Source organism: Streptomyces orinoci, assembly GCF_003121295.1.
Taxonomy (GTDB): Bacteria; Actinomycetota; Actinomycetes; order Streptomycetales; family Streptomycetaceae; genus Streptomyces; species Streptomyces orinoci.
On sequence record NZ_PHNC01000029.1, the window covers coordinates 1,419,334 to 1,532,295 of the forward strand.

At 70.4% G+C, this 112,962-nt stretch carries 108 protein-coding genes, 1 tRNA gene and 1 pseudogene (2 of these 110 cut by a window edge); 41 read left to right on the forward strand and 69 right to left on the reverse strand.

What is annotated here, in order from left to right; genetic code table 11:
- From CV755_RS21290 to CV755_RS36755, 3 genes are all read left to right on the forward strand, one after another.
- On the forward strand, positions 1-791 hold the 3' portion of the coding sequence (locus tag CV755_RS21290; RefSeq protein ID WP_109281763.1) for an amidohydrolase family protein. Its footprint begins 484 nt before the window's first position; the window shows 791 of its 1,275 coding nt (coding positions 485-1,275); its start codon lies off the left edge, out of view; it ends in the stop codon at positions 789-791.
- Between the two features lie 27 nt (positions 792-818).
- Complete coding sequence (locus CV755_RS21295) at positions 819-1,478, forward strand: NAD(P)H-binding protein (RefSeq protein ID WP_109281764.1); 660 nt, start codon at positions 819-821, stop codon at positions 1,476-1,478.
- Positions 1,479-2,407: 929 nt separating this feature from the next.
- Positions 2,408-2,539, forward strand: coding sequence for a hypothetical protein (locus CV755_RS36755; protein ID WP_277751840.1), 132 nt, complete (start codon positions 2,408-2,410; stop codon positions 2,537-2,539).
- A gap of 884 nt (positions 2,540-3,423) precedes the next feature.
- Here CV755_RS36755 and CV755_RS21300 read toward each other — a convergent pair.
- Both CV755_RS21300 and CV755_RS21305 read right to left on the reverse strand, forming a co-directional pair.
- Positions 3,424-4,092, reverse strand: coding sequence for an HAD family hydrolase (locus CV755_RS21300; RefSeq protein WP_109281765.1), 669 nt, complete (start codon positions 4,090-4,092; stop codon positions 3,424-3,426).
- A 14-nt stretch (positions 4,093-4,106) separates the two neighbouring features.
- Positions 4,107-4,949 (reverse strand): GntR family transcriptional regulator, encoded by an 843-nt coding sequence (locus CV755_RS21305; protein WP_109281766.1) that lies wholly within the window; start codon positions 4,947-4,949, stop codon positions 4,107-4,109.
- 263 nt (positions 4,950-5,212) lie between these two features.
- Here CV755_RS21305 and CV755_RS21310 point away from each other — a divergent pair, with 263 nt between their 5' ends.
- The 7 genes from CV755_RS21310 to CV755_RS21345 all read left to right on the forward strand — a co-directional run bounded on the left by CV755_RS21310 (position 5,213) and on the right by CV755_RS21345 (position 11,605).
- Complete coding sequence (locus CV755_RS21310) at positions 5,213-5,398, forward strand: helix-turn-helix domain-containing protein (RefSeq protein WP_161968724.1); 186 nt, start codon at positions 5,213-5,215, stop codon at positions 5,396-5,398.
- Positions 5,395-6,189 carry a hypothetical protein gene (locus CV755_RS21315; RefSeq protein WP_109281768.1) on the forward strand — a complete coding sequence of 265 codons (795 nt, stop codon included), beginning with the start codon at positions 5,395-5,397 and terminating at the stop codon, positions 6,187-6,189. The genes CV755_RS21310 and CV755_RS21315 overlap by 4 nt, the downstream gene beginning before the upstream one ends.
- Before the next feature lie 4 nt (positions 6,190-6,193).
- The gene (locus CV755_RS21320) at positions 6,194-6,895 is read left to right on the forward strand and encodes an HNH endonuclease (RefSeq protein ID WP_109281769.1); all 702 of its coding nucleotides are present in this window, start codon (positions 6,194-6,196) and stop codon (positions 6,893-6,895) included.
- Positions 6,892-8,559: an AAA family ATPase gene (locus tag CV755_RS21325; RefSeq protein ID WP_109281770.1), complete on the forward strand. Its 1,668-nt coding sequence runs from the start codon at positions 6,892-6,894 to the stop codon at positions 8,557-8,559. Before CV755_RS21320 ends, CV755_RS21325 begins: the two co-directional genes overlap by 4 nt.
- Before the next feature lie 149 nt (positions 8,560-8,708).
- Positions 8,709-9,781 (forward strand): IS630 family transposase gene (locus CV755_RS37220; protein WP_422070576.1). Its coding sequence is split into 2 segments (ribosomal slippage): positions 8,709-9,152 and positions 9,155-9,781, totalling 1,071 coding nucleotides; the frame shifts between segments, so codons are not numbered across the junction.
- Between the two features lie 226 nt (positions 9,782-10,007).
- The gene (locus CV755_RS21340; protein WP_109281773.1) at positions 10,008-10,229 is read left to right on the forward strand and encodes a helix-turn-helix transcriptional regulator; all 222 of its coding nucleotides are present in this window, start codon (positions 10,008-10,010) and stop codon (positions 10,227-10,229) included.
- Entirely contained in the window at positions 10,226-11,605 is a 1,380-nt protein-coding gene (locus CV755_RS21345) for a tyrosine-type recombinase/integrase (RefSeq protein WP_109281774.1), read from the forward strand. Before CV755_RS21340 ends, CV755_RS21345 begins: the two co-directional genes overlap by 4 nt.
- Before the next feature lie 418 nt (positions 11,606-12,023).
- Here the strand turns inward: CV755_RS21345 and CV755_RS21350 are convergent.
- Positions 12,024-12,105, reverse strand: a tRNA-Tyr gene (locus tag CV755_RS21350).
- A 215-nt stretch (positions 12,106-12,320) separates the two neighbouring features.
- Here CV755_RS21350 and CV755_RS21355 point away from each other — a divergent pair.
- Positions 12,321-12,809, forward strand: a complete 489-nt coding sequence (locus CV755_RS21355; RefSeq protein WP_109281775.1) for a YajQ family cyclic di-GMP-binding protein — start codon at positions 12,321-12,323, stop codon at positions 12,807-12,809.
- 62 nt (positions 12,810-12,871) lie between these two features.
- On the opposite strand, the gene CV755_RS21360 is transcribed toward CV755_RS21355, so the two are convergent.
- Complete coding sequence (locus CV755_RS21360) at positions 12,872-13,342, reverse strand: DUF3574 domain-containing protein (protein ID WP_109281776.1); 471 nt, start codon at positions 13,340-13,342, stop codon at positions 12,872-12,874.
- A gap of 200 nt (positions 13,343-13,542) precedes the next feature.
- Here CV755_RS21360 and CV755_RS21365 point away from each other — a divergent pair, with 200 nt between their 5' ends.
- Genes CV755_RS21365 through CV755_RS21375 form a run of 3 tightly spaced genes read left to right on the forward strand, consistent with a single transcriptional unit; the run spans position 13,543 to position 16,001 of the window.
- On the forward strand, positions 13,543-14,316 hold the full coding sequence (locus tag CV755_RS21365; RefSeq protein WP_109281777.1) for an SDR family oxidoreductase: 774 nt from the start codon (positions 13,543-13,545) through the stop codon (positions 14,314-14,316).
- Positions 14,313-14,741: a hypothetical protein gene (locus CV755_RS21370; RefSeq protein WP_109281778.1), complete on the forward strand. Its 429-nt coding sequence runs from the start codon at positions 14,313-14,315 to the stop codon at positions 14,739-14,741. Before CV755_RS21365 ends, CV755_RS21370 begins: the two co-directional genes overlap by 4 nt.
- Before the next feature lie 54 nt (positions 14,742-14,795).
- Entirely contained in the window at positions 14,796-16,001 is a 1,206-nt protein-coding gene (locus CV755_RS21375) for an MFS transporter (protein ID WP_109281779.1), read from the forward strand.
- Positions 16,002-16,162: 161 nt separating this feature from the next.
- Here the strand turns inward: CV755_RS21375 and CV755_RS21380 are convergent, their stop codons facing one another.
- Positions 16,163-16,537 (reverse strand): YccF domain-containing protein, encoded by a 375-nt coding sequence (locus CV755_RS21380; protein ID WP_109281780.1) that lies wholly within the window; start codon positions 16,535-16,537, stop codon positions 16,163-16,165.
- A 182-nt stretch (positions 16,538-16,719) separates the two neighbouring features.
- Between CV755_RS21380 and CV755_RS21385 the strand changes: the two genes are divergently transcribed.
- Positions 16,720-16,977, forward strand: coding sequence for a hypothetical protein (locus CV755_RS21385; protein ID WP_109281781.1), 258 nt, complete (start codon positions 16,720-16,722; stop codon positions 16,975-16,977).
- A 6-nt stretch (positions 16,978-16,983) separates the two neighbouring features.
- Here the strand turns inward: CV755_RS21385 and htpX are convergent, their stop codons facing one another.
- From htpX to CV755_RS21440, 11 genes are all read right to left on the reverse strand, one after another.
- Complete coding sequence (htpX, locus tag CV755_RS21390; protein WP_109281782.1) at positions 16,984-17,844, reverse strand: zinc metalloprotease HtpX; 861 nt, start codon at positions 17,842-17,844, stop codon at positions 16,984-16,986.
- Between the two features lie 142 nt (positions 17,845-17,986).
- Complete coding sequence (locus CV755_RS21395) at positions 17,987-19,504, reverse strand: NADH-quinone oxidoreductase subunit N (protein ID WP_109281783.1); 1,518 nt, start codon at positions 19,502-19,504, stop codon at positions 17,987-17,989.
- Positions 19,504-21,132, reverse strand: a complete 1,629-nt coding sequence (locus CV755_RS21400) for a complex I subunit 4 family protein (RefSeq protein WP_109281784.1) — start codon at positions 21,130-21,132, stop codon at positions 19,504-19,506. Before CV755_RS21400 ends, CV755_RS21395 begins: the two co-directional genes overlap by 1 nt.
- A 2-nt stretch (positions 21,133-21,134) precedes the next feature.
- Positions 21,135-23,126: an NADH-quinone oxidoreductase subunit 5 family protein gene (locus tag CV755_RS21405; protein WP_109281785.1), complete on the reverse strand. Its 1,992-nt coding sequence runs from the start codon at positions 23,124-23,126 to the stop codon at positions 21,135-21,137.
- The gene (gene nuoK / locus CV755_RS21410) at positions 23,123-23,494 is read right to left on the reverse strand and encodes an NADH-quinone oxidoreductase subunit NuoK (protein ID WP_109281786.1); all 372 of its coding nucleotides are present in this window, start codon (positions 23,492-23,494) and stop codon (positions 23,123-23,125) included. The genes CV755_RS21405 and nuoK (CV755_RS21410) overlap by 4 nt, the downstream gene beginning before the upstream one ends.
- Positions 23,494-24,060, reverse strand: a complete 567-nt coding sequence (locus CV755_RS21415) for an NADH-quinone oxidoreductase subunit J family protein (RefSeq protein ID WP_109281787.1) — start codon at positions 24,058-24,060, stop codon at positions 23,494-23,496. The genes nuoK (CV755_RS21410) and CV755_RS21415 overlap by 1 nt, the downstream gene beginning before the upstream one ends.
- Positions 24,057-24,554, reverse strand: coding sequence for a 4Fe-4S binding protein (locus tag CV755_RS21420; RefSeq protein ID WP_109281788.1), 498 nt, complete (start codon positions 24,552-24,554; stop codon positions 24,057-24,059). The genes CV755_RS21415 and CV755_RS21420 overlap by 4 nt, the downstream gene beginning before the upstream one ends.
- A 53-nt stretch (positions 24,555-24,607) precedes the next feature.
- The gene (locus CV755_RS21425; protein WP_109281789.1) at positions 24,608-25,567 is read right to left on the reverse strand and encodes a complex I subunit 1/NuoH family protein; all 960 of its coding nucleotides are present in this window, start codon (positions 25,565-25,567) and stop codon (positions 24,608-24,610) included.
- Positions 25,564-26,751: an NADH-quinone oxidoreductase subunit C gene (locus CV755_RS21430; RefSeq protein ID WP_109281790.1), complete on the reverse strand. Its 1,188-nt coding sequence runs from the start codon at positions 26,749-26,751 to the stop codon at positions 25,564-25,566. The genes CV755_RS21425 and CV755_RS21430 overlap by 4 nt, the downstream gene beginning before the upstream one ends.
- Positions 26,748-27,323: an NADH-quinone oxidoreductase subunit B gene (locus tag CV755_RS21435; RefSeq protein ID WP_109281791.1), complete on the reverse strand. Its 576-nt coding sequence runs from the start codon at positions 27,321-27,323 to the stop codon at positions 26,748-26,750. Before CV755_RS21435 ends, CV755_RS21430 begins: the two co-directional genes overlap by 4 nt.
- Entirely contained in the window at positions 27,293-27,745 is a 453-nt protein-coding gene (locus tag CV755_RS21440) for an NADH-quinone oxidoreductase subunit A (protein WP_109281792.1), read from the reverse strand. The genes CV755_RS21435 and CV755_RS21440 overlap by 31 nt, the downstream gene beginning before the upstream one ends.
- Before the next feature lie 144 nt (positions 27,746-27,889).
- On the opposite strand from CV755_RS21440, the gene CV755_RS21445 reads away from it, so the two are divergent.
- The 7 genes from CV755_RS21445 (at position 27,890) to rarD (ending at position 37,725) form a co-directional block, all read left to right on the forward strand.
- Complete coding sequence (locus tag CV755_RS21445) at positions 27,890-29,047, forward strand: sensor histidine kinase (protein ID WP_109281793.1); 1,158 nt, start codon at positions 27,890-27,892, stop codon at positions 29,045-29,047.
- 72 nt (positions 29,048-29,119) lie between these two features.
- Entirely contained in the window at positions 29,120-30,457 is a 1,338-nt protein-coding gene (locus tag CV755_RS21450; protein ID WP_109281794.1) for a sensor histidine kinase, read from the forward strand.
- Between the two features lie 120 nt (positions 30,458-30,577).
- Positions 30,578-31,249: a LuxR C-terminal-related transcriptional regulator gene (locus CV755_RS21455; RefSeq protein ID WP_109282019.1), complete on the forward strand. Its 672-nt coding sequence runs from the start codon at positions 30,578-30,580 to the stop codon at positions 31,247-31,249.
- Positions 31,250-31,524: 275 nt separating this feature from the next.
- The gene (locus CV755_RS21460; RefSeq protein ID WP_109281795.1) at positions 31,525-33,510 is read left to right on the forward strand and encodes a 2-oxoacid:acceptor oxidoreductase subunit alpha; all 1,986 of its coding nucleotides are present in this window, start codon (positions 31,525-31,527) and stop codon (positions 33,508-33,510) included.
- Positions 33,503-34,552, forward strand: coding sequence for a 2-oxoacid:ferredoxin oxidoreductase subunit beta (locus CV755_RS21465; RefSeq protein ID WP_109281796.1), 1,050 nt, complete (start codon positions 33,503-33,505; stop codon positions 34,550-34,552). Before CV755_RS21460 ends, CV755_RS21465 begins: the two co-directional genes overlap by 8 nt.
- Positions 34,553-34,648: 96 nt before the next feature.
- Positions 34,649-36,655, forward strand: coding sequence for an APC family permease (locus CV755_RS21470; RefSeq protein ID WP_109282020.1), 2,007 nt, complete (start codon positions 34,649-34,651; stop codon positions 36,653-36,655).
- Positions 36,656-36,753: 98 nt separating this feature from the next.
- Positions 36,754-37,725, forward strand: a complete 972-nt coding sequence (rarD, locus tag CV755_RS21475; protein ID WP_109281797.1) for an EamA family transporter RarD — start codon at positions 36,754-36,756, stop codon at positions 37,723-37,725.
- 115 nt (positions 37,726-37,840) lie between these two features.
- On the opposite strand, the gene CV755_RS21480 is transcribed toward rarD, so the two are convergent.
- The 4 genes from CV755_RS21480 to CV755_RS21495 form a co-directional block, all read right to left on the reverse strand.
- Positions 37,841-38,866 carry an NsdA family TPR-like regulatory protein gene (locus CV755_RS21480; RefSeq protein WP_109281798.1) on the reverse strand — a complete coding sequence of 342 codons (1,026 nt, stop codon included), beginning with the start codon at positions 38,864-38,866 and terminating at the stop codon, positions 37,841-37,843.
- Between the two features lie 275 nt (positions 38,867-39,141).
- Positions 39,142-39,624: a hypothetical protein gene (locus CV755_RS21485; protein WP_109281799.1), complete on the reverse strand. Its 483-nt coding sequence runs from the start codon at positions 39,622-39,624 to the stop codon at positions 39,142-39,144.
- Entirely contained in the window at positions 39,618-40,037 is a 420-nt protein-coding gene (locus CV755_RS21490) for an ATP-binding protein (RefSeq protein ID WP_338323674.1), read from the reverse strand. The genes CV755_RS21485 and CV755_RS21490 overlap by 7 nt, the downstream gene beginning before the upstream one ends.
- The gene (locus CV755_RS21495; RefSeq protein ID WP_193553441.1) at positions 40,034-40,468 is read right to left on the reverse strand and encodes a hypothetical protein; all 435 of its coding nucleotides are present in this window, start codon (positions 40,466-40,468) and stop codon (positions 40,034-40,036) included. The genes CV755_RS21490 and CV755_RS21495 overlap by 4 nt, the downstream gene beginning before the upstream one ends.
- A gap of 197 nt (positions 40,469-40,665) precedes the next feature.
- Here CV755_RS21495 and CV755_RS21500 point away from each other — a divergent pair, with 197 nt between their 5' ends.
- Together CV755_RS21500 and CV755_RS21505 are read left to right on the forward strand one after the other, a co-directional pair.
- On the forward strand, positions 40,666-41,760 hold the full coding sequence (locus CV755_RS21500; RefSeq protein WP_109281800.1) for a helix-turn-helix domain-containing protein: 1,095 nt from the start codon (positions 40,666-40,668) through the stop codon (positions 41,758-41,760).
- Between the two features lie 16 nt (positions 41,761-41,776).
- Entirely contained in the window at positions 41,777-42,448 is a 672-nt protein-coding gene (locus tag CV755_RS21505) for a YdcF family protein (RefSeq protein ID WP_241561321.1), read from the forward strand.
- A 96-nt stretch (positions 42,449-42,544) separates the two neighbouring features.
- Here CV755_RS21505 and CV755_RS21515 read toward each other — a convergent pair whose 3' ends face one another.
- The 6 genes from CV755_RS21515 to CV755_RS21540 all read right to left on the reverse strand — a co-directional run bounded on the left by CV755_RS21515 (position 42,545) and on the right by CV755_RS21540 (position 49,435).
- Entirely contained in the window at positions 42,545-43,414 is an 870-nt protein-coding gene (locus CV755_RS21515) for an ABC transporter permease (protein ID WP_109281802.1), read from the reverse strand.
- Positions 43,401-44,342, reverse strand: coding sequence for an ABC transporter ATP-binding protein (locus tag CV755_RS21520; RefSeq protein ID WP_193553442.1), 942 nt, complete (start codon positions 44,340-44,342; stop codon positions 43,401-43,403). The genes CV755_RS21515 and CV755_RS21520 overlap by 14 nt, the downstream gene beginning before the upstream one ends.
- Positions 44,343-44,346: 4 nt before the next feature.
- Positions 44,347-45,480 (reverse strand): LolA family protein, encoded by a 1,134-nt coding sequence (locus CV755_RS21525; protein ID WP_109282023.1) that lies wholly within the window; start codon positions 45,478-45,480, stop codon positions 44,347-44,349.
- Between the two features lie 240 nt (positions 45,481-45,720).
- Complete coding sequence (locus CV755_RS21530; protein ID WP_109281804.1) at positions 45,721-46,731, reverse strand: polyprenyl synthetase family protein; 1,011 nt, start codon at positions 46,729-46,731, stop codon at positions 45,721-45,723.
- 273 nt (positions 46,732-47,004) lie between these two features.
- Positions 47,005-48,207: an FAD-dependent oxidoreductase gene (locus CV755_RS21535; RefSeq protein WP_109281805.1), complete on the reverse strand. Its 1,203-nt coding sequence runs from the start codon at positions 48,205-48,207 to the stop codon at positions 47,005-47,007.
- Positions 48,208-48,301: 94 nt separating this feature from the next.
- The gene (locus CV755_RS21540) at positions 48,302-49,435 is read right to left on the reverse strand and encodes a carboxylate--amine ligase (protein WP_241561322.1); all 1,134 of its coding nucleotides are present in this window, start codon (positions 49,433-49,435) and stop codon (positions 48,302-48,304) included.
- Between the two features lie 369 nt (positions 49,436-49,804).
- Here CV755_RS21540 and fahA point away from each other — a divergent pair, with 369 nt between their 5' ends.
- On the forward strand, positions 49,805-50,971 hold the full coding sequence (gene fahA / locus CV755_RS21545) for a fumarylacetoacetase (protein ID WP_109281806.1): 1,167 nt from the start codon (positions 49,805-49,807) through the stop codon (positions 50,969-50,971).
- Between the two features lie 75 nt (positions 50,972-51,046).
- On the opposite strand, the gene nuoN is transcribed toward fahA, so the two are convergent.
- From nuoN to CV755_RS21615, 14 genes are read right to left on the reverse strand one after another with little or no spacing between them, the layout of a single operon-like run.
- Positions 51,047-52,666 carry an NADH-quinone oxidoreductase subunit NuoN gene (gene nuoN / locus CV755_RS21550; protein ID WP_109281807.1) on the reverse strand — a complete coding sequence of 540 codons (1,620 nt, stop codon included), beginning with the start codon at positions 52,664-52,666 and terminating at the stop codon, positions 51,047-51,049.
- A 29-nt stretch (positions 52,667-52,695) separates the two neighbouring features.
- The gene (locus tag CV755_RS21555) at positions 52,696-54,309 is read right to left on the reverse strand and encodes an NADH-quinone oxidoreductase subunit M (RefSeq protein ID WP_109281808.1); all 1,614 of its coding nucleotides are present in this window, start codon (positions 54,307-54,309) and stop codon (positions 52,696-52,698) included.
- Between the two features lie 3 nt (positions 54,310-54,312).
- The gene (gene nuoL, locus CV755_RS21560) at positions 54,313-56,244 is read right to left on the reverse strand and encodes an NADH-quinone oxidoreductase subunit L (protein ID WP_109281809.1); all 1,932 of its coding nucleotides are present in this window, start codon (positions 56,242-56,244) and stop codon (positions 54,313-54,315) included.
- A gap of 12 nt (positions 56,245-56,256) precedes the next feature.
- Positions 56,257-56,556: an NADH-quinone oxidoreductase subunit NuoK gene (nuoK, locus tag CV755_RS21565; RefSeq protein ID WP_109281810.1), complete on the reverse strand. Its 300-nt coding sequence runs from the start codon at positions 56,554-56,556 to the stop codon at positions 56,257-56,259.
- Positions 56,553-57,374: an NADH-quinone oxidoreductase subunit J gene (locus CV755_RS21570; RefSeq protein WP_109281811.1), complete on the reverse strand. Its 822-nt coding sequence runs from the start codon at positions 57,372-57,374 to the stop codon at positions 56,553-56,555. The genes nuoK (CV755_RS21565) and CV755_RS21570 overlap by 4 nt, the downstream gene beginning before the upstream one ends.
- Positions 57,371-57,958 (reverse strand): NADH-quinone oxidoreductase subunit NuoI, encoded by a 588-nt coding sequence (gene nuoI / locus CV755_RS21575; RefSeq protein WP_241561323.1) that lies wholly within the window; start codon positions 57,956-57,958, stop codon positions 57,371-57,373. Before nuoI ends, CV755_RS21570 begins: the two co-directional genes overlap by 4 nt.
- Entirely contained in the window at positions 57,948-59,297 is a 1,350-nt protein-coding gene (gene nuoH, locus CV755_RS21580; RefSeq protein ID WP_109281813.1) for an NADH-quinone oxidoreductase subunit NuoH, read from the reverse strand. The genes nuoI and nuoH overlap by 11 nt, the downstream gene beginning before the upstream one ends.
- Positions 59,297-61,774, reverse strand: a complete 2,478-nt coding sequence (locus CV755_RS21585; RefSeq protein WP_109281814.1) for an NADH-quinone oxidoreductase subunit G — start codon at positions 61,772-61,774, stop codon at positions 59,297-59,299. Before CV755_RS21585 ends, nuoH begins: the two co-directional genes overlap by 1 nt.
- Positions 61,771-63,129: an NADH-quinone oxidoreductase subunit NuoF gene (nuoF, locus tag CV755_RS21590; protein ID WP_109281815.1), complete on the reverse strand. Its 1,359-nt coding sequence runs from the start codon at positions 63,127-63,129 to the stop codon at positions 61,771-61,773. The genes CV755_RS21585 and nuoF overlap by 4 nt, the downstream gene beginning before the upstream one ends.
- Positions 63,126-63,935: an NADH-quinone oxidoreductase subunit NuoE gene (gene nuoE / locus CV755_RS21595; RefSeq protein WP_109282025.1), complete on the reverse strand. Its 810-nt coding sequence runs from the start codon at positions 63,933-63,935 to the stop codon at positions 63,126-63,128. The genes nuoF and nuoE overlap by 4 nt, the downstream gene beginning before the upstream one ends.
- Before the next feature lie 17 nt (positions 63,936-63,952).
- Positions 63,953-65,275, reverse strand: coding sequence for an NADH-quinone oxidoreductase subunit D (locus tag CV755_RS21600; protein WP_109281816.1), 1,323 nt, complete (start codon positions 65,273-65,275; stop codon positions 63,953-63,955).
- Positions 65,275-66,018: an NADH-quinone oxidoreductase subunit C gene (locus tag CV755_RS21605; RefSeq protein WP_109281817.1), complete on the reverse strand. Its 744-nt coding sequence runs from the start codon at positions 66,016-66,018 to the stop codon at positions 65,275-65,277. Before CV755_RS21605 ends, CV755_RS21600 begins: the two co-directional genes overlap by 1 nt.
- Entirely contained in the window at positions 66,015-66,569 is a 555-nt protein-coding gene (locus CV755_RS21610; RefSeq protein ID WP_109281818.1) for a NuoB/complex I 20 kDa subunit family protein, read from the reverse strand. Before CV755_RS21610 ends, CV755_RS21605 begins: the two co-directional genes overlap by 4 nt.
- Before the next feature lie 15 nt (positions 66,570-66,584).
- Entirely contained in the window at positions 66,585-66,944 is a 360-nt protein-coding gene (locus tag CV755_RS21615) for an NADH-quinone oxidoreductase subunit A (protein WP_109281819.1), read from the reverse strand.
- Positions 66,945-67,677: 733 nt separating this feature from the next.
- On the opposite strand from CV755_RS21615, the gene CV755_RS21620 reads away from it, so the two are divergent.
- Positions 67,678-68,502, forward strand: coding sequence for a C40 family peptidase (locus tag CV755_RS21620; protein ID WP_109281820.1), 825 nt, complete (start codon positions 67,678-67,680; stop codon positions 68,500-68,502).
- 230 nt (positions 68,503-68,732) lie between these two features.
- On the opposite strand, the gene CV755_RS21625 is transcribed toward CV755_RS21620, so the two are convergent.
- Positions 68,733-69,527, reverse strand: coding sequence for a GNAT family N-acetyltransferase (locus CV755_RS21625; protein ID WP_109281821.1), 795 nt, complete (start codon positions 69,525-69,527; stop codon positions 68,733-68,735).
- A 65-nt stretch (positions 69,528-69,592) separates the two neighbouring features.
- On the opposite strand from CV755_RS21625, the gene CV755_RS36760 reads away from it, so the two are divergent.
- Entirely contained in the window at positions 69,593-70,534 is a 942-nt protein-coding gene (locus CV755_RS36760) for a class I SAM-dependent methyltransferase (RefSeq protein WP_109281822.1), read from the forward strand.
- Here CV755_RS36760 and CV755_RS21635 read toward each other — a convergent pair.
- From CV755_RS21635 to mqnC, 7 genes and pseudogenes are all read right to left on the reverse strand, one after another.
- Positions 70,492-70,965 (reverse strand): annotated as a pseudogene (locus tag CV755_RS21635) (NUDIX hydrolase); the annotation flags it as partial. The gene CV755_RS36760 and the pseudogene CV755_RS21635 overlap by 43 nt on opposite strands.
- A 53-nt stretch (positions 70,966-71,018) precedes the next feature.
- Complete coding sequence (locus CV755_RS21640; RefSeq protein ID WP_109281824.1) at positions 71,019-72,302, reverse strand: geranylgeranyl reductase family protein; 1,284 nt, start codon at positions 72,300-72,302, stop codon at positions 71,019-71,021.
- A gap of 76 nt (positions 72,303-72,378) precedes the next feature.
- A complete protein-coding gene (locus CV755_RS21645) occupies positions 72,379-74,712 on the reverse strand; it encodes a hypothetical protein (protein WP_153068730.1) in 2,334 nt (777 codons plus the stop codon).
- Between the two features lie 224 nt (positions 74,713-74,936).
- Positions 74,937-75,632 carry a demethylmenaquinone methyltransferase gene (locus CV755_RS21650; protein ID WP_109282026.1) on the reverse strand — a complete coding sequence of 232 codons (696 nt, stop codon included), beginning with the start codon at positions 75,630-75,632 and terminating at the stop codon, positions 74,937-74,939.
- A 318-nt stretch (positions 75,633-75,950) separates the two neighbouring features.
- Positions 75,951-76,589: a Uma2 family endonuclease gene (locus CV755_RS21655; RefSeq protein WP_241561324.1), complete on the reverse strand. Its 639-nt coding sequence runs from the start codon at positions 76,587-76,589 to the stop codon at positions 75,951-75,953.
- Between the two features lie 89 nt (positions 76,590-76,678).
- Positions 76,679-77,329 carry a hypothetical protein gene (locus tag CV755_RS21660; protein ID WP_109281827.1) on the reverse strand — a complete coding sequence of 217 codons (651 nt, stop codon included), beginning with the start codon at positions 77,327-77,329 and terminating at the stop codon, positions 76,679-76,681.
- Entirely contained in the window at positions 77,329-78,540 is a 1,212-nt protein-coding gene (mqnC, locus tag CV755_RS21665) for a cyclic dehypoxanthinyl futalosine synthase (RefSeq protein WP_193553443.1), read from the reverse strand. The genes CV755_RS21660 and mqnC overlap by 1 nt, the downstream gene beginning before the upstream one ends.
- 234 nt (positions 78,541-78,774) lie before the next feature.
- On the opposite strand from mqnC, the gene CV755_RS21670 reads away from it, so the two are divergent.
- The gene (locus tag CV755_RS21670; protein ID WP_109281828.1) at positions 78,775-79,890 is read left to right on the forward strand and encodes an alpha/beta hydrolase; all 1,116 of its coding nucleotides are present in this window, start codon (positions 78,775-78,777) and stop codon (positions 79,888-79,890) included.
- Between the two features lie 135 nt (positions 79,891-80,025).
- Positions 80,026-81,153 (forward strand): alpha/beta hydrolase, encoded by a 1,128-nt coding sequence (locus CV755_RS21675; protein ID WP_109281829.1) that lies wholly within the window; start codon positions 80,026-80,028, stop codon positions 81,151-81,153.
- Positions 81,154-81,272: 119 nt separating this feature from the next.
- Here CV755_RS21675 and CV755_RS21680 read toward each other — a convergent pair whose 3' ends face one another.
- Complete coding sequence (locus CV755_RS21680) at positions 81,273-82,130, reverse strand: menaquinone biosynthetic enzyme MqnA/MqnD family protein (RefSeq protein ID WP_109281830.1); 858 nt, start codon at positions 82,128-82,130, stop codon at positions 81,273-81,275.
- 284 nt (positions 82,131-82,414) lie between these two features.
- On the opposite strand from CV755_RS21680, the gene CV755_RS21685 reads away from it, so the two are divergent.
- Positions 82,415-82,618, forward strand: a complete 204-nt coding sequence (locus CV755_RS21685) for a cold-shock protein (protein WP_030067036.1) — start codon at positions 82,415-82,417, stop codon at positions 82,616-82,618.
- Between the two features lie 288 nt (positions 82,619-82,906).
- On the opposite strand, the gene CV755_RS21690 is transcribed toward CV755_RS21685, so the two are convergent.
- A complete protein-coding gene (locus tag CV755_RS21690) occupies positions 82,907-84,703 on the reverse strand; it encodes an AMP-dependent synthetase/ligase (RefSeq protein ID WP_109281831.1) in 1,797 nt (598 codons plus the stop codon).
- A gap of 88 nt (positions 84,704-84,791) precedes the next feature.
- Between CV755_RS21690 and CV755_RS21695 the strand changes: the two genes are divergently transcribed.
- Both CV755_RS21695 and CV755_RS21700 read left to right on the forward strand, forming a co-directional pair.
- Positions 84,792-85,862: an AraC family transcriptional regulator gene (locus CV755_RS21695; protein ID WP_109282028.1), complete on the forward strand. Its 1,071-nt coding sequence runs from the start codon at positions 84,792-84,794 to the stop codon at positions 85,860-85,862.
- Between the two features lie 84 nt (positions 85,863-85,946).
- Entirely contained in the window at positions 85,947-87,098 is a 1,152-nt protein-coding gene (locus tag CV755_RS21700) for a lipase family protein (RefSeq protein ID WP_109281832.1), read from the forward strand.
- Positions 87,099-87,252: 154 nt separating this feature from the next.
- Here CV755_RS21700 and CV755_RS21705 read toward each other — a convergent pair whose 3' ends face one another.
- From CV755_RS21705 to CV755_RS21725, 6 genes are all read right to left on the reverse strand, one after another.
- The gene (locus CV755_RS21705; protein ID WP_109281833.1) at positions 87,253-87,882 is read right to left on the reverse strand and encodes a TetR/AcrR family transcriptional regulator; all 630 of its coding nucleotides are present in this window, start codon (positions 87,880-87,882) and stop codon (positions 87,253-87,255) included.
- A gap of 143 nt (positions 87,883-88,025) precedes the next feature.
- Positions 88,026-89,339, reverse strand: coding sequence for a dicarboxylate/amino acid:cation symporter (locus CV755_RS21710; RefSeq protein WP_109281834.1), 1,314 nt, complete (start codon positions 89,337-89,339; stop codon positions 88,026-88,028).
- A 95-nt stretch (positions 89,340-89,434) separates the two neighbouring features.
- A complete protein-coding gene (locus CV755_RS36965; RefSeq protein WP_338323675.1) occupies positions 89,435-89,536 on the reverse strand; it encodes a putative leader peptide in 102 nt (33 codons plus the stop codon).
- A gap of 120 nt (positions 89,537-89,656) precedes the next feature.
- Positions 89,657-89,947: a DUF4229 domain-containing protein gene (locus CV755_RS21715; RefSeq protein ID WP_109281835.1), complete on the reverse strand. Its 291-nt coding sequence runs from the start codon at positions 89,945-89,947 to the stop codon at positions 89,657-89,659.
- Positions 89,948-90,029: 82 nt separating this feature from the next.
- On the reverse strand, positions 90,030-91,193 hold the full coding sequence (mqnE, locus tag CV755_RS21720) for an aminofutalosine synthase MqnE (protein WP_109281836.1): 1,164 nt from the start codon (positions 91,191-91,193) through the stop codon (positions 90,030-90,032).
- Positions 91,194-91,244: 51 nt separating this feature from the next.
- The gene (locus CV755_RS21725; protein WP_087927490.1) at positions 91,245-91,700 is read right to left on the reverse strand and encodes an Lrp/AsnC family transcriptional regulator; all 456 of its coding nucleotides are present in this window, start codon (positions 91,698-91,700) and stop codon (positions 91,245-91,247) included.
- 131 nt (positions 91,701-91,831) lie between these two features.
- On the opposite strand from CV755_RS21725, the gene CV755_RS35185 reads away from it, so the two are divergent.
- Complete coding sequence (locus CV755_RS35185; protein ID WP_164503305.1) at positions 91,832-91,969, forward strand: hypothetical protein; 138 nt, start codon at positions 91,832-91,834, stop codon at positions 91,967-91,969.
- Here CV755_RS35185 and CV755_RS21730 read toward each other — a convergent pair.
- The 3 genes from CV755_RS21730 to CV755_RS21740 form a co-directional block, all read right to left on the reverse strand.
- A complete protein-coding gene (locus tag CV755_RS21730; RefSeq protein ID WP_109282029.1) occupies positions 91,966-92,649 on the reverse strand; it encodes a UbiX family flavin prenyltransferase in 684 nt (227 codons plus the stop codon). The two genes, CV755_RS35185 and CV755_RS21730, sit on opposite strands and share 4 nt — an antisense overlap.
- Before the next feature lie 332 nt (positions 92,650-92,981).
- Positions 92,982-93,899, reverse strand: a complete 918-nt coding sequence (mqnP, locus tag CV755_RS21735) for a menaquinone biosynthesis prenyltransferase MqnP (RefSeq protein ID WP_109281837.1) — start codon at positions 93,897-93,899, stop codon at positions 92,982-92,984.
- Positions 93,896-95,347, reverse strand: a complete 1,452-nt coding sequence (locus CV755_RS21740) for a menaquinone biosynthesis decarboxylase (RefSeq protein ID WP_109281838.1) — start codon at positions 95,345-95,347, stop codon at positions 93,896-93,898. Before CV755_RS21740 ends, mqnP begins: the two co-directional genes overlap by 4 nt.
- Positions 95,348-95,434: 87 nt before the next feature.
- On the opposite strand from CV755_RS21740, the gene CV755_RS21745 reads away from it, so the two are divergent.
- Complete coding sequence (locus tag CV755_RS21745; protein WP_109281839.1) at positions 95,435-95,719, forward strand: PLD nuclease N-terminal domain-containing protein; 285 nt, start codon at positions 95,435-95,437, stop codon at positions 95,717-95,719.
- Positions 95,720-95,935: 216 nt separating this feature from the next.
- Positions 95,936-97,360 carry an alkaline phosphatase family protein gene (locus tag CV755_RS21750; protein WP_109282030.1) on the forward strand — a complete coding sequence of 475 codons (1,425 nt, stop codon included), beginning with the start codon at positions 95,936-95,938 and terminating at the stop codon, positions 97,358-97,360.
- Here CV755_RS21750 and CV755_RS21755 read toward each other — a convergent pair.
- The 8 genes from CV755_RS21755 to hemL all read right to left on the reverse strand — a co-directional run bounded on the left by CV755_RS21755 (position 97,357) and on the right by hemL (position 105,720).
- Positions 97,357-97,881, reverse strand: coding sequence for an SRPBCC domain-containing protein (locus tag CV755_RS21755; RefSeq protein WP_109281840.1), 525 nt, complete (start codon positions 97,879-97,881; stop codon positions 97,357-97,359). The two genes, CV755_RS21750 and CV755_RS21755, sit on opposite strands and share 4 nt — an antisense overlap.
- A 96-nt stretch (positions 97,882-97,977) precedes the next feature.
- Positions 97,978-99,135: a c-type cytochrome biogenesis protein CcsB gene (ccsB, locus tag CV755_RS21760; protein ID WP_109281841.1), complete on the reverse strand. Its 1,158-nt coding sequence runs from the start codon at positions 99,133-99,135 to the stop codon at positions 97,978-97,980.
- The gene (gene resB / locus CV755_RS21765; protein WP_109281842.1) at positions 99,132-100,910 is read right to left on the reverse strand and encodes a cytochrome c biogenesis protein ResB; all 1,779 of its coding nucleotides are present in this window, start codon (positions 100,908-100,910) and stop codon (positions 99,132-99,134) included. Before resB ends, ccsB begins: the two co-directional genes overlap by 4 nt.
- Before the next feature lie 3 nt (positions 100,911-100,913).
- Positions 100,914-101,684 carry a cytochrome c biogenesis CcdA family protein gene (locus tag CV755_RS21770; protein WP_161968726.1) on the reverse strand — a complete coding sequence of 257 codons (771 nt, stop codon included), beginning with the start codon at positions 101,682-101,684 and terminating at the stop codon, positions 100,914-100,916.
- A complete protein-coding gene (locus CV755_RS21775; RefSeq protein WP_109281843.1) occupies positions 101,681-102,304 on the reverse strand; it encodes a TlpA family protein disulfide reductase in 624 nt (207 codons plus the stop codon). Before CV755_RS21775 ends, CV755_RS21770 begins: the two co-directional genes overlap by 4 nt.
- Before the next feature lie 60 nt (positions 102,305-102,364).
- Positions 102,365-103,549, reverse strand: coding sequence for a polysaccharide deacetylase family protein (locus CV755_RS21780; protein ID WP_109281844.1), 1,185 nt, complete (start codon positions 103,547-103,549; stop codon positions 102,365-102,367).
- A 177-nt stretch (positions 103,550-103,726) separates the two neighbouring features.
- Complete coding sequence (locus CV755_RS21785; RefSeq protein WP_109282032.1) at positions 103,727-104,374, reverse strand: histidine phosphatase family protein; 648 nt, start codon at positions 104,372-104,374, stop codon at positions 103,727-103,729.
- 29 nt (positions 104,375-104,403) lie between these two features.
- Positions 104,404-105,720: a glutamate-1-semialdehyde 2,1-aminomutase gene (gene hemL / locus CV755_RS21790; RefSeq protein WP_109281845.1), complete on the reverse strand. Its 1,317-nt coding sequence runs from the start codon at positions 105,718-105,720 to the stop codon at positions 104,404-104,406.
- 252 nt (positions 105,721-105,972) lie between these two features.
- On the opposite strand from hemL, the gene CV755_RS21795 reads away from it, so the two are divergent.
- From CV755_RS21795 to CV755_RS21810, 4 genes are all read left to right on the forward strand, one after another.
- On the forward strand, positions 105,973-106,554 hold the full coding sequence (locus CV755_RS21795; RefSeq protein ID WP_109281846.1) for a hypothetical protein: 582 nt from the start codon (positions 105,973-105,975) through the stop codon (positions 106,552-106,554).
- 2 nt (positions 106,555-106,556) lie between these two features.
- On the forward strand, positions 106,557-106,892 hold the full coding sequence (locus CV755_RS21800) for a YnfA family protein (RefSeq protein WP_109281847.1): 336 nt from the start codon (positions 106,557-106,559) through the stop codon (positions 106,890-106,892).
- Positions 106,893-106,943: 51 nt separating this feature from the next.
- On the forward strand, positions 106,944-107,687 hold the full coding sequence (locus tag CV755_RS21805; RefSeq protein WP_109281848.1) for an SDR family NAD(P)-dependent oxidoreductase: 744 nt from the start codon (positions 106,944-106,946) through the stop codon (positions 107,685-107,687).
- A gap of 90 nt (positions 107,688-107,777) precedes the next feature.
- The gene (locus tag CV755_RS21810) at positions 107,778-108,158 is read left to right on the forward strand and encodes a VOC family protein (protein ID WP_109281849.1); all 381 of its coding nucleotides are present in this window, start codon (positions 107,778-107,780) and stop codon (positions 108,156-108,158) included.
- Between the two features lie 4 nt (positions 108,159-108,162).
- On the opposite strand, the gene CV755_RS21815 is transcribed toward CV755_RS21810, so the two are convergent.
- Positions 108,163-109,356, reverse strand: a complete 1,194-nt coding sequence (locus CV755_RS21815) for an RtcB family protein (protein WP_109281850.1) — start codon at positions 109,354-109,356, stop codon at positions 108,163-108,165.
- 205 nt (positions 109,357-109,561) lie between these two features.
- On the opposite strand from CV755_RS21815, the gene CV755_RS21820 reads away from it, so the two are divergent.
- Both CV755_RS21820 and CV755_RS21825 read left to right on the forward strand, forming a co-directional pair.
- Positions 109,562-110,419, forward strand: a complete 858-nt coding sequence (locus CV755_RS21820) for a hypothetical protein (RefSeq protein WP_109281851.1) — start codon at positions 109,562-109,564, stop codon at positions 110,417-110,419.
- 86 nt (positions 110,420-110,505) lie between these two features.
- Complete coding sequence (locus CV755_RS21825; RefSeq protein ID WP_153068731.1) at positions 110,506-111,207, forward strand: DUF3558 domain-containing protein; 702 nt, start codon at positions 110,506-110,508, stop codon at positions 111,205-111,207.
- Between the two features lie 77 nt (positions 111,208-111,284).
- Here the strand turns inward: CV755_RS21825 and lysS are convergent, their stop codons facing one another.
- On the reverse strand, positions 111,285-112,962 hold the 3' portion of the coding sequence (gene lysS / locus CV755_RS21830; protein ID WP_193553444.1) for a lysine--tRNA ligase. The gene runs 86 nt beyond the window's last position; the window shows 1,678 of its 1,764 coding nt (coding positions 87-1,764); its start codon lies off the right edge, out of view; the stop codon is at positions 111,285-111,287.

Sequence of the window (112,962 nt, forward strand, 5' to 3'; positions counted from 1 at the left end):
TCACCGGCCTGGCCGGCGCCGATGGCCTGGCCATGCTGCGGGACGCGGTGAAGATGGGCGCCACCGCCATCGGCGGCTGCCCCGACCTGGACCCCGACCCCACCGGCTACGCCGAGGCGGTGCTGGGCCTGGCCGCCGAACACGGCTGCGCCGTCGATCTGCACACCGACGGCGACGACCCGGCCCGGCTGGCCCGGCTGGCCGCCATGGCCGGCGGGCTGCGCCCCGGCGTGGCCATCGGCCCCTGCGCCGGACTGGCCCGGCTGCCCTACGAACTGGCGGTACGGGCCGCCGAGCAGCTGGCGGCTGCCGGGGTCACCGTGATCTGCCTGCCGCAGGGCGACTGCGGCACGGTGGGCCAGGGCCGTTACCGGGTCTCCTGCGCCCCGGTGCGGCTGCTGCGCTCGGCCGGGGTGCGGGTGGCGGCCGGCGGCGGGGCGGTGCGCGACGCGGCCAACCCGGTGGGCCGCGGCGACCCCCTGGAAGCGGCCTTTCTGCTGGCCTCCCACGGGGAGTTGAGCCCGGATCAGGCGTACCAGGCGGTCAGCGCCCGGGCCCGGGCGGTCATGGGGCTGGCCGAGGTCCGGGTGGAGGCCGGGTTCCCCGCCGAGCTGCTGGCGGTGCGCGGCGGGGACGTGGCCGGGGCGCTCTCGCTGGGCTACAGCCGGCTGGTGGTGCACCGGGGCCGGGTGGTGGCCCGTACCAGCGCGGTGCGCGAATACCGCCATGTCTCCGGTTCGGCGGCCCTGGACCTGCCCCGCCAGTCGCCCCGCAACGCCGACCCGGCCTGAGCGCCCGCCGGGCGTTACGGTCGGATCATGCGCATTGTCATCGCTGGAGGACACGGTCAGATCGCGCAACGGCTGGAGCGGCTGCTCGCCGGGCGCGGGGACGAGGTGGCGGGCGTCATCCGCCGCCCGGGACAGGCGGGGGACCTGCTGGCGCTCGGCGCCGAGCCGGTCGTCTGCGACCTGGAGTCGGCCTCGGTCGCCGATGTGGCCCGGCACCTGGAGGGTGCCGACGCGGCGGTGTTCGCGGCCGGGGCGGGCCCGGGCAGCGGCATCGAGCGCAAGGAGACCGTGGACCGGGCCGCGGCCACCCTGTTCGCCGACGCCGCCGAGGCGGCGGGCGTCCGCCGCTTCCTGGTGGTCTCCTCGATGGGCGCCGGCTCCGAGCCCCCACCGGGCACCGACCCGGTCTTCGCCGCCTATCTGCGGGCCAAGGGCGCCGCGGACGAGGACGTAAGGGCCCGCGCCGGCCTGGACTGGACCATCCTGCGCCCCGGCAGCCTCACCGACGACCCCGGCACCGGCCGGGTCAGGCTCGCCGAGTCCACCGGCCGCGGCTCGGTCACCCGGGACGATGTGGCGGCGGTGCTGGCCGCGCTGCTGAACGAGCCCGGCACGGCCGGCCGGACCCTGGAGCTGGTCTCCGGCGACACCCCGGTGGCGGAGGCGGTACGCGCCGCGGCCGGCTGAGCCCCGTCCCCCGGGCACGAAAAAGGCCCCTGATCTTCCGATCAGGGGCCTCATTCCGTGGCGGCGCCAGGATTCGAACCTGGGTAGGCTAAGCCGACGGATTTACAGACTACTGACGATGCGACAGGCACACCCGCGCTGACCTGCCAGTTTCCAAGTCGCGGGTGTGGCGCGCCAATTCGTCGTCCGCGTGTCGTCCTGATCTTCCCGGAAAGACGACGGAGGCGCCGGCGCCCGCCTCACTGCGTGGCCGCCAGAGAGGCCACGCAGTGAGGAGCCGCCGCAGCTGCTTTTCGCCCCCCGCGGACCCTGACACTTCCTGACGCGTCACGGCCCCGTGACACCCAACCCCCTAGGCAGACGCGGTGTCACGCGACCGTGACGCCCGCCGTGACACCCGCCGCCGGTCGGCGTGACGCTTACCGTGACGCCCGTCCTGACCAGCGTGACGCCTGGCGCACTGCGGAGGGGCGCAACGGTGGGTGGCCCGGACAGCGCCTCTCGCTGCGCGAGCGCAGCGAGCTGCCAAAGAACGCGCGGCCGTAGGCCGCTCCTCACCTTCACGACCCTGACACCCGTAACGCGTTACGCCCGCCTAACACCCAAACCCCTAGGCAGGCGTACGTGTTACCCGCCCTAACAGCAGCCGTCCGTGCCGCCTAACACCTGTCCGTAACGGCCGTCGGGGCAGGAAGAGACCACGCGCGCCCGGGCGGTCTCTTCCCACGGCACGGCCAGAACGCAACAGCGGGTCGCCACCCCTGCGGCCATCCACAGGTGCGTACATATCCACAACTCGGCCACGGCAACCGTTCATTGCCCCTACGCTGGCCCCTGCTGCACCACGGCGATTCCCAGAGGCGTCCCCTCGGGGAACAGCCCCGCGGGGCCCGGGCCTTCCAGGCCCAGCATCGATTGGGGAGGTCACCATGTGGCAGCGACTGAGGGAGTGGAAGCGCAAGATCTTTAATGAAGTCGGACTAGCGTTCGACAAGATCGAGCGTCGCCAAGGAGTTTTAACCGTGCTGGCCGCGTTCGTCGCTGCCTGGCCGAAGCGGTGAAGCCGGCCCCCGGTGGACTCAACACCGGGGGCCGGCGGCTCTAGGCCCGCTCCCCCGTCTCTGCCCGGCGGCTCACTGGCCGCCGGGCAGAGGCGTTTGTGCAGGTCAGCGCCCAAAAGCGACATGGGTAAATCTACCGGCCTGTAGCCCAGGTTATAGAGCATGGCTCCCTGTTGCGCGCGCAATAGGAAAGTTGCGAAGGGGAGCATGACTCATCCCTGGCACACGTGCCCGAAGTGCGGCGGATGGTTCCCCCAGAGCTGCGAGGCAGACACCGCGAGGACTTCCAGGTGACCGATGAAGTCCCTGACCAGGCTGGCGAGTAGGGCCCGCCCCTTCTCCGCAGTCGTGTGGGACGGTAGCCGATCACGCCACTTTCAGTGAGGGAATCCAACCACCTACTAGTCAACTAGTAGGTGGTCCAAGCGCAGAGGAGCTACCCACCTGCTAACACTAGTAGGTGGGTACCCAGAGGGAGTCCACTGGCCAGCACCCCGAAATCGACTCCCGGAACCGCCCGCTGGGGGTGCTCCTGCCTCCCTGGCTGAGCAGGGCAAGAGCCGTCCGTCTCAACGGCGTTGCAGACATAGCCGATTGCCCAGGCACTGAGCGCGCGAGCGCAGCAGCGGTCTTCGCAATGGGGCCTTCCGCAGCGCGAGCGCAGCGACTGCCAAAGTACGCACGACCGAAGGCCGCTCCCTTCTTCGCTCGTGGCGTTTCAGCGGGGCGCGTCGGTTGCTAGGTCTAGCAGGCGCCCTTGCTAGACCTAGCAACCCCGCTAACAACCAAAACCCCCTCCGGCCAGGCACCTAGCACCTAGCAACCGGTCAGCGGAGAGCCCCGAAATCCGGCCACAGGCCCGCGAGTGCCACCCGCTGCCCTTGCTAGGAGGCAGACAGGGCGTCGGCCAGCTCTCCCATGCTGTCGATGACCGCCGCCGCGCCGGCTTCGGCCAGAGCGACGCGCTTGCCCGGCTTGTTGGCCAAGCCCACGCACGGCATGCCTACGCTGTTCGCTGCCTGCACGTCCGTCACCGAATCGCCAACCATCACGGCCTCCGCGGCTTCCCAGCCCAAGTGGGCCAGCGCTTGCAGCAGCGGGAAGGGGTTGGGCTTCATCAACTTGGCGTCCGCGGGCCGACCCACGATGGTTGTGAACCACTGCTTCACCCCCTGGCGAGCCAGGAAGGCGCTCACCGACGCCCGACTGTTATTGCTCACCGCGCTGACGGCCCGGCCGGTTCTTCGGCAGGCGTTGACAACGCTGAGAGCCCCCGGAGTGACCTGGGAGGAGGCGACAGCACGCACCTCCGCCTCAGTCAGCGCGTCATCGAGCACGCTGGCCAATGGGTCGTCCAACTCCCCGGCCTGGCGCACGATCTCCAAGGGATCGTTGCGGTTGGCCACCGGCAGGGCGAATGGCGCCCCCGCCTTCTCCTCGTACAGCCGAAGCAACTGCTCTGCTACGGCCGCTGCCGGAAGACCGGAGAAGACGTTGCAGACCGGCCCGTCAAAGTCCAGCAGCACGTGACGGGCGCTGGGCAGGACAGCCATGAGAGGTCTCCCCGTCACGGGGTGAACTCCTCACCTAGCATGGTCCAGACACTCTCGAACCACTTCCTGGCCTGCTCGACAAATAGACCACCAGGAGCGCCTTGACCGTCGCTGACGGCGAAGGGGAAAAGGGTGGAGTCCAGCCCGAACACATCGATGATCTCCACCTCATCGCCTCCGACGCTCACCGTGTTGGGGGCGACGGGATAGAACCCGAAGAACGCTTCGGTTCCGTTGAGGACGTAGAGCTTGAAGGACGGCGCGATGCGGTGCGCGCGGACCTCCACACGGGCTTCCTTGACCAGCCCAAGCGACTTCAGCTCTCGCACTACGCGTGTGATCGAGCGCGCGTGGTGGACCAGCAGGTCCCGGGCACGCGCGCTCACCCTTGGGTCTGGGGCCCGCCCCTCCACCAGGACGGGGAACGCTTGCGTCTCCGCCATGCTCGGCAACAGCAGGCGAACAACGATGCTTTCGGGCGTGAGCCGTCCAGCCCGAATCTTGTCGATGGGTTCCTGCAATGCTCCATACAGCGTCTCGCCGGAGAAGCCCGCGAAGTCGATGGTGACGCTGGGCTGCTCGAAGGCTCGCTCTATGTGGGTCCGGAGGCCGGCCGGGCGCTCCGTCCGACTGCGGACGAAGACACCACTGCCCTGCCGGGCGACGATCAGACCTTCGTCCTGGAGGTCACGGAGCGCACGCTGCACCGTGGCCCGAGAGACGCCGTACCGCTTGGTCAGATCGCTCTGAGAAGGAAGCTTCTCCCCTGGCTGCAACGTCTTGGTCAGGATTGCGGCGCGCAAAGCATTGGTGATCTGCGCGTACGGCGGGCGAGGGTCGTCCGGGTCCAAGCTCATACCGAAGATGCTAGCCGGGTCATCCAAGTCAGCCCAGTTTACCGAGAGGGTTGACATGACTAGCCAGGCTATCTACGTTGGTCGTGTTAAGAGACGCAGAAAGCACCTCAAACGAAAGTCCCCAGCGGCACTCCCCGAGTCGGCGTTGCAGCGCCTTCCCGGACCGCTGGGGACGGCACCGACACACCCAGCCATAGGAGTCATCGATGCCTTTTCAGGCTACACCGCTGACTAGCCAAGTCAGCCAGGACCCCGCCCTCACGGTGAAGCAGATCGCCAGCGCCCTGCGGAAGCACAGCTCGGTCATCTACCGGGAGATCCAGAGTGGCCGGCTCCCGGCCTACCGGGTCGGCACCGGTCGCGGCACCATCCGCATCTCCCGCCAGGACTTCCAGGACTACCTGCTGAACCGGGGCATCCCAGCCGCTGACCTGGAGGTGGCGCTGTGACCGCCACCCTGGAAACCTCGGTCCCGGCCGCCCCTAGCGCGACGGCTCCCGCCCAGACGGCCCTGGTGGAGCGGCGGCGTGCGGGTGAAGTGCTCCCGCGGGTGCCGGTTGGCTCGTTGGAGCTGACCCGTGAGCAGGTGGCGGCCGGGCTGTTTGCCCAGCGTGACTCGCTGCCGGACCTGCCTCGGATCCCAACCGATCTGGAGCTGCTGGCCGCCGTGGAGCGTGCCTTGGCCGCCTATGGGCTGGTCGGGCTGGAGGAGCCGTTGCAGGAGCTGGACGCGCTTCCCCTGGGCGCCCGTGAGGCAGGCACAGCGTGGGCGCAGGCGTACCGGCTGTGCCGCGAGCACTGGTACGAGGACGCCTTGTGCGAGCCCATGGCACAAAGCGAGCTGGCTGCCGCGCTGTTCGCCTCAGACCTCACGGTGAGCCGTTCCGCCTTGGCATACGGCCGGACCGCGCTCATCAGCGGCCACGTGGCGGAGGGAGTGGCTCGGCTGGGTATCCAGGCCGTGCTGGACCTGGGCCAGGACATGGCAAGCGAGTTCGGTGCACCGTGGCGTATCCGTCCGGTCAGTCAGTGGCGGCCGGAGTACCTGGCAGTAATGCCAGACCGGCGCCGCCGTAAGTTCTGCTGGGACGTGGCCGTCAACTACAGCTGGTTCGTGCCGGTGCCGCTGGTGGTCTGGTTCGACCAGGGCGGGTGCGCTCTGGGGGCCACCCCGCCCCAGTGCCCGTACGCCCTGGCCGTGATGGACCACATCCGCGGCAAGCACGGCAGCAGGGGCTAACCGCGTGAGTCTGCACCATGCGCCGCATCTGAATGCGGCCCGTCGCCGGGCGAGGAAGCGCAGCCTCGCCCGGCGCGACGGAGCGCACTGCGCCTACTGCCGCACCCCGTTCACCGACGATTTGCGGCAGGCCACCATCGACCACATCGTGCCGCTCTCCCTGTTCCGCACTTGGCGGTCGGAGAACCTGGTCCTGGCCTGCCACCCGTGCAACACCACCAAGGCCGCCCGACTGCCCCTGTTGATGGGCCTGTTGCTGCTCGCTTCGACGGACGTCGAGGCCGCCTTGGCGCCCGCCACGATGCCCGACCGCACCGCGCCGAACGGTCCGTTCATGACCGCATTCACCGGGCTGCGGCTAGCCGACTGGCGCATGCTCGCCCGTCTCGCGTACGCCCGGGAGTCGGCCGTACGGCCCGCATTTCAGTCGGCCGGGCGGGCGCCTGAGTCGAGGGCTGACCTGCCTGTACGCCCGCGTACCGGCCGGCTGCGTGAACGCGGTGAACAGCCCGTGTACGCCCGTACAGCAGCCCGGACTGACTGTCCCGTACGCGCCGTACACCCGCCTGCCCGTACGGCCTCCAGGCCCTTCGAAGGGGGTGGAGGCGTGAACGCAATGAACCGCACCCATGAACACCCGCCGCCCGGCTGTGAACACTGGCACCGCCGCGGTGAACACCGCCCCGGAAAGGGGGCGCCGCAATGAGCGTGGACACATCGATGCCGCATGATGACGAGCTGGAACGGTGTGTGCTGGGGTGCGTGGTCTGCTACCCGGACCGGTTCGCCGACCTGTCGCTCATCCTGGAGCCGGACGACTTCTACAACCCCGCCCACAGCATCCTGTGGTCCACCCTCGGCCAGCGGCTGGAGCGCGGCGAACCGGTGGACCCGCCCGCCCTCACTGCGGCATTGGCCGCCGCTGACAACCTCAGGTCGGCCGGCGGTCCCGCCTACGTCTCCGCCCTCCCTCAGTACGCGGTGCCGGATGCCACCTGGCATGCCGATGAGGTCAAGCGCCTCGCCCGGCTACGAGCCGCCCGCCAGCTCGGGGCCCGGCTCATGCAGGCCACCGCCCAGCCCGGCGCCGAACTGACCGACCTGGCCGCCCTGGTGGTCGATGCACTGCCCGTCCTGGAAGCCAACGACAGCTCCGGCCGGGCCAGCCGTCCAGTTTTCTGGACAGCCGACGCCCTGTACCGGGCCGAGTTCCCCGAACCTCGCTGGGCCGTCCCCGACCTCATCCCCGAGGGGCTGACCGTGCTGACCGGGGCCCCGAAGGTCGGCAAGTCCTGGATCTGCCTGGGTTTGGGGCTGGCCGTGGCCACCGGCGGCAAAGCCCTGGACGCCATCCCCGTCCAGCAAGGCGAAGCGCTCTACCTGGCGTTGGAGGACACCCCCCGCCGCATGCAGTCCCGCCTCCACCGCGTCCTGGGCGACCAACCGCCGCCCGAGGCGCTGCACATCCATGTGGAGCTGCCCGCCGGGCTGGGCGGCATCCGCCGGTGGCTCGATCAGCACCCCACCGCCCGCCTGGTCATCGTGGACGTCCTCCAACGCGTCCGCAGCGACACCGGACGCGAGACCAGCGCCTACGCCGCCGACTACGCCGCCATCACCGCCCTGAAACGCCTAGCCGACGCCTACCAGGTGGCGTTCATCGTGGTCCACCACATCCGCAAAGCCCAGTCGGCGGACTGGATGGACGCCACCTCCGGCACCAACGGCATCAACGGCGCCGCCGACGCCACCCTGTATTTCTCCCGCGCCCGCGGCGAAGCCGAGGGCCTGCTGAACCTCACCGGCCGGGACGTGGAGGAGAACGAATACGCCCTACGGCGCAGCGAAGGGTCGATGACCTGGCACCTGATGGACGGTCCCGCCGACATTGCCACCGCCACCGAACCCAATGCCAAGATCCTCGCCCACCTCCACGAACATGGCCCGGCCACCCCGAAGGAAGTGGCCGCGGCCACCGGGCAGGACCCGAAGACCGTCCGCACCCTCATGGGTCGCCTGCGGGATCGGGGCCGCCTCACCCAGCTCGGCCAGCGCGGCCCCTACGCCATCCCCGGACAGGCCACCGCGCTGGAAGGCAACAAGACAACAGGTGTTGCCTCCGCTGTTGCCTCCGTTTCCCCAGGTCAACGGGGTGAAGGCAACAAGGCAACACAGGCAACAGCCCCCGACCCTGGCGGCCCGACCCCCTCAACCGTGTTGCCTCTGTTGCCTTGTTGCCTCCAGGGCCCTGACCAGCACGAATGCGAGGCAACAGGCAAGGCAACAGGTGTTGCCTTGTTGCCTCCCCACCCCGCCGAACCCGTACGAGACCAGCGTGATGAGCATCGCGCCGGACACGACGCAGCCTGACGGCCGCTCTTCTAGCGCTAGACCCCAATCCCTCTAGCGCTAGAGGACCTGCTAGCGGCTCTAAGGCCGGTTGATCAGGTCGTTACTGAGCTTGTCGGTGTGATGTCGTGGGGGCTGACGGGTGGTGATCGTCGCGGTATGCCCGAGTCATGAGGTATCCGCAAGGCGGTGGCTTGACCGCCGAACGGCGGGCATTCCGTGAGCGCATCCGTGTGGAAGCGGCCAGGATGTTCGCCGCCGGACAGGACAACGCCGTGGTGGCCAAGCGATTACGGGTCAGCGTGCGGTCGGTGCAGCGGTGGCGCCGTTCCTGGAACGACGGCGGCCCGAAGGCCCTGCAGTCCAGGGGCTCACCAGGCCGCCCCAAGCTGAGCGAGGCCCTGTTCGCGGTGCTGGAACAGGAGCTGGACAAGGGGCCGGTCGCGCACGGCTGGCCGGACCAGACCTGGACTCTGGACCGGATCAGGACGCTGATCGGGCGCTGTTTCCACAAGAGCATCACGCTGTCGGCCATCGCGCAGATGCTGCGGCGGCACGGGTGGAGCCACCAGGTCCCGGCCCGGCGTGCGCTGGAGCGCGACGAGGACGCGATCACGGGATGGGTGAGGGAGACCTGGCCGCAGGTGGAAGCACCGCGGCGGCGCTCGGTGCCTACGTCGTCTTCGAGGACGAGGCCGGCTTCTCGATGACGCCGCCCACCACCCGCACCTGGTCGAGGCGAGGCCGGACTCCGGTGGTCCGGGTCCGCGGACGCTCCCGGCGCAGAGTCTCCCTGGCCGCCCTGTGCTGCTACCGCCCAGGCGAACGTTCACGCCTGATCTACCGGCCCATGATGCACAAGGACCACAAGACCAAAGAGCGCCGCAGCTTCGCCTGGACCGACTTCCGTGACCTGCTCGTGGCCGCCCACCAGCAGCTCGGCGCCCCACTCGTAGTGGTCTGGGACAACCTCAACACCCACCGCGCCGCCGGGATGCGCGACTTCATCGCCGGGCACGACTGGATCACCGCCTTCCACCTGCCGCCCTACGCGCCCGACCTCAACCCGGTCGAGGGCATCTGGTCACTGCTGCGGCGCAGTTCCCAGACCAACACCGCCTTCACCGACCCCGACCAGTTCGTCCGGCACCTGCGGCACGGCCTGCGCGAGATCCAGTACCGCAGTCACCTCATCGACGCATGCCTCACCGCAACCGGACTCCCGCAGACCAGATCACCCTGACGACATCACAACGACAAGCTCAGTAGCCGTTAGAGCCGCCGCCCGCGCATCACCCCCGCTACCGGTAGCGGCCACCCCTGCTACCGGTAGCACCCCCGCTAGCACCCCACACCCGCAGTGATCAGGCCCGTAGCGCGTAGCGGGCCCCGCCCAGCACACCCCAAAACCGGCCGGAAAGCCGCCTGCTGGCCCTTCCGCGCCCTGCTACCGGAAAGGAGTCCACCTCATGGCAGGGCATGCCCAATCGCCGAACGCCCGCCGCCGTGCCCGTGCGGACGACCTGCTGCCGCTCACGGCCGTCCTGGCCGAACTCGGCATCACCCGCGCCACTTGGTACCGCTGGCGGAACCGGGGCTATGGCCCCGAGGCCCGCCGCCTGCCGAACGGCCAGATCCGGGTCCGCCGCGGCGCCCTGGACGACTTCAAGAACAGCTTGGAGGCGGCATGAACCACTGGAGCTACACCGTGCGCGTCTGGGCCATCCGCAAGCGGCCGTACCGGAAGCCATACCAACTCCGCTGGCAGGTCGGCCATCGCCCGCACTCGGAGTCCTTCCTGACATCCGGGCTGGCCGAGAGCAGGCGCGCCCAGCTCGTCACGGCGGCCCGGGCGGGTGAACCGTTCGATGTCGAGAGCGGGTTGCCCAAGTCGATGGTCCAGAAGGAGACGGATATCCCCTGGTACCAGCACGCCCGGAACTACATCGAGATGAAGTGGGACTACGCCCCCGCCACCACCCGCCGAGGTCTCGCCGAAGCGATGGCCACGGTTACGCCCATCCTGGTGAAGGACACCAAGGGCATGGCGGACCCTCGCACCGTGCGGCGGGCCCTCTATAGCTGGGCCTTCAATAAGAAGCGCTGGGAGGAGGAGCCCCCGCCCGAGGTCAAGGCGGTGCTGGACTGGTTCGAGCGCAAGTCCCTGCCCGTGTCGGCGCTAGCGGAGCGGCTGCTGGCCCGTAAGGCGCTGAACGCCTGCACCAAGCGGCTGGACGGCAAGGTCTCCGCCGGGTCCGTCATAGCCCGGAAGCGCGCGGTCTTCCATCAGTCCCTTGAGTTCGCCGTCGAGGCGGAGCTGTTGGAGGAGAACCCGCTGCATGGACTCCAGTGGAAGCCGCCGGAGAAGGTGGATGAGGAGGTGGATCCCGAGTGCGTACCGGACCCCGAGCTGGCGGAGCGTCTGCTGGCCGGCGCCCGGGCGCAAGGGGCCCGCGGTCGTCATCTCGAAGCGTTCTACGGAGCCATCCTCTTTGCCGCGGCACGCCCCGGTGAGGCGGTCGGGCTGAGGCGTACGGACTTCCACCTACCCCGCCGGGGGTGGGGCACCGTATGGCTGCGCGAGAGCCGCCCGAGAGCGGGACGGCCCTGGACGGACTCCGGGGAAGCTCATGACCGCAAGGGGCTCAAGCACCGCTCGCGCAAGGCAGTGCGGGCCGTCCCCATCCCTCCCCGGTATGTGGCCATGGTGCGCTGGCACATCACGGTCCACGGCGTGGCCCCTGACGGCCGCCTGTTCCGCACGGCCCGGGGCGGCATGGTGCAGGAAAGCGGGTACGGCGAAGTCTGGGCACGCGCCCGTGAGGCAGTGCTGGCGCCGGAGGAACAGAAGACCAAGCTGGCCAAGCGGCCGTATGACCTTCGCCATACGGCGGTGTCCACCTGGCTGAGCGCGGGCGTGGAACCCCAGCTCGTTGCCGAGCGCGCCGGGCACAGCGTGGCCGTCCTGTTCCGGGTCTACGCCAAGTTCCTGAAAGGCGGGGATGACGCGGCGAACGCCAAGATTGAGGCCCGGCTGAACGCGCACCGGAGCCGGGACGCCGGGTGACCGCGGCCACCGGCCCCAGCCCGGGGCCGGTGGGAATCCTTGGCCCGAAGATCGCCAAACGGCGCCACAGGTTGCCGTCTCCGGCCCGTTCTCGGGCGTCCGTGGGTGATTGGACGTCCGGAGAGATCCACGGACCCCAGGGGGGTGCACAGAGGTTTCCGCAGGTCAGCGGCTGATTGTCTGTATCTGTGGGGACGGATACCCGCTCCGGCCAGGCGTCCGCGGCGCCCGGCCAGCGGGGCAGCCGTTCTCCGGGGGCCCCGGGGCCGGCGCCCGAATCCCGTCCACGCCTCGTCCATACCTACTGATAGAGAGTGAGATCGAACGAGACAGAGTGAGACAGGCAGGCGTGCTGACCGCCCCAATACAGATGGGCCCTGAGCCGCGTTTCCGCAGATCAGGGCCCATCTATTTCCAGTGGCGGCGCCAGGATTCGAACCTGGGTAGGCTAAGCCGACGGATTTACAGTCCGCTCCCATTGGCCACTCGGGCACACCGCCATGGGTGGTGCTGCCTCGGATGCTCTTTCGAGCTGCTCCGTGGCAACGACGTAAACGATACCCGATGACCAGGGGTGCTCCGCCACTCGGTTTGCAGCCGCTCGAACGGGGCCCCGGGTGACTAGGCTGGCGGGGCGGCCTCCCCCGGCGTCCCGCCGGAGGTTCCCCCCGAGCCGCCACCCCTGATGGATCTACGCACGAGGAGCCAACTCAATATGGCCGACTCCAGTTTCGACATCGTCTCGAAGGTCGAGCGGCAGGAGGTGGACAACGCCCTCAACCAGGCCGCCAAGGAAATCTCCCAGCGGTACGACTTCAAGGGCACCGGCGCCTCGATCTCCTGGTCCGGCGAGAAGATCGAGATGCGGGCCAACGGCGAGGAGCGGGTCAAGGCGATCCTGGACGTCTTCCAGTCCAAGCTGATCAAGCGCGGCATCTCGCTGAAGGCCCTGGAGACGGGCGAGCCGCAGGTCTCCGGCAAGGAGTACAAGATCTTCTGCTCCATCCAGGAGGGCATCTCCCAGGAGAACGCCAAGAAGGTCGCCAAGATCATCCGCGATGAGGGCCCCAAGGGCATCAAGGCCCAGGTCCAGGGCGACGAGCTGCGGGTGTCCTCCAAGAGCCGGGACGACCTCCAGACCGTCATCGCCCTGCTCAAGGGCAAGGACCTGGACTTCGCCATCCAGTTCGTCAACTACCGCTGACCCAGCGGGCATTCGGGAGGGGCGGCCGCGTCCACAGCGGCCGCCCCTCCGTATGCACCCGCTCAGAAGTCCACCGACTCCATGTCGTCCGCCCGCAGCACCGACTCCTGGGCGAAGGCGCGCTTGTACGCGGTGCGGATGGCCTCGATGTCGCGGTCCCTGACCCTGGCCTCCGACTTGGGGTAGAGAACGGTCAGTTGGTAGGAACGCTCGCGCACCACGGCGCCGTTCCTGCCCCGCCACTGGCCGCGGGCGTCCTGCACGGTCAGCCCGTCCGGGAAGCGCGGGGTGACTCTTTGGGACACAAAGTCCATGAACTGCCGGTCGGTGACGGCCGGTTTGCCGTCCGGCCGCCCGGTGCCGAAGAACAGATGGGTACCGATATAGGACTTGCCCCGGGTGGCGGCGGCCCGGGGGTCGGGTGCGGTGTCGCCGCCGGTGCCAAGGGCGGCGTAGGCGGTGGGCGCCCCCACGGCGAGGACGGCGGCCGCTGTCACGGCCGCGGCGCGCAGCCGGGGCTTGCTGCTGAGCATGGTGGGCGATTCCCTTCGTCGTCGGCCATCAAGGCCCCGAGTCTGCTGCGCCTTACGCCCTTACGGGGCCCGATCGCCCCGCCTTGACCAGAAGGGGTGAGTCATCCCACGAACGCCGATGTCACGGATCCGGGCACCCGTCCCGTCCTGGGGGTGACAACAGGTGATTGACCAAGACCGAAGGGACGGCGGAACGGAGCATGGAACCGATTCTGGTGACGGGTGGTACTGGAACCCTGGGCAGGCAGCTGGTGGACCAACTGGCGGCACGGGGGCGGACGGTACGCGTTCTCAGCCGGCGCCCCCGCCCCGGGCGGACCGCCGAGGGCGTCGAATGGTTCACCGGCGACCTGCTGACCGGCGAGGGTCTGGACCCGGCCCTGGCGGACGGCGCCGTGGTCATCCACTGCGCCAGCAACCCCGCCCGGCCCCGCCAGGACATCGAGACCACCGGCCGGCTGACCGAGGCCGCGCGGCGGGCCGGGACACCGCATCTGCTCCATGTCTCCATCGTGGGCATCGACCTGGTGCCGATGCCCTACTACCGGGCCAAGCTGCGGGCCGAAGGGATCGTGGCGGACTCCGGGGTGCCCTTCACCATCCAACGGGCCACCCAGTTCCATGAGTTGATCCGGACGGTGGCCCAGAAGCTCACCCGGGGGCCGGTGGGCCTCGCCCCCGGGGTGGTCACCCAGCCGGTCGCGGCCGGTGAAGTCGCCGAGCGGCTGGCCGTGTTGGCGGAGCGGGGCCCGGCCGGCCGGGTACCGGACCTGGGCGGACCGGAGACCGGCACACTGGCCGAGTTCTTCCGGGCCACCCTGGAAGCGGAAGGACGCCGTCGCCCGCTGCTGCCGCTGCGGATCCCCGGCAGGTTTGGACGCGCCCTGCGCCAGGGCCACTTGACCACCCGGGAACCCGACACCGGCCACCTCACCTTCCGGGAGTTCCTCGCCGCGTCCGGCTCCGGGCGATGACCGCCCTGCTGCGCCCCGGGCTGGTCCTGCTCGCGGCCCTGCACAGCGTGCTGGGCGGCTGGGCGCTGTTCCTGCCGCAGTCCTTCTATCGGGACTTCCCCGCTCCCGGGCACGCCTGGGTGGCCATGTTCCCGCCGTACAACGAGCACCTGCTGCGCGACTACGGCGGCCTCAACCTGGCCTTCGCCCTGATTTTCGGCGCCTGCGCGATACGGCCGGAGCGGCTTGTGGTACGGGTCTCGCTGCTCGGCTACGAGTGCTACGCGCTGCCCCATCTCCTGTTCCACCTGGGGCACTTGAGGCACTTCCGGGCCGCCGACGCGGTGGGTCAGACCGCTTCGCTGACCCTCACCGCCATCGCTCCGCCGCTGCTGCTGACGCTGTCCTACGCGGGAGCCACCCGGCCCATGGCGGACAACCGATAGAAGTTGGCAATTTATCGGAAGCGGGACAGGGGCCGGGGCCGTCAGGATCGCGGCATGGGAAGGAACACCGGTGCCGGCCGCCCCATAGCCCTGCTGTCCTGGGGACATGGGTGCGTGGACATCTACCAGGGGGCGGTGGCCGCGCTGCTGCCGTTCTTCGTCTCCGAACGGCACTACGGCTATGCCGCCGCCTCCGGCATCGTGCTGGCCGCGTCCCTGCTCTCCTCGGTGATCCAGCCGCTGTTCGGGGCGCTCACCGACAAGGTGGCGATGCCCTGGCTGCTGCCGGTGAGCACGCTGGCCGGCGGCCTGGGCGTGGCGCTGAGCGGGGTGAGCGGCGGCTATGCCCTCACCCTGGCCGCGGTCGCCCTGACCGGGATCGGGGTGGCCGCCTACCACCCGGAGTCCGCGCGGGTGGCCCGGATCGCCAGCCGGGGCAGCCACACCTCGATGAGCTGGTTCTCGCTCGGCGGCAACCTGGGCTTCGCCGCCGCCCCGCTGCTGGTCTCGGCCGTGATCGCCACCGGCGGGCTGGGGGCCTCGCCGCTGCTGGCGGTACCCGCCCTGATCGGTACCGGGCTGTGCGCCATGGCGCTGCGCTCGCTGCCGGAGGCACGGGCGGCGCGGACCCGGCGGAGCGGTGCCGCCGGGGAGAACGACTGGGCGTCCTTCGCCCGGCTCTCCGGAGCGATCGTCTGCCGCTCGGTGGTCTTTGTGGGCCTGAGCGCCTTTGTCTCGCTCTATGCGCGCCAGCGCGTCGGCGGCGGGAACCTCGCCGGGACGGCCGCGCTGTTCCTGCTCTATCTGGGCGGGGCGGCGGGCACGGTCGCCGGCGGCAAGCTCGCAGACCGCTATCGCAGGGTGACGGTGGTCCGCTGGTCGTACGCGCTGACCGGGCCGGCGGTCGCCGGTCTGGTGCTGGTGCCCGGGCCGGGGCTCTATCTGTTTATCGCGCTCACCTCGGTCGCGCTGTATGTGCCCTTCTCCCTGCATGTGACCCTGGGCCAGGACTACTTGCCCCAGCGGGTGGGCACGGCGGGCGGCGTCACCCTGGGCCTGGCCATCAGCATCGGCGGGATCGCCACGCCGCTGATCGGCACCCTCGCCGACGCGACGAGCCTGCGGACGGCGCTGCTGCCGCTGATCGCGCTGCCGGGGGTGGGGTGGGTGCTGCTGCGGCCGCTGCGGGAGCCGGGCTCCACTGTTGCGGTCCGGCCGCGGGTTGCGGGCGGTCGGCCGCGCAGTTCGCCGCGCCCCTGAGCGGTTGCGGGCAGGCGTTCCGGCCACCGGGCCGCGCCGCACCCGGCGACGAAACGGCGTCTGCCGACGGCCCTTGTTCCTTCGAGTGCGGGCCGTCTTGGGCTGGTCGCGGCCACGCGGCGGAGCCGCATAACGCAGCAGCCCCGCGCCCCTGGCGGGGCCTAGTCCACCGGCACGATCTCCCGCCCCAAGGGCATCAGGGACACCGGGATCAGCTTGAAGTTGGCGATCCCCAGCGGGATCCCGATGATCGTGCAGCACAGCGCGATCCCGGTGACGATATGGCCCAGCGCCAGCCACCAGCCCGCGAAGACGACCCAGATGACATTGCCGATCAGCGAGGCGGCCCCGGCGTCCGGCCGCTCGACGGTCGTACGGCCGAAGGGCCACAGCGCGTAGCCGGCGATACGGAAGGACGCGATACCAAAGGGGATGGTGATGATCAGGAGGCAGCAGATGATGCCGGCGATCACATAGCCGATCGCCATCCACAGCCCGCAGAGGACCAGCCAGACGACATTCAGGATGAACCTCATAAGTAACAGCCTCCCACGGGGTGGTTCCTCCGGCCAGGGAGACGCCGGGCAGCGGCGGCCCGGTTGCCAGGGCGAGAGCCCGGGGCGGTGTCCCCCGGATGGGTCAACCAGCGCGCCGCGGGCGGTGGGGGGCGGCCATGGTGGGCGTGCCGCGGCACCGCGGCCCGTACCGAGGAGGACCCATGCGCATCCGTACGCTGACCGCCCTCGCGCTCGCCGCCGGGACACTGGCCACCGCTGGTCTGTTCGGCGCCTCCGACGCCCAGGCGGTGCGCCGGGACGTCACCGTCCAGGACTGTGTGACCGGCGGCGGCTTTCCCGGCCTCACCGATGACACCGATCTGGAGTCACCCGATGTGCTGTGGGTGTGCGTGGGCGGCACGCACAACGGCCAGCACATCACCGATATGAACGGGGACGGGCGGCTCGGCCGGAGTTAGCGGGGGCTAGCGGCCGCCCGCCATCCGCTCCAGGCGGGCGATCCGCTCCGGCATCGGCGGGTGGGTGGAGAAGAGCTTGGAGAGGCCCTCGCCGGGGCGGAAGGGATTGGCGATCATCATATGGCTGGCGGTCTCCAGCCGGGGCTCCGGCGGGAGCGGCAACTGCCGGGTGCCCAGCTCCAGTTTGCGCAGGGCGGAGGCCAGGGCCAGCGGGTCGCCGGTGAGGCGGGCGCCGGAGGCGTCGGCCTCGTACTCCCGGGAGCGGCTGACCGCGAGCTGGATCAGCGAGGCCGCGATGGGGCCCAGCAGCATGATCAGGATCATCCCGGCCAGGCCGGGGCCCTCCTCGTCGTCGGACCGGCCGATGGGGATCAGCCAGGCGAAGTTGACCAGGAACATCACCACGGAGGCCAGCGCTCCGGCGACGGAGGAGATCAGGATGTCGCGGTTGTAGACATGGCTGAGCTCATGGCCGATGACGCCGCGAAGCTCGCGCTCGTCGAGGATGCCCAGGATGCCCTCGGTGCAGCACACCGCGGCGTTGCGCGGATTGCGGCCGGTGGCGAAGGCGTTGGGCGCCTCGGTGGGTGAGATATAGAGCCGGGGCATGGGCTGGCGGGCGGCGGTGGAGAGCTCGCGGACCATGCGGTAGAGCTGCGGGGCCTCGAACTCGCTGACCGGGCGGGCGCGCATGGCCCGCAGGGCCAGCTTGTCGCTGTTCCAGTAGGCGTAGGCGTTGGTGCCGAGCGCCACCAGGACGGCGATGATCAGGCCGGTACGGCCGAAGACGCTGCCGATGACGATGATGAGCGCGGACAGCCCCCCGAGGAGCACGGCAGTCCTGAGCCCGTTGTGCCGGCGGTGCACGGTACGCCCTCCAAATGGTGCGGCAGGGGAACCCTTGAACCAGTGGAACCTTTCGAACTGGTCAACGCCAGGCAACGGCCGCTAGTTCCCTTGTGCACCAGGGGCGGGAGTCCGCCGTCCGGGTGATCTGCCGCCCCGGGCGCTACAGCAGCGCGCCCGCGGCGAACCGCAGCACCAGCTGGGGGGCGCCGGAGAGCGCCACGCCGATGGCGGCGGCCAGGCCGATGGCGGCGGCCAGCGGGGCGGGCGTCCGGCCGGGGCCGGTCGCGGGCCGGGGCTCGGTCGCCGGGGCCGGGCGGAAGAGGACGGCCGTCCACTTCAGGTAGTAGTAGAGGGCGATGACGACATTGACGGCCATCACCGCGGCCAGCCAGCCCAGCCCCGCGTCCACCGCCGCCGAGAACACCGTGACCTTGGCGAACAGGCCGATGATGCCCGGCGGCAGTCCGGCCAGGCAGAGCAGGAAGAAGGCCAGCGCCAGGGCGGCCGCCGGGCGGCGGGCGTACAGGCCCCGGTAGTCCTCGATCCGGTTGGCCGGGCTGGTCCGGGCGACCAGCGCGGCCACCGCGAAGGCGCCCAGGTTGACCGCCGCGTACATCAGCGCATACGCCACCGTGGCGCCGATGGCGTGCCCGGGGTCGTCGGCGTATCCGGCGGCGGCCAGCGGCACCAGCAGATAGCCCGCCTGTCCGACCGAGGACCAGGCCAGCAGGCGCACCGCGCTCTGCGGCCGGTCCGGCCGCTGGCGCAGCGCGGCCGCGTTGCCGGCGGTCATGGTGAGCGCGGCCAGTACGGCCAGCGCGGGACCCCAGACCTCGGAGTAGCCGGGGAACGCCTGCACGGTGACCAGGATCAGTCCGGTGAAGCCGACCGCCTTGCCGACCACGGAGAGATATCCGGCGATGGGCAGCGGGGCGCCGACATAGGCGTCCGGCACCCAGAAGTGGAAGGGCACGGCGGCGGTCTTGAAGGCGAAACCGACCAGGGTGAGCACCACTCCGGTCCGGGCCAGTACGGCCAGCTGGGGATCGGCATGGTCCAGGCCGCGGGCGACATCGACCAGGTGGAGGGTGCCGGTGGCCGCGTAGACAAAGCTGACGCCGAGCAGGGTGACGGCGGTGGCGGTGACCGAGGAGAGGAAGAACTTCAACGCGGCCTCCGCCGACCGCCGTTCCCCGCGCCGCAGGCCGACCAGGGCGAAGGCGGGCAGCGAGGCCACCTCCAAGGCCACCACCAGGGTGGCCAGATCGCGGGAGGCGGGCAGCAGGGCGGCCCCGGCGACGGAGGACAGCAGCAGGAACCAGTATTCGCCGGTGGGCAGTTGGCGGTCCTCGGCCGGGCCGATGGACAGCAGTGCGGTCAGCAGGGCGCCGCCCAGGACCAGGAACTGGATGACCAGGGTGAACCGGTCGGCCACATAACTGCAGGAGTGCGTCCCGGAGTTGAGACAGAAGGTCTCCCGGTCGCCGGCCAGCAGCGGCAGCAGGGAGAGTCCGGCGAGCAGCAGGGCGGCCAGGCCGATGCCGTGCAGTGTCCGCTTGCGCCCGGCGGGGAGGAAGAGGTCGGCGACCAGGACGGCCAGGGCGCCCAGGGCGGTGATCACGGGCGGGGCGATGGCCGTCCAGTCGATGGACTGGACGGCGCCCGAGGCGAGCTGCATCAGATGCCCCCTCCCAGGAGCTGCTTGACGGCCGGGTCGGAGAGGCCGAGCAGAGCGGCGGGCCAGAGTCCGGCGAGGACGGTGAGGACGACGAGCGGGGAGAAGGCGGCGAACTCATACCGCCGGAGGTCGGGCAGCGCGGGCAGCGGGTGCGGCACCTGCCGCTCGCCGTTGCCGCCCATGCACACCCGGCGGACCACGATCAGCAGATAGCCGGCGGTGAGCAGGGTGCCCAGTCCGGCCAGGGTCATAAAGACCAGATAGGCGGGGCGGCTGAGCCCGTCGGCGGGGCGGAAGGAGGCGAACATGGCGAGCATCTCGCCCCAGAATCCGGCCAGTCCGGGCAGCCCCAGGGAGGCCACCGCGCCAAAGGCCAGCAGTCCGCCCAGACGGGGGGCGCGGCCGTAGAGGGCGGCGCCGGTGTGGCCGGAGAGGCTGTCCAGGTCGCTGCTGCCATAGCGGTCCTTGACGGCTCCCACCAGGAAGAACAGCAGGCCGGTGATCAGGCCGTGGGCGATGTTGGCGAACAGCGCGGCATTGACCCCGGTGGGGGTGAGGGTGGCGATGCCCAGCAGGACGAAGCCCATATGCCCGATGGAGGAGTAGGCGATCAGCCGCTTGAGGTCGCCGCCCGCCCCGAATGAAAGGGGCAGCGCGGAGCGCTTCGTTGAGGGGTGGCGGCCGGGCGACGGGAGGGCAAGGGCCAGGCAGTAGAGGGAGCCGTAGACGATGCCCACGGCGGCGAAGGCGGCCAGGTACGGGGCGAAGGTGTGTGCCCCGTCCGGGGTGATGGGCAGCACGATCCGGACGAACCCATAGGTGCCCATCTTCAGCAGCACGCCCGCCAGCAGCACCGAGCCGGTGGTGGGGGCGGCGGTGTGGGCGTCCGGCAGCCAGCTGTGCAACGGCCACAGCGGGGCCTTGACGGCCAGTCCGGTGCCAATGGCCAGGGCGGCGATGAGCTGGGTGGAGTGGCTCAGACCGGACCCGTTGTCAGTGGCCAGTGCCACCATGTCGAAGGTGCCGCCCTTGACGCCGATGAGGAGGAGGCCGAGCAGCATGACGACGGAGCCGAGCACGGTGTAGAGGATGAAGCGCCAGGCGGCGCGCTCCCGCTCCGCCCCGCCCCAGCGGGCGATCAGGAAGTACATCGGGGTCAGCACCGTCTCGAAGGCCAGGAAGAACAGCACCAGATCGAGGACGGCGAAGCTGGCGAGGGTGCCGCCTTCGAGCAGGAGCAGCAGCGCCACATACGCCTTGGGTGACGGGCCCTCGGGCGTACGGGCGTAGGCGTGCAGCGCACAGAGGAAGGTGAGCAGCGCGGTCAGTACCAGCAGGGGGAGCGAGACGCCGTCCACGCCGAGGTGGAGCCGGATGCCCAGGGCGGGGATCCAGCCGACGTCCGTGGTGGCCTGCATCCTGCCGGGATGGTGCCGGTCGAAGCCGGCCGCCAGGGCGACGGCCAGTACCAGCACGGCGCCTGTGACGGTGACGCCGTGCCGCAGTACGGCCTGTTCGGGGCTGCGGCCCTTGAGGCCGGGCGGGGCCGGGAGCAGGGCGGCGACGGCACCGACGAGGGGCAGGGCCAGGATCGCAGCGAGGAGGATCTGCATGACGGTATGACTCACGGTCAGGCTCCGGAGGCTACGAGGACGGCGGCGACGGCCAGGACGACGGAGCCCGCGAACAGCACGCTGAGGTAGGTCTGGACATTGCCGGTCTGGGCCCGGCGGACGGCCGCGCCCAGCCACCCGGGGGCGGTGCCGGCGCCGCGGACATAGGTCTCCACGACCTCCCGGTCCAGGAAGCGGACCAGCCGGGCGGCGGCGCCCACCGGGCGGACGAACAGGGCCGCGTAGAGGGCGTCCAGATGGAAGCCGGTGGCGGCGTGCCGGTGCAGCGGGCCCAGCAGCAGCCGGCCGGGGTCGGCCGGGTCCTGGGCGCCGGCGATGCTGCCATAGGCGGCCAGGTGGGTGGCGATGGCCTCCTCCTCGGAGACGGCCGGGGCGGCCTCCGGGTCGGCGGCCACCGCACCCAGCGGGACCCGGGCGGCCAGTGCCTGGGTGCGGCGCCAGGCCCCGTACACCACCAGGCCGCCGGCCAGCGCACAGCCGGTGGACAGCAGGGAGGTGGGCAGGGTGGGCGCCAGCGAACGTCCGTCGAACCAGTCCGGCAGCTGCCAGGCGGCCAGGCCCAGGGCGATGGTGGGGATCAGCAGCACCCACAGCACCCCGGTCATGGCGGCACTCTCCCGGCCGTGCTGGGCGGCGTCCGGGTCCTTGCCGCAGAAGCACATCAGCCATAGCCGGGCGCAGTAGGCGGCGGTGAGCAGGGCGGTGACCAGCCCGGCGAGCAGTACGGTCCAGCCGGCCGCGCCCGGGATCCCGGGGGCCTCGCCCCGGGCGGCGTGCTCGGCGGCGCCCAGCACGGCCTCCTTGGAGAAGAAGCCGCTGAACGGCGGGATGGCGGCCAGCGCCAGCAGGGCCACGGTCATGGTCCAGCAGGCGTCCGGCACCCGCCGGGCCAGTCCGCGCATCCGGGCCATGGCGGCCAGCGAGTTGGTCCCGGCGGCGTGGATGACCACGCCCGCGCCCAGGAACAGCAGGGCCTTGAAGGCGCCATGGGTGAGCAGGTGGAACACCGCCGCGCCCCGGTCGCCCACGGCCAGCGCGCCGGTCATATAGCCGAGCTGGCCCACCGTGGAGTAGGCCAGGACGCGCTTGATGTCGTCCTGGGCCAGGGCGGCCAGCGCCGAGCCCAGCATGGTGACGGCCGCCATGACCGCCAGCACCAGCAGGGCGGCGGTGGAGGCGGTGAAGACCGGCAGCAGCCGGGCGGTGAAGTAGACCCCGGCCGCCACCATGGTGGCGGCGTGGATCAGCGCGGACACCGGGGTGGGGCCGGCCATGGCGTCCGGCAGCCAGGTGTGCAGCGGGAACTGGGCCGACTTGCCGGCCACTCCGGCGAGCAGCAGCAGCGCGGTGAGCGTGGGATGGCTCAGCGAGCCGGTGGCGACGGTGTGCAGCACCCCGGTGATCCGGAACGTTCCGGCGTCCGAGGCCAGCAGGAACAGCCCGAAGAGGAAGGGGACATCGCCCAGCTTGGTGACCAGGAAGGCCTTGAGCGAGGCGCTGCGGGCGGCCTCGGTCTCCCAGTAGTGGCCCACCAGGAAGTACGAGCAGACGCCCATCACCTCCCAGCCGACCAGCAGCACCATCAGGTCGCCGGAGTAGACCACCAGCAGCATGGCGGCGGTGAACAGCGAGACCAGGGCGGCGTAGGAGGGGTAGCGGGGGTCCTCGCGCAGATAGGCCGTGGAGTACAGCTGCACACAGCTCGCCACCACGGTGACCAGCACCGCCACCAGGACGGCGAAGCCGTCCAGATGCAGGGCCAGGTCGATGGGGACGGAGCCGGTGGGGGTGAGCCGCCGGGCCGCGTCCAGCGGCTGGCCGCCGCCCTGGCGGCAGGCGACCAGGACGGCCAGCGCGGCGGCGGCCAGGGTGGGCAGCACGGCCAGCGGCCGTACAAAGCCGGGGGCCCGGCGGCCGGTGAGCAGAGTGGCGACGGCGCCCAGGAAGGGCAGCAGCGGTACCAGCACGGCCGCGGTAGTGGTGGTCACGCGGCGGCCTCCGCCTTCTTCTCGGCTTCCACGGGGGCGTCCTCACGGGCCTCCGCGGGGGCGTCCTCGCGCAGATCGCGCAGCCGGTCCACATCCGCGGTGCCACGGGCCCGGTACACCAGCAGCACAATGGCCAGGCCGATGCCGATCTCGGCGGCGGCGATGGCGATGACAAACAGGGTGAGCGCCTGGCCGGCGTGCAGCTTGTCGCGCAGCCAGACATCGAAGGCGACCAGGTTGAGGTTGACGGCGTTGAGCATCAGCTCCACCGACATCAGCACCAGGATGGCGTTGCGCCGGGCCAGCACCCCATAGAGCCCGGTGCAGAACAGCAGGGCGGCCAGCACGGCCGGATAGACCAGGTGCATCAGCGCTCCCCCTCCTTCTTGCGCCGCATCCGGGACAGCACAATGGCGCCCACCAGCGCGGCCAGCAGCAGTACGGACAGCGCCTCGAAGGGCAGCACCCAGTAGCGGAAGAGGCTCTCCCCGGAGACCTTGGTGGTGCCCTGGACGGCGCCGGAGAGGTCGATCCAGGTGGTGCGGAAGGCATCCGCCACCACCCAGACCAGGGCGGCGGCCGCCGCCACGGCCACCACGAGGGCGGGCCATCTGTTGCCGGAGTCGGCGTCCGGGGAACGGCCGATGGGCGCCTTGGTGAGCATCAGCCCGAACAGCAGCAGCACCACCACCGAGCCGACATAGATCAGCACCTGGACCCAGGCGATGAACTCCGCGGTCAGCAGCAGATACTCCACGGCCAGGCCGCCGAGCGCCACCACCAGCCAGAGGGCGGCGTGCACCAGCTGCCGGGTGGTGACGGTGAGCAGCGCCGCGGCCAGGGTGACCAGGCCGATCAGCAGGAAGGCGACCTCCACGCCGGTGGGCGAGAGAAAGCCGTGCGCCTGGGCGGCGAGCGTGCTGGTGCCGGTCATTCCTGGGCCTCCCGCTTCTCCGCCTGCTGCGCTTGCTGTGCTTTCTCGGCGGTCTTACGGGCCGCCGTCAGCTCCTTGGGCTCCTCGGCGGCCGGGTCCAGCGCGGGCGGCTCGGGGACCGTCCACATCCACTCCCGCAACCGGTCCCGTTCATGGGTGAGTTCGCGGATATCGGTCTCCGCGTACTCGAACTCCGGTGACCAGAAGAGCGCGTCAAAGGGACAGACCTCGACACAGATCCCGCAGTACATGCACAGCGCGAAGTCAATGGCGAACCGGTCCAGCACATTGCGGCTGCGCTCGCGGCCACCGGGGGCGGCCGGGGGCAGGGTCTCCTTGTGCGAGTCGATATAGATGCACCAGTCCGGGCACTCCCGGGCGCACAGCATGCACACCGTGCAGTTCTCCTCGAACAGGCCGATCACCCCGCGGGTGCGGGGGGCCAGTTCGGGCTGGACGTCCGGGTAGCGCGCGGTGTGCGCGCGGCGGGTCATCGTCCGCAGCGTGACCGCGAGCCCCTTGGCCAGACCACTTCCTGGAACGCCCACTACCGGATCACCACCTTGACGACGCCCGTCAGCGCGATCTGCGCCAGCGCGAGCGGAATGAGCACGGTCCAGGCCAGCTTCTGCAACTGGTCCTCGCGCAGCCGCGGATAGCTCACCCGCAGCCAGATCACCACAAAGGCCAGCACCATCGTCTTGAGCAGGGTCCACACCCAGCCGCCGGCGAAGGGGCCGTGCCAGCCGCCGAGGAAGAGCACCGTGGTCAAGGCGCAGAGCACCACGATTCCGGCGTATTCCGACAGCAGGAACATGGCGAAGCGCAGGCCGGTGTACTCGGTGTACGCACCGAAGATGATCTCCGAGTCGGCCACCGGCATATCGAACGGCGGCCGTTGCAGCTCGGCCAGCCCGGCGGTGAAGAACACCACGGCGCCGGTCAGCTGCCAGGGCACCCACCACCAGTGGAAGGCGTCCACGATGCCGGGCAGCGAGACGGTGCCGGCGGCCATCGCCACCGAGGCGGCGGCCAGCAGCATCGGCAGCTCGTACGCCAGCAGCTGGGCGGCCGTACGCAGACCGCCCAGCAGGGAGAACTTATTGGCCGAGGCCCAGCCCGCCATCAGCGAGCCGAGCACTCCCACGCCCATCACCGCGAGGGCGAAGAAGACCCCGGCGTCCAGGGCCCGGCCGACCTGGCCGCCCGGCCCGACCGGGATGGCGACCAGCACCAGCAGATACGGCAACAACGCGACCGCGGGCGCCAGTTGGAAAATCCGCCGGTCGGCGTCCGCCGGTACGACGTCTTCCTTCTGCGCGAACTTCACACCGTCCGCGACCAGTTGGGCCCAGCCATGGAAACCACCGGCGTACATGGGCCCCAGCCGCCCCTGCATATGCGCCATCACCTTGTGCTCGGTCTGACCGATCACCAGCGGCAGCACCAGAAACCCGGCGAACACGGCCACGAGACGCAGCAGCACATCAACGCTGTCGCCACTCATGCGGGTTCGCCTCCGGCGGGGGTGTCGTGGTCATTGGGGGGTACGGGTTCGCCTCCCGCGGGGGTTTCGCGGCCATCGCCGGGCACGGATTCGCCTCCCGCGGGCGTTTCGCCGTCATCGCCGGGTGCGGACGGGGCTTCCGCACCCTCGCTACGGGGGGCTCGCGGCTCGCGCGGGGGCGGCTGCTCCGCGCCACGGTCCGCGTCGGCCTGAGCGGGCGGCGCCTGCCCCTCCGGCGACTCCTCTTCGAAGGCGGGACGCGCATGGTGCCAGGGCGCGTCCGTGCTGCGGGGAGGGCGGGGGGCGGGCGCGTCCGGCCGCTGGGTTGCTGAACCTTCAGAGGCGCTGCGGGCCCGGCGGGGCGCGGCCCCACCCGGCTGCTGGCTCGCCGAGCCCTCGGAAGCGCTACGGGCCCGGCGGGGCGCGCCGCCCTCAGCCTGCTGGCTCGCCGAGCCCTCGGAGACGCTGCGCATGCGGCGCGGCGCCGGAGCGCCGCCCTCAGCCTGCTGGCTCGCCGAGCCCTCGGAGACGCTGCGCGTGCGGCGCGGCGGCGTACCCTCCCCCGCCGTGCGCGCCCGGCGCACCGGCCGTTCCGGGGCGGCGGGCAGCTGCCCCTTGAGCGGGCCCCACTCATTGGGGTCGGGGACGCCCGGCGGCAGCATCTGGCGTCGCCGGGGCCCGCCCTGCCCAGCACCCGCCGCCGACTCCCCCGGCTCCTTCGCCCCAGGCCAGGCCTTGACCACCCGCGCCGCCAGGACGAAGTCCTTGCGCAGCGGGTGGCCCTCGAAGTTCTCCGGGAGCAGCAGCGGCACCAGGTGCGGGTGGCCGGTGAAGTCCACGCCGAACATCTCGTGGGTCTCGCGCTCATGCCAGGCCGCACCGGCGTAGACGCCCACCGCACTCGGCAGCACCGGCGCCTCATGCGGCACGGTGGTGCGTACCAGCAGCGTGCGTACCTCGCCCGGAGCGGCCGCCACCAGATGGGCGCAGACCCGGAAGCCCGTGCCGGGCTCGTCCACGGCGCTCAGCCAGTCGAAGAAGGTGCAGCCGAGCCGGTCGCGGGCGGTGCCCAGCGCCTGGAGCCAGGCGGTGGCGGGCACGTCCACGGTCAGCAGCCCGTACGCCTCCTCGGCGGTGGCGTCCGCACCGAACAGCTCGGTCACCTCGGCGGGGAGCCAGTTCATGAGCCACCCCCGGGCGGGGCGACCAGCCCGCTGCGCAGCTGCGCGACGGAGGCGCTCCCGGAGCCGTACCGCTCGCTCAGCGACTCCGCCGCGATCTTCTCCTGAAGCTTGAGGATGCCCTGGAGCAGCGCCTCCGGCCGCGGCGGGCAGCCGGGGACATAGACATCCACCGGGATGATCTGGTCCACGCCCTTGGTGACCGAGTACGAGTCCCAGTAGGGCCCGCCGCAGTTGGAGCAGGCACCGAAGGAGATGACGTACTTGGGCTCGGGCATCTGCTCATAGAGCCGCTTGACCGCGGGCGCCATCTTGTCCGTGACCGTGCCGGAGACGACCATCAGATCCGCCTGCCGGGGCCCCGGCGCGAAGGGGATCACGCCCAGGCGGATGAAGTCATGCCGCGCCATGGACGCGGCGATGAACTCGATCGCGCAGCAGGCGAGCCCGAAGTTGAAGACCCAGAGGCTGTAGCGGCGGCCCCAGTTGAGGATCACCTTCATCGGCTCGGGGGCGAGCCGGGCCAGCGGTCCCAGCTTGCTTGTCACGTCCACTCCAGGACGCCCTTCTTCCATGCGTACAACAGGCCCACGGCCAGAAAGCCGAGGAAGACGAACATCTCGACGAGGGTGGCGCCGCCGAAGCCGGGTGCCGCGAAGACCGTGGCCCAGGGGAACAGGAAGACCGAGTCCACGGCGAAGATCACATAGAGGAAGGCATAGACGTAGTAGCGCACCTGGGTGTGTGCCCAGCCCTCGCCGACCGGGTCCACCCCGCACTCATAGGTCAGCAGCTTCTCCGGCGTCGGCACCACCGGCCGCAGCAGCCGGCCGGCTCCGAAGGCGACGCAGACGAACAGCACGCCGATCACGGCGAGCAGGCCCACGACGCCATAGCCGTCGAAATACGCGGAGCTGTCCGCGATGCCCGCGGTTGCCTCCGGCACTGTGGCCCCTCGCTCCCTGTGTGCGGATGTTTCGTCCGCATTACTCGACATTCGACGATCTGTACGCACGGGAGTCTATGGCCTGTGGGCCCGGGAGCGGGCAGCGCTGTTCGGCCGGTGGTGGGGTTATCCCCACCCGGAGCCCGGCCACCGCCCCCATGGTGGGCGGGCTTCCGGAGCAGGCAGGCTTGGGCCATGAGCACCGCCTCCACCTTCGACGACGACCGGCCGCCGCCCGTCCGCCCCGCCTACGACGGCCGGACCTGGCGCGAGGTGGCCCATCTGCTGGGCAATCTGCCCGAGGGTCTGGTGGGCTTCGTCTACACCGTGCTCTGGCTGTTCCCGGGCATTGCGCTGTCGGTGACCGTGATCGGCGTGCCGCTGCTGGCGGCAGGCCTGGCGGGGTCGCGGGCGCTGGGCGGACTGGCCAGGGCGCGGGCGCGGACGCTGCTGGGGGTACGGATCGAGGAGCCCAGCCCGCTGCCGCGGCGGGGCGGGCGGCTGCTCCGGCTGCGGCTGCGGCTGACCGACCCGGTGGCCTGGCGGACCACCCTCTACGCCTTCCTCCGGCTGCCCTGGGGGGTGCTGAGCTTTGTCCTCACCGTGGTGGCGCTGCTGCTGGCCTGGCCGGTGCTGGCCTATGTGACCCGTGCCCTGACCTCGGTGGACCGGGCGATGGTGCGGTCCCTGCTGTCCCCGTCCAGCGAACTGGAGCGGCGGGTGGCGGAGCTGGAGCAGGACCGGGGGGTGGTGGTGGACACCGCCGCCGCCGACCTGCGCCGCATCGAACGCGACCTGCACGACGGAGCCCAGGCCCGCCTGGTCTCCCTCGCCATGGGCCTCGGCCTGGCCAAGGAAAAAGTCCTCGAAGACCCCGACGCCGCCGCCAAAATGGTGGACGAAGCCCACGGCGAGGTAAAGCTCGCCCTCCAGGAACTCCGCGACCTCGCCCGCGGCATCCACCCCGCCGTCCTCACCGACCGCGGCCTGGACGCCGCCCTCTCCGCCGTCGCCGCCCGCTGCACCGTCCCCGTCACCGTGGACGTGGACCTCGACGAACGCCCCGCCCCCGCCATCGAAGGCATCGCCTACTTCACCGTCTCCGAACTCCTCCAGAACATCAGCAAACACAGCCACGCCCGCACCGCCGAGATCGAGCTGTGGCGGACCAAGGAGCGGCTGCTGATCCAGGTACGGGACGACGGGCGCGGCGGCGCGAGCACCGACAAGGGCAGCGGACTGGCCGGCCTCGCCGAGCGACTGGGCTCGGTGGACGGCCTGTTCACCGTGGACTCCCCCGAGGGCGGCCCCACCGTGGTGACGGCCGAACTCCCTTGGCGCGAACGCGCCTGAGCCCCGCCCCGGGCCCCGTGAGGGGCGCGAGGAACTGCGCGACCAGCCCAAGACGGCCCGCACCCGACACTGATGAAGGACGAGCACATGGCCATGAGCTACCAAGCCGAACAACCCTTCAAACGGCTCCCGTTGGTGCTACGAGCACCCCTGACCGCCCGCACCTGGCGGGAGTTCCTCTACCTCCAGCTCAACTTCCCCATCGCACTGGCCGCTTTCATCTACAGCATCACCATGGTCGCCGTCGGCGCCGGCCTGCTGATCACCTTTGTCGGCCTGCCGATCCTGGCCGCCACCCTCTACGGCGCCCGCCTGTTCGGCGCCCTGGAGCGCGGCCGGGCCCGGCTGCTGCTGGGCCTGGAGGTGGAGGCACCCCGGCCGGTACGGGCGGACAACCGGCGCGGCGGGGTGACCGGCTGGACGCTCAGCCTGTTCAAGAGCGACACCACCTGGCGGCACCTGCTCTATATGCTCGTCCACTTCCCGTGGGCGGTGTGCACCTTCGTCATCTCGCTGCCGCTGTGGCTGGTGGGCTGGGCGGCGCTGCTCTACCCGGCGTACCAGTGGATGTACCCCACCTTCTGGGGCCAGCCCGGCTGGTCGCTGATCAGCACCCCCAGCCACCGGATCTATCTGGACACCCCCTTTGAGATAGCGGTGACCTGCGGTGTGGGGCTGTGCGTGGTGCTGGCCGCCCCCTGGATCATGCACGCCATGACCCAGGTGGACCGGCTGCTGGTGAAGTCGCTGCTGGGCCCGTCCCGGCTGGCGGCCCGGGTCACCGAGCTGGAGCAGGACCGGGGGGTGGTGGTGGACACCGCCGCCGCCGACCTGCGCCGCATCGAACGCGACCTGCACGACGGAGCCCAGGCCCGCCTGGTCTCCCTCGCCATGGGCCTCGGCCTGGCCAAGGAAAAAGTCCTCGAAGACCCCGACGCCGCCGCCAAAATGGTGGACGAAGCCCACGGCGAGGTAAAGCTCGCCCTCCAGGAACTCCGCGACCTCGCCCGCGGCATCCACCCCGCCGTCCTCACCGACCGCGGCCTGGACGCCGCCCTCTCCGCCGTCGCCGCCCGCTGCACCGTCCCCGTCACCGTGGACGTGGACCTCGACGAACGCCCCGCCCCCGCCATCGAAGGCATCGCCTACTTCACCGTCTCCGAACTCCTCCAGAACATCAGCAAACACAGCCACGCCCGCACCGCCCGGGTGGAGGTCTGGCGCTCCGGCAGCCGGCTGATGCTCCAGGTGTGGGACGACGGCCGGGGCGGGGCGAGCACCGACCAGGGCAGCGGACTGGCCGGGCTGGCCGAGCGGCTGGGCTCGGTGGACGGGCTGCTGGTGGTGGACTCCCCCGAGGGCGGCCCCACCACGGTGACCGCCGAACTCCCCTGGCGCGGGCGCCGCTGACCGCCGGCGGTCCCCCGCGTCCGCCGGTAACCGCCCGCGGTCCCCCGCATCGCACCGGGCCTGCGATGCTTGGCCTGGGATTGCCGACGATTCAGACGGTTCAGGGGGCCGGGGGCTGTGGTGGAAGACAGGGTACGGGTGGTCATCGCCGAGGATTCAGTGCTGCTCAGGGAGGGCCTGACCCGGCTGCTGACCGACCGCGGCCATGAGGTGGTCGCCGGGGTGGGGGACGCCGAGGCGCTGCTGAAGACAGTGCGCGAGCTGGCGGACGAGGGCGCGCTGCCGGATGTGGTGGTCGCCGACGTCCGGATGCCTCCCACCCACACCGACGAGGGGGTACGGGCCTCGGTGCGGCTGCGCAAGGACCACCCGGAGCTGGGGGTCCTGGTCTTCTCGCAGTATGTGGAGGAGCAGTACGCCACCGAGCTGCTGGCCGGCAGCAGCCGGGGGGTGGGCTATCTGCTCAAGGACCGGGTGGCCGAGGTGCGCGAGTTTGTGGACGCGGTGGTCCGGGTCGCCCGGGGCGGCACCGCGCTGGACCCGGAGGTGGTGGCCCAGCTGCTGGGCCGCAGCCGCAAGCAGGACGTACTGGCGGGGCTGACCCCCCGGGAGCGCGAGGTGCTGGGCCTGATGGCGGAGGGACGGACCAATTCCGCCATCGCCCGGCAGCTGGTGGTCAGCGACGGGGCGGTGGAGAAGCACATCAGCAATATCTTTCTGAAGCTGGGACTGTCGCCCAGTGATGGGGATCACCGTCGGGTGCTGGCCGTCCTGACATACCTACGTTCGTGATCATTTGACATAGCGTCAGGGGAATGTCAGGCCCCCAGGTGGGACGCGGGCCCGGTCCTGGAGGACCGCGACCAAAGTCGTAGGGGGCGCCCACCCGCGTTCCCCTTGGAGCCCCCCGGCAAAACACCGCAAAACCGGACGCTCCCCGGGGCTGCCCAAGGGCGCCTCCAGCGGTCCTCCCCGGGCGCCCCAAGCCTTCCCCCGTACGATGGCCATGGGAACGCCGCCTGAGCACCACCACGTGCGCGGCGCCGCCACGAGGGAGGTCCGAAGCAGTGACCAGCCAGGTCAGCAGCCCGGCCGAACAGGCCGATTCAGCCGAACAGCCAGGCTTCTCCCCGCCCGGTGCGGGCGAGGAGCCGTCGCGCCTCACAGGACAGCGCGGCCCCACGGCGAACGGCGGCTCCAAGGAGGTGCGCCGGCTGGACCGGGTGATCATCCGGTTCGCGGGTGACTCCGGTGACGGTATGCAGCTCACCGGTGACCGCTTCACCTCGGAGACCGCCTCCTTCGGCAACGACCTGTCCACTCTGCCGAACTTCCCGGCGGAGATCCGGGCCCCCGCCGGCACCCTGCCGGGCGTCTCGTCGTTCCAGCTGCACTTCGCGGACCACGACATCCTCACCCCCGGTGACGCGCCCAATGTCCTGGTCGCCATGAACCCGGCCGCGCTCAAGGCCAACCTGGCCGATGTCCCGCGCGGCGCGGAGATCATCGTCAACACCGACGAGTTCACCAAGCGGCCGATGGCCAAGGTCGGTTATGACACCAACCCGCTGGAGGACGGCTCGCTGGACGCCTACAACGTCCACCCGGTGCCGCTGACCACGCTGACCATCGAGGCGCTCAAGGAGTTCGGGCTCTCCCGCAAGGAGGCCGAGCGCAGCAAGAACATGTTCGCGCTGGGCCTGCTGTCCTGGATGTACCACCGGCCCACCGAGAGCACCGAAGCCTTTCTGCGCAAGAAGTTCGCCAAGAAGCCCCAGATCGCCGAGGCCAATGTGGCGGCGTTCCGGGCGGGCTGGAACTTCGGCGAGACCACCGAGGACTTCGCGGTCTCCTATGAGGTCGCCCCGGCAACCGCCGCCTTCCCGCCGGGCACTTACCGCAATATCTCCGGCAACCTCGCCCTGTCCTATGGCCTGATCGCCGCCTCCCGCCAGGCGGACCTGCCGCTGTACCTGGGCTCGTACCCGATCACCCCGGCCTCCGACATCCTGCATGAGCTGTCGCGGCACAAGAACTTCGGCGTGCGCACCTTCCAGGCCGAGGACGAGATCGCCGGCATCGGCGCCGCCCTGGGCGCCGCCTTCGGCGGGGCACTGGCCGTCACCACCACCTCCGGGCCCGGCGTGGCCCTGAAGTCGGAGACCATCGGCCTGGCCGTCTCCCTGGAACTGCCGCTGCTGGTAGTGGACATCCAGCGCGGCGGCCCCTCCACCGGCCTGCCCACCAAGACCGAACAGGCCGACCTGCTGCAGGCCATGTACGGACGCAACGGCGAGGCCCCGGTGCCCATCGTGGCGCCGAAGACCCCGGCCGACTGCTTCGACGCCGCCCTGGACGCGGCCCGGATCGCGCTCACCTACCGCACCCCGGTCTTCCTGCTCTCCGACGGCTATCTGGCCAATGGCTCCGAGCCCTGGCGCATCCCGGAGATGGACGAACTGCCCGATCTGCGAGTGCAGTTCGCCGCCGGCCCCAACCACACCCTGGCCGACGGCACCGAGGTCTTCTGGCCGTACAAGCGCGACCCGGAGACCCTGGCCCGGCCCTGGGCGGTGCCCGGCACCCCCGGCCTGGAGCACCGCATCGGCGGCATCGAGAAGCAGGACGGCACCGGCAACATCTCCTACGACCCGGCCAACCACGACTTCATGGTCCGCACCCGGCAGGCCAAGGTGGACGGCATCACGGTCCCCGAGCTGGCGGTCGATGACCCCGGCGGCCAGGCCCGGACCCTGGTGCTGGGCTGGGGCTCCACCTATGGGCCCATCACCGCCGCGGTCCGCCGGGTCCGCCGCGAGGGCGGGCACATCGCCCAGGCGCATCTGCGCCATCTCAACCCCTTCCCGGCCAACCTCGGCCAGATCCTGGGCAATTACCGCCGGGTGGTGGTCCCCGAGATGAACCTCGGCCAGCTCGCCACCCTGCTGCGCGCCCGCTATCTGACCGACGTCCGCTCCTACACCCAGGTCAGCGGCATGCCGTTCAAGGCCGAGCAGCTCGCCACCGTGCTCAAGGAGGCCATCGATGACTGAGGCGCTCAAGCTGGTGCCCAAGGCCGAAGCCCAGCAGTCCATGAAGGACTTCAAGTCCGACCAGGAAGTGCGCTGGTGCCCCGGCTGCGGTGACTACGCCATCCTCGCCGCTGTCCAGGGCTTTATGCCCGAACTCGGCCTGGCGAAGGAGAACATCGTCTTCGTCTCCGGCATCGGCTGCTCCTCCCGCTTCCCGTACTACATGAACACCTATGGGATGCACTCCATCCATGGCCGCGCCCCGGCCATCGCCACCGGACTGGCCACCTCCAGGCGGGACTTGAGCGTCTGGGTGGTCACCGGTGACGGCGACGCCCTCTCCATTGGCGGCAACCACCTCATCCACGCCCTGCGCCGCAATGTCAACTTGAAGATCCTGCTGTTCAACAACCGGATCTATGGCCTCACCAAGGGCCAGTACAGCCCGACTTCGGAGCTGGGCAAGATCACCAAGTCCACCCCGATGGGCTCGCTGGACGCACCCTTCAACCCGGTGTCGCTGGCCCTGGGCGCCGAAGCCGGCTTTGTCGCCCGTACCGTGGACTCCGACCGCAAGCACCTCACCGAGGTACTGCGCCAGGCCGCCCAACACCCGGGCACCGCGCTGGTGGAGATCTACCAGAACTGCAATATCTTCAACGACGGCGCCTTCGAGGTGCTCAAGGACAAGCAGCAGGCCGAAGAAGCCGTGATCCGCCTGGAGCACGGGCAGCCGATCCGCTTCGGGGTGGACCGCTCCAAGGGCGTGGTGCGCAACCAGGCCACCGGTGACCTGGAGGTCGTGGAGGTCACGCCCGAGAACGAGGCCCGGGTGCTGGTGCACGACGCGCACTCCGCCTCCCCCACCACCGCCTTCGCGCTCTCCCGCCTGGCCAATCCCGACACTCTCCACCACACCCCCATCGGTGTCTTCCGCGACGTCCAACGGCCGGTCTACGACACCCTGATGGCCGACCAGCTGGAGACCGCCGTGGAGCAGCAGGGCAAGGGCGATCTGGCCACCCTGCTGGCGGGCAATGACACCTGGACCGTCGTCGGCTGACGCCGCACCACCGACGACCGGCGGCCGGGCACCGAACGGGTGCCCGGCCTCCGCGTCTCATCGGCCACAGCCAGGGGTATCAGCTCTGCTATGGGCATGGCCGAAACCGCACCACACGTCCGCGACCGGCTCCGTTACCGCGTCAAATGCCGTCTGCTGGGCCCCCCGCTCGTCACCGAGCAACTGGCCCACGAGAAGCTGTCCAACCCCATGGCGCTGGGTGTGCTGGCCTCCGACTGCATCTCCTCCACCGCCTATGGCACCGAGGAGATGCTGCGCATTCTGGTCCCCGTCGTGGGACTTGCCGCCTTCACCCTGCTGCTGCCGGTCACCGGCGCCATCCTCCTGGTCCTGCTGCTGCTCACCCTCTCCTACCGGGACGTGGTCTCGGTCTACACCCGGGCCGGCGGCTCCTATGTGGTGGCCAGGGAGAACTTCGGGCCGCGCATCGCCCAGATCGCCGCGGTGGCCCTGCTGGTGGACTACATCGTCACCGTCGCCGTACAGACCGCCGCCGGCACCGATGCCCTGATCTCCCTGGCCCACCTGGTGGGCCACGGCTACCACGGCATCGACAACCTCAAAATGCCCATCACGGTCGGGATAGTGGTGGTGCTGATGTACGGAAACCTGCGCGGCATCCGCGAAGCGGGCCGCGCCTTCGCCGTCCCCGCCTACCTCTTTATGCTGGCCATCGGCCTGGTTCTGGCAGTCGGCCTGGTACGGGCGCTGACCGGCGGCCTGCCGCACGCCGACCCGCACGCCCAGGGCGCCATCCCGCTGGGCACCTCAGGACACGGCTGGCTCTACGGCACCTCGCTCTTTATCGTGCTGCGCTCCTTCGCCAACGGCGGCTCCTCGCTCACCGGCCTGGAAGCCATCTCCAATGGCGTCTCCGCCTTCCGCAGCCCCCAGGGACGCAACGCCCGCCGCACCCTCACCGCCATGAGCATCATCCTGGGCGTCATGGTGCTGGGCGTCTCCGCGCTGGCCCACTACACCCACGCCATCCCCTACACCGACGGCAACCCCACCGTGGTCGCCCAGGAGGCCCATCTGATCTTCGGGGACAGCTGGCTGGGCACCGCCGGCCTGGTCTATGTCCAGCTGGCCACCGCGCTGATCCTCTACACCGGCGCCAACACCCCCTTCACCGGCTTCCCCTTTCTGGCCAGCTTTGTCGCCGAGGACCGCTTTCTGCCCCGCCAGCTCACCCGGCGCGGCCACCGGCTGGCCTTCTCCAACGGCATCATCTGCCTCACCGTGGTCTCGCTGGCCCTGCTCTTTGTCACCGGAAGCAATGTGGACAAACTGGTGGCGCTCTATGCCATCGGCGTCTTCACCGGATTCACCATGGCCGCCGCCGGGATGGCCGCCCACCACTGGCGCCGGGACGAGCCGCACCGCCGGCTGAAGATCGCGGTCAATCTGGCCGCCGCCATCACCTCCGCGCTGGTGGTGGTGATCTTCGCCATCACCAAGTTCACCCAGGGCGCCTGGCTGGTGGTGGTGATCTTCCCGCTGGGCGTCTGGGCCCTGATCCGCATCAACCACACCTACCGGCTGGAGGCCCAGGCCCTGGAGAACGTACCGGCGTTCACCAGCGACAAACCACGCTGGCGGCGGCACCTGGTGTACGTCCTGGTGGACTCCCTGGACCTGGCCGCCGTCAAGGCACTGCGCTACGCCCAGGAACTGCGGCCGGACGAGGTGCGGGTGCTGCACTTCGTCATCGACGAGGCCCGCGCCCGGCATCTGGCCTCCCGCTGGGACCAGCTCTCCGGCACCAATGTCCCGCTGGAGCTGGTGGACTGCCCCGACCGCCGGCTGCGCCATGCGGTGGCCGAACTGGCCGCCCGTACCACCGCCGACGGCACCACGGCGCTGACCCTGCTGATCCCGCGCCGCAGCTACTCCACTCCACTGGGCCGGCTGCTGCACCGGGACACCGGCGAACAGATGGCCAAGACCCTTGAACAGCTGCCCAATGTGGCGGTGACCATCCTGCCCTTCGATGTCACCGCGGCGGTACGGCGGATGCGCGCGGGAGAGGGGACCACACCCGAGGGCACCGAGCGCCGGCAGGCCGAGCAGCGGACCTGACCGCCCGCTGGAACGTAAATGACACACCCGGGGTTCGGGGGTTACGTTCGCCAGGTCGCGCCGCCGCGCCACCAGGCCGTACCACCAGGGAGGGAACCATGGCCCAGCCGGACACCCCACACAGCGAGACCCGCACCGGTTTCCTCTATGGCACCGCCGCCTATGCGATCTGGGGCCTGTTCCCCCTGTACTGGCCCCTGCTGGAACCCACCGGGCCCTTTGAGATCCTCGCCCACCGCATGGTGTGGTCCCTGATCACGGTGGCCGCCGCGCTGACCCTCACCCGCCGCTGGGCATGGATACGCCCGCTGCTGCGGCAGCCCCGGCGGCTGGCCATGATCGCCGCCGGGGCCACCCTGATCTCCGCCAACTGGGCCATCTACATCTGGGCCGTCAACTCCCACCATGTGGTGGAGACCGCGCTGGGCTACTTCATCAACCCCCTGGTGGTGATCGCCCTGGGCGTGCTGGTGATGCGCGAACGGCTGCGCCCCGCGCAGTGGGCGGCGGTGGCCATCGGAGCGGCCGCGGTGGTGGTACTGGCGGTCGGCTACGGCAAACTGCCGTGGATCGCCCTTGGGCTGGCCGCGAGCTTCGGCACCTACAGCCTGGTGAAGAAGAAGGTGGCGCTGGGCGGGCTGGAGTCGATGGCCGCCGAGACGGCCGTGCAATTCCTGCCCGCCCTGGGCTTTTTGATCCTGCTCGGCGCCCGGGGCAAGAGCAGCTTCGCCACCGCGGGGGCGGGGCACGCCGCCCTGCTGGCGGCCTCCGGGCTGATCACCGCCGTACCGCTGATCGCCTTCGGCGCGGCCGCGGTCCGGCTGCCGCTGTCGGTGATGGGCATGCTGCAATACCTCGCCCCCGTCTTCCAGTTCGCGCTGGGGCTGCTGGTCTTCCACGAGGCCATGCCTCCCGAGCGCTGGGCCGGGTTCGCCCTGGTCTGGCTGGCTCTGGCCCTCCTCACCTGGGACGGCCTGCGGGCCGGCCGGGCCGCCCGCGCGGAACTGGCCACGGCCCGCGCGAAGGCTGCCGCCGCGGCTCCCAACTCCCGCGAAACGGCGCCCCGTTAGAGGCGTGACCCCTGTTGGGGGCCGGGCGGCGGTGCGGCATCGGCCGGACGCCTGGCTGCCGGCGCGCAGGCCGGCGGCTTGGATGACCTCAAGGGGCGTTGGTCGAGTTGTGCCGCTACGAGATGAGCGCGGCTGCCTTCTGCCGCAGTTGATCCGCTTCAGGCATGCCGCGGAACCGGTTGAGCCGGGTACGCATGTCGTCGGCCGCGGTGTGGACCTTGATGGAGCGGATGCCGTCCGCGCAGTCGGCGAAGTCGTTCCAGGTGGCGAGGGCGCCGTCGAGGTCGCCTTGGCGGAGGCGAACGCCGCCGAGGTCGGCCAGGACGATGGCGCGGGTGCGGCGGCGGTCGAGGCCGTGGATGTCGAGGGCGAGACGGAGATGTTCTTCGGCGGCGTCGAGGTCGCCGAGGCGGGCGAGGATCATCGCGGATTCGTGAGCCCACCGGCCGGGCGAGTAGTGGGCGGCCCAGGACTCGCCTGCACTGGTGCCTGAGTGGCCGATGGCGCTCTCGGAGAGGGTGAGGTGGCGGGTGGCGAGCTTGTGGTCATTGTCCTGGGCGGCGGCGTTGGCGAGGGTCGCTTGGTAATAGGCGACGGCCCGGGAGTTGTCGAGGTCTTTGCCGTAGCGCACGCAGGCTTCGGCGAGTTGGACGGCTTCGGCCCGAAAGCCGAGGTCGATGGCCTGGACGGCCAGGCCGCGCAGGGCAGTTGCGGAGAGTTCGGGGTCGCGGGCTTCGGCGGCGAGGCGGTAGGCGTGGGCGTAGTACTGCTGGGCCCGGCCTTGGTGTTCGGGGTCGTGGCCTTCGTCCTGGGCCATCCAGCCCGCGAGGTGGACCAGTTGGGAGGTGGCGGCAAACAGCTCTCGGCCGGTGACCTCGGTGTACTTGCCGTTGAGCCAGGGGGCGACGTCGTCGGTGAGGTAGCGGACGGCGAGGTGGCGGGCGTGTCCGCCGCCGAATTCGGCGGCAGCGTCGCCGAGGGCCTTGACCATCTGCTTGACGGCGGCGACCTCGCCGGCACCCACGCGGACGGCCGCGGCTGGAGCGCATTTGGTGCGGCGGGTGATGCTGTCGAGGTCGGGCAGCGCGAGGGCGCTCAGGGCGTAACCGCTCGTGGCGGCCAGGAAGTTCCGGCGGTGCACGTCTCGCCTCCCCAACTGGATGACTGAAGCCACGGTATCGGTGGCCTCCGCCTCGGACCCGGCGGTTTGCGTCTCCCTGGAGGGCTCGCCGCGACCGCGCGGACGAAGGCCGACCGCTCGGCGAGCAGGTGCGTGATCAGGAAGGCGGTGGCCTGCTCGACGGGGGCCGAACTGGGTGGTGACCTTGGTGAAGTAGGCGTCCGGCCGGGCGCGTTCGAAGGGTTCCATGGCAGTTCCCTCTTGGGTGAGCGCGGGGTCATGCATGGGCGGTTGGGTCAGGGGGTGCGGGCCAGGCCGAACAGCAGCCGGTCGGCCACGCGGGCGGCGTCGAGGTAGATGTCGAGACGGCCGGCGGTCGCGGACTGCGGCAGCGGGTCCAGGGCGAGGATGAGTACGGCCTGGCCCCAGCGGGTGACCAGGTCGGTCCATCCCGGGTGGGCCGGCAGGCGAAGGCCGTAGCGGGAGCCACCGAACTTCAGCAGCACCCGGTTGCCGATGACGCGCAGGCAGCCGTCGAGGTCGGGGATGGCGTCGTGGATGCCGACAAGGGGACCGAGGCTGGCGCCAATGTGCCGCATACGGGCCTCGACCGCGGTCGGAGTGTCGTGGCTGGTGCGTCCGGGCGGGTAGGCCAGCAGGATGTGCGCGAGGTCCTGCCCACCCGGGCCGGGGCCGGACCAGGTCCAGGTGCTGAGCGAGAACAGCAGGCTGGGACCGGGCCCCGTGGACGGCGCGGGTGCCAGGGGGCGGGTCAGCATGGTGTCTCCTGCAAAGCGGGCGTGATGGCGAACCGCGACCAGACGATCTTTCCGGTAGGGGCGAGAGGAGCGACGCCCCAGCCGGTGGAGAGGGCGGCGACCAGGTGCAGCCCGCGGCCGGAGGTGATGTCGTGGGTGGGGAGGCGGAGTTCGGGCCGGCGGGGGTGGTCGTCGTGGACTTCCAGGTGGAGGTAGCTGCCGTCGATGGCCAGCCGGACCAGGAAGCCGCCATGGTTGTTGGCATGGACGACCGCGTTGGTCGCCAACTCGCTGACACACAGCCGGACATCATCGGCCAGGGCGCTCAGCCCCCAGGCCAGCAGAGCCTTGTCGGCGAAGTCGCGGGCCAGTCCAACCGATGCGGGCACGGAGGCGAAGAACCTCTGGCCGGACGGGGTCATGAAGGTGCTCACGACTCGGCCTCCAGCGCAGGCGTGGGCCGGTGCCCGCGTCGCCGGGCCTGGGAGCCGTCGTGGCCGGGGCGCCTGCGGCGGGCCGGACCGGGAAGCTCCTTGCGGACCAGCAGCAGCCGGGCTCCGGCCGCCGCGAGGCGTTTGCCGCGTGCTGCGGCTATGGCCCTGGGGCCCAGGTGAGAGGCCGAGGACAGCACGACGCCGTAGGTGCCGGGCACTGCCAGCGCGTCCATCAATCCGGTGAAGGCCGCGGAGTTGACGGTGGTGACGCGTTCGGTGAACACGCCGGACAGCGACAGCTCATGCTGGCGGCAGTACTCGACCAGCGACCGCTTCAGGGCCACCTCGCGGGCCGCGGAGACGTTGACCAGCCGCAGGAAGCCGTAGACGACCGGGCCGCTGACACGGCGGTGCTCGGTAAGGGGTTCCATGAAGAGGACCGTCCAAAAAGATCAAAAGGGGCGGAACAGGAAGGCTGCCCCGGCCGAAGTAGGGGCTATGACCCGTGTGTTGAAGCGTCCTCCCGCGCCGGCCGCAATGAAATGACGCGGTGCTGCACTTGCGTTGCACTTCCGTCCCCCCGCATGCGTGTTCCGTGCTTGCATGACCTGCCGGAAGGGAGCGACGCGTGGCGACCGTGCATCACTGGACCGGCCTGGAAGCCCGGGCCCTGCGGCTCGCCCTGCGGATGAGCGTCCGCGTCTTCGCCCAGCACCTCGGCGTCGCCGTGCGGACCGTCTCCAACTGGGACAAGTACCTGTCCGCGACCGAGCCCCGCCCGGACACCCAGGCGATCTTGGATACCGCTCTCGCCCGCGCGGACGCCTCGGCGCACTTGCGGTTCGAGACGTTCCTCTCCGAGGCCGGCGGACCGCCCGCGACCACCGGCCGCGTCACCTCCGCCGGCCCCAGGGCCTGGGAGTACGAATCGTGGACCGACGACCTCGACCGCGTCGCTGTCGCCTTGAGCCGCCAGAACTTCGCCTTCGCCGACAACCTGCTCAGCCGGTGGCTGAACCGCTTCCGACCGCCCGAGCTGGACGACAAGGGCCTGTATCTCCTCGCCCGCTCGACCGCCCTCATGGGAGACCTCAAGCGCGACCAAGGGGCCGTGGTCGGGCCGCTCTCAGCCCAGCACGCGTATGCCGGGGCCCACTCGATTTTCACCCAGCTCGACATCCCCCGCCGCGTCGCCCAGCTCGACCTCTCCCTCGCCGTCGTCGCCGAGATGTCCGGCCGCCTGGAGACCGCCGCCCGCCACTACGAAAACCTCGCCGTCGATGACCGGCTCGCCCGCCGCGACCGCGCAAGGGCCCGCCTGTGGGTGGGGACCGCGCTGAGCAAGGAAGGCGAACACGACTACGCAGCCCGCGTCATGCTGGCCGCAACCCGCGATTTCGAAGACCTCGGCGAACCGGACGACTGGTCCGTCGCCCACCAGAAACTCGCCCTCGCCCACCGAGGCGCCGGCGACCTGGGCAAGGCCGTGCACTTCATCGGCATCGCCCGCAGGACGGGCGTGACCGACTCTCCGATGCAGCGCGTGCGTCTGGACACCGCTCACGGACACATCCTGCTGTCCGATCCTGCCACCCGGGATGATGGCCTCTCGGCCCTCGATCAGGCCGCGCAGCTGGCCGCTCAGTACGGCATGAGCCACCAGCTGGCCAGCATCGAGAGCATCCGGACGACCGCCGGGGCGACGAGCCCCCGGCGGCGGTGACCAGGGAGAGACGCCAGTGACCACGGACATCCAGCAGGCCATCACCGACGGGCAGCGCCAGCATGCCAAGTTGATCTGGGACTACCACCAGATGGACCGCGAACTCCGGCCGGCGGACGCAGCGATCGGCCTGGGCAGCCACGACCTGGGCGTCCCCGCGTTCTGCGCCGAGCTGTACCGAGCCGGACTCTTCCCCACACTCGTCTTCTCCGGCGGCCCCAACCCCACCCATCCCGGCCGCTTCCCCCGCGGCGAAGCCGTGCACTTCCGCGAGCACGCACTCGCCCTCGGCGTCCCGGACGAAGCGGTTCTGCTGGAGCCCAAAGCCAGGAACACCGGCCAGAACATCACCTTCTCCCGCGATGTCCTGGCCGCCGCCGGAATCACCCCGAAGACCGTGCTCCTGGTCTCCATGCCCTATATGGAGCGACGCGCCTTCGCCACCGCCCGCAAGGTCTGGCCGGAGGTGGAGGTGGTCTGCGCCTCGGCGCCACTGGATTTCGACGACTACCTGAAGACGATCGGTGACGACAAGCACGTCGTGGACCAGCTCGTGGGCGATCTCCAGCGGGTGATCGAGTATCCGAAGCTCGGCTTCGCCATCGAGCAGGATGTCCCGGAGGACGTGCATGCAGCGTACGAATCCCTCATCAACGACGGCTTCACCAGCCGCCTCATCACCTCGTGACCTGCCCACGGGCGGGCTGTGCGCTATCCACCAGCCGAACTTCCTGTCCCGGCTGACCACGCCAGCCAAGCTGTTCGCGGCGAACGCGCAAACCGCCTACGCCAGCACGTCCTTGGACGTGAAGCGAGCCCACGCCGCGGAACCGAAAACCCCCGCGTACAAGCCCTGAAGCCCCAAGTTCCGCCAGATCTGGTCCGGGTACACCGGATCGCGGAGCAGATCAGCGAACCCCATCCAGTAGTGCGGGAACAAATACGGCTGAATCGCATGGAGTTGAGGGAACTGGTCCAGGATCTGGACCGTGATCACCACACCGACCGTCGTGGCCATGGCCGCAATCCCACTGCCCGTGAGGGTGGAGACAAACAGCCCCAGCGAGGCGATCCCCACCAGCGACAGCGCCACCACCCCGGCGATCAGCAACCCCCGCAGCAGCCCCTCCCCGAAGGACACCGTGGTGCCGCTGATCAGCGTCACCTCGCCCAGCGGGAACAGCAGAACCCCCACCACCAGAGCCGACACCGCCACCACCAGCGTGGCGGCCAGGCAGAACACCATGGTCGCGGTGAACTTCGCGAGCAGCAGCCTGCTCCGCCCGGCCGGGGCCACCAGCAGATAGCGCAGGGTGCCACTGTTCGCCTCACCGGCCACCGAGTCCCCGGCCACCACCCCCACCGCCATCGGCAGAAAGAACGGCAGCGTCGCCGCCAGCGCGGCGAAGACCAGGAACAGGCCGTTGTTGGTGACCTGGCTGAGGAAGGCCGGGCCCTGGCCGTCACCCCGGGGGCCCACCGACCCGCCGTCGCGGGTCTCGATCCGCACCGCCACCCCGATCAGCACCGGCACCGCCGCCAGCACTCCCAGCAGCACCAGGGTGCGCCACCGGCGGAACACGGTGACCACCTCATTGCCGAACAGCGGCAGCAGCCAACGGCCCCGGCCCGGCAGCGCCTCAGCCCGCGACATCGAATCCCTCTCCGGTCAGCGCCACAAAAGCGTCCTCCAGCGAGACCCGCTCGGCGCCGAAGGCCCGTACCCGCACCCCGGCGCGCACCAGCGCCGCATTGAGCTCCGCCAGATCGCCGGTGCCCGGCAGTTCCCCGGTGACCCGCTCGCCCCGCACCGTCAGATCGTTCACTCCATGCTCCTTGAGCACCCGCACCGCCTCCGCGGTGTCCGGGGTGCCCACCGCCAGCCGGCCCGTCACCGAGGCGGCCAGCTCGCGGACCGTCCCCTGGGTCAGCAGCCGCCCCTGGGCCATCACTGCCACATGGGTACACACCTGCTCGATCTCGTCCAGCAGATGGGAGGAGAGGAAGACCGTGGTGCCATCCTCTGCCAACTCCCTTACCAGGGCCCGGATTTCCCGCATGCCCTGTGGGTCCAGCCCATTGGTGGGCTCGTCCAGCACCAGCAGCTCGCGCGGGCGCAGCAGCGCGGCCGCCAGGCCGAGCCGCTGCTTCATGCCCAGCGAGTAGGCACGGGCCTTCTTGCCCGCGGCCGCGGTCAGGCCCACCCGCTCCAGGGCGGCGCCGATCCGCGCGGCACGGGTGCGCGGATCGGCGGTGGGGTCGGCGGCGTCGAAGCGCACCAGGTTGTCGTGGCCGCTGAGGAAGCCATAGAGCGCGGGCCCCTCGATCAGCGCGCCCACCCGGGGCAGCACCCGCCCGACGGCGCGCGGCATGGGCTCGCCCAGCACCCGGGCCACCCCGGAGGTGGGCTCGATCAGGCCCATCAGCATCCGGATGGTGGTGGTCTTGCCGGACCCATTGGGCCCGAGGAAGCCGAACACACTGCCCCTGGGCACCACCAGGTCCAGCCCGTCAACGGCGAGCTGACCGCCGCGATAGCGCTTGGTCAGCCCCGCCGTCTCGATCACCGCCGTGGCGTCCACCCGGTTACTTGCCGGAGTCCGCGGCCTTGACCAGGGCGTCCTTGTCCACCGCACCGGCGTAGACGCGGCCGTCCTCGGTCAGCAGCACATTGACCAGCCGGGTGCTGAGGATCCGTCCGGAGCCGAAGGAGCCATTGACCTTGCTGCCGAAGCTGTTCAGCAGCGCATTGGCCCGGGAGCTGTCCTTGCCGGACTGGGGGCGGATGCCCTTGTCGGGGCCCTTGAGCTCCACCACCGAGGTCCAGCCCTTGCCGATCACCTTGGAGTCGCCGCCCCGCGGGGTGGCGGTGCCATGGTGCTGCTGTCCGGCCTTGCCCTCCGTCACCTTGGTGCCCTTGGGCGGGGTGAAGTCGAAGGAGGAGGCGCTGGGCCTGCTGAAGGAGATCTTGGTGAAGACGGCGTCCACGGCCGCCTTGCCGCCGCCCTTGGGGGTGACGGTGAAGCGCAGCGGCACACCGTTCTTGGCGTCCACCGCGATGCGCACCGCGTCCACGGTGGTGCCGCTCTGCTTGGGCTTGATGGTCAGCCGGTAGGCGTTCCGCCCGGCCACCTTGGCGGTGCCGTCCACCGTCACCGAGGTGGTGTCGTCCACCGCGGCCAGCGCCTTCTTGGCCAGCTCCTGGGGGGTGGCGGTGGCCGGGGTGTGCCCCGGGTCCTGGTGGCGGGCCTGGGTGGAGTGGTACGCGGTGTTGCTGCCGCTGTCGTACGCCCAGACCTGGTCACCGTTGTGGATCAGGCTGTACTCGGCGGCCGGCTCCACGATGGAGACCCGCTGCCTGTCCGGCCCGTCGGCGGCCAGCCGCAGCGTATGGGTGCCGGAGACCAGCTCGGTGAGCTTGGCGTCCGGCGCGGCGGAGGCGCCGCCATGGGCGCCCTTGCCGGCCGCGCCGAAGGACATCCCGGCGGGCAGCGAGGGCAGTCCCAGATCGGAGGTGACCCGCACCGAACCGGACATCCGCTGCACATCGGAGCCGGCCACCTTGGCTATCAGATCCTGTGCGCTGATCTTCGGCAGATCGGGGTCACCCGAGGTGGCGATGGCCGTTCCGATGCCGATGGTCGCCGCGGCGACGCCCGCCACCGCGACCGGTACCGCGTAACGGACCGTCCTGCGGCCCGGGTGGATCCGTGCTGACATCTGCTTACCTCCGTCGTCGGCGGCGGTCGTGGTGTGCTGCACGCGTCTGGCACCAAGGCTCATTGTGGCCCCAACCGCACGGTGCCGGCGCGGGAGTTCCGGAGGTTCTCCCCCGGGGAAGTCAGCACCCATTCCACCAACGCGCCCGGCCGCCGTCATCAGCCGTGGGGATCAACTCGGCGTACCTCTCGGGTAGGACACCGGCTGCCCCCGGTCCGCCGAGCGGCGGCCGACGGGCCGTCAGCCGGCCCGGTGCACCACCGCGTCGCACAGCGCCACCAGGGCGTCCTTGGCGGTGCAGGCGGGCAGCGGGGCCAGGGTGCCGCGTGCCTCCTCGGCGTAGCGGATGGTGTCCCGGCGGGCCTGCTCCAGGGCCGGGTGGACGCGCAGTCTGCGCAGCACCTCGGCGTGCAGGGCGTCGTCGCTGAGGTCGCCGTCCAGCATCCGGCACAGCTCCAGGTCCTCGGGGGCGCCGGTGGCGGCGGCCCGGGCGCGCAGATGGAGCACGGGCAGGGTGGCGATGCCCTCGCGCAGGTCGGTGCCCGGGGTCTTGCCGGACTCATGGGAGTCGCTGGCGATGTCCAGGACGTCGTCGGCCAGCTGGAAGGCCATGCCCAGCCGCTCGCCGTAGTGGGTGAGGATCTCCACCGTCCGCTCGTCGGCGCCGGACATCATCGCCCCGTAGCGGCCGGAGACGGCCACCAGGGAGCCGGTCTTGCCGGCCAGTACGTCCAGATAGTGCTCGATGGGGTCGCGGCCGTCCCGGGGACCGGCGGTCTCCAGGATCTGGCCGGTGACCAGGCGCTCGAAGGCCTCGGCCTGGATGCGGACCGCCTCCGGGCCCAGGTCGGCCAGGATCCGCGAGGCGCGGGAGAACAGGAAGTCGCCGGTGAGCACCGCCACCGAGTTGCCCCAGCGGGCGTTGGCGCTGTCCACACCGCGGCGCACCTCGGCCTCGTCCATCACATCGTCGTGGTAGAGCGTGGCCAGATGGGTCAGCTCCACCACCACCGCCGAGGGCACCACGCCGGGGGCGTAGGGGTCGCCGAACTGGGCGGCCAGCATCACCAGCAGCGGGCGGAAGCGCTTGCCGCCGGCCCTGACCAGGTGCTGGGCGGCCTCGGTGATAAACGGCACATCGCTCTTGCAGGCGGCCAGCAGGCCCTCCTCGACAGCGGCCAGACCAGCCTGGACATCGGCCTCAAGAGCCTGGTCCCGCACGCTCAGCCCGAAGGGCTCGACGACGGTCACGAGGGGTACTCCTGTCTGCCTACGGACACGGGGATTGTCGATGTGTCGCTGTCTTCACCGAAAGTCAGCGTATCCGGTCGGCTGTCGATCACCGCCGGGTCCCCTACCGTAGGTCCGCCCCCGCCCGGGCAGGCCGTGCCCGCGGCGCGGTTTTCGCCCGCCCGCCCGCTCGTTGCCCGAGTCCTGGTCGAGACTGCCAGGACGCCGGTGACGGGCGGGCGGGTGGGCGTAATACGCCCCCGGAGGGGCGTGCCCTGCGGCGTAGCCGCCCGGCTAAATCCGCGCGACCTCCCGCGCCAGGCGCGGCGACGCGTACTCCGTCCCGCATACGAACCGCATCACCGGACCGTAACTGGCCGCCGCCGGCAGCCCGGTGAAGAACAGCCCCGGCACCGAGGAGCGGTAGCCGGCCCCCAGCCGGGGTCCGCCCGCGCTCACCGCCAGCCGCGTCCGAAGACCGCCGCCCAGGAACTCCAAAGCGGCCAAATCCACCCGGTAGCCGGTGGCCGCGATCACATGGTCGGCGGCCAGCTCGCTCTCCCAGCCGCGCTCGTCCACCAGCGACAGCACCGGCCGCCCGTCCTCCACCCGGGCCCGGGCCAGCCGCTTGCCCTCGGTCACCCGCACCCGGCCGATGAACCGCTCCCGCAGCCACCAGGCGCCCAGCGGTCCCAGCACCCGCCGCACCAGGTACTCCCGGGTCTGCGCGGGCAGATGCCGGAAGCCGTCCGCGTAGTACGAGAAGGCGTAGAGCGACCAGGCCCGCCCGAAGGGGGTGTCCGGCTTCAGCGGCGACTGCCCGTCCGGCGCCGCCCCGAAGCGCACCGCGCCGCGCCGCCGGGCCACCACCCGTACCGAGGCGGCCCCGGACTCGGCCAGCAGCACCGCGCTCTCCAGCGCCGACTGCCCGGCGCCGACCACCACCACGTCCTTCCCGGCGAAGCCGGACAGGTCCCGGTGGTGCGAGCTGTGCGAGATGGGGCCGGTGGCGGACGGGCCGTCCGGCACCGCCGCCGCCAGCTCGGCGGGCACCCGGGCGAAGCCGGTCAGGCCGGTGGCCACCACCACCGCCCGGGCGGCGAACTGGTCACCGGAGTCCAGCTTGAGCTCAAAGCCGCCACCGCGCTCCCGGCGCTCCACCGACACCACCCGCACCCGCTCCAGGTCCGGCACCAGCCGCCGCTGGAACCACTCGCCATAGCGGGTGAAGGTCTCCACCGGGATGGCGTCCCAGTCGGACTCATAGCGCCGCTCGCCCACCTCCTGGCAGAAGTCGAACAGGGTGTGGCCGGGCTGGGGGGCGTCGATGCTGGAAGCGGACGGGGTGGATTTCAGCAGCATCCCGGCCGGCATGTGCTCGCGCCAGGCCACCATCGGCTCACCGAAGACGCGCACCGGAATGGAGCGCGCCCGCAGATGGGCGGCGGTGGACAGGCCGTAGGGGCCTGCCCCGATGACTGCTACCGGAAGTGTCACGTCTCTCCTCCAGGGCGTTGCTCGGCCTTGCGGCCCCAAAAGCGGCCGGAAAAGCGGCCGGAAACCGGATCCGGAGCGGCGCCTTTCGGCCTTGTCAGCCATGCGCCGCGGGCGCCGCGGCACTGCGCCGCGCACGCCACAACTGCCACAGATGTCTTGCGCCCGGCCCGGCCAGCCGGGCCAGCATGGTGAGGAAGGGCTTGATGTCGTCCCGGGCCAGCCAGGCCAGCTCGGTGCCGCTGGCCCGCTCGGGAGCGTGCGGGGTGGTGTAGCCGCTGCGCCGGTAGGCGGCCAGCGCCGGCAGGTCGATGTTCTCCACCACAAAGCGGCGGCCCGCCAGTTGCTCCCCCTCGGGCACCCGGCGGCCGGTGAGGTCCAGGTGCTGGGCCCGGACCACATCGATGCCCGCCTCGTTCTCGAACAGCCGGAACTGGGCGCCCATCCGGGGGTTGAAGTCCAGCAGCTTGTAGCGGCCGTCCCGGCGGTCGAACCGCCAGTCCAGGTCGATGATCCCGCAGAAGCCGATCTGCTTGATGAACTGCGCGGCCAGGGCGGCCAGTTCGGGGTTGTCCACCACATAGGCGTGGGCGGTCATCCCGGCGTGCGGCGGCCAGGAGCGCACCTTGACGCCGGTGAACAGGGACAGCGGGGTGCTGTCCCGGTCGAAGTAGGCGTGCACGATCCAGTCCTCGGCGTGCTCGCGCGGCAGATACTCCTGGAGGATCACGGGGGGCGCCGGTCCCCATTCCCGGGCCAGCCACAGCAGTTCACGGGCGCTGCCGATGCGGGTGGTGCCATGCACCGCGGGGCGCCGCCGCCGCTCGAAGGCCTCCCGGTTCTTGGCCACCACCGGAAAGGCCGCGGTACGGGCGTACTCCTCGATCTCGGCGTAGCAGGCGGGGTGCAGGGTGGCCGGGGTGGGCACCCCATGCTCCGTACACAGCTCGTACAGCCCCTGTTTGCTGGCCAGCCGGCGCGGCAACTCCCGTTCCACCGGCGAGAAGAGGAAGGCGGGCGCCAGCTCGGCGGAGTGCTCGGCGATCAGCACCGCCGCCTCCTCGTCGGTGGGCAGCAGCACCGCCCGGCGGCCGATCCGCTCACCGATCCGCAGCAGGCCGGCCACCAGCTCGGCCGGGTCCTCGGTGCCGGTGGTCGGCCAGACGAAGCGGCCGGTCAGATAGCGGGAGAGCGCGGCCGGAGTCCAGCGGTCCTCGGTGATCGCATACATCGGGACCCCGAGTCTGCCGAGGCTGCGTATGGCGCCGACACCGCCGTGGTGCAGAGGATAGTCACCGAATTTCACGATGAGCCCCGGAACGGATCGGTCCGCCTCGGGCGCGCTCCTGCTCGCCACCAGCACCCCCCATGGCCACCCAGCCTCAGCGGCCCCCCACTGTGTGTGACCCGACTTAGGACGCTACTTCGGAATCATCGCCTCCAGCAAGGAGTTACCGGACATTGCCCTACCTTTTCCCACCTCCGGGGCAGGCCCCGAACATCTCTTGCCCGCCCGCCGACAGCACGTAGTGTTTGGCGCAAGTGGAACCCGTCCACGGCCGCCAGGAGCACCCCAGGAGAAGGCGAGGCAGAAACCCCCATGCCCGAGCACATCCCCAGCGAGCTGCCCGAAGGCGACCCCTTCGGCGCGGACACCCTTCCGTATGGCGTCTTCACCACCCCCGACGCCCCGGACCACCCCCGCATCGGCGTCCGTTACGGCGCCCATGTGCTGGACGCGGCGGCAGCCGCCGCGGAGCATGGCTCGGCCTACGCCGACCTGCTGGACCAGCCGGTGCTCAACCCGCTGCTGGCCGCGGGCCGTCCGGTCTGGCAGGCGGTACGCGCCGAGGTCCGCACCTGGCTGGACGGGCCGCACTTCCATCCGCTGTCCGAGGTGACCCTGCATCTGCCCTTCGAGGTCGCCGACTATGTGGACTTCTACGCCAGCGAGCACCACGCCACCAATGTGGGGCGCATCTTCCGGCCGAACGCGGAGGCGCTGACCCCCAACTGGAAGCATCTGCCCATCGGTTACCACGGGCGGGCCGGCACGGTGGTGGTCTCCGGGACGGATGTGGTGCGCCCGCTGGGCCAGCGCAAGGCGCCGGCCGACGAGCGCCCCTCCTTCGGGCCCTGCGCCAAGCTGGACATCGAGGCCGAGGTGGGCTTTGTGGTGGGCACCCCCGCCCCCGCCAACACCCCGGTGCCGCTGGGGGACTTCAGGGAGCATGTCTTCGGCGTCTGCCTGGTCAACGACTGGTCGGCGCGGGACATCCAGCAGTGGGAGTACGTCCCCCTGGGTCCGTTCCTGGGCAAGTCCTTCGCGACCTCGGTGTCCGCCTGGATCACCCCGCTGGACGCCTTTGACACGGCCCGTACGGCGCCGCCGGAGCGGACCCACCCACTGCTGCCCTACCTGGACGACTCGGCCGCCGAGCCGGGCGGGATCGACATCCGGCTGGAGGTCAGCATCAATGGCGAGGTGATCACCCGCCCGCCGTTCGCCTCCATGTACTGGACGGCGGCCCAGCAGCTGGCCCATATGACCATCAACGGCGCCTCGTTGCGCACCGGGGACTTCTACGCCTCCGGCACGGTGAGCGGTCCCGGGGAGGACCAGGTGGGCTGTCTGCTGGAACTCACCAAGGGCAAGGGGCCCTACCTGGCGGATGGTGACGAGGTCGTCATCACGGGCTGGGCGCCGGGGCCGAACGGCTCGCGCATCGGCCTGGGCGAGGTCACCGGCCGAATCATCGCCGGGTAGATCGCCGGGTAAGGGGCGGGTGGGCGGGCGGAACAACGCCCCGCAGGGGCGTGCCCACCCACCCACCGTCAGGCGTCAGCGAACGAACACCCCGGCCTGCCCGGCCAGGTTGAGGAAGTACTGGGGGGCGACACCCAGCACAACGGTGACAACAACCCCCACTCCAATGGCCGTTGAGGTCAGCAGACTCGGCACCGCCACCGAAGGCCCGCCCTCCTCCGGCGCATTGAAGAACATCAGCACAATCACCCGGATATAGAAGAACGCAGCGATCGCCGAGGACACCACACCCACGATCACCAACGGCACCGCACCCCCCTGCGCCGCCGCCTTGAACACCGCGAACTTCCCGGCGAAGCCACTGGTCAGCGGAATGCCCGCAAAGGCCAGCAGGAATACCGCGAACACCGCCGCCACCAGCGGCGAACGGCGCCCAAGACCGGCCCACTTGGACAGCTGGGTGGCCTCCCCGCCCGCGTCCCGCACCAGCGTCACCACCGCGAACGCCCCCAGCGTCACAAAGGAGTACGCGGCCAGATAGAACATCACCGAGGAGATGCCCTCCGGCCGGGTGGCCACCACCCCGGTGAGGATGAAACCGGCGTGCGCCACCGAGGAGTAGGCCAGCAGCCGCTTGACATCGGTCTGGGTCACCGCGACCACCGCGCCGAAGAGCATGGTGACAATGGCCACGCCCCACATCACCGGCCGCCAGTCCCACCGCATTCCGGGCAGCACCACATAGAGCAGCCGCAACAGCGCGCCAAAGGCGGCCACCTTGGTGGCGGCGGCCATAAAGCCGGTGACCGGGGTGGGCGCGCCCTGGTAGACGTCCGGGGTCCACATATGGAACGGCACCGCACCCACCTTGAACAGCAGCCCCATCAGCACCATGGCGCCGCCGATCAGCAGCAGCGCATCATTGCCCATGGTCTGGGCCAGCACCGGATCGACCGTCCGTACCGTCCCATTGACCACATCGGCGATGCCGGAGTACGTCACCGTGCCCGCATAGCCATAGAGCAGGGCGATGCCGAACAGCAGAATGGCCGAGGCGAAGGCGCCCAGCAGGAAGTACTTCACCGCCGCCTCCTGGGACAGCAGCCGCTGCCGCCGGGCCAGGGCGCACAGCACATACAGCGGCAGCGAGAAGACCTCCAGCGCCACAAACAGGGTCAGCAGATCGTTGGCCGCCGGGAAGACCAGCATTCCGGCCACCGCGAACAGCATCAGCGGAAAGACCTCGGTGGTGGTCCAGCCCGCCTTCACCGCGGCCCGCTCCGCCTCGCCGCCGGGCACCGCGGCCGGCTGGGCGGCGAAGGAGTCCACCGGGCGGCCATGCGCGGCAGGGTCCAGCCGCCGCTCGCCGAAGGTGAACGCTGCCACCAGGGCCACCAGCAGCACCGTGCCCTGGAGGAACAGCGCCGGGCCGTCCACCGCCACCGCGCCCATCGCCGCCGGGTGCGCCTTGTCGGTGGCATAGCCGCCGGCCGCCAGGGCCACCACCGCCGCGAAGGCGGCCGCCAGCCCCACCAGGGCCACCATCAGCTGCGCCGGGTGCCGCAGCCGACGCGGCAGAAAGGCGTCCACCAGGATGCCCAGCACCGCCGCGCCCAGCACAATCAGCACCGGTGACAGCTGGCCGTACTCGATATGGGGGGCCGGAATCCTCTTCGGGGCGTCGGCCGCCGTCATCCACAGGCTGTGGACAGTTGCCGCGCTGCTCACTTGGCGACCTCCGCATCGGTCAGGGGGACATCGGGCCGGGGATCGGTCCGGGAGACCTGGGACATGGTGTGCTCCACCGCCGGGTTGACGATCCTGGTCAGCGGCTTGGGGTAGACGCCCAGGAAGAGCAGCAGGGCGATCAGCGGTGCCACCACGGCCAGTTCGCGCACCCGCAGGTCCGGCATGGCGCGTACCGGCTCCTTCAGCGGGCCGGTCATGGTGCGCTGGTAGAGCACCAGCACATAGAGCGCGGCCAGCACAATGCCCAGGGTGGCGATGCCCCCGGCCACCGGATAGCGGCTGAAGGTGCCCACCAGCACCAGGAATTCGGAGACAAAGGGCGCCAGACCGGGCAGTGAGAGGGTGGCCAGACCGGCCACCAGGAAGGTGCCCGCCAGCACCGGCGCCACCTTCTGCACCCCGCCGTAGTCGGCGATCAGCCGGGAGCCGCGCCGGGAGATCAGGAAGCCTGCGATCAGCATCAACGCGGCCGTGGAAATACCGTGGTTGACCATATAGAGGGTGGCGCCGCTCTGGCCCTGGGTGGTCATGGCGAAGACGCCCAGGATGATGAAGCCGAAGTGGGAGATCGAGGCATAGGCGATCAGCCGCTTGATGTCCCGCTGGGCGACCGCCAGCAGGGCACCGTAGAGGATGCTCACCAGCGCCAGCACCACGATCACCGGAGTGGCCCACTTGGACGCGGCCGGGAAGAGCTGAAGGCAGAACCGCAGCATGGCGAAGGTGCCCACCTTGTCCACCACCGCGGTGATCAGCACCGCCACCGGGGCGGTGGACTCGCCCATGGCGCCCGGCAGCCAGGTGTGCAGCGGCCAGAGCGGCGCCTTGACCGCGAAGGCGAAGAAGAAGCCCAGGAACAGGGCACGTTCGGTGGTGGTGGCCAGTTGCAGCCGCCCGGCGGCCCGGGCCTGGACGATCTCGGTCAGCGAGAAGGTGCCATGGCCCAGCTGGCCGGCGGTCACCGCGTACAGCCCGATCACCGCGGCCAGCATGATCAGACCGCCGGCCAGGTTGTAGAGCAGGAACTTCACCGCCGCGTGCGAGCGCCGGTCGGCCGCCTCCTGCTCCGGCCGCTGCCCGGCCCGGTCCCCGAAGCCGCCGATGAGGAAGTACATCGGGACCAGCATGGCCTCGAAGAACAGATAGAACAGAAAGACATCGGTGGCCTCGAAGGCCATCACCACCATGGCTTCCACCAGCAGGATCAGCGCGAAGAAGCCCTGGGTGGGCCGCCAGCGCCGGTTGGGCTCGGCGCCCTCCAGCACATCCGCGTCATGCCAGCCGGCCAGGATGACAAAGGGCACCAGCACCGCGGTCAGCCCGATCAGGGCCACCGCGATGCCGTCCACGCCCAGTTGGTAGCGGACCCCGAAGTCGGCGATCCAGGCGTGGGATTCGGTCAGCTGGAAGGCCCGGCCGGAGCCGGGGTCGAAGCGGACCAGCTGGGCCGCCGCCAGGCCCAGGGTGGCCAGGGCGAAGGCCAGGGCCAGCCACTTGGCGGCACTTCGCCGGGCGGCGGGCATCGCGGCGGTGGCGACCGCGCCCACCGCCGGAATGGCCGCCGTGGCCGTAAGCAACGGGAAGGACATCGGTCACACCGCCCTCATCAGCAGGGTCGCGGCGATCAGCACCGCCGCGCCGCCGAACATCGACACCGCGTACGACCGGGCATAGCCGTTCTGCAGCCGTCGCAGCAGGCCGGAGAGGCCGCCCACCGAGACGGCGGTGCCATGCACCAGCCCGTCCACCAGCTTGTGGTCGATCTCCACCAGGCCGCGGGTCAGCTGTCCGCCGCCGCGCACCAGCACCACATGGTTGAAGTCGTCCTGGCCCAGGTCGCGGCGGGCCAGCCGGGTGAGCACCGAGCCACGCGGCGGGACCACCGGCACCGGGGCCCGTCCGTACTGCGCCCAGGCCAGCGCCACACCCAGCACCAGCACCGCCAGGGTGGCCCCGGTCACCGCGGCCGCGCTCACCGGGGAGTGGCCCTCGCTGTGCCCGGTCACCGGCTCAAGCCATTTGACGAAGGCGTCATTGACGCTGAACAGGCCGCCCGCGAGGACCGACCCCAGGGCCAGCACCACCATGGGGATGGTCATCACCTTGGGAGACTCATGCGGGTGTGGCAACTCCCCCGTGTGCGCGGCCGGTTCGGCGCTGGGCTCCTGCGGGGACGGGGGCTTGCGCCAGCGCTCCTCGCCGAAGAAGGTCAGCAGCATCACCCGGGTCATGTAGTACGCGGTGATGGCCGCGCCCAGCAGTGCTGCGCCGCCCAGGATCCAGCCCTCGGTGCCGCCCTTGGCGAAGGCCGCCTCGATGATCTTGTCCTTGGAGAAGAACCCGGACAGCCCCGGGAAGCCGATGATGGCCAGATAGCCCAGCCCGAAGGTGATGAAGGTGACCGGCATGTACTTGCGCAGACCGCCGTAACGGCGCATGTCCACCTCGTCGTTCATGCCGTGCATCACCGACCCGGCACCGAGGAAGAGACCGGCCTTGAAGAAGCCATGGGTCACCAGGTGCATGATCCCGAAGACATAGCCGATGGGGCCCAGCCCGGCGGCCAGCACCATATAGCCGATCTGGGACATGGTGGACCCGGCCAGCGCCTTTTTGATGTCGTCCTTGGCGCAACCGACGATGGCACCGAAGAGCAGGGTGACCGCGCCCACCGTGACCACCGCCAGCTGGGCGTCCGGCGCCCCTTCGAAGAGCGGCCCGGAGCGGGTGATCAGATACACCCCGGCGGTGACCATGGTGGCGGCGTGGATCAGGGCGGAGACCGGGGTGGGGCCCTCCATGGCGTCCCCGAGCCAGCTCTGCAGCGGCACCTGGGCCGACTTGCCGCAGGCCGCCAGCAACAGCAGCAGCGCGATCGCGGTCAGCCTGCCCTCGCCGGTACGGTCCGCGCCGGCCAGCACCGGCTGGAAAGCGAAGGTGCCGAAGGTGGTGAACAGCAGCATGATGGCGATCGACAGCCCCATGTCACCGACCCGGTTGACCAGGAACGCCTTCTTGGCGGCGGTGGCCGCGCTGGGCTTGTGCTGCCAGAAGCCGATCAGCAGATACGAGGCCAGGCCCACCCCTTCCCAACCGGCGTAGAGCAGCAGGTAGTTGTTGGCGGTGACCAGCAGCAGCATGGCGGCCAGAAAGAGATTGAGATAGCCGAAGAACCGCCGCGGGCGCGCGTCATGCGCCATATAGCCGATCGAGTAGAGGTGGATCAGCGATCCCACTCCGGTGATCAGCAGGACAAAGGTCATCGACAACTGGTCCAGCTGGAAGCCGATATCGGCGCGGAAGCCGCCGACCGGCACCCACTGGAAGACCGTCACCCGCAGGGTGCGGTCGTCCGCCGAGCGGCCCAGCAGACCGGCGAAGAGCACCACGCCGATGACAAAGGACGCCGCCGCCAGCAGGGTGCCCAGCCAGGGCCCGATCCGGTCCAGCCGCCGCCCGCCGCACAGCAGCACCGCCGCGCCCAACAGCGGTACCAGGACCAGCAGTCCAATGAGGTTCTCCACGTCAGCGTCCCCTTACAGCTTCAGCAGACTGGCGTCATCGACCGAGGCCGAGCGGCGGGCGCGGAAGACCGAGACGATGATCGCCAGGCCGATCACGACCTCGGCGGCGGCCACCATCATGGTGAAGAAGGCGAAGATCTGGCCGTCCAGATTGCCGTGCATCCGGGAGAAGGTGACAAACGCCAGATTGCAGGCGTTGAGCATCAGCTCCACACACATAAAGACGACGATCGCGTTCCGCCGGATCAGCACCCCCACGCCACCGATGGTGAACAACAGGGCGGAGAGATAGAGGTAGTTGACGGGGTTCACCGGCCGGCTCCCTTCTGCCGCTCGCCATTGCCGCGCGCCAGATATTTACGCGACCCCTGCTCCAGCGCCGCCAGATCCTCCAGCGCCTTCTCCGAGACATCCCGGACCTGGCCCCGGGCCCGCAGGGTGGGGCTCACACTGAGCTCGGCGGGGGTGCCGTCGGGCAGCAGGGCCGGCACATCCACCGCGTTGTGCCGGGCATAGGTGCCGGGGGCGGGCAGCGGGGTGATGTGCTCCCCCTTGCGCACCCGCTCCTCGGAAAGCCGGCGCTGGGTGGGGGCCGGTTCGGTGCGCTCCCGGTGGGTGAGCACCATGGCGCCCACCGCCGCGGTGATCAGCAGCGCACCGGTGATCTCGAAGGCGAAGACATAGCGGGTGAAGATCAGGGCCGCCAGACCCTCCACATTCCCACCGGAGTTGGCCTGGCCCAGACCGTTGAAGTGGTGCAGTGCGGCATTGCCGATCCCGGCGAACAGCAGGACGGCGAAGCCCAGTCCGCACAGCCCGGCCAGCAGGCGCTGGCCCCGGATGGTCTCCCGCAGCGAGTCGGCGGCCGTCACGCCCACCAGCATCACCACAAACAGGAAGAGCATCATCACCGCGCCGGTGTAGACCACGATCTGTGCGATGCCCAGGAAATAGGCCCCGTTGGCCAGGTAGAACACCGCCAGCACGATCATGGTCCCGGCCAGCGAGAGGGCGCTGTGCACGGCCCGCCGCATCAGCACCGTGGCCAGCGCGCCACCGGTGGCCACCACCGCCAGGACCCAGAACTGGACCGCCTCACCGGTGGAGGTCAGCGAGGAAGCGGTGCTCATGCCTCCACCCCTTCCCCGGCGGGCCGTTCACCCTTGCTGACGGCCACCTGGCGGACCGTGCCGGGCGCCGCCTCGGTCACCAGCCCCCGGTAGTAGTCCTGTTCGGTCATTCCGGGATAGATGGCGTGCGGGGCGTCCACCATGCCCTCCTCCAGGCCCGCCAGCAGCTCCTCCTTGGTGTAGATCAGCGACTCCCGGCTGCGGTCGGCCAGTTCGTACTCATTGGTCATGGTCAGCGCGCGGGTCGGGCACGCCTCCACACACAGGCCGCACAGGATGCAGCGCAGATAGTTGATCTGGTAGACCCGGCCGTACCGCTCGCCCGGCGAGTAGCGCTCCTCGGGGGTGTTGTCCGCGCCCTCCACATAGATGGCGTCCGCCGGGCAGGCCCAGGCACACAGCTCGCAGCCGATGCACTTCTCCAGGCCGTCCGGATGCCGGTTGAGCTGGTGGCGGCCGTGGAAGCGCGGCGCGGTGGGCTTCTTGTACTCCGGATACTGCTCGGTGAGGCGCTTTTTGAAGATGTCCTTGAAGGTCACGCCGAACCCGGCCACCGGGTTCAGGCGGGAGTGCTCAGCGGGCACCGCCACCCTCCTTTCCGTCACGCACAGTATCGAGGCCACCACTGACAATGAGCTCGCCCTGGCCGCGGGGCCGCCTGCGCGGCACCGGCGGCAGGCTCTGGCCGGGCAGCGGGGGCACCGGATAGCCACCCGCCATGGGATCGAATCCGTTCTCCGGCCCCGGCTCGGCACGCTTACGGTCGGCCCGGCCGCTGAAGGCGTCGGCCAGCAGCGACAGCAGCAGGATCGCCAGCACCGCGCCGCCGATATAGAGCAGGATCTGCCGGAAGTCATAGTTCTCGTTGCGCAGCGCCCGCACCGTGGCCACCAGCATCAGCCAGGCCATGGACACCGGGATCAGGACCTTCCAGCCCAGCTTCATAAACTGGTCGTAGCGCAGCCGGGGCAGGGTGGCGCGCAGCCAGATGAAGAAGAACAGCAGCAGCGCCATCTTGATGACGAACCAGGCCAGCGGCCACCAGCCGTGGTTGGCCCCGGCCCAGAACGCCGAGATGGGATAGGGCGCCCGCCAGCCGCCGAGGAACAACGTCACCGCCACCGAGGAGACGGTGACCATGTTGACGTACTCGGCCAGCATGAACATCGCGAACTTGATGGAGGAGTACTCGGTGTTGAAGCCGCCCACCAGGTCACCCTCGGACTCCGGCAGGTCGAACGGCGCCCGGTTGGTCTCGCCGACCATCGACACGATGTAGATGATGAAGGAGACCGGCAGCAGCACGATGTACCAACGGCCCTGCTGCGCCTGGACGATGGCCGAGGTGGACATCGACCCGGAGTAGAGGAAGACCGCGGCGAAGGACACCCCCATGGCGATCTCATAGGAGATCATCTGGGCGCAGGAGCGCAGCCCGCCCAGCAGCGGATAGGTCGAGCCGGAGGACCAGCCGCCCAGCACGATCCCATAGATGCCCACCGAGGCGGTGGCCAGGATGTAGAGCACCCCGATCGGCAGATCGGTGAGCTGCATGGTGGTGCGGTGGCCGAAGATGGAGATCTCGTCGTCCGCCGGGCCGAAGGGAATCACCGCGATGGCCATAAAGGCCGGGATGGCCGCGACCACCGGCGCCAGCACATAGACCAGCTTGTCGGCCCGTTTGACGACGATGTCCTCCTTGAGCATCAACTTCACACCGTCGGCCAGGGATTGCAGCATTCCCCAGGGGCCATGCCGGTTGGGGCCGATGCGCAGCTGCATCCAGCCGATGATCTTGCGCTCGAAGACAATGGAGACCAGGACGGTCACCATCACAAAGGCGAAGCAGAAGACGGCCTTGAGGGCCACCAGCCACCAGGGGTCCCTGCCGAACATCGACAGGTCTTCCATCGACAGGGTCATCAACGCACCTCCGGTGCCTGGGTGTCGGGGCCGATGCGCACCAGCTCCCCGGGGCGCGCCCCGGTGTCGGAGAACACGCCCCGGCCGGTGGAGTTCAGCGGCAGCCAGACCACCCGGTCCGGCATCGGGGTGATGGCCAGCGGCAGCCGGACGGTGCCGGACGGGCCGCGTACCGCCAGCAACTCGCCGTCCGCCACGCCCACTTCGGCGGCGGTGCCGGCCGACAGCCGGGCCGGGGCCGGGTGCCGGGTGGCGGCCAGCGCGTCATCGCCGTCCTGCAGGCGGCCCTGGTCCAGCAGCATCCGGTGCCCCGCCAGCACCGCCTCGCCCGCGGCGGGCGCGGGCACCGGGCGCGTGGCGGGCGCCACCGGGGCCGGGGCGTACGGTCCCGGCCAGCGGCCCAGCCGGGCCAGCTCCCGCCGTACCGCCGTCACATCGGGCAGCTCCAGGGCCACGTCCATGGCATCGGCCAGCCGGTCCAGCACCCGGCAGTCGGACATGATCAGCCGCCGCCGCATCTGGTCCGGCCGCAGCGCGGGCTCGAAGGGACGGATCCGGCCCTCCCAGTTGAGGAAGGTGCCCGCCTTCTCGGCCACCGCCGCGACCGGGAAGACCACATCGGCCCGCTCGGTCACCTCGCTGGGCCGCTGCTCCAGGCTGACCAGGAAGCCGACCGCGTCCAGCGCCTCCCGGGCCCGGTCCGGATCCGGCAGATCGGCCGGCTCCACCCCGCCCACCAGCAGGGCGCCCAGCTCCCCGGCGGCGGCCGCCTCGATGATCTGGCCGGTGTCCCGGCCGGGACTGCGCGGGAGTTCGGGCACTCCCCAGAGCCGGGCGGTCTCCTCGCGGGCCCGGGGGTCGGTGGCGGGCCGGCCGCCGGGCAGCAGTCCGGGCAGCGCCCCGGCCTCCACCGCGCCCCGCTCCCCGGCCCGGCGCGGGATCCACACCAGCGCCGCCCCGGTGGCGGTGGCGGTGGCCAGCGCGGCGGTCAGCGCCCCGGGCGCCGCCGCCAGCCGCTCCCCCACCACGATCACCGCGCCCGGGGCGCGCAGCGCGTCGGCGGCCGCCTGCCCCTCGGCGTCCAGGCCGGACCCGGCGGCCAGCGCCCGCAGCCACTCCGCCTCGGTGCCGGGAGCCGCGGGCAGCAGCACCCCGCCCGCCTTCGTCAGTCCCCGGGTGGCGAAGGGCGCCAGCGCAAAGGTGCGCTGCCCCCGCTTGCGCCACGCCTTGCGCAACCGCAGAAAGACCCCGGGCGCCTCCTCCTCGGCCTCGATCCCGGCCAGCAGCACCGCCGGAGCCTGCTCCAGGGCGGTGTACGTCAGCCCGGAGCCGTCCAAGTCGTGGCCGCGCCCGGCCACTTGGGCGGCCAGGAAGTCGGCCTCCTCCCCGCTGTGCACCCGGGCCCGGAAGTCGATGTCATGGGTGTCCAGCGCCAGCCGGGCGAACTTGGCGTAGGCGTAGGAGTCCTCCATGGTCAGCCGCCCGCCGGTGAGCACCCCGGTCCGGCCCCGGGCCGCCGCCAGCCCGCGCGCCGCCGCGTCCAGGGCGTCCGGCCAGCTGGCCGGCTCCAGCACCCCCTCGGCATTGCGCACCAGCGGCTCCTGGAGCCGCTCCGGCCGCTGCTGGTAGCGGAAGGCGAAGCGGCCCTTGTCGCACAGCCACTCCTCGTTGACCTCCGGGTCCTCGGCGGCCAGCCGCCGCATCACCTTGCCGCGCCGGTGGTCGGTACGGGTGGCGCAGCCGCCCGCGCAGTGCTCGCAGACGGTGGGCGAGGAGACCAGGTCGAAGGGCCGGGCCCGGAAGCGGTACGCGGCCGAGGTGAGCGCCCCCACCGGGCAGATCTGGATGGTGTTGCCGGAGAAGTACGAGCGGAAGGGCTCGCCCTCCCCGATGCCCACCTGCTCCAGCGCCCCCCGCTCCAGCAGCTCGATCATCGGGTCCCCGGCGATCTCCTGGGAGAAGCGGGTGCAGCGGGCACACAGCACACAGCGCTCCCGGTCCAGCAGCACCTGGGGGGAGATGGGCAGGGGCTTGGCATAGGTGCGTTTGCGGCCCTCGAAGCGGGAGTCGGCCTGCCCGGCGGTCATCGCCTGGTTCTGCAACGGGCATTCGCCGCCCTTGTCGCACACCGGGCAGTCCAGCGGGTGGTTGATCAGCAGCAGCTCCATCACCCCGCGCTGGGCCTTCTCGGCCACCGGCGAGGTGAGCTGGGTCTTGACCACCATGCCGTCGGTGCAGGTGATGGTGCAGGAGGCCATCGGCTTGCGCTGGCCCTCCACCTCCACGATGCACTGCCGGCAGGCGCCCACCGGGTCCAGCAGCGGATGGTCGCAGAACCGCGGGATCTCGATGCCCACCAGCTCCGCCGCCCGGATCACCAAGGTCCCCTTGGGCACCGACAGTTCAATGCCGTCGATGGTGACGGACACCAGGTCCTGCGCCGCCGGCGCGCCCTGCGGCTGCGTGGTGACGGTCATGCACGCACCTCCGGATGCGGGTTGGTCCGGTCCGCCCACACCGTGGACTTCGCCGGGTCGAAGGGGCAGCCCTTGCCCCTGATGTGCTCCTCGTACTCGGCGCGGAAGTACTTCAGCGAGGAGAAGATGGGGCTGGCGGCACCGTCGCCCAGGGCGCAGAACGACTTGCCGTTGATGTTGTCCGCGATGTCGTTGATCTTGTCCAGGTCGGCCATCCGGCCCTTGCCCGCCTCGATGTCGCGCAGCAACTGGACCAGCCAGTAGGTGCCTTCGCGGCAGGGGGTGCACTTGCCGCAGGACTCATGGGCGTAGAACTCCGTCCACCGGGTCACCGCCCGCACCACACAGGTGGTCTCGTCGAAGCACTGGAGCGCCTTGGTACCCAGCATGGAGCCGGCGGCGCCCACCCCCTCGTAGTCCAGGGGGACGTCCAGGTGCTCCTCGGTGAGGATGGGGGTCGAAGAGCCGCCGGGCGTCCAGAACTTGAGCCGGTGGCCCGGCCGCATGCCGCCGCTCATGCCCAGCAGCTGGCGCAGGGTGATGCCCAGCGGCGCCTCGTACTGGCCGGGCCCGGCCACATGCCCGCTGAGCGAATAGAGCGTGAATCCGGGGGACTTCTCGCTCCCCATGGAACGGAACCACTCCTTGCCCCGGCCCAGAATCGCGGGAACCGAGGCGATGGACTCCACGTTGTTCACCACAGTGGGGCAGGCGTAGAGCCCCGCCACCGCAGGGAAGGGGGGACGGAGCCGGGGCTGGCCGCGGCGGCCTTCCAGGGAGTCCAGCAGGGCGGTCTCCTCGCCGCAGATATAGGCGCCCGCCCCCGCGTGCACGGTGACATCGAGGTTGATGCCGCTGCCCAGAATGTCGCGGCCGAGATAGCCGGCCGCGTAGGCCTCCCGGACGGCCAGATGCAGCCGGCGCAGCACCGGGACGGTCTCGCCGCGCAGATAGATAAAGGCATGCTCGGAGCGGATCGCGTAGCAGGCGATCACCATGCCCTCGATCAGGGCGTGCGGATTGGCGAAGAGAAGGGGGATGTCCTTGCAGGTGCCCGGTTCGGACTCGTCCGCGTTGACCACCAGATAGTGCGGCTTGCCGTCGCCCTGCGGGATGAACTGCCATTTCATGCCGGTGGGGAAGCCGGCGCCGCCCCGGCCGCGCAGACCGGAGTCCTTGACATAGGCGATGACCTCATCGGGGGTCATGGCCAGGGCCTTGCGCAGCCCGGCATAGCCGTCATGGCGCAGATAGGTCTCCAGCGTCCAGGACCCGGGCTCGTCCCAGAACGCGCTGAGCACGGGAGCGAGCAGCTTCTCGGGGCTCGTCTCGCTGACTTCCGGTGCCATGGTCATCCCTCCCCCTCCTCGGTCACCGGTCCGCTGGGGTGGTCGGGGTCCGAGGCGGATGTCTGCTGGGGCGCGTCATGCGAACTGGGGTGCTCGGGCGGACGCTCGTCCTGTGGCGGCTCGGTACGCGGCGGGCCCACCCGGGCCGGTCCGCCCTCCCCCCTGGCCAGCCGCAGCCCGGCCAGTGAGGCCGGACCGGCGCCGCCGCTCGCCTCCACCGCGCCCGGCCGCTCATCGGGGAAACCGGCCAGGATGCGGGCGGTCTCCCGGTAGGTGCACAACGGCGCGCCCCGGGTGGGCCGTACGGTGCGCCCGGCGCGCAGCTCGTCCACCAGCTCTTTGGCGCTCTCCACGGTCTGGTTGTCGAAGAACTCCCAGTTGACCATCACCACCGGGGCGTAGTCGCAGGCCGCGTTGCACTCGATGTGCTCCAGGGTGACCTTGCCGTCGGCGGTGGTCTCCCCGTTGCCCACCCCCAGATGGCGGCGGAGCGCCTCGAAGATGGCGTCCCCGCCGAGCACCGCGCACAGGGTGTTGGTGCACACCCCGACCTGGTAGTCCCCGCCGGGCCGGCGCCGGTACATGGTGTAGAAGGTGGCGACCGCGGTCACCTCGGCGGTGGTCAGGCCGAGTTGTTCGGCGCAGAACCGGATGCCGGTGCGGGTGACATACCCCTCCTCGGACTGCACCAGGTGCAGCAGCGGCAGCAGCGCGCTACGGCTGTCCGGATAGCGCCCGATCACCTCCCGGGCGTCGGCCAGCAGCCGGGTCTTGACCTCGGCCGGGTAGTCCGGCGCGGGCAACTGCGGCATTCCCAGGCTGACTTCGGTCACCTGTCCACGCCTCCCATCACGGGATCGATAGAGGCCACCGCGACGATGACATCGGCCACCTGGCCGCCCTCGCACATCGCCGCCATGGACTGGAGGTTGCTGAAGGAGGGGTCGCGGAAGTGCACCCGGTACGGCCGGGTGCCGCCGTCGCTGACCACATGCACGCCCAGTTCGCCGCGGGGTGACTCAATGGCCGCGTACGCCTGGCCCGGTGGCACCCGGAAGCCCTCGGTGACCAGCTTGAAGTGGTGGATCAGGGCCTCCATCGAGGTGCCCATGATCTTCTTGATGTGGTCCAGGGAGTTGCCCAGGCCATCGGGGCCCAGGGCCAGTTGGGCGGGCCAGGCGATCTTTTTGTCGGCCACCATCACCGGCCCCGGCTGGAGCCGGTCCAGGCACTGCTCCACAATGCGCAGTGACTGCTTCATCTCCTCCAGCCGGATCAGAAAGCGGCCATAGGCGTCACAGGTGTCACCGGTGGGGACGTCGAACTCATAGTTCTCATAGCCGCAGTACGGCTGGGCCTTGCGCAGATCGTGCGGCAGCCCGGCGGCGCGCAGTATCGGGCCGGTGATGCCCAGCGCCATACAGCCGGTGAGGTCCAGATAACCGACGTCCTGCAGCCGGGCCTTGAAGGCCGGGTTGCCGGTGGCGAGCTTGTCGTACTCGGGCAGGTTGCGGCGCATCTTCTTGATGAACTCGCGCACCTGGTCCACCGCACCGGGCGGCAGGTCCTGGGCCAGCCCGCCGGGGCGGACATAGGCGTGGTTCATCCGCAGGCCGGTGACCAGTTCAAAGATGTCCAGCACCATCTCCCGGTCGCGGAAGCCGAAGATGGCGATGGTGGAGGCACCCAGCTCCATGCCGCCGGTGGCGATGTACACCAGGTGCGAGGAGATTCGGTTCAGCTCCATCAGCAGCACCCGGATCACGGTGGCCCGGTCGGGGATCTGCTCCTCGATGCCCAGCAGCCGCTCCACGCCCAGGCAGTAGGCCGTCTCATTGTGCAGGCCCATCAGATAGTCCATACGCGTGACGAAGGTGGTGGCCTGCGTCCAGTTGCGGTACTCCAGGTTCTTCTCGATCCCGGTGTGCAGATAGCCGATTCCGGCCCGGGCCTCGGAGACCGTCTCTCCGTCGATCTCCAGGATCAGCCGCAGCACCCCATGGGTGGAGGGGTGCTGGGGGCCCATATTGACCACGATGCGCTCGTCATCGGCCTGCCGGGCGGCCTCGGTGATCTCGTCCCAGTCGCCGCCGGTGACCGTATAGACGGGGCCCTCGGTGGTCTCGCGGGAGCTTGCTTCGGGAGTCGACATCAGCTGTATGACCTCCGCTGGTCCGGAGCGGGGATCTGGGCGCCCTTGTATTCCACGGGGATGCCGCCCAGGGGGTAGTCCTTGCGCTGTGGGAAGCCCTGCCAGTCGTCCGGCATCATGATGCGCGTCAGTGCCGGATGGCCGTCGAAGACCAGCCCGAAGAAGTCATAGGTCTCGCGCTCATGCCAGTCGTTGGCCGGATAGACCTCGACGATGGACGGCACATGGGGATCGCTGTCCGGGGCGCTGACCTCCAGCCGGATCAGCCGGTTATGGGTGATCGAGCGCAGGTGGTAGACGGCGTGCAGCTCGCGGCCCTTGTCCCCGGGGTAGTGGACGCCGCTGACGCCGGTGCACATCTCGAAGCGCAGCGCCGGGTCGTCGCGCAGCGTCCTGGCCACCCGGAGCAGATGCTCGCGGGCGATATGGAAGGTGAGCTCGCCCCGGTGGACCACCGTCTTCTCGATGGCGTTCTCCGGGACCAGGCCCTGTTCCTCCAGGGCGCCCTCCAGCTCGTCCGCCACCTCGTCGAAGTCTCCATATGCGGCTCCGCCGCGTGGACCGCCGTACGGCCGCGTACTGGCCCCCGGCAGCTGGACGGTCCGTACCAGACGCCCATAACCGCTGGTGTCACCGCCGTCCTTGGCCCCGAACATGCCCCGCCGGACGCCGATCACCTCGCCGGTGTCCTCGCGCTGGGCGGGCACCCGCTCCTCGGCGGGCCCGGCCGGCTCCTCGCTCATCGCAGCAGCCCCTTCTGTTCGATGAGGGGCAGGGCCTTCAGCGCCGCCTCCTCGGCCTGGCGCTCCGCCTCCCGGCGATGGGCGCCGAGCTTCTCGCCCTGGATCTTCTTGTGCAGCTTGAGAATGGAATCCATCAGCATCTCGGGGCGGGGCGGACAGCCGGGGAGGTAGATGTCCACCGGCACGATGTGGTCCACGCCCTGGACAATGGCGTAGTTGTTGAACATGCCTCCGCTGGAGGCGCAGACGCCCATGGAGATGACCCACTTGGGGTTGGGCATCTGGTCGTAGACCTGCCGCAGCACCGGCGCCATCTTCTGGCTGACCCGCCCGGCGACGATCATCAGGTCGGCCTGGCGCGGGGAGCCGCGGAAGACCTCCATCCCGAACCGGGCCAGGTCATAGCGCCCGGCGCCGGTGGTCATCATCTCGATGGCACAGCAGGCCAGTCCGAAGGTGGCCGGGAAGACCGATGCCTTGCGGACCCAGCCCGCCGCCTGCTCCACGGTGGTCAGCAGAAAGCCGCTGGGCAGTTTCTCCTCGAGTCCCATCCGCTGTCGCGCCCCCTAGTCCCATTCCAGGCCGCCGCGCCGCCATACATAGGCGTAGGCGACGAAGACGGTGAGCACGAAGAGCAGCATCTCGACGAGCCCGAAGAGCCCGAGGGCGTCAAAGGAGACGGCCCAGGGGTAGAGAAAGACGATCTCGATATCGAAGACGATGAAGAGCATCGCCGTCAGGTAGTACTTGATCGGGAAGCGGCCGCGCCCCGGGGCCTGTGGGGTCGGCTGGACACCGCACTCATAGGCCTCCAGCTTGGCGCGGTTGTACCTCTTGGGCCCGATGAGCGAGGCCATCACCACGGAGAAGATCGCGAAGCCCGCTCCCAGGGCTCCCAGTACGAGGATGGGCGCATAGGCGTTCACCGCTCCTCGCTCCTTCCAGTCGACGCTGACTGCTGCTGGCTGACCGGACCGGGCAGGCGGCACCACTTGGGGGACTTCGGCGTACGCGGCGCGAAATCACCGTGAAGATCCCCTCTATGTGAGGCAGTTCACAAGCCCGGGTCGAGGGGCATCCTATGCCCGGCGGTCTGTGATCTGCGACACGGCGTACGGCACCACGTTTGTGATCTCCACCACCTGACGAACGATCATCAAGTCGGATGAGTGGTGATCTCCGTACGGGGGGCGCCTGCTTGATCACCTGCGGTGATCCTTTACCGCATCGCGGCTGCTGAAACGGGGTGAGCCATTATCAAATTCTGCCCGGTGACGGCAACTTGGCAGGACTCGCCGTCAACTGATATAGGAACCCCACTCGCTGGAGCGAGGGCCGTCCTCACGAGGCGCTTGATCGTCCGCTCGCGCATCGGTTCACCAGCGGGCCGCAGCGTGAACTCCACCACGCGCGGGGCCGATTTCCGGCGGGTTCGAACAACTCGCCTCGACGGCCGAGACCGGAACGTGATATGCCCCGCCGCCGGTCCCGCCCAGCGCCCAAATGCCATGGATAACCGCATGATCACGATTCCTGGTGGAGGGGTTTGCGGGGCCGTTTCCGCTCTCCGCGGGGCGAATCAGGGCCCCATGACGGCGATTTGTGACCTACGCCACTCGTATTGAACTCAACCTGCGCCGCCTGGTAAGCCCTTGTCCCATGTCCCCCAACGCGCACATAACCAGCCACCGGAAGCCCCGGCGCCCGGCGACCCAGTCCTGGGTCGTTCGCACGGGTGTTGCCGGTGGCGTCCTCAGCACCCTGGCCGTCACCGCGGCCGCCCAGGCAGACGCGGCGGAGAAGCCGACCGAGGCCACGATGGAGATGCCGGCCTTCAACGCCGAGCTGGCCTCCTCCATCACCCAGAGCGCGGACGCGACCCAGCAGACCGCGGTGGACTACCAGGTACGCGCGCAGGTGGACCAGGCGGCCGACACCGCCAAGGCCGCGGCGAAGAAGGCCAAGCAGGAGGCCGACCGCAAGGCGGAGGCCGAGCGCAAGGCGGCCGCCGCCAAGGAGAAGCGGGACGCGGAGGCGCGGGCCTCCCGGGACGCGGGCCGGGCCTCGCTGTCCGCCCGGTCCGCCTCGGACTCCTCCGACTCCGCCACGCCGTCGAGCTCGCACGCCACCGGCAGTGCGGCCACCCTGATCTCCTTCCTGGAGGCCCAGCTCGGCAAGGCGTATGTGATGGGCTCCACCGGCCCGTCCTCCTATGACTGCTCCGGCCTGGTCCAGGCCGCCTACCAGCAGATCGGCATCAGCCTGCCGCGCGTCTCCCAGGACCAGTCCACGGCCGGCACCCAGGTGGGCCTGGACAACCTCCAGCCCGGCGACATCCTCTACTGGGGTTCGGCCGGCAGCGCGTACCACGTCGCGGTCTATGTGGGCGGCGGCAAGTTCATCGGTGCGCAGAACCCCAGCACGGGCATTGTCGAGCGGGATCTGAGCTACTCGCCCCCCACGGGCGCTGTTCGCGTCATGTGACGCGCGTTGATTCTGTGACTGTCGAGCCGTCGCCCCTCCGCTTGGGGCGGCGGCTCTTCGGTTTGCGGGGCGCCCCATAGGGGCTCGGGGAACTGCGCGAACAGCCACAGACGGCCCGCAGGGGGAAGACGACCGCGCCCCGGGGGCGTCTCTCTGGTGAGCGGCCCCGCACCCCGGGTCGGGTGTCATCCGCGGGCAGGTGAGGGTTGCTCGCGCAGTTCCCCGCGCCCCTAATGGGGCGCCCTCCGCCCCGGGTCGTAGACATACGGCGTGGTGGTGCTCAGCTCCATGAAGCCCAGCCGCCCCAGGATGGGGCGGCTCTCCTCGGACGCGTCCACCTGGAGATAGCGGTAGCCGCGGGCGGCGGCGATACGGGCCCGGTGGGTGATCAGGGCCCGGTAGATGCCACGGCCGCGCCAGCCGGGCGCGGTCCCGCCGCCCCAGAGTCCGGCGAACTCGGTGCCGGGGCAGAGCTCCATGCGCGCCGCGGACACCGGCTGGTCACCGGCCATGGCGACCACAAGGGTGAGCTCCTCCGGCTGCCGGGCGAGTTGCTCGCGCAGCCGGTGCGCCAGACGGGCCGCGTCCGTGCCGAAGGCCTGCTCATGGGCGGTGGCCACCAGATGGACCTCGGCGGGGTCGGTGACGGTGTGCAGATGGATGCCCTCGGGGAGGTTCAACTCGGTGGATACGGCGGTCACTTCGGCGACCATCACGGTTTCCGGGGGCTCGGGGATGAAGCCCGCGGCCTGGAGCCGGTCCGCCAAGTCTGCCGGGGCGTCATGGGAGTACAGCTTCCACTCGAAGTCCCGTCCCAGCGTGGCGAAATGGCGGACCTGGGCGGCGATGGCCGCGTCCGCGGTGGCCTCGGTGAGGCGGGACCAGAGCACCCCGTTCCAGCCGGGCGGCGGTGCCGTCTGCCGTACCACCTCGCCCACTCGTTCCACCCGGGCGCCGGGCCCGTCGGGGCAGGCGTGCTCGCGGAGTTGGGCGTCCAGGGCACGCAAAACATTTGCCGGATCCATGGGGTCACTTCAGCATTGCCGTTGCATGGCTGCAATGGAGATTCGGCGGAGGGGTGGCGGGGCGGATGACGCTGGAGTTGTTGAGGGAGCATCTGGTGGCCGGGGAGCGGGCGGCCGGCCTGGCCGCGGCGGCGGCCTCGCCGGAGGAGCGGTTCTATCTCGCCATGGCCGCCTACCGGGCGGGCGACCCGGAGACGGCGGCCGGGCTGGCGGCCGAGGCGGCCGCCGCGGAGCCGGGACGGGTGGTGTACACGGAGACCGCCCGCTGGCTGGCCGCCGGGCGGCAGCCCGATGTCTACGGCGAGTCGGCCGCGTTCAGCGCCTTTGTCGGCGGTGGCGGCAATGTGGAGCTCTACCGGGCCACCCGCGAGGCGCTGCGCGGCGAGTACACCGCCCGGCGGCCCCGGCGACTGCTGGACATCGGCAGCGGTGAGGGGCACGCTCTGCTGCCCGCGCTCACCGAGGACGTGGGCTTTGTGGAGGTGGTCGAACCCTCCGCCGAGCGGCTGGAGCTGGTCACCGGGGAGCTGGCCCGGCGCGGCATACCGCACCGGGGACACGCCCTCACCGGGCAGGAGTTCATGGCCCGGGCGGCGGACGGCTCCTGGGACCTGGTGCAGGAGACCTTCGCCCTGCTGACCCTGGGGCGGGCCGAGCGGCTGGAGCTGCTGCGGTGGCTGCGGCCGCGTACCCGACGGCTGGTGCTGGTGGAGTTCGACGCACCGGTGATCGGGGACGGGCTGGAGCCGCGCTGGTTCCGCTATCTGGTCTCGCGCTATGAGCGGGGCCTGCGGGAGTACGGGGACAGCCGGGAACTGGTCGCCCAGGGCTTTCTGATACCGGTGCTGCTGGGGAAGCTGGGCAGCTCGGGGCACCAGGAGCACGATGAACAGCCGGTGGCCGCCTGGGTGGCGGACCTGGCGGAGGCCGGTTTCACCCCCGAGGAGCCACGGCGGCTGTGCGACTACTGGTGGGCGCCGGTCCACGCGGTTACGGCCGGCACCTGACCGGGGCGCGGCCGCAGCAACTGGGCCAGGTGCGGCGGCCAGAGCGCCTCCCCGGCTCCGGCCAGTTCCGGGGGCGTCCACCAGCGCCAGCCGAGGATGCCGTCCTCGGCGTGCGCGGCGGCGAGCGGACCGGAGGGGTCCCGGCGGGGGCCGTACGCCAGATAGATGTCCTCATGCTGGCGCACCGGTATCCCCGCGCGGGTGAAGTCATGCTCCCAGGTGCCCAGCAGCAGCCCCGGCTCCAGATCCGTCCAGCCGGTCTCCTCCCTGAGCTCACGGAGCACGCCCTGGCGCGGGGTCTCGCCGGGCTCCAGCCCGCCGCCGGGCATCGCCCAGTGGACGCCGACCTCTTCGTTGTCATAGCGGAAGAGGAAGACGGCACCGTATGGGTCGAGAACGGCTACTCGGGCCGCGCGTCGGGGAGTTCGCATGGCGGGAGCGTATGCGGTCGCCCGTCAACCGGGCGTCAGCGTTCCCTTGGCGTTCAGGAACGCGGCGCGACCTTGCTCAGCCCATTGATGATCCGGTCCATCGCATCGCCCCCGGTGGGGTCGGTGAGATTGGCCAGCATCTTGAGGGTGAACTTCATCAACAGCGGGTGGGTCAGGCCGCGTTCGGTGGCCAGCTTCATCACCTTGGGGTTGCCGATCAGCTTCACAAAGGCGCGGCCCAGCGTGTAGTAGCCGCCATAGGTGTCCTTGAGGACCTTGGGGTAGCGCTGGAGCGCCAGCTCCCGCTGGGCGTAGGACGCCCGGGCGTGCGCCTGGACAATCACCTCGGCCGCGAGCTGCCCGGACTCCATGGCGTAGGCGATGCCCTCGCCGTTGAAGGGGTTGACCAGCCCGCCCGCGTCGCCGACCAGCAACAGGCCGCGGCTGTAGTGGGGTTGGCGGTTGAAGGCCATGGGGAGGGCGGCGCCGCGGATGGGGCCGGTCATGTTCTCAGGGGTGTAGCCCCAGTCCTCGGGCATGGAGGCACACCAGGCCTTGAGGATCTCCCGCCAGTCCAGCTCCTTGAAGGACTTGGAGGTGTTGAGGACGCCGAGCCCCACATTGCTCGTACCATCGCCCATGCCGAAGATCCAGCCGTAGCCCGGCAGCAGCCGGTCCTGCGGGCCGCGCCGGTCCCACAGCTCCAGCCAGGACTCCAGATAGTCGTCGTCATGGCGGGGCGAGGTGAAGTAGGTACGCACCGCCACGCCCATCGGGCGGTCCTCCCGGCGGTGCAGGCCCATGCCCAGGGAGAGCCTGGAGGAGTTGCCGTCGGCGGCCACCACCAGGGGGGCGTGGAAGGTGACCGGGGTTTTGTCGTCACCCAGCCGGGCCTGGACGCCGGTGATCCGTCCGGTGCGGTCATCGGTCACCGGCGCGCCCACATTGCAGCGCTCGTACAGCCGGGCGCCCGCCTTCACCGCCTGCCGGGCCAGCTGCTCGTCGAAGTCATCGCGCTTGCGGACCAGCCCGTAGTCGGGGAAGGAGGCCAGCTCCGGCCAGTCCAGCTGGAGCCGGACGCCGCCGCCGATGATGCGCAGGCCCTTGTTGCGCAGCCAGCCCGCCTCCTCGGAGATGTCGATGCCCATCGACACCAGCTGCTTGGTGGCCCGGGGGGTGAGGCCGTCACCGCAGACCTTCTCCCGGGGGAAGGCGGTCTTCTCCAGCAGGAGCACGTCCAGGCCGGACTTGGCCAGGTAGTACGCGGTGGTGGAGCCGGCGGGACCGGCGCCCACCACGATCACATCGGCGGTGTGTTCGGCTGGGGAAGCAGTCACGTCGGCTCTCCGTTCGGCTGGTGACCGGGTCTGTCGACCGAGTCTATGAGCCGGGCGGACGGCCGCGGGCACGCGGTCAGTAAGGGCCCACCCACCAGAAGGCCAGGGCGGTACGGAAGGTGGCGCCGAAGTCGCTGCCGAGGTGGTCACGGCCCTGGAAGAGGATGGCGTACTCGGTGCCGTCCGGTCCCACATAGGCCTGGTCCATGGCGCGCATGGCCTGCCCGGACCCCGGATCCTGCCAGGTCCACTCCCAGCGGGCGCCCGGGTGCCCCTGGAAGGTGTTGGCCGTCATGCCGACCCGCTGGTAGCCCTGCTGCTTGCCGACCACCTTCTCCATCGCCAGGAAGTGGTCATAGGCCGACTGCGTGCTGTGTTCCAGGATCCCGATGCGCAGGTGCTCCGGGCCGGTGGGGCCCGCGTAGTCGATCTGCCCGCTGCCCTTGTCCTCCCGGTGCCAGCCGCGGGGCACGGCGAGCGAGAACCCTTCCGGCGAGGTCATCCGCTCATATCCGGCGGGGGGCTCGCCGGTGGGGGGAGTGGGCTTGTCCTGGAGGGGGGTTGGGGTGGGCGGGGGTGCGGGTGATGTGGGTGGGGGTGTGGGTGCGGGTGCGGCCGTGGACGCGGTGGACGGGGTCGGCGCCGCCGATACGGCCGTGGCGGCATGCGGCTTGCCGTCCTTGTGCTGCTGCACCAGCAGCACCCCTGCGGCGCCCGCGCCGCCGACCAGGAACGCGGCCAGGCCGATGGCGATCCATCGAAGGTAGGGGGCGCGGGCGCGGACCGGCTTGGCGGGCGCGGGAGTTGGGGCACCGAGCGGGGTGCTGTGGGTGCTCCCCGGGGTGGGGTGCGCCGCGAACGGCATGGTGGGCGGGACCTTGCCCAGGGGAGGCCCGGCAGGCGGGGTCATGTCCGCGAAGGGCCCGGCGGTTGAGGTCGCGTTCGCGGAACTCGGGCCCGGCGGGGCGGTGTTCGCGGAGGGCTGGGCATTCGGCGTGGCAGGGGCGCCCGGCCCGGGCGCGGCGGCGGGCGGGGCCGGAGGCCGGGCCGGAGCGGCGGGTGGCGCGCCGGGCACGGTGGGCGAGGTGGCCGGCCTCGCGGGCGGAGCCGCCGGTGCGGTGGGCGGAGCCGTCGGCGGGAGCGGTGCGGAGGCCGTCGGCGCGGCCGGATGCCAGGACGGCGGCGGGCCGTACGGGGGCGCCGGCGGAGCGGGGTCCGGGCGGCGGGTGCTCTGGATGAGTACCCCCAGCAGAACCGCGCCCGCGGTCCACAGCGCTCCGAAGAGCAGGGTTTCGCCGCCGTCCAGGCCGAAGTGGCTGTTGCCCAGGTGCAGTTCGGAGGCCAGGGAGGGGATGAAGGACACCTGTCCGCTCAGCTCCACCGAGATGCCCGAGGCCAGGGCCAGCAGCCAGAGCGCGGCCAGGAAGAAGGCGCCGGAGAGGAGTTGCTCGCGGTAGCCGGCGCGGCAGCGGCGGACCAGGAGCCAGGTGAGCGAGAGCGCGCACAGCGCGCCCGCCGCCACCACTCCCAACTGGGCCCAGACGCCCCACTGTTCGCCGATCTGGTCCAGACCGACGGTGGCGCTGCGGGACCAGCCGCCGCCGGTGCCATAGGGGGAGAAGCCCGTCCCGCCACCGGGGGTGGCGGTGGCCTCGGCGTCCGCGCCGAAGGAGAGCCCCAGCGAGAGCACGGCCATATTGCCCAGGAAGGCCAGCGAGGCGAGTACGCCCCAGCCGCCGCCCACCTCTTCCTGGTGGGCGGCGACAAAGACAAAGTCGATCACGGCCCAGAGCGCCACCGAGAGGGCCAGGGCGCGCAGCGCCGTCCCCCAGGCGCGTACCGCCATCCGCGCGCCGGGGCCCAGCCGGGCGGCCCAGATGTCCCGGCAGAGCACCGCCGCGCTCGTCCCGGCGGTCAGCGCCAGGACAAAGAGGGCGGCCAGGGCGGGTGTGGTGGAGATGGCGACCCCGTCCGACTCCGGCTGGCCATAGAGGCCCAGGGCCAGCACCACCGCCGCGCACAGCAGTCCCGTCCGCAGCGCCGACTCCAGGCCGCCGCCCGCCGGACGGGCCCGGCGCAGCCGCCGTGCGCCCAGCACGGTGGCGACGGTCCACAGCACGGTGATGGTGAGCAGCCGGACGGATACCGAGCCGGCGCCCCGGACCAGGCCGCCGGGGCTGGTGGCGTCGATGTCCAGGCTGCCGCCCAGGCCCTGGAGCAGCAGGGCGATGAACAGCCGGAAGCGGTCGGGCCAGGCGGGGGCCGAGGAGCTGCCGCCGGTGGCTATGGACAGGCCCAGGGCGATGGTCAGCAGCAGGGCCAGCGGCCAGAGTGCCACCCGGGCCGAACCGGCCCAGTCGCCGGTGAATACCCGGCGCAGAAACAGCGCCCCGCGAGAGGGCGGTGGCACCGGCGGCATCGGTGGCCCCGGCGGCGGGGGCGGCGCCAGTGGCGCCGCCGGAATCGGGGCGGACAGTTCCGCGCCGCAGGCCGCACAGCGGCGGGCCTCCGGGGTGATGGCCAAGCCGCAGGCAGGGCAGGACAACGGCATATGCGCTCCGGAGTTCGGGCAGGTCAGGGGCGTGGGGGGTGCCGTGGGGTGCCGCGTGATCCTACCGGCCGGAGCGCTATCGCTTATGCGGTTTTAACAGCCCGATGCAAGGCCACGATCCCGCCGGTGAGGTTGCGCCAGGCCACCTGGGACCAGCCCGCCCCTTGCAGCCGGGCCGCCAGCTCCGGCTGGCCGGGCCAGGAGCGGATGGACTCGGCGAGATAGACATATGCGTCCGGGTTGCTGCTCACCGCACGGGCCACCGGCGGCAGGGCGCGCATCAGGTACTCGGTGTAGACGGTGCGGAACGGCGCCCAGGTGGGGCGGCTGAACTCGCAGATCACCACCCGCCCGCCGGGCCGGGTCACCCGCAGCAGCTCGCGCAGCGCGGCATCGGTGTCCTGGACGTTGCGCAGCCCGAAGGAGATGGTGACCGCGTCGAAGACGTCATCCGCGAAGGGCAGCCGGGTGGCGTCCCCGGCGGTCAGCGGCAGCCAGGGGTTGCGCTTCTTGCCCTCGCGCAGCATCCCGATGGAGAAGTCGCAGGGGACCACATAGGCGCCGTCGGCGGCGAAGGGCAGCGAGGAGGTGCCCGTACCGGCCGCGAGGTCCAGCACCTTCTCGCCGGGGCGGGCGGCGACCGCCTTGGCCACGGCCTTGCGCCACAGCCGGGCCTGGCCGAGGGAGAGCACATCGTTGGTGAGGTCGTACTTGGCGGCCACGTCATCGAACATGGCGGCGACTTCATGCGGCTGCTTTTCCAGGGAGGCTCGGGTCACGCCCCCCATTGTTCACCCCTCGCTCTGGACGGGGACGACCGCCCCGAAAGGGAGGCCGCCCCGCGGTGTGGACTGCGCTGCTCCTTGGGCCCCCGCGCCCCCAGGACCGCCGGTCCCCCCGCCTGGTGACCCCCACGGCGACCAGGCTTGTACCGACGGTGCGCGTCATTGTGGCCCACCGGTTCCACCGGGCGTCCGGGCCCTGAAGCTCACACCACGGGACGACCGGAGCGGCCGTCCCCGCGTAGATCATCCTGGCGGCAGAAGCGGTGGGGAGGGTTCCTCTTAGCGGGGTTCTGATGGGCGGGGACCTCGCCCTTACGAATCACTGACGCGAGTGCGGCGCAGCTCGATCAGGGCGGCCAGGTCGATGGCGATGGGGAAGGGGCGGCTGGTCTCCAACTTGCCGACGTGCACCGGACGGTCGGAGGCCGACATGTACTGACCGGTCTCACTGTGCAGCCAGAACTCGTGCACCTCGGGGATACCGTCCGCGCCGCGCTCGACCCGCCAGTAGTTCTTGATGCCCGCCGCCGCGTACAGGGCAGGCTTGCGGACACGATCGTCCTGACGCGAACCAGGAGACACCACCTCGACCACGAGGGCAGCGTTCTCCGCGGGAATATGCCTTGCCTCGAAGATGTCGATCCCACGCTGGTCGAATACCACGACGTCAGGAACGGGGGGGTTGTACTTGTCGATCAGTACGCATTGCTCGGAGAGTACGGCGTAGGGCCCCTCCAGGCACTCGTCCAGTCGCTGCTCAATACGGGCCCGCACCAGGTTGTGCCATGGCACCGTCCTCCCCTTGACCACGATCACTCCGTCCACGAGTTCCCAGTCGAACGGCAGCTCCAGGTCTTCTACCTGGTCAAACGTCCAGCCGTCGGCAGGCGGGAACATCCAGTTTTCAGGAGTGGCCTTCTCCAGCCGCTCTGCGGTCATCACTGCTCCCATGGACGCCAGTGTGGACGCGGGTACGGATCGCGGTCCCGTTTACGACGGTAGCGTCACCCGAACCAGTGGTGACCCGATAACGCGCTGACTCAGGCCCGCCGGTGCAGCAACCGGCCGCCCAGCACCGTGGCCACACATGACCCCGCACCGGTGGCGAGCAATCCCGCCTCGTCCGGCACATCGAACACCGCCAGATCGGCCCGCCTGCCCACGGACAGCGGTGCGGCCAGTGCGTCGGCGAGAACAGCTGCGCCGCGCAGCGGGTCAAGGTCCGGCTCGCCCGGCGGCGGGGCGGAGACGGGCAGCACGGTCAGCACGGTCAGACCGGAGCGGGCCACCGCGGTCCGTACCACCGGGTCGGTGAACGGACCGGCCACCGCCACCGTGCCCTGGCCCAGCATCCGCTGGAGGCCGCGCCGGGCGCTGCCCGCCCAGCGGGTCTCGGTCATCGGCAGGGCGGCCAGGGCCGCACCGGTGAGCGGACGGTCGCCGAGCAGCTCGTACTCGCGCGGGTCGGGATGGTACGTACGCTCCAGCAGCGCGGCCCCGTGCCACTGCCGCAGCCCGGGCAGCAGCAGGCCGGGCCAGCGGCGCAGCCGGGCGGCGGGGCAGGCGCCGGACACCTCGGGCAGCGGACCCAGGGCCACCACACGACCGCCGTCCACGGCCACCGCGCCACCGGGGACGGGCGCCGAGCCCTCCCCGGCCAGCAGCAGGTCCGCCGTGTGAACGGTCAGCATCAGTCGGAGGTGATCAGCTTCAGCTCGGGGTGCGCGGTGCCGCCCTCCAGCGCGGTGGAGGACAGGTGCGAGACCACCCGGTGGTCCACCGGGTCATTGGCCGGGTCGTCATGGATGTGCAGGTGCTCATAGGTGGTGGCACGCTGCGCCGGGACGCGGCCGGCCTTGCGGATGAGGTCGATCATCTCCACCAGGTTGGAGCGGTGCTTGGCGCCGGCCGAGGAGACCACGTTCTCCTCCAGCATCACCGAGCCCAGGTCGTCCGCCCCGTAGTGCAGCGACAGCTGGCCCGCCTCCTTGCCGGTGGTCAGCCAGGAGCCCTGGATATGGGCGACATTGTCCAGGAACAGCCGGGCCACGGCGATCATGCGCAGGTACTCGAAGACGGTGGCCTGGGTGCGGCCCCGGAGCACATTGTTCTGCGGCTGGTAGGTGTAGGGGATAAAGGCCCGGAAGCCGCCGGTGCGGTCCTGGACATCGCGGATCATCCGCAGGTGCTCGATCCGCTCGGCGTTGGTCTCGCCGGTGCCCATCAGCATGGTGGAGGTGGACTCCACGCCCAGGTTGTGGGCGATCTCCATGATCTCCAGCCAGCGCTCGCCCGACTCCTTGAGCGGGGCGATGGCCTTGCGCGGCCGCTCCGGCAGCAGCTCGGCGCCGGCGCCGGCGAAGGAGTCCAGCCCGGCGGCGTGAATACGGCGGATGGCCTCCTCGGCGCTCACCCCGGAGATGCGCGCCATGTGCTCCACCTCGGAGGCGCCCAGCGAGTGGATCACCAGCTGGGGGAACTCCTTCTTGATCGCCGAGAAGTGCTCCTCGTAGTACTCCACGCCGAAGTCGGGGTGGTGGCCGCCCTGGAACATGATCTGGGTGCCGCCCAGCTCCACGGTCTCGGCGCAGCGGCGCAGGATGTCGTCCAGGGAGCGGGTCCACACCTTGTCGCTCTTGGGCGGTGCGTAGAAGGCGCAGAACTTGCAGGCCGTCACGCAGGCGTTGGTGTAGTTGATGTTGCGCTCGATGATGTACGTGGCGATGTGCTCGACGCCCGCGTACCGGCGGCGGCGCACCGCGTCGGCGGCCGCGCCCAGGGCGTGCAGCGGGGCGGACCGGTAGAGCTCGAGCGCCTCCTCCGGGGTGATCCGGCCGCCGGCGGCGGCGCGGTCGAGGACGGCTGCGACGTCAATAGACGCGAGGTCGGCGTTCGCGGTCACCGGGCGTCCCTTCGGAGGGGGTTCGTCAAGACCGATCCAGCCTACGCCAGGGGTCCGCGGGGCCGTGGGGCGGCCGGACAAGGGGCCTTGGACCGGGACCGAAGGGGCCCTTGGATCTTTTGTTCGACCTATGACTCAATTCACGGAACCCACTGGCCGGATTTCTCCATCCCCTAGGGCGAAACCGACACCGTCATGTCCTTCGGGGCAGCATCAACGTCACGGAGCGACTCGATGACGCACTCATCAAACGGGGCCTACCGGTCCCGGGGACACCGCCGTGCCTCGCGCGCCAAGCGGTGGACCATCGTCGCGGTCTGCATAGCCGTGGTCGGCGGCATAGCCTGGCCGGTGCTCAGCTATTTCAACTACTTCGACCTGTTCTCGGACAAGGGCCAGTCCATCAGCTTCGGCCAGGACACCCCCGGCGGTCAGGCCGGGGGCAACTCCGGGCAGACCTCTCCCAACTCCCCGGTTCTGATGCCGACCGGCCCCAAGGCGGACTTCAAGATCGCCAACACGGTCTCGGAGGACGGCACCAAGATCGCCGTCACCACCCTGGAGGGCAAGAAGTCCGGCTTCACCGGCAAGGTGTGGGTGTGGGTGCCCAAGGAGTACAAGGACCCCAAGTACGCCAACAGCGGCTTCCCGGTGATGATCGCGCTGCCCGGCGGCGCCGGCTACCCGATCAACTACTGGATGGGCACCGACCTCAAGCTTGAGGCGAGCATCTCCAAGTGGCACGACGAGGGCAAGAGCCTGCCCTTCATCCTGGCCATGCCGGTGCTCAACCCGCACCCGGACAACGGCATCTACAACGACGCCAGTGACATCCCGGGCCAGCCGAAGATGGGCACCTGGCTCACCGAGGACGTCCCCGACCTCATCAAGGCCAACTTCCGCACCATCAAGTCCCGGGACGGCTGGGCCATGATGGGCTCCTCCACCGGCGGCTTCGCCAGCCTGAAGTCGATCCTGCAGAAGCCGGAGCAGTTCAAGGCGATCATCGCCTCCGGCCCGGACATCGCCCCCGACTCCCCCCTGTGGAACGGGCATGAGCAGGAGAAGGCGGCCAACAACCCCAATCTGCTGGCCCCCAAGCTGATCAAGAAGGGCAGCCCGGATGTCTATCTGGCCTTCCAGGTCGGCACCAGGGGCTCGGACGCCCAGGCCAAGCCCAAGATCGAGCAGTTCCTGGCCAAGTTCGCCAACAAGGGCCCGATTCACACCAAATACAGCGTGATCGAGGGCGGCGAACACAACGCCAAGACCTATGTGCCGGGCATGTACAACGGCGGCCTGATCCAGTGGATCAGTGAGCATATGCAGGGGCCGACCCCGGCTTCCTGACCGTAGGCGCCCGACCGCAGGCACTCGTCCAAGCACACCGGAGCCCCGGCCCGCAACAGGGCCGGGGCTCCGCTGTGTTGTGTGGCATGGTGACCGCACACGACCATGGGTGGAAGCCGTCCCTGGAGCGACGCGATGACGCACTCTGCGCACGGGGCCTACCGGTCCCGGGGCCACCGGCGGGCCGCCCTGGCCAAGCGGTGGATCCTCGTCGCCCTGTGCATAACCGTGCTGGGCGGCATCGTCTGGCCGGTGCTCGATCACTTCGGGGTCTTCTCGGACCAGGGCGAGGCGATCAGCTTCGACCAGGACAACAAGGGTGGGGGGCAGGGCGGGGGTCAAACCGGGGGCAGCACCGGCCGCCGGCCGGGCGAGTCCTTGGCCTCCCTGCCGACCGGGCCCAAGGCCGACTTCACCATCGCCGGGACGGTCCCGGAGGACGGCACCAAGATCGCGGTGACCACCCTGGCGGGCAGGAAGTCCGGTTTCACCGGCAAGGTATGGGTCTGGGTGCCCAAGGAGTACCGGGAGGACCCCAGGTACGCCACCAGCGGCTTCCCGGTGATGATCGCCCTGCCCGGCGGCCCCGGCTATCCCGCCAACTACTGGATGGGCACCAACCTCGGGCTCCAGGCGAGCATTTCGCGGTGGTTCCACGAGGGCAGGAGCCTGCCCTTCATCCTGGCCATGCCGGTGCTCAACCCGCACCCGGACGACGGCGGGCTCTACTGGGACGGCAGCGACATCCCCGGCCAGCCGAGGATGGGCACCTGGCTCACCGAGGACGTCCCCGACCTCATCCGGGCCAACTTCCGCACCATCAAGTCCCGGGACGGCTGGTGCTATATGGGCTCCTCCACCGGTGGCTTCGCCGGTCTGAAGTCGGTGCTGCAGAAGCCGGACAAGTTCAAGGCCGTGATCGCCTCCGGCCCGGACCTGGTCCCCGACTCCCGGCTGTGGCACGGACATGAGCGGGAGCAGGCGGCCAACACCCCCGCCGTGCTGGCCCAGCGGCTGATCGCCGCCGGGGGCCCGGAGGTCTATCTGGCCTTCCAGGTGGGGACGGTGGGCAGCGACGCCCGCGCCAAGGGGCCCATCGAGGACTTTGTCGCCCACTACGGCCGGGGTCCGGTGAAGACCAGGCTGAGCGTGATCCAGGGCGGCCGGCATGACGCGGCCAGCTATGTGCCCAATATGGCGCGCGGGCAGCTGGTCCAGTGGATCAGCGAGCATATGCAGGGGCCGGTGCGGGTGCGCCCTTAAGGGTCCCTTAAGGGCGCGGGCGGTTGCACCATGCGGCTCCGCCGCATATAGCTTGGGCCCCGCGCCCCTACGGGGCGCCCCCAGCGGTCGGGCAAGAGCCTTCAGACAGGCCCCGGCGGTCAGCCCTCCAGCAACCGCACCCGGACATCCGCCGGGTAGCCCGTGGACGGGCCCGTGCGGCGGGCGAACTCGGCGACCCCCGCCAACTGCCGTTCCCCGAACCGGAAGTCCAGGGTGGTGAAGTAGCGCTCCAGCAGCTCGGCGTCGAACGCCTCCCAGCGCGCGGCCTGTTCGGCGACCTTGGTGACCTCGCGCAGGGAGAGGTCACGGGAGGCCAGGAACGCCTGGTGCACCTTGGTCACCAGGACCGGTTCCCGCTCCAGATAGTCCCGGCGGGCGGCCCAGACCGCGAAGACAAACGGCAGGCCCGTCCACTCCTTCCACATCTGCCCCAGGTCATGCACCGCCAGCCCCAGCTCGGGCGCCTGGTGCAGGGCGGCGCGCAGCGCCGCGTCACCGATCAGTACGGCGGCATCCGCCTCCTGCATCATGGCGCCCAGGTCCGGCGGGCAGGTGTAGTAGTCCGGCCGTACGCCGTAGCGCTCGGCGAGCAGCAGCTGGGCCAGGCGCACCGAGGTGCGCGAGGTGGAGCCCAGGGCGACGCGCGCCCCGTCCAGCTTCTCCAGCGGCAGCTGGGAGACGATCACACAGGACATCACCGGGCCGTCGCAGCCCACCGCGATATCCGGCAGGGCCACCAGGTCCTCGCTGTGGCGCAGGAACTCCACCAGGGTGACCGGGGCGATGTCCAGCTCGCCGCGGATCAGCCGCTCGCTGAGCTTTTCCGGGGTGTCCTTGGTCAGGTCCAGGTCGAGCAGGCTGCCGGTGCGGGCCAGGCCCCAGTAGAGCGGCAGACAGTTGAGGAACTGGATGTGCCCGACGCGCGGGCGGGAGCGGTGCCAGGCTGAATTGTCCACAGCGGGAGGCTAGCCCCGGGCCGGTATCCGGCCCGCGCCGGGTGCCGCCGGGCCCCCGGGGCCGACCGGCGATCTTTTCCGGCCGTGCGGGCGGGAAAACCCCCCTTGAGCGTGATCTTCGACTCTTCCATCGCGAGAACGTGCCGTGCTAGGCTCGCCGCAAGTTGCAGTTTGGTTTCCCTTGCAGTACAGAGCCTGCGGAGCATGTAACCCGCAGGCTTTTGTAGTTTTCAGACTTCTCGAAGGTTCTGGAGCAGGGCAACCCTTTGGCCCAAGGAGGGCTTATGGCTACCGGAACCGTGAAGTGGTTCAACGCTGAAAAGGGCTTTGGCTTCATCGCCCAGGACGGCGGGGGCCCCGACGTCTTCGTTCACTACTCCGCGATCAACGCTGCTGGCTTCCGCTCCCTCGAGGAGAACCAGCAGGTCACCTTTGACGTCACCCAGGGCCCCAAGGGTCCGCAGGCGGAGAACGTCACCCCGGCCTGATCGCGGCCGATACGCAGTAACCAAGGAGCCCCGTCCCCCGCTTCGGCGGTGGGAACGGGGCTCCTGCCCTTTACCGGGACTTCACCGTCCCGTTGTTTACCGATCTCCGGCCGGGGTCGCGGAAGATCCCATTCCGCCCGGCGGCCCGCTTTCCGGGAAGGCCCGCGGCCGATTCCGTCCGGGCTCTGCCGGCGCCCCGCCATGGCTGGAAATGCGGCCTTAATAAAAACCTGACATCCGGCGATCACCAAGTGGCGAGCTCGGTGCGGCCCTGGCCAAAAACCGCCGCTATTCGGACGCCTGGTAGAGCGCATCGATCTCCGCCGCATACCGCCGGGTGATGGCCGTCCGGCGCAGCTTGAGGGTGGGGGTCAGGGAGCCGTCCGCCACCGTGAAGTCCTCCGGCAGGATGGCGAAGGCCCGGATCCGCACCGGCCCCGCGAACTGGTCATTGGCCGCGTCCACCGCCTCCTGGCACAGCTGGCGCACGGCCGGGTGCCTGGCCGGCCCCTCGGCGCCGAACTCCACCCCCATCCGCCGGGCCCAGCCGGTGATCTCCTCGGTGTCCAGGGTGAGCAGGGCCACCGGGTAGGGGCGGCGGTCGCCGGCCACCACCGCGTGGGAGATCCAGCGGGACTGCTGGAGGGCGAACTCCACCAGCGAGGGGGTGATGTTCTTGCCGCTCGAGGTGATCACCAGCTCCTTTTTGCGGCCGGTGATGGTGAGATAGCCGTCCTCGTCCAGCCGCCCCAGGTCACCGGTGTGCAGCCAGCCCCCGGCATCCAGCACCTCGGCGGTGGCGGCGGGGTTGTTGTGGTAGCCCTGGAAGACCCCGGGGCCCCGGGCCAGCACCTCGCCGTCCTCGGCAATGCGCAGCTCACAGCCGGGGATGGCCCGTCCCACCGTGCCGGGCCGGGCAGCGCCCGGATGGTTCATGGTGATCACCCCGGCGGCCTCGGTCATCCCATAGCCCTCCAGCAACGGGATGCCACAGGCCCGCATCAGCTCCATGGTCTGCGGGGCGATCGGCGCCCCGCCGCTGCGGGCGGAGCGCAGCCGCCCGCCGAACAGCTCCCTTACCGGGGCGAACAGCCGGTGCTCGGCCTCCTCCCAGCGGGTGCGCAGTTCCCCGGTGAGCTCCTCGCCGCGCTCCCGGGCCGCCTGGGCCGCCAGCCCCACCCTTATCGCCTCCGCCAGCCGCGCCGGGCCGTCCGGCCCCTCGGCCTCGGCCAGCGAGCGGATCCGGGAGTGCACCTTCTCGTACAGCCGGGGTACCGAGGGCAGCTGGGTGGGGCGGATCTCGGACAGCTCGGTGAGCACCCGGTCGATCCGGCCGCCGTAGTAACAGAGAGTGGCGCCCCGGAACAGGGCGGTGCACTGGGTGATCTGGGCCAGCACATGGGCCAGCGGCAGATAGAGGTAGACGGTGTCCCCCGGGCCGCCTTCCAGCAGCTCGGCGGTGGCGCGGTGGTTGGACAGCAGATTGCCATGGGTGAGGCGGCAGCCCTTGGGCGGGCCGGTGGTGCCCGAGGTGTAGAAGATGCCGCAGAGGTCGTCCTCGGTACGGGCTTGGGCGCGGGCGAGCAGCTCTTCTTCGGGGCCGGGGTCGGGCAACTCACCCAGGACCAGGGCTGGTTCGGGGGCGCCCGTCCCGTCCATCAGCGCCACCCAGCGCAGTTGGGGCAGCTTGGCCCGTACCGCGGCCACCCGCTCGGCCTGGGCCGCGTTCTCCACAATGACCCCGTGGGCGCCCGAGTCCCCCAGCACCCAGAGGAGTTCGGCCTCCGCGGCCGAGGGATGGACCGGCACCACCGCCGCCCCGGCGGCCAGCACGGCGAACTGGGCGAAGGTCCACTCGGGGCGGGTCTCGGCAAGGATGCCCACCCGCTCCCCGGGCCGGACGCCCAGACCCAGCAGACCACGCCCCAGCGAGCGGACCGTCCTGGCCAGGTCGGTGTAGGAGAACTCCTGTCGGCCACCTTCACCGGTACGGCCGGAGAAGCCGGAGCGCAGGGCGGGCAGGGGGCCGTAGCGGTCCGCTGACCATTCGGTGAACACCGCCAGGGTGCGGGGAAGTCGGGGCACAGGAACCCACGCTAGGCAGTGCGGACGGTGGCCGGGGATGGCCGGAAGCGTCAGCGCCACTGACCGTGGCGCTCAGCACAATGCCCTCATGCCCACCACCATCAGCGTGCACCGCGTCCACGCCGCGCTGGGCGGCGCCCGAAGGCTGGGCATCGACCCGGTGCCCCCGTTGCAGGCCGCCCGGATACCGCCGCTGCTGCTGGGGGACGACGCGGCGCGGGTGACCGCCGAGCAGTTCGCCTCGCTGGTACGGGAGTTGCGCCTGGTCACCGGGGATGAGTTCCTGGGCCTGGGCCCGGCGCCCAGCAGACCCGGGACCTTCGCCATGATGTGCTACGCCTGCGTCGGCTGCCCGGACCTGGGCAGCGCGCTGAAGCGGGCGGCGCGGTTCTATGGACTCTTCCCCGGCGGGCCCCGGCTGGCCCTCGAACAGCGGGGCGGACAGGCGGTGTTCGCCGTCCACAGCGATCTGCGCGGCCACCCGGAGGGGTGGTTTATGGCCGAGTGCCTGCTGCTGATCTGGCACCGGCTGGCCAGTTGGCTGATCGGCCGCCGGATCACCCTGAACGGGGCGGAGTTCGGCCATGGCGCACCGCCGGGGGCCGCCGACTGCGAGGCGATGTTCGGCTGCCCGGTGCGCTTCCGGGCCGCCCGGACCGGTGCCGCCTTTGACACCAACTGGCTGGCCGCGCCGGTGCTGCGGGACGAGACCGGGCTGGACGGGCTGCTGCGCCGGGCACCGGCGGATCTGCTCGGCCACCGGGCGTACCGGATGACCGTCACCGAACAGGTGCGCAGGGCCCTCGGCGGGGCGCTGCGGGCCGGTCCGCCGGCCCGGCTGCCGGAGATGACCGAGCTGGCGGCCCGGCTGGCGGTGAGCCCGGCGACGCTGCGCCGCCGGCTGGGCGCGGAGGGCACCTCCTACCGGCGGCTACGGGACCAGGTGCGACGGGAGGCGGCGCTGGCCCAACTGGCCGGCGGGCGGGAGCCGATCGCCGAACTGGCGGCCCGGCTGGGGTTCTCCGAGGACACCGCCTTCCACCGGGCGTTCCGCCGCTGGACCGGGCGCACGCCGGGGGCGTACCGGGCGGAACTGCCCCATCACCCCGGACCGCCGAGTCCACTTGGTCCGCCTGGCCCCTCCGGCCTGCAAAGCTGAGCGTTCCGGTCAGCTCCGGACTTACCGGTCGGTCACTACGGTGCGCCTCAACTCCGCTCGATCCCCCGAGAGTTGGGAGCACCCATGCGTCTGCGCACCCTCGCCGTCTGCGCGGTCACCGCGCTGGCGGTCTCGCTGGGCCTGCCGGGCGGCCCGGCCGCCGCCGAACCCCCGGCAAGACCCGGCGACCTGGTCAGCTCCTCCCTCACCTCCTTCCACCCGCTGCCGGGCCGGCCCACCAACACCCGTGCCTGGCACATCACCTATCGCTCCACCACCGCCAAGGGCGCGCCCAATGTGGTCTCCGGCACCGTGATCGTGCCGCGGGACGGCCACCGCGGGCCGCGCCCCCTGGTCACCTATGCCGTGGGCACCGTGGGCATGGCCGACCACTGCGCGCCCTCGGCCGGGTTCCCCTACGGGACCACTCTGGAGGGCAATCTGATCCAGCTGCTGACGCTGCGCGGCTGGGCGGTGGCGGTCACCGACTACGAGGGGCTGGGCACTCCGGGCGAGCACACCTATACGGTGGGCCCGGCCGAGGGCCATGCCGTACTGGACGCGGCCCGGGCCGCCCTGCGGCTGCCCCAGGCCGGGCTGGACCCCGGCACCCCGGTCGGCATCATGGGCTACTCCCAGGGCGGGCAGGCCGGCGCCTGGGCCGCCGAACTGCATGACTCCTACGCGCCCGAGCTCAACCTCAAGGGCACCGCCACCGGCGGCGTCCCGGCCGATCTGCCGGCCGTCGCCGCTTATGACGACGGGGGCGTGGGCGCCGGGCTGATACTGATGGCCGCGGTCGGGCAGAACGCGGCCTATCCGGAACTCCACTTGGAGCGCTACCTCAACCAACGCGGCCGCGACCATGTGGAGTTCCTCAAGCGGCACTGTGTGGCCGTCAACACCGTGGCGGGCCTGTTCCGGCGGATCTCCGAGGTGACGGTCCGCAATCCGCTGGACCAGCCGGACTGGCAGCGAGTGCTGCACCTCTCCGACCTGGGCCGGCACGCCCCGGACCGGCCGGTGTACCTCTACCACGGAGTGGTGGACGAGCTGATCCCTTACACGGTGGGGCGTGCGCTGCGGGACCACTGGTGCGCCAAGGGAGCGGCGGTGCACTGGACTTCGCTGCCGCTGGCGGAGCATATCGCCGGGGCGGTCACCCAGGCGGTTCCGGCCGGGGACTGGCTGGCCAGGCGGTTCGCCGGTGAGCCGGAGCGGGGTGACTGCGGCTGAGCGAGCGGGGGTGGGCGTCCCGGCCCCGCCCCCGTACCCCGCGTCAGACGGCGGGCGCTCCGTACGGCCGCGTCAGACGGCGGGCGCCCCCGTACCGCGTCGGACGACGAACGCCCCGTACCCCGCGTCGGACGGCGAACGCCCCGTACCCGCGTCAGACCGCGGCCGCCGGCGGCCAGCGCCGCCCGCCGGTGAGGTTCTCCAGCCCCACCCAGGCCATATTCATCAAGGTGGCGGCCGTCTCGCGGGCCGAAGGCACCGCGCCGGTACGGTGGTTGGCCCAGCCGGCCAGCGACTCGGCCGCGCCCACCAGGGCATGGGCCAGACCGGAGACCTCGCGGGCGCTCAACGGCTTGCGCCCGCCGTCCGGTTGGGCGCACTCGGCGATCAGCCGGGTGACCAGATCCACGATCCGCTGCCGGAGTTCGGCCACCACCAGGGCGAAGGGCTCGCCATGGATACGGGCCTGGCAGCTGAGCACCGCCCAGCCGTCCGGATGTTCGGCGGTGTGCGCGAAGAAGGCACGCAGCCCGCACCACAGCCGCCGCTCGGCGCTGTCACCCGGCTCCACACCCGCCTGGATCTCCTGGATCAGCGACTCCGCCTCGCGCCGGATGCAGGCACTGAACAGTTCCTCCTTGGAGTTGAGGTAGAGATAGACCAAGGGCTTGGACGCTCCGGCCAGTTCGGCGATCTCGTCCATGGAGGCCGCGCGGTAGCCGCGCCGGGCGAAGACCTCGACCGCGGCATCCAGCATCTGCCGCTCACGGACCTCCCGTGGCATCCGCTTGACCCTGGGTTTGCGTTGTGCAGGAGTTGCAGTAGTCACGACAAATCCCTCCGCCCCCGTAACTTTACCGGCAGGTAATATCACGGAGGGGAGGGACGTCAAGGGCCGTTGGGGCCAGTGCTGTTGGCCGGCCGGCTCTAGGCCGCGCTCAGCACCGGCGCGGCCTCCTCGGCCTCGACCAGCCGGGAGCCATCGGCCCGCTGGTACGCCTCGCGGTCCAGGATCTTCTCCCGGGACGCGACGATGATCGGCACCACTGATTGGCCGGCAACGTTGGTGGCGGTCCGCACCATGTCCACGATCGGGTCGATGGCCAGCAGCAGACCCACCCCCGCCATCGGCAGGCCCAGCGTGGAGAGGGTCAGGGTGAGCATCACGGTGGCGCCGGTCAGGCCGGCGGTGGCGGCGGAGCCGATCACCGAGACAAAGGCGATCAGCAGGTAGTCGCGTACCTCAAGGTGCACCCCGAAGACCTGGGCCACAAAGATGGCGGCGATCGCCGGGTAGATGGAGGCGCAGCCGTCCATCTTGGTGGTGGCGCCGAAGGGCACCGCGAAGGAGGTGTACTCCCGGGGCACGCCCAGGCGTTCGGTCACCTTCTGGGTCAGCGGCATGGTGCCCACCGAGGAGCGGGAGACAAAGGCCAGCTGGATGGCGGGCCAGGCGCCCTTGAAGAACCGCAGCGGGCTGACCTTGGCGACGGTGGCCAGCAGCAGCGGGTAGACGCCGAAGAGCACGATGGCGCAGCCGACGTAGATATCGGCGGTGAAGGTGGCGTACTTGCCGATCAGGTTCCAGCCGTACTTGTAAACGGCCTTGCCGACCAGGCCCAGGCTGCCCAGCGGGGCGAGCCGGATGACCCACCACAGCACCTTCTGCAGCAGCTCCAGCACGGTCTCGCTGAGGGTGAGCAGCGGCCGGGCCTTCTCGCCCAGCTGGAGCACGGCGACGCCGGACACCGCGGCCATAAAGACGATCTGGAGCACATTGAGCTGGGTGAAGGGCGTGATGACGTCGGTGGGGACGATGCCGGTGAGGAAGTCCAGCCAGGATCCGTGCTTCTGCGGGGCGGCGCCGTCCGCCGCGGTCAGGCCGGTGCCCGAACCGGGGTGCGTCAGCAGGCCGATGGCCAGGCCGATGCTCACCGCGATCAGCGAGGTGATCATGAACCACAGCAGGGTGCGGGTGGCCAGCCGGGCGGCGTTGGAGACATTCCTGAGGTTGGTGATGGACACCAGGATGGCGAAGAACACCAGCGGGGCGACCACCACCATCAGCAGCTGGACAAAGATGCCGCCGATCTTGTCGAGGGTGGTCTGCAGCCAGCCGATGTCACCGCTGCGGGCGGCCCAGCCCAGCAGCGCGCCCAGCACCAGGCCGAGCAGGATCTGGGCCCAGAACGGGACCTTGGGTATGCGCGGGCGCGCGGCGGACGTGGAAGTGGTGGACAACGGATGCTCCGGGGGACAGACAGAAAAACGGGCGTGGGGCGCCGGGAGGTCCGTAAGAGAGGGGATCTCCGGCCGCTGGCGAACCAGGTGAGAGGTCAGCGGCGGCGACAGGCCGCGGAGGCACAGCGGCAAAGATCGACATGCAGGCGCGCCACAAGCCCGGGGCCCGTGGGGATTCGGTGCGCTGCTGTCTTCATGCGCACCACGGTAACACCGGGTCTTTGGGTAACCCAAAGGAGTTCTTGGGGATCAAGGCCGGAAAAAGCCCGGGGCCCGCCGGCTGAGCGGCGGGCCCCGGGCCTGGTGTGACGGGACTCTCAGGTGGCCGAGTCCTCCTGGGCGGCGTTGGCGGCCAGCTGTTCCTTGGCCCGGTCCACCCGCGCGGCGACCTGCATCGCCATGGCCTCGCGGGGCTTGCGCAGCAGCACCCAGCTGAGCGGGGCGGAGAGGATCAGGGCGAGCAGGATCATCCAGAAGATATTGGAGCTGCCCACGCCCAGCGGGATCAGACGTGCGTAGCACAGCACCCAGACGACGGCGAAGCAGGCGATGAGGAGGCCGAATCGCCAGGCGGTGTAGCGGAGCGATGCGTACTTCTGGCTACTCACGGACGGGACCTTCTTCTCAACGGCAACCGAAAGGGTCTCTCCCAGTCAAGCATGGAAAGTTATGGATCTACCGGGGGGTCGCTCAGACCCGCATCGGCTGCGGCGACTCGCGCAGCGAGGCGTCCGGGCCGGGGTATTCCCGGATGATCTCGTAGCGGGTGTTGCGCTCCACCGGGCGGAAGCCCGCCTCGCGGATCAGCTCCAGCAGGTCGTCCCGGGTGAGCTTGTTGGGCGTGCCGTAGTTGTCCGCATCGTGGGTGATCTTGTACTCGACCACCGAGCCGTCCATGTCGTCCGCGCCGTGCTGGAGGGCGAGCTGGGCGGTCTGCACTCCGTGCATCACCCAGAACACCTTGACATGCGGGATGTTGTCGAACAGCAGCCGGGAGACGGCGAAGGTCTTCAGCGCCTCGGCGCCGGTGGCCATGGTGGTACGGGCCTGGAGCCGGTTGCGGACCTTGCCGTCCTTCATGTCCACGAAGTCGTGCTGGTAGCGCAGCGGGATGAAGACCTGGAAGCCGCCGGTCTCGTCCTGGAGTTCACGCAGCCGCAGGACATGGTCCACCCGGTGGCGCGGCTCCTCGATATGGCCGTAGAGCATGGTGCAGGGGGTCTTCAGGCCCTTGGAGTGCGCCAGGCGGTGGATGCGCGACCAGTCCTCCCAGTGGGTGTCGTGGTCCACGATGTGCTGCCGGACCTCCCAGTCGAAGATCTCCGCGCCACCGCCGGTGAGCGACTCCAGGCCGGCGTCGATCAGCTCGTCCAGGATCTCGGAGGCGGGCAGGCCGGAGATCTTCTCGAAGTGGTGGATCTCGGTGGCGGTGAACGCCTTCAGCGAGACCTCCGGCAGCGCCTCCTTGAGCGCCTTCAGCGAGCGCGGGTAGTAGCGCCAAGGGAGCGTCGGATGCAGGCCGTTGACGATGTGCAGCTCGGTGAGGTGCTCGTTCTCCATGGCCTTGGCCAGGCGGACGGCTTCCTCGATGCGCATGGTGTACGCGTCCTTCTCGCCCGGCTTGCGCTGGAAGGAGCAGTAGGCGCACGAGGCGGTGCACACATTGGTCATATTGAGGTGCCGGTTGACGTTGAAGTGGACGACGTCACCGTTCTTGCGGGTGCGTACCTGGTGCGCCAGCCCGCCCAGCCAGGCCAGGTCGTCGCACTCGTAGAGGGCGATGCCGTCCTCGCGGGTCAGCCGCTCCCCGGCCTGGACCTTCTCCTCCAGCTCGCGCTTGAGTCCGGCGTCCATGCATCCTCCTGCTTCACCTACTGCGACCCGGTCGAGACTACTCCCCTGCCCTCAGACCTCCTCGGGCAGCTCACCCACCCGGTTCTCCCACTTGGTGGAGAGCACGATGGTGGTGCGGGTGCGGCTGACGCCCTTGGTGCCGGACAGCCGGCGGATGGTGCGCTCCAGGCCGTCCACATCGCCGACCCGGACCTTGAGCATGTAGGAGTCGTCGCCGGCGATGAACCAGCAGTCCTCGATCTCCTCCAGGTCCCGCAGCCGGCGCGCCACATCCTCGTGGTCGGCGGCGTCCGAGAGCTGAATGCCGATCAGGGCGGTGACGCCCAGGCCCAGCGAGGCGGCGTTGACCGTGGCCCGGTAGCCGGTGATCACGCCCGCCGCCTCCAGGCGGTTGATCCGGTCCGTGACGCTGGGGCCGGAGAGGCCGACCAGCCGGCCCAGTTCCGCGTATGAGGCCCGGCCGTTCTCCCGGAGGGCCTGGATGAGCTGCCTGTCCACCGCGTCCATGCCTGGAACCTTTCAATTAATGAGCGAACTCGCCGTCTTGCGTGTAGAATCTAAGGCATACGGGGTCCGAAACCCTGCGAATCTTTTATCGGATCCTTAAGACACCGACGATCCTTCAGGAGTGAAGACCCGTGTACTCGATCGAGATGGCCTACGCCCGCATGCGTGAGCTGCAGGACCTGGCCAACCGCTCGCGTGCCCACCGTCCCGTCGGCGCCCGTCCCGGCAAGGCCAAGGCCTTCCGCCTCCCGCGCGCCAACAAGGGCTAACCATCACCCGGAGAGCGCGCACCGCCGAGCTCTCCCTTCCATCTGCGGTAGAGCTGGTGCGGCACCCCCGCCGCGTCCAGCACCCGCCCGGCGACGAAGTCCACCAGATCCTGGATGTGCGTCGCCCCCGCGTAGAACGCCGGAGAGGCGGGCAGCACGATCGCGCCCGCCTCGTCCAGTGTCACCAGCTGCTTGAGCGTCTGTCCGGTCAGCGGGGTTTCCCGCACCGCCACCACCAACGGACGCCGCTCCTTGAGCGTTACGCTCGCGGCCCGTTGCAGCAGATCCTTGGAAAGCCCCAGCGCCACACCCGCCACACAGGCGGTGCTGGCGGGCACGATCAGCATTCCCTTGGCCGGGTACGAGCCGGAGGACGGGCCGGCCGCGAGATCTCCGGCCGCCCAGTGGCGTACCTCCGCCAGGCTGCCCTCGAAGGGGTGCGGCTTGCCGTCCGCGCCGGTCTCCAGCCAGGCGCGCAGGTCGTCGCGCCAGTGCGCGTCCCGGAAGGCGATGCCCGTCTCGTCCAGCACGGTCAGCCGGGCGGCCCGGCTCACCACCAGGTCCACGGCCTCGCCGGCGGCGAGCAGGCCGCGCAGTACGGCGGCGGCGTAGGGGGTTCCGGACGCGCCGGAGACGCCCAGCACCCAGGGGGTGCGGGTTGATCGGGTTTTGGGCTCCAGCTCCACGGGGTGAGCGTAGCCGGGTGGGCCTGCCCCCAGGGGCGCGGGGAACTGCGCGACCGGCCACGCACGGCCCGCAGCCGGCAACGGACGCCGGTATCGCTTCCGGGTGCGGCCCGGTGGTCGCGTTGTGCCCACCCTCCCCCAGCTACCGCTGGGAGGTGCCCCCATCGCCCAGCGGAACGACTGCCCACAACGCGCAGGGCGCGCCCCGTCAGGGGCGCGGGGAACTGCGCGACCAGCCGCAGCGGAACGGCGAGGGTCGTCGGCAGACGCCGTTTCGTCGCCGGGTGCGGCCCGCCCACGACGGCCCGCGCCCGGAATCGGACCCGCTACCAGCCCAGCCCGCGGCTCACCAGATCGCACAGGGCGAAGAAGAACAGGCTTATCCCCACAAAACCGTTCACCGTGAAGAACGCCCGGTTCAGGCGGGACAAGTCGTGCGGCCGCACGATCGAGTGCTCGTAAACGAACGCGGCCGCGACCACCATCAGCCCCACCCAGAAGAACGGCCCCGCGTGCGTGGCCAGCGCGTACCACACCAGCAGCGCCGTGGTGATCACATGGCAGACCCGGGAGCCGTACAGCGCGGCCGGGATGCCGAAGCGGGCCGGGGTGGACAGCACCCCGTGCGCGCGGTCGGCGGCCACGTCCTGGCAGGCGAAGATCAGATCGAAGCCGCCGATCCAGACGCCGACCGCCAGGCCCAGGATCACCGCGTCCCAGGACCAGCCGCCGGTGACCGCCAGCCAGGCGCCCACCGGGCCGATCGCCTGGGCCAGGCCCAGGATGGCGTGCGGAAAGTTGGTGAAGCGCTTGCCGTAGGGATAGACCACCATCGGGATCACGGCGAGCGGCGCCAGCGCCAGGCACAAAGGATTCAGCAGCCCCGCCGCGCCCAGGAAGAACACCACCGCCACCAGCGCACCGGTCCAGGCGGAACGCACCGTCACCGCGCCGGTGACCAGTTCACGGCCGGCCGTACGCGGGTTACGGGCGTCGATCTCACGGTCGATGATGCGGTTGCAGGCCATGGCGAAGGTCCGCAGGCCCACCATGGCGACGGTGACCAGCAGCAGCTTCCACCAGTCGATGCGCTCGTCCTTCTGGTACATCGCCGTCAGCGAGGCGATATAGGCGAAGGGCAGCGCGAAGACCGAGTGCTCGATCATCACCAGGCGCAGGAACGCGCGGATCCGGCCGCTGGAGGGGGCCGGGCCGGGGGTGAGGATGCCTTCGGCAGAGGTCACAGTCCGTACTCCGTCCAACGCTTGGTCACCAGTTCGGCGGTCCGGGGATCGGACTCGACCATCCGCGGCCAGCCGCCGTCCCGGGTGTAGCCCTCCTCCGGCCACTTGGCGGTGGCGTCGATGCCCGCCTTGCCACCCCAGAACTGCTGGTAGGAGGCGTGGTCCAGGTGGTCCACCGGGCCCTCGACCACGGTGAGGTCACGGGCGTAGTCGGTGTTGCCCAGCGCCCGCCAGGAGACCTCGTGCAGATCGTGGACATCGCAGTCGGCATCGACCACGATGATCAGCTTGGTCAGCGACATCATGTGCGCACCCCAGATGGCGTGCATCACCTTCTGCGCGTGCTTGGGGTACTTCTTGTCGATCGAGACGATGGCGCAGTTGTGGAAGCCGCCGGACTCCGGCAGGTGGTAGTCCACGATGTCCGGCACGATGATCTTCAACAGCGGGAGGAAGAACCGCTCGGTGGCCCGCCCCAGCGGGCCGTCCTCGGTCGGCGGCCGGCCGACCACGATGGACTGCAGCAGCGGGCGGCGGCGCATGGTCACACAGTCGATGGTCAGCGCCGGGAAGTCCTCCTGCGGCGTATAGAAGCCGGTGTGGTCGCCGAACGGGCCCTCCGGCAGCATCCGGCCGGGCTCCAGCCAGCCCTCCAGCACCACCTCGGCATTGGCCGGAACCTGGAGCGGAACGGTCTTGCAGTCCACCATCTCCACCCGCTTGCCCTGGATGAAGCCGGCCAGCAGGTATTCGTCGATGTCGCCGGGCAGCGGCGCGGTGGAGGCATAGGTGACGGCGGGCGGGCAGCCGAAGGCGATGGCCACCGGCAGCCGCTCCCCGCGCCGGGCCGCCACCTGGTAGTGGTTGCGGCTGTCCTTGTGGATCTGCCAGTGCATCCCAATGGTGCGCTTGTCGTGACGCTGGAGCCGGTAGAGGCCCAGGTTTCGGACGCCGGTCTCGGGGTGCTTGGTGTGGGTGAGGCCCAGGTTGAAGAAGGAGCCGCCGTCCTCGGGCCAGGTGAACAGGGCCGGGAGCCGGTCGAGGTCCACCTGGTCGCCGGTGAGCACCACTTCCTGGACCGGGGCGTCCTTGATCTTGCGCGGCGGGACATGCGCCATGGCGCCCAGCTTGCCGAAGGCCTCCCGCAGGCCGATGAAGCCCTGGGGCAGCTCCGGCTTGAGCAGCCCGCCGATCTTCTCGCCGATCTCCTGGTAGGACTTCAGGCCCAGCGCCTTGAGCAGCCGGCGGTCGGTGCCGAAGACATTCATGGCCAGCGGCATCGCCGAGCCCTTGACGTTCTCGAAGAGCAGCGCGGGACCGCCCGCCTTGTTCACTCTGTCGACAATCTCCCCGACTTCCAGATAGGGATCGACTTCGGCCTTGATGCGCTTGAGGTCGCCATCGCGCTCCAGCGCCCGCAGGAACGAGCGGAGATCGTCATAAGCCATGCGCTCCAGTATCGAGCACGCACTACGCTTGGCTTGTCACGGGGGCCGCCGCGCGGCCCGTACCGCTTCGTCCCGGGGGCTCGTCACATGCTCAGGTATCTGCCGTTCCTGCTGATCCTGGCCCTGTGGATCTACGCCTTCGTGGACTGCCTCAACACCCCGGAGAACGAGGTCCGCGGCCTGCCCAAGGTGGCCTGGGTGCTGATCATCCTGCTCTTCGGCGAGGTGCTGCTGGGTCCGGTGGCCTGGCTGATCGCCGGCCGCCCGCGCCCCGCCGCCGCGGGCTCCCCGCAGGGCACCTGGGTGGCGCCGGACGACAACCCGGAGTTCCTCCGCTCCCTGGGCCGCGACCGGGACGAGGGCGCCCAGTAGGGGATCGCAAGGCGCGAGCGCCCGCTCGGCCCAACCAGCACTCCCCCTATCGGGTAATCGTATTTAGCAGTGACAGCGGAATTTCACCTCAACTCCGTTGTTTTCACTGCCATTTGACGCCCAATTCATCCGCATCCCCCTCCCCCCGACATCCCCGCCCCGGGAGAGTCGTCATGGTCACACTGTGGCCTGACGTGACATCAGGGAGGGATGACCATGCCCGAGATGACCAGACGCAGACTCCTCGGCTCCGCCCTGGGGGCGGCGGTCGGCGGTGCCGCCTTCGCGCTGCTCCCGCCGAGCGTCCAGCAGGCGGCGGCGGCCGGCCCGGCCCGGCGCGGCTCGCTGCGGGACATCAAGCACGTGGTCCTGCTGATGCAGGAGAACCGCTCCTTCGACCACTACTTCGGCACCCTCAAGGGCGTACGCGGCTTCGCCGACCCGCACGCGCTCAAGCTCTCCACCGGGCGCAGCGTCTTCCACCAGCCGGACAGCCAGAACCCCAAGGGCTATCTGCTCCCCTTCCGGCTGAACACCCGCAAGACCAGCGCCCAGGCCATCCCCTCCACCAGCCACGCCTGGGCCGTACAGCACGAGGCGTGGAACAACGGGAAGATGGACCGCTGGCTGCCCGCCCACCGCAAGGCGGACGGCAAGAACGGCCCCTATGTGATGGGCTATCACACCCGCGAGGACATCCCCTTCCAGTTCGCCCTCGCCGAGACCTTCACCATCTGCGACAACTACTACTGCTCGGTGTTCGGCCCCACCTGGCCCAACCGGCTGTACTGGATGACCGGCACCATCGACCCCGGCGGCAGGCACGGCGGCCCGGTCATCGACAACACCGCGCCCACCCCCTACCGCTGGACCACCTATGCCGAGCGGCTGCAGAAGGCAGGCATCAGCTGGCGGGTGTACCAGGAGGAGGACAACTACGGCTGCAACATGCTGGAGGAGTTCCAGCAGTTCAAGGACGCCAGGCCGGGCGAGCCGCTGTATGAGCGCGGGATGCGCCGGCTGGCGGCGGGCACCTTCGAGGAGGACGCCCGCAACGACCGGCTGCCGGCCGTCTCCTGGATCATCCCCACCGGGCCGCAGTCGGAGCACCCGGACTTCCTCCCGGCCGCGGGCGCGGACTTCGTCGCCAAGAAGATCGAGGCCATCGCCGACAACCCCGAGGTATGGGCCAAGACCGTCTTCATCCTCAACTACGACGAGAACGACGGGCTGTTCGACCATGTGCCGCCACCGGTGCCGCCCAAGGGCACCAAGGACGAGTTCATCAAGGGGCTGCCCATCGGGGCCGGGTTCCGGGTGCCCTGTGTGATCGTCTCGCCCTGGACGGTGGGCGGCTGGGCGGCCGGTGAGGCCTTCGACCACACCTCGGCGCTGCGCTTCCTGGAGCGGTGGACGGGCGTGCCGGAGCCCAATATCAGCGCCTGGCGCCGGCGCACCTTCGGCGACTTCACCTCGGCCTTCGGCTTCGGCGACCCGGCGGGGGCACCCAAACTGCCGGTGGACACCGACAAGGAGTTCCAGGAGGCCCAGTGGGAAGTGGCCAACCTGCCCAAGCCCACCCTGCCCGGCGCCAGTCAGCAACTGCCCAGGCAGGAGCCGGGCACCCGGCCCCGGCGCTAGGGGTTCTCGCCGCGCTCGTAGTCCTGCCGTAGCCGCCGCGGGCGGTCCGGGCTCCAGGAGGGCCAGTCCGCGGGGTGGCCGGCGAGCGCCTGGAGCAGGTACTCGAAGTGGTGGTGCCAGCCCGCCAGGCAGTCCAGGCGCTCGTCCTCCGGCCCGGTGATCTCATTGGTGAAGTGCAGCAGGGTGCCGCCGACGCTGTGCGGGGCGGGCTCCAGCTCGAAGCGGATCCGGCCGTGGACCTCCACCGTGTACTCGGCCAGCCGCTGCGGCTGCCAGGCGGTCACCCTGCCGGGGGCGACGGTGGTCCCGCCCTCGGGGCCGGGCTTCAGCCAGCGCAGGGTGATCGCCCCGCCCTCCCGCTGCTCGAAGGGCTCGGCGGCGGCCAGCCAGGAGGGCAGGCCCTCGGGGGTGGCGATGGCGGCCCACACCTGGGACTGCGGATAGGGCAGCGAGAGCTCGTAGTGCAGGGTGTGGCTGTTGCCATGGGTCCGGGAGGACCCGTACGGGGAGGGGATCTCCATACCCCAGCGGTACCACGACGGCCCGTGTTCCGCCTCTCGGGGAACACGGGCCGCAGGGGGCTCAGGGGTCGCGCCGGGCTCGGACTCCGGAGTGGCTCAGACTCCGGAGTAGGAGTGCTTGCCGCCGAACAGGAAGTTGACCCCGTAGTAGTTGAAGACATAGCAGGCGAAGGCGAACAGGCCCAGATAGGCGGCCTTGCGCCCCTTCCAGCCCGCGGTGGCCCGGGCATGCAGATAGCAGGCGTAGGCGACCCAGGTGATGAAGGACCAGACCTCCTTGGGGTCCCAGCCCCAGTAGCGGCCCCAGGCCGCCTCGGCCCAGATGGCGCCCGCGATGATGGTGAAGGTCCACAGCGGGAAGACGGTGGCGTTGATCCGGTAGCCGAACTTGTCCAGGGTGCCGGCCGAGGGCAGCCGGCTCAGGGCGCTGTCCATGGCCAGCTGCGCCTTGACGCCCAGCCGCAGCCAGCCCCCGTCGGCGGACTGCTGCTCCGGCTTGCCCTCCGGCGCGTCCGGACCGGCCTCGCCCTTGGCCAGGCGCTCCTCATAGCGGTCGCGCAGCAGGTAGAAGAGCGTGGAGACCGCGCCCACATAGAGCGAGGCGCCGGAGATGATCGCGCAGGAGACGTGGATCCACAGCCAGTAGGAGTGCAGCGCGGGCACCAGCTGGTCGCTGGCGGTGTAGAGCACCGAGACGGCCAGGCCCAGGTCGAGCAGGACCGTGGTGACCAGCGGCAGGCCCAGCCAGCGGATGTTCTTCCTGGCCGCCAGCAGGCAGAGGTAGACGCCCACCGCGACCATGCCGAAGGTGCAGGAGAACTCGTACATGTTCCCCCATGGCGCCCGCTGCACCGACAGGGCGCGGGTGAGCACCCCGCCCGCGTGCAGGGCGAAGGCCAGCACGGTCAGCGAGATGGCGATCCGGCCATAGAGGTCGCCCTGCTCACTGGTGCCCGCGGCGCCCGGCCCGTCAGGGACGTCGTCCCGGCCGCCGGGGGCGGTGCGGGTGATCACCTTGGGGCGTTCCAGCACCGCGGTGCCGCCGCCGGCCGAGCCGCTCTTGACGGTGACCGTCACCGCCTGCCGGGGGGTGGCGGTGATCGCGGCGGCGGTACGGCCCACGGCGCTGCGGCTGCCGAACACCCACTCGGCGATATGCGCGAGAAAGGCCAGGGTGTAGACGGCCATGGCCGAATAGATCAGCACATTGCTGATGTGGGCCAGGTTCTCGTTGGTTGCGGCCGCGAGGTTCACGCGCGGGCTCCTTCGGAGGATTCGGACGGTTCGGTGGTATCGGCGCCTTCGTCTGGGGTGGGCGGGGCGTCTGAGGTGGACGGGTCGTCAGGGACGGGCGGGGCGTCGGTCTGGAGGGCGGCCGCCAGATCGGCCAGTTCCTCGGGCACCTTGGCCGACTCGCTGCGGCCCAGGCCGGCCAGCTCCACGACCGTACTCCCGTCCGCAGCGCGCACGGCGCGCACCCACACCCGGCGGCGCTGGATGAACAGCGAACCGGCGACCCCCAGGATGGCGGCGACCGCACCGGCCAGGGCGGGCCCGTCACCCGGCTTCTGGGAGATCTGGAAGGTGGCCCAGGGCTTGATGCCGTCGAAGTGCAGGGTGCCGCCGTTGGGCAGGTTCATGGTCTGGCCGACCCGGAGCAGCTGGGACAGCTTGCTCTTGCCGTCCGGCTTGGTGAACTGCTTCATCTTGGAGACGTCCAGCTTGTAGACGCTCTGCGGCACTCCGGAGTCCATGCCCAGGCTGCCGTGGAAGGCGGTCAGCACCATGCCCGGACTGACCAGGTCGGGGAACTGCGACAGCATGGTGCCGGTGCGTTCGTCCAGGGTGGGGATGAACAGACCGGTGAAGCCGACCTGGTCCTTGGCGCCTTCCTTGTCCCGGAAGTCCGGGACCTTCAGGACGACATTCTCGGTGATGTTGCTGTCCAGCGGCAGCGAGGCCACCGCCCCCTGATAGGCGACATTTCCCTTGCCGTCCTTGACGGTGACCACCGGGGCGTAGCCATGGCCCTGGAGGTAGATCTTGGACCCGTCGATCACCAGCGGGTCATTGACCTTGATGGTGGTCTTGTGCGGGGTGTTGTCGGTCCCCTTGTAGTAGGTGACATGGGCCGCATAGGTACGCGGGGTGCCGCGCTGCGGGCCCGTCACCTCGTAGGTGGCCTCGAAGTCGTCCAGGAAGAAGCTGAAGCGCGGCAGGTCGGCGGGGGTGAACAGGGAGCCCGACTTGAAGTCGTCGTACTGGGTGAGGGTGTTGGAGAAACCATCGCCCTGGACGATCAGTTTGCCGCCCTCGGACTTCCACAGCTGGCCGGAGGCGAAGGCCACCAGCAGCACGATCAGCGAAACATGGAAGACCAGGTTGCCGGCCTCGCGCAGATAGCCCTTCTCACCGGCCACCGAGCCCTCGCCCGGCTCGGTGCGGAAGCGCTTGCCCTTCAGCAGTCGGCCCGCCCGGGCCAGCACCTGCTCCGGATCGGCCTCGGTGCGCCAGGTGGCGTAGGCGGGCATCCGGTCCAGGCGGCGCGGGGCGCGCGGCGGGCGGGAGCGCAGCTGGCCGACGAACTGCCAGGTACGCGGGACGATACAGCCGATCAGCGAGATGAACAGCAGGATGTAGACCGCGGAGAACCACACCGAGCTGTAGACATGGAACAGCTGGAGCTTCTCGAAGGCGGGCGTCAGGGCCTGGTGGCCCTTCTTCCAGTCGTCCACCTTGACCGAGTCCACGCTGGTCTGCGGGATCAGCGAACCCGGGATGGTGGCCAGCGAGAGCAGCAGCAGCAGGATCAGGGCGACCCGCATGGAGGTCAGCTGCCGCCAGAACCAGCGCAGCCAGCCGGTGGCCTCCCGCAGACCCCAGCCCAGCGCGCCCAGCAGGCCCGGCCGGCGTACGCCGCCGAAGGAGCCGGCGCCGGACGGCCCGGTCTCCTCGACCGGGGCCGTGGACAGCCGGTCGGCGGAGGCGTCCTCCGGCGCGGAGCCGGAACTGCTATCGGTCTTGGCCATTGCTCAGATCCCAGGGGTGTATTGGTTGGTCCACGTCTGCAGGTACTGGACCATGCTGTCCCACCACCCTGTGACCAGGAGAACGCCGACCATGACGAGCATTGCGCCGCCGGTCCGCATCACCCAGGCGTAGTGCCGCTTGACCCAGCCGAAGGCACCGAGCGCCCGGCGGAAGGCCAGCGCGGCGAGTATGAAGGGCAGGCCCAGGCCCAGGCAGTAGGCGGAGGTGAGCAGGGCGCCGCGCAGTGCGCTGCCCTGCTGGAGGGCGAGGGTGTTGGCGGCTGCCAGCGTCGGGCCGATGCAGGGCGTCCAGCCCAGACCGAAGACCACGCCAAGCAACGGGGCTCCCGCCAGCCCCACCGAAGGCCGGGTGTGGAAGCGGAATTCGCGCTGGCCGAACCGGTTCAGCAGACCCATGAAGACCAGGCCGAGCACGATGGTCAGGCTGCCGAGCACCAGGGAGATGGTGTCCTTGTACCGCTGCAGTGTGGTGCCGAAATAGCCGAAAAGTGCGCCACCGGAGACGAACACCGCGCTGAACCCCAGCACAAACAGCGAGGATCCGGCCAGCATCCGCCCCCGCCGGGCCTCGGCCATGTCCGCCCCGCTGACCCCGGTGACATAGGACAGATAGCCCGGCACCAGCGGCAGCACACAGGGCGAGAAGAAGGAGACCAGCCCGCCCAGCACCGCCACCGGAAGCGCCAGCAGCAGCGCCCCGGACAGCACGGTCTGGTTGTATCCCGCGGCGGCCAGCGTGTGCACGGCGGTCACTTCTCCGCGACCAGCGGGTCGAGCGCCTGGCGCAGGTCGTCCTCGGTGAGCGGCTTGATGGCCCGTCCGGCGATCCGGCCCTCCCGGTCGATGAAGACCGTGGAGGGGATGGACTGCGGGTTGAGGCTGCCCGCGGGGAAGCGCAGGATCAGCTTGCCCGCCGGGTCGTACAGGCTCGGGTAGGGAACCCCGAACTCCTTCTCGAAGGCCACCGCCGGGGCCCGGTTGGGGTCCCGGGTGTTGAGGCCGACGAACTGCACACCCTTGCCCTGGTAGTCCTTGGCGACCTTGGCCAGGCCGGCGGCCTCGGCCCGGCAGGGCGAGCACCAGGAGCCCCAGACATTGAGCACCAAAACCTTGCCCTGGTACTCCTTGTTGACGTCCAGCTGCTTGCCCTGCAGCGTCTCGCCGGACAGTTCCGGGGCCGCCTTGCGGCCGCTCGCGTCCTTGACCACGTCGATGCCGCCGTTGCCCTGGACGAACTGGGTCTGGCCGCCGCCTCCCGAACTGCCCCCGGAGCCGCAGGCGCTGAGCGCCAGGGCGGCGAGGGCGGTGCCGATGACCGGCACGACGGCACGACGGCGGCGGAGGTTGCGTCGGTTGGCGCGGCAGGCACTCATGTGAAAAGTTTCGCATGGCGAATTACGGGATCTTCCGCGCCCCCCTCACCCCCGGCGGCCCTAGCGGGCCGGGGTCCACCGCTCCCCCACCCGCAGACTCTGCAGATGGGCCATGACCTGCGGATCCTGGGCGTCCAGCCAGTCCACCAGCTGGCGGAAGGAGACCAGCCGCACCTCCTTGTTGCGCTCATCGGCGATCCGTTTGAGCGCCTGCTCCACGGCGTCCATATAGATGCCGCCGTTCCACTCCTCGAAGTGGTTGCCGATGAAGAACGGCGCCCGGTTGGTCTCGTACGCCCGCCGGAATCCGGCCAGATAGGCGTCCACCGCCTGCTGCCGCCACAGCGGATAGTGCGCGGGCGGGGCGTTGGTGCTGTTGCGGGACTGGTTGGCCAGCAGGTTGTAGTCCATGGACAGCACCTCGAAGGAGTGGCCGGGAAAGGGGATCAGCTGAAGCGGCAGATCCCACAGCCCCTGCTTCTTGCCCGGCCAGACCTGGAGCCCGCCGGCCGCGCTGGCGTCATACCGCCAGCCCAGCCGGGCGGCGGCGGGCAGCAGCGCGGACTGGCCCAGCAGACAGGGCGTACGGCCGCCGACCAGCTCCTTGCGGTAGTCGAAGGGCAGCGGCTCCAGATCGGCGAAGCCGGTATTGGTCCGCCAGGAGGTGACAAAGGCGACCGCCTGTCTGATCTCGGAGCGCCAGTCCTCGGAGGTCCAGCGGGCCACCGAGCCGGGGCCGGAGCAGAAGTGCCCATTGAAGTGGGTGCCGATCTCATGGCCCTCCAGCCAGGCCAGACGTACGTTCTCCAGGGTCGCCCGGATGTGCTCGTCGGCGAGATAGCCCAGGGCCGAGGCGCCCCGCGGGTTGTTGGGCGGCCGGTAGTGCAGCTTTCCGGCCTCCGGCAGGCAGTACAGCCCGGTCAGGAAGAAGGTCATCCGGGCCCCGTGCTCCCGGGCCAGCTTGCGGAAGCGCGGGAACAGGCCATTGCCGACCTCCCCGGCCCCGTCCCAGGAGAACACCACGAACTGCGGCGGCTTCTGCCCCGACTCCAGCCGCTCCGGCTCCGGCGGCTGGTTGGGCTGGGGGCCGCCGTTGGCGGTGGAACCGTCCCCGATGGGACGCGCCCGGGCCGCCTCGGTGGCCCGGGTGACCATGGCCTCGGTGTCCGACGGACCGGCCGAGCACCCGGCGACGCCCAGCGCGGCGGCCGCGCCCAGCACGGCCCGCCGGGAGATCTCGCCCATGCCGCCGCCTCCGCCCTCACACCTCGCCTGGCGTCCCAACGCTCGGCGTCCCAACGCTCGGCGTCCAAACGCTTGGCGTCCAAACGCTTGGCGTCCAAACGCTTGGCGTCCATATAAGACGAGGTTCGGTGCGAGGGCGCGCCGATGTGGGTCGGGCGGCCTAAGGCCCCGCGGGTGCTACGCGCCGAAGGCCTTCTGGCCCCCCCTGACCGGCTTGGCACCGGCCAGCAGATGCTTGGGCACCAGATCCCGGGCGGGCTCGCTGTAGCCCACCGAAACGATCTTGTCGCCCCGGTAGGTGAAGGTGGTCAGGCTGGCCAGGGTGCACTGCCGGTTGCGCGGGTCGTGCCAGAGCCGGCGGCGCTCGGCGAAGCTGCGCACCACCCAGATGGGCAGCTGGTGGCTGACGCACACGGCCTCATGGCCGCGCGCCGCGTCCCGGGCCGCGCCCAGCGCGCCCATCATCCGCACCACCTGCTCGATATAGGGCTCGCCCCAGGACGGCTTGAACGGGTTGGTGAGGTACTTCCAGTTGGCGGGCTTGCGCAGCGCGCCGTCGCCCACCCCGAAGGTCTTGCCCTCGAAGACGTTCTCCGCCTCGATCAGCCGCTCATCGGTGGCCAGGTCCAGGCCGTGCGCCTTGGCGATCGGGGTGGCCGTCTCCTGGGCACGCTCCAGCGGGGAGGCCACCACATAAGCGATGTCCCGGTCCGCCAGGTGCTCGGCCACCCGGTCGGCCATCCGCCGCCCCAGCTCGGAGAGGTGGTAGCCGGGCTTGCGGCCGTAGAGGACGCCGTCCGGGTTGTGCACCTCGCCGTGCCGCATCAGATGGACCACGGTGATGTCGCTGTCGCTCACTTCTTCCCCTCCGTCGCCTCGGCCGCCGCCCGGGCCGCCGCCGGCAGTGCCGCCGCGATCTTCTCGATCGCCGTATTGTCATGCGCGGTGGAGACGAACCACGACTCAAAGGCCGACGGCGGCAGATAGACGCCCTGCGCCAGCATCGAGTGGAAGAACGCGGTGAAGCGGAACGACTGCTGCCGGCGGGCCAGTTCGTAGTCGGTGACCTCCCGGTCGGTGAAGAACACCGAGAACATGCTGCCCGCGTTCTGCAGCCGGTGGGCCACGCCCTCCTTGGCCAGCGCCTGGGTCACCAGCCCCCGGATCTCCGCCGAGACCGCGTCCACCCTGGCGTACGCGGCGTCGTCCAGCAGCCGCAGCTGGGCCAGGCCGGCCGCGGTGGCGATGGGGTTACCGGAGAGGGTGCCCGCCTGGTAGACCGGGCCGGCCGGGGCCAGATGCGCCATCACCTCGGCGCGGCCGCCGAAGGCCGCGGCCGGGAAGCCGCCGCCCATCACCTTGCCGAAGGTCATCAGGTCCGGCTTGACGCCGTCGATGCCGTACCAGCCCGCCTTGCTCACCCGGAAGCCGGTCATGACCTCATCCGAGATGAACAGCGCGCCGTTCTTCTCACAGGCCGACTTCAGCCCGGCGTTGAAGCCCGGCAGCGGCGGCACCACGCCCATGTTGCCGGGGGACGCCTCGGTGATCACACAGGCGATCTCGCCCGGGAAGCGGTGGAAGGCCTCGTGCACCGCCTCCAGGTCGTTGTACGGCAGCACGATGGTGTCCCCGGCCTGGGCGCCGGTCACCCCGGGGGTGTCCGGCAGCCCGAAGGTGGCCACCCCGGAGCCGGCCGCGGCCAGCAGCGCGTCCACATGGCCGTGGTAGCAGCCGGCGAACTTGATCACCTTGGACCGGCCGGTGAAGCCGCGGGCCAGCCGGATCGCCGACATGGTCGCCTCGGTGCCCGAGGAGACCAGCCGCACCTGGTCCACCGGCTCGATCCGGGCCACGATCTCCTCGGCCAGGGCCACCTCGCCCTCACCGGGCGTACCGAAGGAGGTGCCGTGCGCCACGGCCCGCTGTACGGCCTCGACCACCTCGGGGTGGGCATGGCCGAGAATCATCGGCCCCCAGGAGCAGACGAGGTCCACATACTCGCGGCCGTCCGCGTCGGTGAGGTACGGACCGCTACCGGAAACCATGAACCGGGGCGTGCCGCCCACGGCCTGGAAGGCACGCACCGGCGAATTCACGCCACCGGGCGTCACGACCGCCGCGCGCTCGAAGAGCGTCTGGGACACTGGGGCTTCATATGGATAAGGCACTTTGATCCTGACCTGCCTGCGGAAAAGGGAAGTGGGAACGGCGTCTGACCGGCTGCTTTCGGCAGGGCATCAGCCCTTGCGCGTCTGGGACACTGGGGCGGGGTACGGACGGCTCACGCCAACCATGGTCTCACCAGGCCGCAGTACACCGGCCTCCGGGCGTTTCGGACGCGGCTGACGGGGGAGCTCTGAGACGATGATCGGGTTGCGCGGCGGGGGCTGTGCTGCGTAGAAAAGCGATCGGGTGGAGATATGCAGCATCGCGGCGGCGGGCTGGGTGAGGGCACCGACGACCTGGGGCCCGAGGACGCCCGGCGAGCACGCAGGGGCCGGCACCGGCGTGCGGAACAAAGGTCCGGAGCACACGGGGATCACAGCACAAGCGGGAGTGGCCGGATGGGGGTGACCTACAAGTACTTCGGGGCGCCCAATGGGGCCACCGCGGCACGGGTGCCCATCTCCATGCGCCCCGAGGAACTGGGCGGGGACGAACTGGGCATGGGCGGCATGTTCACCCGGATCAAGCCGGAGACGGTCGCCGCCATGGTGCTCACCGGCATCCAGGGCATACCCCTGCACAAGGTGCCCCCGCTGGAACTGGTGGTGCTCCACCCCGACTACGCGGTCGTCAAGCTGCCCATGACGGTGGTGGATCCGCTGCGCGGCATCGGCGAGGAGTCGGTGGGTGCGGCGGCCTTCATCTGGTCCACCGTCCCCGACCGGGGCGGCCCCCGGGACGCCTTCACCGTCTACCGGCTGCTGCACGAGTGGCAGGACTTCTCGCACCGGCTGCACGAGGCCGGCCATCAGCCGTACTGCCTGGTCTGGCCCTGACCGTGCTCGTTCTCCGTTCCATCGCCCTGTTCCTGCTGGCCGCGCTGCTGGAGATCGGCGGCGCCTGGCTGGTCTGGCAGGGCGCCCGGGAGCACCGCGGCTGGGCCTGGATCGGCTTCGGGGTGCTCGCGCTGGGCGCATACGGCTTTGTCGCCACCCTCCAGCCGGACGCCCACTTCGGCCGGATCCTGGCCGCCTACGGCGGGATCTTTGTGGCGGGCTCGCTGGCCTGGGGCGTGGTCGCCGACGGCTACCGGCCGGACCGGTACGACGTGCTGGGGGCACTGGTCTGCCTGGCCGGTGTGACCGTGATCATGTACGCGCCACGGGGCCGCTGAACCGGGCATATCCTGCGGCCAGTTCTCCCTCACGCCTCAGGAGGCCCGCAGATGAGCACCCGTACCGCCGTAGTCACCGGAGCGAGCAGCGGCATCGGCGCCGCCACCGCCCGCCAACTGGCCGCCGCCGGCTATCGCGTGGTCCTCACCGCCCGCCGCAAGGAACGCATCGCGGCCCTGGCCGCCGAGCTGCCCGAGGCCACCGCATACGCCCTGGACGTCACCGACCGGGCCGCCGTGGACGCCTTCGCCGCCACCCTGGAGAGCTGCCACCTGCTGGTCAACAACGCGGGCGGCGCCCTGGGCACCGACCCGGTGGCCACCGCCGACCCCGCCGACTGGCGCGCCATGTACGAGGTCAATGTGCTGGGCGCCCTCCATATGACCCAGGCCCTGCTCCCCGCCCTCAAGGAGAGCGGCGACGGCACCGTGGTCCTGGTCTCCTCCACCGCCGGCCTGGCCACCTACGAGGGCGGCGGCGGCTATGTGGCCGCCAAGCACGGCGCCCATGTGATGGCCGAGACCCTCCGCCTGGAACTGTGCGGCCAGCCGGTGCGCGTCATCGAGATCGCCCCCGGCATGGTGAAGACCGAGGGCTTCGCCCTCACCCGCTTCGGCGGCGACCAGGCCAAGGCCGACGCGGTCTACGCCGGAGTGGCCGAACCGCTCACCGCCGAGGACGTGGCCGACACCATCACCTGGGCCGTCACCCGCCCCAGCCATGTCAACATCGACCTGCTGGTGCTGCGCCCGCGCGCCCAGGCGTCCAACTACAAGGTGCACCGGGAGCTCTGAGCCTTCCGGCCGAGAACCACAGACCTATGGCCAAGGCGCCCTTCCGGGGCTAGGTTCCTTGATCAGCACCCGCTGACCCAGGAGCATCCCATGCGCGTCATCGCCTTCGACCACCTCGTCCTCAATGTCTCCGACGTCGAACGCTCCGTCGCCTTCTACACCGGCCCGCTCGGCCTGGAGCCGGTCCGGGTGGACGAGTGGCGCAAGGGCGAGGTGCCCTTCCCCTCGGTACGAGTCACCCCCAGCACCATCATCGACCTGATGGCGCGGGAGCGCGGCGAGTCCAATGTGGACCACATCTGCCTGACGGTGGAACCGCTGGACTGGCAGGCCGTGATCGACTCCGGCACCTTCGACGTCCTTCAGGGCCCGGTCCCCCGCTTCGGCGCCCGCGGCACCGCCCAGTCTGTCTACGTCCGCGACCCGGACGGCAACACGGTGGAACTGCGCTGGTACCCGGAGGACAAGTAAGGGCTCAGCCCTTCACACAGACAATCTGCCGCAGCTTCGCCACCACCTCGACGAGATCCCGCTGCTGGTCCATGACCTGCTCGATCGGCTTGTAGGCGGCCGGGATCTCGTCCACCACGCCGAAGTCCTTACGGCACTCCACGCCCCGGGTCTGCTCCGCCAGATCCTGCGCGGAGAACCGCTTCTTCGCAGCGTTCCGGCTCATCCTGCGGCCCGCGCCATGCGAGGCGGAGTTGAAGGAGTCGGGGTTGCCCAGGCCGCGGACGATATACGAGCCGGTGCCCATCGAGCCCGGGATGATCCCGTACTCGCCGCTGCCCGCCCTGATCGCTCCCTTACGGGTGACCAGCAGGTCCATGCCCTCATAGGTCTCCTCGGCCACATAGTTGTGGTGGCAGGAGATGACCGGTTCAAAGGTGACCCTGGCCTTCTTGAACTCCTTGCGGACCACATCCTTGAACAGGGCCATCATGATCTCGCGGTTGTGCCGCGCATACTCCTGGGCCCAGAACAGATCGTGCCGGTAGGCGGCCATCTGCGGGGTGTCCGCCACAAAGACCGCCAGGTCACGGTCGATCAGCCCCTGGTTGTGCGGCAGCTTGCGGGCCTCGCTTATGTGGTACTCCGCCAGCTCCTTGCCGATGTTCCGGGAGCCGGAGTGCAGCATCAGCCAGACCCACCCCTCGGCATCGATGCAAACTTCGCAAAAGTGATTGCCCCCGCCAAGCGTTCCCATCTGCTTCAGCGCCCGACTCTGACGGAACTTGACCGCATCCGCCACCTCCTGGAACCGCGCCCAGAAGTCGTCCCACCCCGCCGTCGGGAGTCCATGCAGCCGTACCGGGTCCACCGGGTCGTCATGCATGGCGAAGCCCACCGGAATCGCCGCCTCGATCTTCGACCGCAGCCGGGAGAGATCGCCCGGCAGGTCATTGGCGGTCAGCGAGGTCTTCACCGCCGACATCCCGCAGCCGATGTCCACCCCGACCGCCGCCGGGCACACCGCACCCCGCATGGCGATCACCGAGCCCACCGTGGCGCCCTTGCCGAAGTGCACATCCGGCATCACGGCCAGGCCCTCGACCCAGGGCAGGGTGGTGACGTTCTGCAGCTGCCGCATGGCGACGTCCTCCACCGTGGCGGGATCCGTCCACATACGGATCGGCACCCGGGCCCCGGGCAGCTCGGTGTACGGCATACCTTCCTCATTCCCCCGAACGCATTGACGAATGCGCAGAAACGATAAATAAAGCAGATAACGGAAAAGCCGGACCAGTCACCTGATACAAGACGGCGGACCAGCGGTCCCGGCGGCGTTGCGGTACACATTGTGTCCAGCGGCCGCCCACCGGCGGCAACCGTATTTCGGCCGCGACCGGGCGAGCGAAGGGAAGGCACGGACAGTGCAGCGAAGGGCGTACGCACCGACAGCCGCACTGGCCGCGGCCCTGCTCACCACGGCCCTGGCCGGCTGCGGCGGCGGCTCCGGCGCCCATGGCGGCGCCGACGACCCCAAGCCCGGAACCGGCGACTCCGCCGCCCCGGCCGCCGAGCCCGGCAAGTACCACAACCTCCCCGAGCCCTGCGGCTATATCAACCGCGACACCCTGCGCAAACTGCTGCCCCCCGAGGACGGCCTCAGCGAGCAGGACGCCGAACGGCTCTACAAGGGCCAGGCCACCGTCACCTATGACACCGACCGCCGGGTCGGCTGCCGCTGGAAGCAGGAGACCCCGGACGCCACCCGCCACCTGGCCATCGACTTCGAGCGAGTGGTCTCGTACCAGAGCGGCGTCAGCGACGACGACCGGGCGCAGCAGCTCTACCAGCAGCTGGCCTCCGCCGCCCATATCCCCGCCGCCTCCGCCACCCCCAGCGCCCCCGCGCCCTCCACCGCCAAGAGCGCCGACCCCAAGAGCGGTGACGCCAAGGGCGGCGGCAAGAACGCTCCCAAGCCCACCGGCACCGCCGACCACACCGTGGACCCCGCCACCACTCCCCCGCCCTCCGGCGGCCCGGACCTGGCCCCGCGCACCCTGGACGACCTGGGCGACGACGCCTTCATCGACGACAAGCCGAGCTCCGACAGCGGCGGCGTGCACCGCGATGTCACCATCGTCTTCCGCTCCGCCAATGTCCTGGTCACCATCGCCTACGACGAGTGGCCCGCCGACAAGCGCCGCCTGCCGGCCAGCCAGGACGTGCAGCACAAGGCCCATGCCCTGGCCCGGGAGATCGACGCGGGACACTTCGGCAACTAGGACGGATCACCACAAGCCCCACCGTGGGGCCGCGTACCGTGCGCGTAGGCAGACACCCCACTCGTCACCGAATGAGCGAAGGACCCATGCACCGACGAACAGCCCCGCGACTCGCCCGAATCCTCGCCTGCGCCGCAGTACCGGTGATGCTCGTCGCCGGCTGCTCCTCCGGCGGCGGCGGTGAGAAGAAGAGCTCGGCCACCCCGTCGGCGACCAGCGCGCCCACCACCGGCGCCGCCACCCCCACGGTCGCCGCGGTGAAGTACCCCAAGACGCCCGACGCCTGTAAGACGCTCTCCGGCAAGACCATCGACGACATGGTCCCCAAGGCGAAGAAGAAGGAGGGCGATGCCCTCCCCGACGGCTGCTTCTGGAACGGCCTCAACGACGAGGACCCCAATGACCTGCAGTACCGCGCCCTGACCGTCTCCCTGAAGAACGTGGGCTCGGACCCCAACCTCGGCTCCGGCGACAAGCGCGCCCAGGAGTACGCGGACAGCCAGGTCCCCAAGATCAGTACCGAGGACGGCGCCAAGAACGCCAAGACCGAAAAGGTCAGCGGCATCGGCGACTGGGCGACCTCCATCAGCACGGTCACCAAGAAGGACGGTGACGAGTTCCAGAACGAGACCGTGGTGGCCCGCACCGCCAATGTGGTGGTCACCGTGAAGTACAGCGGCACCGGCTACCAGGGCGCCAAGGCGCCGGACGCGGGCGATCTGATGAAGAGCGCCAAGGACGCGGCCAAGGAGGCGGTGGCCGCGGTGGCCGCCGCCAACAAGAAGTAGCGCACAGCAAATCATGAAGGGGCCGCCCGGCAATCCGGGCGGCCCCTTCACGTTGAAGCGGTCAAGCGGTCACGCGGCTACGCGCTCAGCAGCTTGCGCACCCGGTCCGCGCCCACCGCCAGCAGCAGCGTGGGCAGCCGGGGACCGGTGTCCCGCCCCACCAGCAGCTGGTAGAGCAGCGCGAAGAAGGCGCGCTGGGCCACCTTGAGCTCCGGGGTGGGCTTGGCCTCCGGGTCCAGGCCGGCCTGGATCTTGGGCACGCCGTAGACCAGGGTGGTCAGCCCGTCCAGCGACCAGTGCTCGTCCAGCCCGTCCAGCAGCAGCCGCAGCGACTCCCGGCCCTGCTCGTCCAGCGAGGCCAGGGTCTCGGTGTCCGGCTCCTCGCGGACGATGGTGCGCGCCTCGGCCGGGACCTGGGTGTTGATCCAGTGCTCGGCGCGGTCCAGCCGGGGCCGGGTCTCGTCCAGCGAGGTGACCGGGTTGGCCGGGTCCAGCTCGCTGAGGATGCGCAGGGTCTGCTCATCGTGCCCGGCGGTGATGTCCACCACCGAGGCCAGCGTGCGGTAGGGCAGCGGGCGCGGGGTGCGCGGCAGCTCACCGGCGGCGGTCCGGGCGGCCCGGGAGTACGCGGCGGCGTCGGCCGGCAGCGCGGTGCCCTCCTCGACCTTGGCCACCAGCTTGTCCCACTCGTCGTAGAGCCGCTGGATCTCCTGGTCGAAGGCGATCTTGAAGGACTGGTTGGGCTTGCGGCGGGCGTACAGCCAGCGCAGCAGCGGCGCCTCCATGATCTTCAGCGCATCGCCCGGGGTGGGCACCCCGCCCTTGGAGGAGGACATCTTGGCCATGCCGCTGATGCCGACAAAGGCGTACATGGGGCCGATGGGCTGCTCGCCGCCGAAGACCTTGCGGACGATCTGGCCGCCGACCACAAAGGAGGAGCCGGGCGAGGAGTGGTCCACTCCGGAGGGCTCGAAGATCACGCCCTCGTAGGCCCAGCGCATCGGCCAGTCCACCTTCCAGACCAGCTTGCCGCGGTTGAACTCGCTCAGCAGGACGGTCTCGGAGTGCCCGCACACACAGGTGTAGGCCAGCTCGGTGGTCTCGTCGTCATAGGAGGTGACCGTGGTCAGGTCGCGCTCGCAGACGCCGCAGTAGGGCTTGTACGGGAAGTAGCCCGCACCGCCCGCGCTGCCGTCGTCCTCGGCGGCCGCGCCGGAGCCCTCCGCCGCCTCCAGCTCCGCCTCATCCACCGGCTTCTGCTGCTTGGCCTTGGGCTTGCCGGTGGCCTTGTCCTTGGTGCGGTACTGGTCGAGGATCGCGTCGATCTCGCCCCGGTGCTTCATGGCGTGCAGGATCTGCTCGCGGTAGACGCCGGAGGTGTACTGCTCGGTCTGGCTGATCGGGTCGTATTCGATGCCCAGCTCGGCCAGCGCCTGGACCATGGCGGCCTTGAAGTGCTCGGCCCAGTTGGGGTACGCGGAGCCGCGCGGCGCCGGGACCGAGGTCAGCGGCTTGCCGATGTGCTCGGCCCAGGACTCGTCGATGCCCTCGACACCCGCCGGAACCTTGCGGTAGCGGTCGTAGTCGTCCCAGGACAGCACATGACGGACCTGGTGGCCCCGGCGCCGGATCTCGTCGGCGACCAGGTGCGGGGTCATGACCTCGCGCAGGTTGCCCAGGTGGATCGGGCCGGACGGGGACAGACCCGAGGCGACGACGATCGGTTTGCCGGGGGCGCGGCGCTCACCTTCGGCG

What these genes read in the sequence shown, in the direction of transcription:
- CV755_RS21295 (WP_109281764.1), top strand. Translation starts at nt 819, where the DNA reads ATGCGCATTGTCATCGCTGGAGGACACGGTCAGATCGCGCAACGGCTG.
- CV755_RS36755 (WP_277751840.1), top strand. Translation starts at nt 2,408, where the DNA reads ATGTGGCAGCGACTGAGGGAGTGGAAGCGCAAGATCTTTAATGAAGTC.
- CV755_RS21300 (WP_109281765.1), bottom strand. Translation starts at nt 4,092, where the DNA reads ATGGCTGTCCTGCCCAGCGCCCGTCACGTGCTGCTGGACTTTGACGGG.
- CV755_RS21305 (WP_109281766.1), bottom strand. Translation starts at nt 4,949, where the DNA reads ATGAGCTTGGACCCGGACGACCCTCGCCCGCCGTACGCGCAGATCACC.
- CV755_RS21325 (WP_109281770.1), top strand. Translation starts at nt 6,892, where the DNA reads ATGAGCGTGGACACATCGATGCCGCATGATGACGAGCTGGAACGGTGT.
- CV755_RS21340 (WP_109281773.1), top strand. Translation starts at nt 10,008, where the DNA reads ATGGCAGGGCATGCCCAATCGCCGAACGCCCGCCGCCGTGCCCGTGCG.
- CV755_RS21345 (WP_109281774.1), top strand. Translation starts at nt 10,226, where the DNA reads ATGAACCACTGGAGCTACACCGTGCGCGTCTGGGCCATCCGCAAGCGG.
- CV755_RS21355 (WP_109281775.1), top strand. Translation starts at nt 12,321, where the DNA reads ATGGCCGACTCCAGTTTCGACATCGTCTCGAAGGTCGAGCGGCAGGAG.
- CV755_RS21360 (WP_109281776.1), bottom strand. Translation starts at nt 13,342, where the DNA reads ATGCTCAGCAGCAAGCCCCGGCTGCGCGCCGCGGCCGTGACAGCGGCC.
- CV755_RS21365 (WP_109281777.1), top strand. Translation starts at nt 13,543, where the DNA reads ATGGAACCGATTCTGGTGACGGGTGGTACTGGAACCCTGGGCAGGCAG.
- CV755_RS21370 (WP_109281778.1), top strand. Translation starts at nt 14,313, where the DNA reads ATGACCGCCCTGCTGCGCCCCGGGCTGGTCCTGCTCGCGGCCCTGCAC.
- CV755_RS21375 (WP_109281779.1), top strand. Translation starts at nt 14,796, where the DNA reads ATGGGAAGGAACACCGGTGCCGGCCGCCCCATAGCCCTGCTGTCCTGG.
- CV755_RS21380 (WP_109281780.1), bottom strand. Translation starts at nt 16,537, where the DNA reads ATGAGGTTCATCCTGAATGTCGTCTGGCTGGTCCTCTGCGGGCTGTGG.
- CV755_RS21385 (WP_109281781.1), top strand. Translation starts at nt 16,720, where the DNA reads ATGCGCATCCGTACGCTGACCGCCCTCGCGCTCGCCGCCGGGACACTG.
- CV755_RS21395 (WP_109281783.1), bottom strand. Translation starts at nt 19,504, where the DNA reads ATGCAGCTCGCCTCGGGCGCCGTCCAGTCCATCGACTGGACGGCCATC.
- nuoK (WP_109281786.1), bottom strand. Translation starts at nt 23,494, where the DNA reads ATGCACCTGGTCTATCCGGCCGTGCTGGCCGCCCTGCTGTTCTGCACC.
- CV755_RS21415 (WP_109281787.1), bottom strand. Translation starts at nt 24,060, where the DNA reads ATGACCGGCACCAGCACGCTCGCCGCCCAGGCGCACGGCTTTCTCTCG.
- CV755_RS21420 (WP_109281788.1), bottom strand. Translation starts at nt 24,554, where the DNA reads ATGACCCGCCGCGCGCACACCGCGCGCTACCCGGACGTCCAGCCCGAA.
- CV755_RS21425 (WP_109281789.1), bottom strand. Translation starts at nt 25,567, where the DNA reads ATGAGTGGCGACAGCGTTGATGTGCTGCTGCGTCTCGTGGCCGTGTTC.
- CV755_RS21430 (WP_109281790.1), bottom strand. Translation starts at nt 26,751, where the DNA reads ATGAACTGGCTCCCCGCCGAGGTGACCGAGCTGTTCGGTGCGGACGCC.
- CV755_RS21435 (WP_109281791.1), bottom strand. Translation starts at nt 27,323, where the DNA reads ATGGAAGAAGGGCGTCCTGGAGTGGACGTGACAAGCAAGCTGGGACCG.
- CV755_RS21440 (WP_109281792.1), bottom strand. Translation starts at nt 27,745, where the DNA reads ATGTCGAGTAATGCGGACGAAACATCCGCACACAGGGAGCGAGGGGCC.
- CV755_RS21445 (WP_109281793.1), top strand. Translation starts at nt 27,890, where the DNA reads ATGAGCACCGCCTCCACCTTCGACGACGACCGGCCGCCGCCCGTCCGC.
- CV755_RS21450 (WP_109281794.1), top strand. Translation starts at nt 29,120, where the DNA reads ATGAAGGACGAGCACATGGCCATGAGCTACCAAGCCGAACAACCCTTC.
- CV755_RS21465 (WP_109281796.1), top strand. Translation starts at nt 33,503, where the DNA reads ATGACTGAGGCGCTCAAGCTGGTGCCCAAGGCCGAAGCCCAGCAGTCC.
- CV755_RS21470 (WP_109282020.1), top strand. Translation starts at nt 34,649, where the DNA reads ATGGCCGAAACCGCACCACACGTCCGCGACCGGCTCCGTTACCGCGTC.
- rarD (WP_109281797.1), top strand. Translation starts at nt 36,754, where the DNA reads ATGGCCCAGCCGGACACCCCACACAGCGAGACCCGCACCGGTTTCCTC.
- CV755_RS21485 (WP_109281799.1), bottom strand. Translation starts at nt 39,624, where the DNA reads ATGCTGACCCGCCCCCTGGCACCCGCGCCGTCCACGGGGCCCGGTCCC.
- CV755_RS21495 (WP_193553441.1), bottom strand. Translation starts at nt 40,468, where the DNA reads ATGGAACCCCTTACCGAGCACCGCCGTGTCAGCGGCCCGGTCGTCTAC.
- CV755_RS21515 (WP_109281802.1), bottom strand. Translation starts at nt 43,414, where the DNA reads ATGTCGCGGGCTGAGGCGCTGCCGGGCCGGGGCCGTTGGCTGCTGCCG.
- CV755_RS21525 (WP_109282023.1), bottom strand. Translation starts at nt 45,480, where the DNA reads ATGTCAGCACGGATCCACCCGGGCCGCAGGACGGTCCGTTACGCGGTA.
- CV755_RS21540 (WP_241561322.1), bottom strand. Translation starts at nt 49,435, where the DNA reads ATGTATGCGATCACCGAGGACCGCTGGACTCCGGCCGCGCTCTCCCGC.
- fahA (WP_109281806.1), top strand. Translation starts at nt 49,805, where the DNA reads ATGCCCGAGCACATCCCCAGCGAGCTGCCCGAAGGCGACCCCTTCGGC.
- nuoN (WP_109281807.1), bottom strand. Translation starts at nt 52,666, where the DNA reads ATGACGGCGGCCGACGCCCCGAAGAGGATTCCGGCCCCCCATATCGAG.
- CV755_RS21555 (WP_109281808.1), bottom strand. Translation starts at nt 54,309, where the DNA reads ATGTCCTTCCCGTTGCTTACGGCCACGGCGGCCATTCCGGCGGTGGGC.
- CV755_RS21570 (WP_109281811.1), bottom strand. Translation starts at nt 57,374, where the DNA reads ATGAGCACCGCTTCCTCGCTGACCTCCACCGGTGAGGCGGTCCAGTTC.
- nuoH (WP_109281813.1), bottom strand. Translation starts at nt 59,297, where the DNA reads ATGACCCTGTCGATGGAAGACCTGTCGATGTTCGGCAGGGACCCCTGG.
- CV755_RS21585 (WP_109281814.1), bottom strand. Translation starts at nt 61,774, where the DNA reads ATGACCGTCACCACGCAGCCGCAGGGCGCGCCGGCGGCGCAGGACCTG.
- nuoF (WP_109281815.1), bottom strand. Translation starts at nt 63,129, where the DNA reads ATGACCATGGCACCGGAAGTCAGCGAGACGAGCCCCGAGAAGCTGCTC.
- nuoE (WP_109282025.1), bottom strand. Translation starts at nt 63,935, where the DNA reads ATGCCGCAGTTGCCCGCGCCGGACTACCCGGCCGAGGTCAAGACCCGG.
- CV755_RS21600 (WP_109281816.1), bottom strand. Translation starts at nt 65,275, where the DNA reads ATGTCGACTCCCGAAGCAAGCTCCCGCGAGACCACCGAGGGCCCCGTC.
- CV755_RS21605 (WP_109281817.1), bottom strand. Translation starts at nt 66,018, where the DNA reads ATGAGCGAGGAGCCGGCCGGGCCCGCCGAGGAGCGGGTGCCCGCCCAG.
- CV755_RS21610 (WP_109281818.1), bottom strand. Translation starts at nt 66,569, where the DNA reads ATGGGACTCGAGGAGAAACTGCCCAGCGGCTTTCTGCTGACCACCGTG.
- CV755_RS21620 (WP_109281820.1), top strand. Translation starts at nt 67,678, where the DNA reads ATGTCCCCCAACGCGCACATAACCAGCCACCGGAAGCCCCGGCGCCCG.
- CV755_RS21625 (WP_109281821.1), bottom strand. Translation starts at nt 69,527, where the DNA reads ATGGATCCGGCAAATGTTTTGCGTGCCCTGGACGCCCAACTCCGCGAG.
- CV755_RS36760 (WP_109281822.1), top strand. Translation starts at nt 69,593, where the DNA reads ATGACGCTGGAGTTGTTGAGGGAGCATCTGGTGGCCGGGGAGCGGGCG.
- CV755_RS21655 (WP_241561324.1), bottom strand. Translation starts at nt 76,589, where the DNA reads ATGGGAGCAGTGATGACCGCAGAGCGGCTGGAGAAGGCCACTCCTGAA.
- CV755_RS21660 (WP_109281827.1), bottom strand. Translation starts at nt 77,329, where the DNA reads ATGCTGACCGTTCACACGGCGGACCTGCTGCTGGCCGGGGAGGGCTCG.
- CV755_RS21670 (WP_109281828.1), top strand. Translation starts at nt 78,775, where the DNA reads ATGACGCACTCATCAAACGGGGCCTACCGGTCCCGGGGACACCGCCGT.
- CV755_RS21675 (WP_109281829.1), top strand. Translation starts at nt 80,026, where the DNA reads ATGACGCACTCTGCGCACGGGGCCTACCGGTCCCGGGGCCACCGGCGG.
- CV755_RS21685 (WP_030067036.1), top strand. Translation starts at nt 82,415, where the DNA reads ATGGCTACCGGAACCGTGAAGTGGTTCAACGCTGAAAAGGGCTTTGGC.
- CV755_RS21695 (WP_109282028.1), top strand. Translation starts at nt 84,792, where the DNA reads ATGCCCACCACCATCAGCGTGCACCGCGTCCACGCCGCGCTGGGCGGC.
- CV755_RS21700 (WP_109281832.1), top strand. Translation starts at nt 85,947, where the DNA reads ATGCGTCTGCGCACCCTCGCCGTCTGCGCGGTCACCGCGCTGGCGGTC.
- CV755_RS21705 (WP_109281833.1), bottom strand. Translation starts at nt 87,882, where the DNA reads ATGCCACGGGAGGTCCGTGAGCGGCAGATGCTGGATGCCGCGGTCGAG.
- CV755_RS36965 (WP_338323675.1), bottom strand. Translation starts at nt 89,536, where the DNA reads ATGAAGACAGCAGCGCACCGAATCCCCACGGGCCCCGGGCTTGTGGCG.
- mqnE (WP_109281836.1), bottom strand. Translation starts at nt 91,193, where the DNA reads ATGGACGCCGGACTCAAGCGCGAGCTGGAGGAGAAGGTCCAGGCCGGG.
- CV755_RS21725 (WP_087927490.1), bottom strand. Translation starts at nt 91,700, where the DNA reads ATGGACGCGGTGGACAGGCAGCTCATCCAGGCCCTCCGGGAGAACGGC.
- CV755_RS21740 (WP_109281838.1), bottom strand. Translation starts at nt 95,347, where the DNA reads ATGGCTTATGACGATCTCCGCTCGTTCCTGCGGGCGCTGGAGCGCGAT.
- CV755_RS21745 (WP_109281839.1), top strand. Translation starts at nt 95,435, where the DNA reads ATGCTCAGGTATCTGCCGTTCCTGCTGATCCTGGCCCTGTGGATCTAC.
- CV755_RS21750 (WP_109282030.1), top strand. Translation starts at nt 95,936, where the DNA reads ATGCCCGAGATGACCAGACGCAGACTCCTCGGCTCCGCCCTGGGGGCG.
- CV755_RS21755 (WP_109281840.1), bottom strand. Translation starts at nt 97,881, where the DNA reads ATGGAGATCCCCTCCCCGTACGGGTCCTCCCGGACCCATGGCAACAGC.
- resB (WP_109281842.1), bottom strand. Translation starts at nt 100,910, where the DNA reads ATGGCCAAGACCGATAGCAGTTCCGGCTCCGCGCCGGAGGACGCCTCC.
- CV755_RS21775 (WP_109281843.1), bottom strand. Translation starts at nt 102,304, where the DNA reads ATGAGTGCCTGCCGCGCCAACCGACGCAACCTCCGCCGCCGTCGTGCC.
- CV755_RS21780 (WP_109281844.1), bottom strand. Translation starts at nt 103,549, where the DNA reads ATGGGCGAGATCTCCCGGCGGGCCGTGCTGGGCGCGGCCGCCGCGCTG.
- CV755_RS21785 (WP_109282032.1), bottom strand. Translation starts at nt 104,374, where the DNA reads ATGCGGCACGGCGAGGTGCACAACCCGGACGGCGTCCTCTACGGCCGC.
- CV755_RS21795 (WP_109281846.1), top strand. Translation starts at nt 105,973, where the DNA reads ATGCAGCATCGCGGCGGCGGGCTGGGTGAGGGCACCGACGACCTGGGG.
- CV755_RS21805 (WP_109281848.1), top strand. Translation starts at nt 106,944, where the DNA reads ATGAGCACCCGTACCGCCGTAGTCACCGGAGCGAGCAGCGGCATCGGC.
- CV755_RS21810 (WP_109281849.1), top strand. Translation starts at nt 107,778, where the DNA reads ATGCGCGTCATCGCCTTCGACCACCTCGTCCTCAATGTCTCCGACGTC.
- CV755_RS21815 (WP_109281850.1), bottom strand. Translation starts at nt 109,356, where the DNA reads ATGCCGTACACCGAGCTGCCCGGGGCCCGGGTGCCGATCCGTATGTGG.
- CV755_RS21825 (WP_153068731.1), top strand. Translation starts at nt 110,506, where the DNA reads ATGCACCGACGAACAGCCCCGCGACTCGCCCGAATCCTCGCCTGCGCC.